Annotated in this window: 102 protein-coding genes and 2 pseudogenes (1 of these 104 cut by a window edge); 62 read left to right on the top strand and 42 right to left on the bottom strand. The window is 68.1% G+C overall.

The genetic code is table 11. The features are described from left to right. Window positions 1-183: 183 nt before the first annotated feature. Complete coding sequence (locus AC5Y4H_RS10720) at window positions 184-1,023, bottom strand: SDR family oxidoreductase (protein ID WP_499981236.1); 840 nt, start codon at window positions 1,021-1,023, stop codon at window positions 184-186. 81 nt (window positions 1,024-1,104) lie between these two features. After that, window positions 1,105-1,281: a hypothetical protein gene (locus AC5Y4H_RS10715; RefSeq protein WP_499981234.1), complete on the bottom strand. Its 177-nt coding sequence runs from the start codon at window positions 1,279-1,281 to the stop codon at window positions 1,105-1,107. 294 nt (window positions 1,282-1,575) lie between these two features. Between AC5Y4H_RS10715 and AC5Y4H_RS10710 the strand changes: the two genes are divergently transcribed. Next, window positions 1,576-2,124, top strand: coding sequence for an MPT63 family protein (locus AC5Y4H_RS10710; protein WP_499981232.1), 549 nt, complete (start codon window positions 1,576-1,578; stop codon window positions 2,122-2,124). Window positions 2,125-2,229: 105 nt separating this feature from the next. After that, window positions 2,230-3,168, top strand: coding sequence for a lysophospholipid acyltransferase family protein (locus tag AC5Y4H_RS10705; RefSeq protein ID WP_499981230.1), 939 nt, complete (start codon window positions 2,230-2,232; stop codon window positions 3,166-3,168). Between the two features lie 32 nt (window positions 3,169-3,200). On the opposite strand, the gene AC5Y4H_RS10700 is transcribed toward AC5Y4H_RS10705, so the two are convergent. Together AC5Y4H_RS10700 and mbp1 are read right to left on the bottom strand one after the other, a co-directional pair. Beyond that, on the bottom strand, window positions 3,201-3,935 hold the full coding sequence (locus AC5Y4H_RS10700) for a winged helix-turn-helix domain-containing protein (protein WP_499981228.1): 735 nt from the start codon (window positions 3,933-3,935) through the stop codon (window positions 3,201-3,203). Window positions 3,936-4,135: 200 nt separating this feature from the next. Further along, on the bottom strand, window positions 4,136-4,375 hold the full coding sequence (mbp1, locus tag AC5Y4H_RS10695; RefSeq protein WP_007775289.1) for a microaggregate-binding protein 1: 240 nt from the start codon (window positions 4,373-4,375) through the stop codon (window positions 4,136-4,138). A 347-nt stretch (window positions 4,376-4,722) separates the two neighbouring features. On the opposite strand from mbp1, the gene pyrH reads away from it, so the two are divergent. The 6 genes from pyrH (at window position 4,723) to AC5Y4H_RS10665 (ending at window position 9,696) form a co-directional block, all read left to right on the top strand. Further along, window positions 4,723-5,556, top strand: a complete 834-nt coding sequence (gene pyrH, locus AC5Y4H_RS10690; RefSeq protein WP_499981226.1) for a UMP kinase — start codon at window positions 4,723-4,725, stop codon at window positions 5,554-5,556. Window positions 5,557-5,621: 65 nt separating this feature from the next. Next, window positions 5,622-6,179, top strand: a complete 558-nt coding sequence (gene frr / locus AC5Y4H_RS10685) for a ribosome recycling factor (RefSeq protein WP_083065136.1) — start codon at window positions 5,622-5,624, stop codon at window positions 6,177-6,179. A gap of 32 nt (window positions 6,180-6,211) precedes the next feature. Then, on the top strand, window positions 6,212-7,141 hold the full coding sequence (locus AC5Y4H_RS10680) for a phosphatidate cytidylyltransferase (protein ID WP_499981225.1): 930 nt from the start codon (window positions 6,212-6,214) through the stop codon (window positions 7,139-7,141). Between the two features lie 33 nt (window positions 7,142-7,174). Continuing rightward, complete coding sequence (gene rlmN, locus AC5Y4H_RS10675) at window positions 7,175-8,269, top strand: dual-specificity RNA methyltransferase RlmN (RefSeq protein WP_499981269.1); 1,095 nt, start codon at window positions 7,175-7,177, stop codon at window positions 8,267-8,269. Window positions 8,270-8,384: 115 nt separating this feature from the next. Continuing rightward, entirely contained in the window at window positions 8,385-8,834 is a 450-nt protein-coding gene (locus AC5Y4H_RS10670; protein WP_499981267.1) for a protein disulfide oxidoreductase, read from the top strand. 4 nt (window positions 8,835-8,838) lie between these two features. Beyond that, window positions 8,839-9,696 carry a cytochrome c biogenesis CcdA family protein gene (locus AC5Y4H_RS10665; protein WP_499981224.1) on the top strand — a complete coding sequence of 286 codons (858 nt, stop codon included), beginning with the start codon at window positions 8,839-8,841 and terminating at the stop codon, window positions 9,694-9,696. A 15-nt stretch (window positions 9,697-9,711) separates the two neighbouring features. Here the strand turns inward: AC5Y4H_RS10665 and AC5Y4H_RS10660 are convergent, their stop codons facing one another. Continuing rightward, window positions 9,712-9,963, bottom strand: coding sequence for a DUF2631 domain-containing protein (locus AC5Y4H_RS10660; RefSeq protein WP_499981222.1), 252 nt, complete (start codon window positions 9,961-9,963; stop codon window positions 9,712-9,714). A gap of 118 nt (window positions 9,964-10,081) precedes the next feature. Between AC5Y4H_RS10660 and dxr the strand changes: the two genes are divergently transcribed. The 13 genes from dxr (at window position 10,082) to AC5Y4H_RS10595 (ending at window position 24,780) form a co-directional block, all read left to right on the top strand. Next, on the top strand, window positions 10,082-11,305 hold the full coding sequence (dxr, locus tag AC5Y4H_RS10655; RefSeq protein ID WP_499981221.1) for a 1-deoxy-D-xylulose-5-phosphate reductoisomerase: 1,224 nt from the start codon (window positions 10,082-10,084) through the stop codon (window positions 11,303-11,305). A 19-nt stretch (window positions 11,306-11,324) separates the two neighbouring features. After that, on the top strand, window positions 11,325-12,548 hold the full coding sequence (locus AC5Y4H_RS10650) for a M50 family metallopeptidase (protein WP_499981219.1): 1,224 nt from the start codon (window positions 11,325-11,327) through the stop codon (window positions 12,546-12,548). 20 nt (window positions 12,549-12,568) lie between these two features. Then, window positions 12,569-13,747 carry a flavodoxin-dependent (E)-4-hydroxy-3-methylbut-2-enyl-diphosphate synthase gene (gene ispG / locus AC5Y4H_RS10645; protein WP_499981217.1) on the top strand — a complete coding sequence of 393 codons (1,179 nt, stop codon included), beginning with the start codon at window positions 12,569-12,571 and terminating at the stop codon, window positions 13,745-13,747. Window positions 13,748-13,796: 49 nt separating this feature from the next. Continuing rightward, window positions 13,797-14,651 (top strand): GNAT family N-acetyltransferase, encoded by an 855-nt coding sequence (locus AC5Y4H_RS10640; RefSeq protein WP_499981216.1) that lies wholly within the window; start codon window positions 13,797-13,799, stop codon window positions 14,649-14,651. A 157-nt stretch (window positions 14,652-14,808) separates the two neighbouring features. Then, a complete protein-coding gene (locus tag AC5Y4H_RS10635; protein ID WP_499981215.1) occupies window positions 14,809-16,623 on the top strand; it encodes a penicillin-binding transpeptidase domain-containing protein in 1,815 nt (604 codons plus the stop codon). Between the two features lie 54 nt (window positions 16,624-16,677). Further along, entirely contained in the window at window positions 16,678-17,262 is a 585-nt protein-coding gene (locus tag AC5Y4H_RS10630; protein WP_499981214.1) for a DUF1707 SHOCT-like domain-containing protein, read from the top strand. Between the two features lie 88 nt (window positions 17,263-17,350). Beyond that, window positions 17,351-18,208 (top strand): type I methionyl aminopeptidase, encoded by an 858-nt coding sequence (gene map / locus AC5Y4H_RS10625; RefSeq protein ID WP_499981212.1) that lies wholly within the window; start codon window positions 17,351-17,353, stop codon window positions 18,206-18,208. Between the two features lie 10 nt (window positions 18,209-18,218). After that, window positions 18,219-19,724, top strand: a complete 1,506-nt coding sequence (locus AC5Y4H_RS10620; protein WP_499981211.1) for a cobyric acid synthase — start codon at window positions 18,219-18,221, stop codon at window positions 19,722-19,724. Between the two features lie 129 nt (window positions 19,725-19,853). Continuing rightward, complete coding sequence (locus AC5Y4H_RS10615) at window positions 19,854-20,405, top strand: alpha/beta hydrolase (RefSeq protein WP_499981266.1); 552 nt, start codon at window positions 19,854-19,856, stop codon at window positions 20,403-20,405. A 20-nt stretch (window positions 20,406-20,425) separates the two neighbouring features. Further along, window positions 20,426-21,820, top strand: coding sequence for a glutamine synthetase family protein (locus AC5Y4H_RS10610; protein ID WP_499981210.1), 1,395 nt, complete (start codon window positions 20,426-20,428; stop codon window positions 21,818-21,820). Next, the gene (locus AC5Y4H_RS10605; protein ID WP_499981208.1) at window positions 21,801-22,634 is read left to right on the top strand and encodes a gamma-glutamyl-gamma-aminobutyrate hydrolase family protein; all 834 of its coding nucleotides are present in this window, start codon (window positions 21,801-21,803) and stop codon (window positions 22,632-22,634) included. Before AC5Y4H_RS10610 ends, AC5Y4H_RS10605 begins: the two co-directional genes overlap by 20 nt. Before the next feature lies 1 nt (window position 22,635). Then, on the top strand, window positions 22,636-24,000 hold the full coding sequence (locus AC5Y4H_RS10600; RefSeq protein ID WP_499981207.1) for an aldehyde dehydrogenase family protein: 1,365 nt from the start codon (window positions 22,636-22,638) through the stop codon (window positions 23,998-24,000). Continuing rightward, window positions 24,001-24,780: a 3-oxoacyl-ACP reductase gene (locus tag AC5Y4H_RS10595; RefSeq protein ID WP_499981206.1), complete on the top strand. Its 780-nt coding sequence runs from the start codon at window positions 24,001-24,003 to the stop codon at window positions 24,778-24,780. It begins immediately after the preceding gene. Here the strand turns inward: AC5Y4H_RS10595 and AC5Y4H_RS10590 are convergent. From AC5Y4H_RS10590 to nicT, 22 genes and pseudogenes are all read right to left on the bottom strand, one after another. Continuing rightward, entirely contained in the window at window positions 24,777-25,721 is a 945-nt protein-coding gene (locus AC5Y4H_RS10590) for a PPE family protein (RefSeq protein ID WP_499981204.1), read from the bottom strand. The two genes, AC5Y4H_RS10595 and AC5Y4H_RS10590, sit on opposite strands and share 4 nt — an antisense overlap. Before the next feature lie 149 nt (window positions 25,722-25,870). Beyond that, window positions 25,871-26,314 carry a hypothetical protein gene (locus AC5Y4H_RS10585; RefSeq protein ID WP_499981202.1) on the bottom strand — a complete coding sequence of 148 codons (444 nt, stop codon included), beginning with the start codon at window positions 26,312-26,314 and terminating at the stop codon, window positions 25,871-25,873. A gap of 99 nt (window positions 26,315-26,413) precedes the next feature. Beyond that, window positions 26,414-27,538 carry an alkaline phosphatase family protein gene (locus tag AC5Y4H_RS10580; protein ID WP_499981201.1) on the bottom strand — a complete coding sequence of 375 codons (1,125 nt, stop codon included), beginning with the start codon at window positions 27,536-27,538 and terminating at the stop codon, window positions 26,414-26,416. 21 nt (window positions 27,539-27,559) lie between these two features. Further along, window positions 27,560-28,294: a DUF6390 family protein gene (locus AC5Y4H_RS10575; RefSeq protein ID WP_499981199.1), complete on the bottom strand. Its 735-nt coding sequence runs from the start codon at window positions 28,292-28,294 to the stop codon at window positions 27,560-27,562. Further along, the gene (gene hypD, locus AC5Y4H_RS10570) at window positions 28,291-29,421 is read right to left on the bottom strand and encodes a hydrogenase formation protein HypD (RefSeq protein WP_499981197.1); all 1,131 of its coding nucleotides are present in this window, start codon (window positions 29,419-29,421) and stop codon (window positions 28,291-28,293) included. Before hypD ends, AC5Y4H_RS10575 begins: the two co-directional genes overlap by 4 nt. A gap of 12 nt (window positions 29,422-29,433) precedes the next feature. After that, on the bottom strand, window positions 29,434-29,706 hold the full coding sequence (locus AC5Y4H_RS10565; RefSeq protein WP_499981195.1) for a HypC/HybG/HupF family hydrogenase formation chaperone: 273 nt from the start codon (window positions 29,704-29,706) through the stop codon (window positions 29,434-29,436). Between the two features lie 68 nt (window positions 29,707-29,774). After that, on the bottom strand, window positions 29,775-30,887 hold the full coding sequence (hypE, locus tag AC5Y4H_RS10560) for a hydrogenase expression/formation protein HypE (protein WP_499981264.1): 1,113 nt from the start codon (window positions 30,885-30,887) through the stop codon (window positions 29,775-29,777). Next, the gene (locus AC5Y4H_RS10555) at window positions 30,887-31,561 is read right to left on the bottom strand and encodes a D-sedoheptulose-7-phosphate isomerase (RefSeq protein ID WP_499981193.1); all 675 of its coding nucleotides are present in this window, start codon (window positions 31,559-31,561) and stop codon (window positions 30,887-30,889) included. Before AC5Y4H_RS10555 ends, hypE begins: the two co-directional genes overlap by 1 nt. After that, window positions 31,558-32,283 carry a HypC/HybG/HupF family hydrogenase formation chaperone gene (locus AC5Y4H_RS10550; protein WP_499981191.1) on the bottom strand — a complete coding sequence of 242 codons (726 nt, stop codon included), beginning with the start codon at window positions 32,281-32,283 and terminating at the stop codon, window positions 31,558-31,560. Before AC5Y4H_RS10550 ends, AC5Y4H_RS10555 begins: the two co-directional genes overlap by 4 nt. Beyond that, window positions 32,280-34,649, bottom strand: coding sequence for a carbamoyltransferase HypF (hypF, locus tag AC5Y4H_RS10545; RefSeq protein ID WP_499981190.1), 2,370 nt, complete (start codon window positions 34,647-34,649; stop codon window positions 32,280-32,282). The genes AC5Y4H_RS10550 and hypF overlap by 4 nt, the downstream gene beginning before the upstream one ends. A gap of 1 nt (window position 34,650) precedes the next feature. Further along, a complete protein-coding gene (locus AC5Y4H_RS10540; protein WP_499981189.1) occupies window positions 34,651-34,917 on the bottom strand; it encodes a HypC/HybG/HupF family hydrogenase formation chaperone in 267 nt (88 codons plus the stop codon). 3 nt (window positions 34,918-34,920) lie between these two features. Next, window positions 34,921-35,415, bottom strand: coding sequence for a hydrogenase maturation protease (locus AC5Y4H_RS10535; RefSeq protein WP_499981187.1), 495 nt, complete (start codon window positions 35,413-35,415; stop codon window positions 34,921-34,923). 17 nt (window positions 35,416-35,432) lie between these two features. Further along, window positions 35,433-35,552: a DUF6893 family small protein gene (locus AC5Y4H_RS10530; protein ID WP_499919218.1), complete on the bottom strand. Its 120-nt coding sequence runs from the start codon at window positions 35,550-35,552 to the stop codon at window positions 35,433-35,435. Then, a pseudogene (locus tag AC5Y4H_RS10525) lies at window positions 35,540-36,899 on the bottom strand (hypothetical protein). The gene AC5Y4H_RS10530 and the pseudogene AC5Y4H_RS10525 overlap by 13 nt, the downstream one beginning before the upstream one ends. Then, window positions 36,896-37,549, bottom strand: a complete 654-nt coding sequence (locus tag AC5Y4H_RS10520; RefSeq protein ID WP_499981184.1) for a DUF6084 family protein — start codon at window positions 37,547-37,549, stop codon at window positions 36,896-36,898. Before AC5Y4H_RS10520 ends, AC5Y4H_RS10525 begins: the two are co-directional and overlap by 4 nt. Continuing rightward, the gene (locus AC5Y4H_RS10515) at window positions 37,546-38,190 is read right to left on the bottom strand and encodes a DUF5947 family protein (RefSeq protein WP_499981183.1); all 645 of its coding nucleotides are present in this window, start codon (window positions 38,188-38,190) and stop codon (window positions 37,546-37,548) included. Before AC5Y4H_RS10515 ends, AC5Y4H_RS10520 begins: the two co-directional genes overlap by 4 nt. Continuing rightward, a complete protein-coding gene (locus AC5Y4H_RS10510) occupies window positions 38,187-39,104 on the bottom strand; it encodes a NifU-related iron-sulfur-binding protein (RefSeq protein ID WP_499981180.1) in 918 nt (305 codons plus the stop codon). The genes AC5Y4H_RS10515 and AC5Y4H_RS10510 overlap by 4 nt, the downstream gene beginning before the upstream one ends. A 3-nt stretch (window positions 39,105-39,107) precedes the next feature. Beyond that, entirely contained in the window at window positions 39,108-40,907 is a 1,800-nt protein-coding gene (locus AC5Y4H_RS10505) for a nickel-dependent hydrogenase large subunit (protein WP_499981177.1), read from the bottom strand. A gap of 96 nt (window positions 40,908-41,003) precedes the next feature. After that, a complete protein-coding gene (locus AC5Y4H_RS10500; protein WP_066870342.1) occupies window positions 41,004-42,059 on the bottom strand; it encodes an NADH-quinone oxidoreductase subunit B family protein in 1,056 nt (351 codons plus the stop codon). A gap of 267 nt (window positions 42,060-42,326) precedes the next feature. Further along, the gene (hypB, locus tag AC5Y4H_RS10495) at window positions 42,327-43,100 is read right to left on the bottom strand and encodes a hydrogenase nickel incorporation protein HypB (RefSeq protein ID WP_499981176.1); all 774 of its coding nucleotides are present in this window, start codon (window positions 43,098-43,100) and stop codon (window positions 42,327-42,329) included. Window positions 43,101-43,112: 12 nt separating this feature from the next. Beyond that, window positions 43,113-43,448, bottom strand: a complete 336-nt coding sequence (locus tag AC5Y4H_RS10490; RefSeq protein ID WP_499981174.1) for a hydrogenase maturation nickel metallochaperone HypA — start codon at window positions 43,446-43,448, stop codon at window positions 43,113-43,115. Between the two features lie 102 nt (window positions 43,449-43,550). Beyond that, the gene (gene nicT, locus AC5Y4H_RS10485) at window positions 43,551-44,663 is read right to left on the bottom strand and encodes a Nickel transporter NicT (RefSeq protein ID WP_499981172.1); all 1,113 of its coding nucleotides are present in this window, start codon (window positions 44,661-44,663) and stop codon (window positions 43,551-43,553) included. Between the two features lie 158 nt (window positions 44,664-44,821). On the opposite strand from nicT, the gene AC5Y4H_RS10480 reads away from it, so the two are divergent. After that, complete coding sequence (locus AC5Y4H_RS10480) at window positions 44,822-45,310, top strand: Fur family transcriptional regulator (protein WP_499981170.1); 489 nt, start codon at window positions 44,822-44,824, stop codon at window positions 45,308-45,310. Window positions 45,311-45,312: 2 nt separating this feature from the next. Here AC5Y4H_RS10480 and mtr read toward each other — a convergent pair whose 3' ends face one another. Continuing rightward, window positions 45,313-46,692, bottom strand: a complete 1,380-nt coding sequence (gene mtr / locus AC5Y4H_RS10475; RefSeq protein WP_499981168.1) for a mycothione reductase — start codon at window positions 46,690-46,692, stop codon at window positions 45,313-45,315. A 4-nt stretch (window positions 46,693-46,696) separates the two neighbouring features. Further along, on the bottom strand, window positions 46,697-47,710 hold the full coding sequence (locus AC5Y4H_RS10470) for an alpha/beta hydrolase (RefSeq protein ID WP_499981262.1): 1,014 nt from the start codon (window positions 47,708-47,710) through the stop codon (window positions 46,697-46,699). Window positions 47,711-47,857: 147 nt separating this feature from the next. Here AC5Y4H_RS10470 and mqo point away from each other — a divergent pair, with 147 nt between their 5' ends. The 7 genes from mqo to AC5Y4H_RS10435 all read left to right on the top strand — a co-directional run bounded on the left by mqo (window position 47,858) and on the right by AC5Y4H_RS10435 (window position 56,717). Then, window positions 47,858-49,345 (top strand): malate dehydrogenase (quinone), encoded by a 1,488-nt coding sequence (mqo, locus tag AC5Y4H_RS10465; protein ID WP_499981165.1) that lies wholly within the window; start codon window positions 47,858-47,860, stop codon window positions 49,343-49,345. Between the two features lie 100 nt (window positions 49,346-49,445). Then, a complete protein-coding gene (locus AC5Y4H_RS10460) occupies window positions 49,446-49,916 on the top strand; it encodes a GNAT family N-acetyltransferase (RefSeq protein WP_499981163.1) in 471 nt (156 codons plus the stop codon). Further along, complete coding sequence (locus AC5Y4H_RS10455) at window positions 49,913-51,769, top strand: magnesium chelatase subunit D family protein (protein WP_499981162.1); 1,857 nt, start codon at window positions 49,913-49,915, stop codon at window positions 51,767-51,769. Before AC5Y4H_RS10460 ends, AC5Y4H_RS10455 begins: the two co-directional genes overlap by 4 nt. A 19-nt stretch (window positions 51,770-51,788) precedes the next feature. Further along, on the top strand, window positions 51,789-52,403 hold the full coding sequence (gene cobO / locus AC5Y4H_RS10450; protein WP_499981161.1) for a cob(I)yrinic acid a,c-diamide adenosyltransferase: 615 nt from the start codon (window positions 51,789-51,791) through the stop codon (window positions 52,401-52,403). Further along, the gene (locus tag AC5Y4H_RS10445) at window positions 52,400-53,797 is read left to right on the top strand and encodes a cobyrinic acid a,c-diamide synthase CobB (RefSeq protein ID WP_499981260.1); all 1,398 of its coding nucleotides are present in this window, start codon (window positions 52,400-52,402) and stop codon (window positions 53,795-53,797) included. Before cobO ends, AC5Y4H_RS10445 begins: the two co-directional genes overlap by 4 nt. Window positions 53,798-53,861: 64 nt before the next feature. Continuing rightward, window positions 53,862-55,067 carry a uroporphyrinogen-III C-methyltransferase gene (gene cobA, locus AC5Y4H_RS10440; RefSeq protein ID WP_499981159.1) on the top strand — a complete coding sequence of 402 codons (1,206 nt, stop codon included), beginning with the start codon at window positions 53,862-53,864 and terminating at the stop codon, window positions 55,065-55,067. Between the two features lie 33 nt (window positions 55,068-55,100). Beyond that, window positions 55,101-56,717 carry an MFS transporter gene (locus tag AC5Y4H_RS10435; protein WP_499981155.1) on the top strand — a complete coding sequence of 539 codons (1,617 nt, stop codon included), beginning with the start codon at window positions 55,101-55,103 and terminating at the stop codon, window positions 56,715-56,717. Between the two features lie 129 nt (window positions 56,718-56,846). Here the strand turns inward: AC5Y4H_RS10435 and AC5Y4H_RS10430 are convergent, their stop codons facing one another. Both AC5Y4H_RS10430 and AC5Y4H_RS10425 read right to left on the bottom strand, forming a co-directional pair. Next, window positions 56,847-57,236 carry a hypothetical protein gene (locus AC5Y4H_RS10430; RefSeq protein WP_499981154.1) on the bottom strand — a complete coding sequence of 130 codons (390 nt, stop codon included), beginning with the start codon at window positions 57,234-57,236 and terminating at the stop codon, window positions 56,847-56,849. Beyond that, a complete protein-coding gene (locus tag AC5Y4H_RS10425) occupies window positions 57,236-57,880 on the bottom strand; it encodes a nucleotidyltransferase domain-containing protein (RefSeq protein ID WP_499981152.1) in 645 nt (214 codons plus the stop codon). Before AC5Y4H_RS10425 ends, AC5Y4H_RS10430 begins: the two co-directional genes overlap by 1 nt. A 449-nt stretch (window positions 57,881-58,329) precedes the next feature. Here AC5Y4H_RS10425 and AC5Y4H_RS10420 point away from each other — a divergent pair, with 449 nt between their 5' ends. After that, entirely contained in the window at window positions 58,330-60,087 is a 1,758-nt protein-coding gene (locus AC5Y4H_RS10420) for a proline--tRNA ligase (RefSeq protein WP_499981151.1), read from the top strand. On the opposite strand, the gene AC5Y4H_RS10415 is transcribed toward AC5Y4H_RS10420, so the two are convergent. Both AC5Y4H_RS10415 and AC5Y4H_RS10410 read right to left on the bottom strand, forming a co-directional pair. After that, a complete protein-coding gene (locus AC5Y4H_RS10415) occupies window positions 60,084-60,530 on the bottom strand; it encodes a ferritin-like domain-containing protein (protein WP_499981149.1) in 447 nt (148 codons plus the stop codon). The two genes, AC5Y4H_RS10420 and AC5Y4H_RS10415, sit on opposite strands and share 4 nt — an antisense overlap. After that, window positions 60,527-61,057, bottom strand: coding sequence for a hypothetical protein (locus AC5Y4H_RS10410; RefSeq protein WP_499981147.1), 531 nt, complete (start codon window positions 61,055-61,057; stop codon window positions 60,527-60,529). Before AC5Y4H_RS10410 ends, AC5Y4H_RS10415 begins: the two co-directional genes overlap by 4 nt. Window positions 61,058-61,285: 228 nt before the next feature. Here AC5Y4H_RS10410 and rimP point away from each other — a divergent pair, with 228 nt between their 5' ends. The 6 genes and pseudogenes from rimP to AC5Y4H_RS10380 all read left to right on the top strand — a co-directional run bounded on the left by rimP (window position 61,286) and on the right by AC5Y4H_RS10380 (window position 67,681). After that, window positions 61,286-61,819 carry a ribosome maturation factor RimP gene (gene rimP / locus AC5Y4H_RS10405; RefSeq protein WP_499981145.1) on the top strand — a complete coding sequence of 178 codons (534 nt, stop codon included), beginning with the start codon at window positions 61,286-61,288 and terminating at the stop codon, window positions 61,817-61,819. Beyond that, window positions 61,816-62,862 carry a transcription termination factor NusA gene (gene nusA / locus AC5Y4H_RS10400; RefSeq protein ID WP_499981143.1) on the top strand — a complete coding sequence of 349 codons (1,047 nt, stop codon included), beginning with the start codon at window positions 61,816-61,818 and terminating at the stop codon, window positions 62,860-62,862. Before rimP ends, nusA begins: the two co-directional genes overlap by 4 nt. Before the next feature lie 71 nt (window positions 62,863-62,933). Then, the gene (locus AC5Y4H_RS10395; protein ID WP_499981140.1) at window positions 62,934-63,302 is read left to right on the top strand and encodes a YlxR family protein; all 369 of its coding nucleotides are present in this window, start codon (window positions 62,934-62,936) and stop codon (window positions 63,300-63,302) included. A 75-nt stretch (window positions 63,303-63,377) separates the two neighbouring features. After that, complete coding sequence (gene infB, locus AC5Y4H_RS10390) at window positions 63,378-66,158, top strand: translation initiation factor IF-2 (RefSeq protein ID WP_499981139.1); 2,781 nt, start codon at window positions 63,378-63,380, stop codon at window positions 66,156-66,158. Between the two features lie 52 nt (window positions 66,159-66,210). Further along, a pseudogene (rbfA, locus tag AC5Y4H_RS10385) lies at window positions 66,211-66,688 on the top strand (30S ribosome-binding factor RbfA); the annotation flags it as partial. Beyond that, a complete protein-coding gene (locus tag AC5Y4H_RS10380; protein WP_499981258.1) occupies window positions 66,674-67,681 on the top strand; it encodes a DHH family phosphoesterase in 1,008 nt (335 codons plus the stop codon). The pseudogene rbfA and the gene AC5Y4H_RS10380, both read left to right, overlap by 15 nt. A gap of 9 nt (window positions 67,682-67,690) precedes the next feature. Here AC5Y4H_RS10380 and AC5Y4H_RS10375 read toward each other — a convergent pair whose 3' ends face one another. After that, window positions 67,691-68,272 carry a hypothetical protein gene (locus AC5Y4H_RS10375; protein ID WP_499981137.1) on the bottom strand — a complete coding sequence of 194 codons (582 nt, stop codon included), beginning with the start codon at window positions 68,270-68,272 and terminating at the stop codon, window positions 67,691-67,693. A 53-nt stretch (window positions 68,273-68,325) separates the two neighbouring features. Then, the gene (locus AC5Y4H_RS10370) at window positions 68,326-69,075 is read right to left on the bottom strand and encodes an enoyl-CoA hydratase (RefSeq protein WP_499981136.1); all 750 of its coding nucleotides are present in this window, start codon (window positions 69,073-69,075) and stop codon (window positions 68,326-68,328) included. Window positions 69,076-69,177: 102 nt separating this feature from the next. Here AC5Y4H_RS10370 and AC5Y4H_RS10365 point away from each other — a divergent pair, with 102 nt between their 5' ends. Then, a complete protein-coding gene (locus AC5Y4H_RS10365; protein WP_499981130.1) occupies window positions 69,178-69,447 on the top strand; it encodes a DUF2277 domain-containing protein in 270 nt (89 codons plus the stop codon). Continuing rightward, window positions 69,444-70,004: a DUF1802 family protein gene (locus tag AC5Y4H_RS10360; protein WP_499981126.1), complete on the top strand. Its 561-nt coding sequence runs from the start codon at window positions 69,444-69,446 to the stop codon at window positions 70,002-70,004. Before AC5Y4H_RS10365 ends, AC5Y4H_RS10360 begins: the two co-directional genes overlap by 4 nt. Window positions 70,005-70,008: 4 nt before the next feature. Here the strand turns inward: AC5Y4H_RS10360 and AC5Y4H_RS10355 are convergent, their stop codons facing one another. After that, window positions 70,009-70,596: a DUF3558 domain-containing protein gene (locus AC5Y4H_RS10355; protein WP_499981124.1), complete on the bottom strand. Its 588-nt coding sequence runs from the start codon at window positions 70,594-70,596 to the stop codon at window positions 70,009-70,011. Between the two features lie 159 nt (window positions 70,597-70,755). Between AC5Y4H_RS10355 and pptH the strand changes: the two genes are divergently transcribed. The 5 genes from pptH to AC5Y4H_RS10330 all read left to right on the top strand — a co-directional run bounded on the left by pptH (window position 70,756) and on the right by AC5Y4H_RS10330 (window position 75,918). Then, window positions 70,756-71,733, top strand: coding sequence for an ACP phosphodiesterase PptH (gene pptH / locus AC5Y4H_RS10350; RefSeq protein WP_499981122.1), 978 nt, complete (start codon window positions 70,756-70,758; stop codon window positions 71,731-71,733). Then, complete coding sequence (pptT, locus tag AC5Y4H_RS10345; protein ID WP_499981120.1) at window positions 71,730-72,410, top strand: 4'-phosphopantetheinyl transferase PptT; 681 nt, start codon at window positions 71,730-71,732, stop codon at window positions 72,408-72,410. The genes pptH and pptT overlap by 4 nt, the downstream gene beginning before the upstream one ends. Further along, entirely contained in the window at window positions 72,407-73,318 is a 912-nt protein-coding gene (gene truB / locus AC5Y4H_RS10340; RefSeq protein ID WP_499981118.1) for a tRNA pseudouridine(55) synthase TruB, read from the top strand. The genes pptT and truB overlap by 4 nt, the downstream gene beginning before the upstream one ends. Window positions 73,319-73,437: 119 nt before the next feature. Continuing rightward, window positions 73,438-74,640 carry a lipid-transfer protein gene (locus AC5Y4H_RS10335; protein ID WP_499981116.1) on the top strand — a complete coding sequence of 401 codons (1,203 nt, stop codon included), beginning with the start codon at window positions 73,438-73,440 and terminating at the stop codon, window positions 74,638-74,640. Window positions 74,641-74,646: 6 nt separating this feature from the next. Further along, window positions 74,647-75,918 (top strand): acyl-CoA dehydrogenase family protein, encoded by a 1,272-nt coding sequence (locus AC5Y4H_RS10330; RefSeq protein ID WP_499981113.1) that lies wholly within the window; start codon window positions 74,647-74,649, stop codon window positions 75,916-75,918. A 151-nt stretch (window positions 75,919-76,069) separates the two neighbouring features. Here AC5Y4H_RS10330 and mntR read toward each other — a convergent pair whose 3' ends face one another. Further along, window positions 76,070-76,774, bottom strand: coding sequence for a manganese-binding transcriptional regulator MntR (gene mntR / locus AC5Y4H_RS10325; protein ID WP_499981111.1), 705 nt, complete (start codon window positions 76,772-76,774; stop codon window positions 76,070-76,072). Between the two features lie 114 nt (window positions 76,775-76,888). Here mntR and AC5Y4H_RS10320 point away from each other — a divergent pair, with 114 nt between their 5' ends. The 5 genes from AC5Y4H_RS10320 (at window position 76,889) to AC5Y4H_RS10300 (ending at window position 83,331) form a co-directional block, all read left to right on the top strand. Next, window positions 76,889-77,863, top strand: a complete 975-nt coding sequence (locus tag AC5Y4H_RS10320) for a bifunctional riboflavin kinase/FAD synthetase (protein WP_499981109.1) — start codon at window positions 76,889-76,891, stop codon at window positions 77,861-77,863. Between the two features lie 129 nt (window positions 77,864-77,992). Beyond that, a complete protein-coding gene (gene rpsO / locus AC5Y4H_RS10315) occupies window positions 77,993-78,262 on the top strand; it encodes a 30S ribosomal protein S15 (RefSeq protein ID WP_007775081.1) in 270 nt (89 codons plus the stop codon). Window positions 78,263-78,617: 355 nt separating this feature from the next. Next, window positions 78,618-80,885, top strand: coding sequence for a polyribonucleotide nucleotidyltransferase (locus AC5Y4H_RS10310; RefSeq protein WP_499981107.1), 2,268 nt, complete (start codon window positions 78,618-78,620; stop codon window positions 80,883-80,885). Beyond that, window positions 80,863-82,245 (top strand): M16 family metallopeptidase, encoded by a 1,383-nt coding sequence (locus AC5Y4H_RS10305; protein WP_499981104.1) that lies wholly within the window; start codon window positions 80,863-80,865, stop codon window positions 82,243-82,245. Before AC5Y4H_RS10310 ends, AC5Y4H_RS10305 begins: the two co-directional genes overlap by 23 nt. Window positions 82,246-82,305: 60 nt before the next feature. After that, window positions 82,306-83,331 (top strand): nitronate monooxygenase, encoded by a 1,026-nt coding sequence (locus AC5Y4H_RS10300; RefSeq protein ID WP_499981101.1) that lies wholly within the window; start codon window positions 82,306-82,308, stop codon window positions 83,329-83,331. A gap of 10 nt (window positions 83,332-83,341) precedes the next feature. Here the strand turns inward: AC5Y4H_RS10300 and ald are convergent, their stop codons facing one another. Beyond that, window positions 83,342-84,457, bottom strand: a complete 1,116-nt coding sequence (ald, locus tag AC5Y4H_RS10295) for an alanine dehydrogenase (RefSeq protein WP_499981097.1) — start codon at window positions 84,455-84,457, stop codon at window positions 83,342-83,344. Window positions 84,458-84,547: 90 nt separating this feature from the next. On the opposite strand from ald, the gene AC5Y4H_RS10290 reads away from it, so the two are divergent. From AC5Y4H_RS10290 to AC5Y4H_RS10270, 5 genes are all read left to right on the top strand, one after another. Beyond that, window positions 84,548-85,009, top strand: coding sequence for an SRPBCC family protein (locus AC5Y4H_RS10290; protein ID WP_499981095.1), 462 nt, complete (start codon window positions 84,548-84,550; stop codon window positions 85,007-85,009). A 23-nt stretch (window positions 85,010-85,032) separates the two neighbouring features. Beyond that, window positions 85,033-86,496, top strand: a complete 1,464-nt coding sequence (locus tag AC5Y4H_RS10285; protein ID WP_499981094.1) for a flavin-containing monooxygenase — start codon at window positions 85,033-85,035, stop codon at window positions 86,494-86,496. A gap of 121 nt (window positions 86,497-86,617) precedes the next feature. After that, window positions 86,618-87,529 (top strand): metal-dependent hydrolase, encoded by a 912-nt coding sequence (locus AC5Y4H_RS10280; RefSeq protein WP_499981089.1) that lies wholly within the window; start codon window positions 86,618-86,620, stop codon window positions 87,527-87,529. Further along, window positions 87,529-89,286, top strand: a complete 1,758-nt coding sequence (locus tag AC5Y4H_RS10275) for an SDR family oxidoreductase (RefSeq protein WP_499981087.1) — start codon at window positions 87,529-87,531, stop codon at window positions 89,284-89,286. Before AC5Y4H_RS10280 ends, AC5Y4H_RS10275 begins: the two co-directional genes overlap by 1 nt. A 13-nt stretch (window positions 89,287-89,299) precedes the next feature. Beyond that, on the top strand, window positions 89,300-90,376 hold the full coding sequence (locus tag AC5Y4H_RS10270) for a PDR/VanB family oxidoreductase (RefSeq protein ID WP_499981085.1): 1,077 nt from the start codon (window positions 89,300-89,302) through the stop codon (window positions 90,374-90,376). Here AC5Y4H_RS10270 and AC5Y4H_RS10265 read toward each other — a convergent pair. Both AC5Y4H_RS10265 and AC5Y4H_RS10260 read right to left on the bottom strand, forming a co-directional pair. Then, window positions 90,363-90,869, bottom strand: coding sequence for a GNAT family N-acetyltransferase (locus AC5Y4H_RS10265; protein WP_499981084.1), 507 nt, complete (start codon window positions 90,867-90,869; stop codon window positions 90,363-90,365). The two genes, AC5Y4H_RS10270 and AC5Y4H_RS10265, sit on opposite strands and share 14 nt — an antisense overlap. Continuing rightward, the gene (locus tag AC5Y4H_RS10260) at window positions 90,869-91,519 is read right to left on the bottom strand and encodes a TetR/AcrR family transcriptional regulator (protein WP_499981082.1); all 651 of its coding nucleotides are present in this window, start codon (window positions 91,517-91,519) and stop codon (window positions 90,869-90,871) included. The genes AC5Y4H_RS10265 and AC5Y4H_RS10260 overlap by 1 nt, the downstream gene beginning before the upstream one ends. 120 nt (window positions 91,520-91,639) lie before the next feature. On the opposite strand from AC5Y4H_RS10260, the gene AC5Y4H_RS10255 reads away from it, so the two are divergent. The 6 genes from AC5Y4H_RS10255 to AC5Y4H_RS10230 all read left to right on the top strand — a co-directional run bounded on the left by AC5Y4H_RS10255 (window position 91,640) and on the right by AC5Y4H_RS10230 (window position 96,143). Then, window positions 91,640-92,647, top strand: coding sequence for an aromatic ring-hydroxylating dioxygenase subunit alpha (locus AC5Y4H_RS10255; protein WP_499981080.1), 1,008 nt, complete (start codon window positions 91,640-91,642; stop codon window positions 92,645-92,647). Beyond that, window positions 92,644-93,726, top strand: coding sequence for an NAD(P)H-dependent amine dehydrogenase family protein (locus AC5Y4H_RS10250; RefSeq protein ID WP_499981075.1), 1,083 nt, complete (start codon window positions 92,644-92,646; stop codon window positions 93,724-93,726). Before AC5Y4H_RS10255 ends, AC5Y4H_RS10250 begins: the two co-directional genes overlap by 4 nt. A 111-nt stretch (window positions 93,727-93,837) precedes the next feature. Next, window positions 93,838-94,398, top strand: coding sequence for a hypothetical protein (locus AC5Y4H_RS10245; protein ID WP_499981073.1), 561 nt, complete (start codon window positions 93,838-93,840; stop codon window positions 94,396-94,398). A gap of 82 nt (window positions 94,399-94,480) precedes the next feature. Further along, window positions 94,481-95,218, top strand: coding sequence for a 4-hydroxy-tetrahydrodipicolinate reductase (gene dapB, locus AC5Y4H_RS10240; protein ID WP_499981072.1), 738 nt, complete (start codon window positions 94,481-94,483; stop codon window positions 95,216-95,218). Next, complete coding sequence (locus tag AC5Y4H_RS10235) at window positions 95,215-95,679, top strand: hypothetical protein (protein WP_499981070.1); 465 nt, start codon at window positions 95,215-95,217, stop codon at window positions 95,677-95,679. Before dapB ends, AC5Y4H_RS10235 begins: the two co-directional genes overlap by 4 nt. Window positions 95,680-95,741: 62 nt before the next feature. Then, window positions 95,742-96,143 carry a flavodoxin family protein gene (locus AC5Y4H_RS10230; protein ID WP_499981256.1) on the top strand — a complete coding sequence of 134 codons (402 nt, stop codon included), beginning with the start codon at window positions 95,742-95,744 and terminating at the stop codon, window positions 96,141-96,143. Between the two features lie 7 nt (window positions 96,144-96,150). Here AC5Y4H_RS10230 and AC5Y4H_RS10225 read toward each other — a convergent pair whose 3' ends face one another. After that, entirely contained in the window at window positions 96,151-96,984 is an 834-nt protein-coding gene (locus AC5Y4H_RS10225) for an acyl-CoA thioesterase domain-containing protein (RefSeq protein ID WP_499981068.1), read from the bottom strand. A 44-nt stretch (window positions 96,985-97,028) separates the two neighbouring features. On the opposite strand from AC5Y4H_RS10225, the gene AC5Y4H_RS10220 reads away from it, so the two are divergent. Both AC5Y4H_RS10220 and AC5Y4H_RS10215 read left to right on the top strand, forming a co-directional pair. Then, window positions 97,029-98,552, top strand: a complete 1,524-nt coding sequence (locus AC5Y4H_RS10220; protein WP_499981066.1) for a class I adenylate-forming enzyme family protein — start codon at window positions 97,029-97,031, stop codon at window positions 98,550-98,552. Continuing rightward, on the top strand, window positions 98,549-101,776 hold the full coding sequence (locus AC5Y4H_RS10215; RefSeq protein WP_499981062.1) for a carboxyl transferase domain-containing protein: 3,228 nt from the start codon (window positions 98,549-98,551) through the stop codon (window positions 101,774-101,776). The genes AC5Y4H_RS10220 and AC5Y4H_RS10215 overlap by 4 nt, the downstream gene beginning before the upstream one ends. Window positions 101,777-101,788: 12 nt before the next feature. Here AC5Y4H_RS10215 and AC5Y4H_RS10210 read toward each other — a convergent pair whose 3' ends face one another. Beyond that, window positions 101,789-102,118 carry a PE-PGRS family protein gene (locus tag AC5Y4H_RS10210; RefSeq protein WP_499981059.1) on the bottom strand — a complete coding sequence of 110 codons (330 nt, stop codon included), beginning with the start codon at window positions 102,116-102,118 and terminating at the stop codon, window positions 101,789-101,791. A 133-nt stretch (window positions 102,119-102,251) separates the two neighbouring features. Here AC5Y4H_RS10210 and AC5Y4H_RS10205 point away from each other — a divergent pair, with 133 nt between their 5' ends. Next, on the top strand, window positions 102,252-102,705 hold the 5' portion of the coding sequence (locus tag AC5Y4H_RS10205; protein ID WP_499981057.1) for an SDR family oxidoreductase. Its footprint extends 329 nt past the window's final position; the window shows 454 of its 783 coding nt (coding positions 1-454); the start codon lies at window positions 102,252-102,254; the stop codon falls past the right edge of the window.

Raw genomic sequence — 102,705 nt, 5'->3', positions numbered from 1 at the left:
CGTATCCGATGACTCCCTATCCAACGGTCACCAACGGCGTGGGGCCCACGTACCCGACGGAGCCGGCGCCCGTGATACCGCCGTGATCTTCGAGAACCATTGTTTCTCTTGCTGATTCGGATTTCTGCCAACCGTCAAGCCGCTGAGCGCTCGGGAACGACGCGATCCCGACGGATCGCCCACCTAGAGGATCGGTCGGCCGCCGGTCACCGCCACCCGCGCCCCGGAGATGTAGCTGGCGTCATCGGAGGCCAGCAGCACGTAAATCGGAGCGAGTTCGGCGGGCTGGCCGGCGCGTCCGAGCGGCACGTTGTCACCGAAGGATTCCACGCTGTCCGGCGGCATGGTCGACGGGATCAATGGCGTCCATATCGGCCCGGGTGCCACGCTGTTGACCCGAATTCCTTTGTCGCCCAACAGCTGGGCCAGGCTGGCCGAAAAATTGGCGATGGCCGCCTTCGTCGCCGCATAAGGCGCCAGGGTGGGATTGGGCGTGTCGGAATTGACCGATGAGCTGCCGATGATCGACGAGCCGGGGCGCATGTGCGGCACGGCCGCCTTGACGAGGTAGAAATACGCGCCGATGTTGAGCGAGAAGGTGTACTCCCACTCCTCGTCGCTGATCTCATCGAGGCTCTTGTGCATCATCTGATAGGCGGAGTTGTTGACCAAAATGTCGATGCCGCCAAGTTCTTGCACCGCCCGTTCTACGACTGCGCGGCAGTGCGCAGCATCGGAGAGGTCGCCCGGCGCCAGTACGCATTTGCGGCCCGCATTCGCGACATAACGGGCGACGTCGCGCGCGTCGTCATCTTCGTTGAGATAGGCGATCAGCACGTCGGCGCCTTCTCGCGCGAATGCAATCGCAACCGCGCGGCCGATGCCGCTGTCGCCGCCGGTGATGATCGCCTTTTTGCCCAACAGCTTCCCTGAGCCCTGGTAACTGTTTTCACCACAATCAGGAATCGGGTCCATCTGGGCCTGTACACCGGGGACGGATTGTTGTTGTGCCACAAAGCCCATGCGATTTCCTTTACGGGTTCATATTTGCAATTCACATTTCAGAAGGCCGCGCGACGTTCAGACTTCAACCGGCCAAACGCTTTACGATTCGCCCGGCACGGGGCCCGCCGTCGGCACATCCGGATCGTCGTCGGCAGGCGGCTCGGGGTCGCGCCATTCCTCGCTACGACTGGATCTGTTGCCGCGAACCGTGCCTTCCAGCTCTTCCTTGAGCGCGTCGTCCTCGCGCGAACCGTGCTTGGAGTTTCCGCGTTGCACGTCGCTGCCCCCTTCGCGGCTGTTCGGCTTGCCCCCTGACTCGCCAATTGCCAGGTAAGGCCCCAGCGGACCGACTACCCGTCAGCGCCCGAGCTAATCACGGGGACGGCTGTGAGTAATGGTGCAGTTGTTATCCACTGATGCGAAAGCTGCTGCTTGACAATGCAAGTCAATTTTCGCGGTTAACCGGCGGTTATGCGTGCAGATGTTTAAGTCTGCGGCCCATTGGCTATTTGCTGCGTATATCGCCATGCCCTTTCGGGGGGCAATTGTTCGACACGAGAGGAATGGACAATGAAGGTCACGAAGACTGCCGTCGCGACAGCCGCCGCTGCCGGAGGAATTGCGGTGGCAACACTTTTCGCGACGCCCGCTTCTGCTGCGCCGAACATTCAGGGGTTCGGCACCAGCGAACAACTTGTCGATGGGCCGTTGGTCACCAATTACACGGTGAGCAATCTGCAGCCCAGTAATGCAACCATCCCTGGCTACACGCCGAAAGGCACGCTGTACCAGGCCGACGTCACCGCCAGGTCGGATGGCGGGCTGGTGACGCCGATGGTCAACGATTTCATCGCCCGCGGGCCCAACGGCCAGAACTACCGGGTGATCGACAAGGTTGGGGTTCCCAACGGGCTCAACCCGGCACCGATCGCCCAGGGTAATGAGGCCACCGGCACGCTGTACTTCGACGTGACCGGCGCACCGCCGAACGGCGTGGTCTACAACGACGGGATGCAGGACGTCCTGATGTGGACGTCCAACGTGCAGGGTGGCTCGGCGCCTGCGGCGCCGAACAGCCCGGCCCCGGGTGCTCCGCCCGCGCCGGCGGCGCACACCTGAGCCGCAACGTAAACCGGCTGCAGATTCTCCCCGCGCCATGCGAGTGGCGCGGGGAGATTTGCATTCGAGGGAATCGTGTGCGCCCGAATCGGGTATTCGAACGGCATGAGTAACCCGGATCACAGGCCCGCGCCAGTACGCGCCCAAGCGAAGCGGCAGGCCGAACAAGCCCGCGCGGCAATGGAGGAACGACGCAGCAACCAAGCCGGCGGGCTGAGCGGCTGGGTGGCCGAGCGTGCGGCGCGATGGGATCTTTCGGGCCAGGATGAGACCACCTTGCAGCGACAGAAATATCTCTGGAATGTGCTGGTGGATTACTGGTTTCGGATGGAGATCGACGGCTGGGAGAACATTCCGGAGAAGCCACCGGCGCTGCTGGTGGGGATTCACTCCGGGGCCCCGTTCGTCTGGGATGCCTGGACCGTTGGCCTGCAATGGTGGCGCCGGTTCGGGCAGGAGCGCCCCCTGCACGGCACCGCGCACGATGCGTTGATGGCAATTCCGTTGTTCGGGCGCTACTTCCGATCGATGGGAGTGTTGCCTGCCGCCCCCGACGCGATCGCCACCGCATTGGCGGAGGGGCGTGACGTGGCGCTGTGGCCCGGTGGGGAAGTGGACTCGTTGCGCCCGTGGACCGAGCGCGATCAGGCCAACCTGGCGGGGCGTACCGGCTTCGTCAAGATGGCGATCCGAGCCGGCGTGCCGATCGTGCCGATCGCGACCGTCGGCGGCGCTGACGCGATGCCCGTGCTGATCCGCGGCGACCGGTTGTCGAAAGCCCTGCGCCTGGACCGGATCCTGCGCCTCAAGGTATTTCCGTTGGCCGTCTCGTTGCCGTGGGGAATCGCACCGGCGGCGCTTCCGCAGTTGCCCCTGCCGGCCAAGATCAGGACCCGGTTCATGCCCCCCGTGGAACTCGACAGCGATCCCGAGCGGGCGGACGACGCCCAATACGTCGACCGTAAGTATCACGAGGTGCAAGGCGCCATCCAGGACGGAATGGATGCGCTGGCGCGCAAGCGTGCATTCCCGTTCTTCGGCTGATACCCGCCATAAGCGTCGTGGTCCCGGGTGCGTCAGGCCCGCGCGGGCGTCCTGCTCGAGCTCCAGATCGGCGTCAGCCTCGAGTCGGTGACGACCCATTCCGGTTGCGGCGGCGTCGCGGCCCGGTAGCCGACGCCCCGGACGGTCTCGACCATGAATTGGTGCCGGGCGCCCAGCTTGGCGCGCAGCCGCCGGATGTGGACGTCGACCGTGCGCACCTTGCCGGTGTTGTCGTAGCCCCATGCTTCTTGCATCAAGCGAGTTCGGGTGAATGCCTGACCGGCATGCTGCACAAGGAAATTCAGCAGTTTGAATTCCGTGAGTGTCAGACCGAGGTCGTTGCCGTCCATCGACGCGGTGAAACTGGCTGGATGTAGCAGCAGGTCGCCGAACTTAAGGGTGCCGTCGACCGCGCTGCGGCGGCGGCTGATCGCGAGGCGCAACCGGGCCTGCAACTCCTCGGCTCCGGTGCCGGGCAGCATCACGTCGTCGAAGTTGGAGTCGACGTCGACGGCAGCGGAATCTGCCGGTGCCACCAGGGCCACCACAGCGGTACCGGGGTTGTCGGCCGTCAGTCGATGGCTGACGTCCTGAGCCATCGCCATGTTCGTGCGCGCATCGATGATCGCGATGTCGGCCATGGCGCACTGTCCATCGGTGTCGGCCGTCAGGGTGGTGCGGCGCATCGGCTGCGCGAACGTCGACAACAACGGTAAGGCCGATTCGAAGTCATCCTCATCGGTGAGCACCACCACGTCCAACGGCATCTCCTAACCTCGTGACGTCCCGGTTCCCCCCCGGTCCGTACACACCTCTGCGGAGATGTCGTACAGCGCTAGGCGTGGGTACCCATCCCGCCAAAAACTATGCATTTGCTATGCAAAACTGCGGTCGGCACTGGTGGGACCCTCGAGAAAACGAAAGGCCCGGTCCGTTTCCACGGACCAGGCCCCTCGCCTTCGACGCGCTACTGGTTGTCCTTCTGACGCTCCTCGGCCGCCTTGGCGCCGCCTCGCGCGGCTTCCGCTTCGGCTTCCTTCTTCGCCGCGTCACGCTGCGCGTCGGCCTTGTCCTGCTGCGCCTGGCCCTCGCGGGTGAGGTCATCACGACCGGCCACCGCGCCTACGGCCTCCTTGGCCTTTCCTTTGACGTCCTCGACGACGCCTTTCACAGCTTCGGCAGGTCCCGACTTGTTTTCTTCAGCCATGGAAATGCTTCCTCCTCGTTGGCGTACTGTGAGCGATCCAATGCTCACCGGCGATCGCGAGCGATCCACCCGGTCATACGGCGAGGCCGGTCCTCATTGCTCGAGACCGCATATTGCTGCCGCGTTGATGCGGGTTCCCATGCCAACCGTGGCTCAAACGCGACCCCGCAGAAAGGGCGTTGGTGCCGGGCGCATTTCGGTACCGAGAGACTCGAAAATTGGTCCGGCGCGCCAACTATGCGCATAATGCACCCCGTCGACACCGCATTGTGCTGCGATGAGGCAGGATGTGAAATGCCGTTCCGGATGGAGATCGCCCGGGATGGCACTCTCATGCGAGGAGTCTGATGACGGAGTCCAGGGAGTCCCAAGTCGCCGGTTCGGCGGCTCCGGGGCCCGAGCCGGCACCCACCAGCAACGGCGCATCGACACCTGCACCGGAATACGGAGTGGGTTCTGACCAGGCGCCGAGCCGGGCCAGGTACTCGCGGGTGTTGCTCAAGCTCGGCGGTGAGATGTTCGGCGGCGGTCAGGTCGGCCTGGATCCCGATGTCGTGGCGCGGGTGGCGCGGCAGATCGCCGAGGTGGTTCGCGACGGTGTTCAGGTCGCCGTCGTGATCGGCGGTGGCAACTTCTTTCGGGGTGCGCAGCTTCAGCAGCGCGGCATGGAACGCACCCGTTCGGACTACATGGGCATGTTGGGCACCGTCATGAACAGCCTTGCGCTGCAAGACTTTCTGGAGAAGGAGGGCATCGTCACCCGGGTCCAGACCGCGATCACCATGGGCCAGGTCGCCGAGCCCTATCTCCCCCTGCGCGCCGTACGCCACCTGGAGAAGGGGCGCGTGGTGATCTTCGGCGCCGGCATGGGACTGCCGTACTTCTCCACCGACACCACGGCCGCGCAGCGTGCCCTGGAGATCGGCGCCGAGGTGGTCCTGATGGCCAAGGCTGTCGACGGCGTGTTCGACGCGGATCCCCGCCAGCATCCCGATGCCGAATTGATCGCCGCGATCAGCCATCGTGAGGTCATCGACCGCGGACTACGAGTGGCCGATGCAACCGCGTTCAGCCTGTGCATGGACAATGGCATGCCGATCCTGGTGTTCAACCTGCTGACCAATGGCAATATCGCCCGAGCGGTCGCTGGTGAGAAGATCGGGACTCTGGTCACCACCTGAACCGAAGACGCGATCACTTGCGCGTGCGAGGATGCGCAGCGCAGCACTGAGGAGGAGCGGCGTACATGATTGACGAGGCTCTCTTCGACGCGGAAGAGAAAATGGAAAAGGCCGTGGCCGTTGCCCGCGACGACTTGTCGACCATCCGGACCGGGCGCGCCAACCCGGGCATGTTCTCGCGGATCGTCATCGACTACTACGGCGCGGCCACGCCCATCACGCAACTGGCCAGTATCAACGTGCCCGAGGCGCGCCTCGTCGTCATCAAGCCCTACGAAGCCAGCCAGGTGGGCGCGATCGAGACGGCGATTCGCAACTCCGACCTCGGTGTCAACCCCACCAACGACGGCACCCTGATCAGGGTGGCGGTGCCGCAGCTCACCGAGGAACGCCGCCGGGAGTTGGTCAAGCAGGCCAAGGGCAAGGGGGAGGACGCCAAGGTTTCGGTGCGCAACATCCGCCGCAAGGCGATGGAGGAGCTGCACCGGATTCGCAAGGACGGCGAGGCCGGCGAGGACGAGGTCGGCCGGGCCGAAAAGGACCTGGACAAGACCACCCACCAATACATCACCCAGATCGAAGAACTGGTCAAGCACAAAGAAGGCGAACTGCTGGAGGTCTAGCGACCGCTCAGCAGCTAAGTTCATCCACGCCAGTGGCTATTCCCGAACCCGGCGCAGGCGACCCGCCCGATAATCCGGCGCGCCCCGCCAAGGACACGGCCCAGCAGCCGGCCAAGAAGACCTCTCGGGCCGGACGCGACTTGCGCGCCGCCATCGCGGTGGGCGCCGGCATCGGCGGCGTTCTGGTCGTGACGCTCGTGTTCGCGCCGCGCTTCTGGGTTCCCATCGTCGCCCTGGCCATCGTCGTGGCCACCCACGAAGTGGTCCGGCGCTTGCGCGAAGCCGGCTACGTGATACCCGTCATACCGCTGCTGGCCGGGGGTCAGCTCACCGTCTGGCTGACCTGGCCGTTCCACGCCGCGGGCGCACTGGCCGGCTTCGGCGTCACCGTGGTGGTCTGCAATGTGTGGCGGCTCTTCATGCAGGACAACCGGAAACGGCCCGAGCCGTTCGACGGCTCGCCGTCGGCTAATTACCTCAGGGACGCGTCGGCCACCGTGTTCCTGGCCGCGTGGGTGCCGCTGTTCGCGTCGTTCGGGGTGCTGCTGGTCTATCCGCACGACGGGGCGGGGCGGGTGTTCTGCCTGATGATCACCGTCGTCGCCTCCGACACCGGCGGATATGCCGTCGGGGCGCTCTTCGGTAAGCACCCGATGGTCCCGGCGATCAGTCCGAAGAAGTCTTGGGAGGGATTCGCCGGTTCTTTGGTGCTCGGAATCACCGCGGCGACCCTGACGGCGACGTACCTGGCCGGCAAACCGCCGTGGATCGGCGCTCTGCTGGGTGTCGTCCTGGTGCTGACCAGCACGCTCGGCGATCTGGTGGAGTCACAGGTCAAGCGCGATCTCGGCATCAAAGACATGGGCCGGCTGCTGCCCGGCCACGGTGGCCTGATGGATCGTCTCGATGGCGTCCTGCCGTCGGCGGTCGCAGCCTGGACGGTGCTGACACTCGTTCCCTAGGTCGGCGCGAACATGGCCGATACTGGACAGGTCATGGTTCAACAATTGGTTTTCTCCGAGCCGCGTCCCGGCAGGCCGCCTCGGCACCTAGCCGACCTCGACGAGGACGGCCGCGCGTCCGCCGTTACGGAGCTGGGCCTGCCGGCGTTTCGCGCCAAGCAGCTGGCGCATCAGTACTACGGCCGGCTGATCGCCGATCCGCGACAGATGACCGACCTTCCGGCGGGATTGCGCGACGCCATTGCCGAGGCGATGTTCCCCATCCTGCTCACCGCGGCCTCCGACGTGACCTGCGATGCCGGCCAGACGAGAAAAACTTTGTGGCGGGCCCCCGATGGGGTCACCGTCGAGTCGGTGCTGATGCGCTACCCGCAGCGCAACACGGTATGCATTTCGTCGCAGGCCGGCTGCGGCATGGCGTGCCCGTTCTGCGCGACGGGTCAGGGCGGGTTGACCCGTAACCTCTCGACGGCCGAGATTCTCGAGCAGGTGCGCGCCGGCGCTGCGGCCCTGCGCGACGACTTCGGGGACCGGCTGTCCAACGTGGTGTTCATGGGCATGGGGGAGCCGCTGGCCAACTACGCGCGGGTGGTCGACGCGGTGCGGCGCATCATCGCCGCACCGCCACATGGTTTCGGAATCTCGGCCCGTTCGGTGACCGTGTCGACGGTGGGCCTGGCCCCCGCCATCCGCAAACTCGCCGACGAGCGTCTGGGCGTCACGCTGGCGCTGTCGCTGCACGCGCCGGACGACGAACTGCGCGACACGCTGGTGCCGGTCAACAACCGGTGGAAGATCAGCGAAGCCCTCGATGCCGCACGGTATTACGCCGACGTCACTGGACGGCGGGTGTCGGTTGAGTACGCGTTGATCCGCGACGTCAATGACCAGCCTTGGCGCGCAGACCTTTTGGGGCAGCGGCTGCATCGCGCGCTCGGGCCGCTGGTGCACGTGAACCTGATTCCGCTCAACCCGACCCCGGGAAGTGAGTGGGACGCCAGCCCGAAAGCCGTGGAGCGGGAATTCGTTCGGCGGGTCCGCGGCAAGGGGGTTTCCTGCACGGTGCGCGACACTCGCGGGCGCGAAATCAGCGCCGCCTGCGGGCAGCTGGCCGCCGAGCGCGGATGAACCGGACGACGGGCTGTCCCGTCGTAAAGGCAAACTCCAGCAAATGAGGTGTGCCATGAGTATCCGCTCGTCAGCCTTGAACACAGTGTTTGCCGCGGCGCTCATCGCCGCGACCATGTTGGTCGGCGTGGGCGACGCCCAACGCGCGCTGGCCGCCGACGACCGGCTGCAATTCACCGGGACGACGCTCAGCGGTGCGCCGTTCGACGGCGCCAGTCTGCAGGGCAAACCGGCGGTGCTGTGGTTCTGGGCGCCGTTCTGCCCGTTCTGCAATGCCGAGGCCCCGGGCGTCGGCCGGGTGGCGGCCGCCAATCCCGGCGTCACCTTCGTCGGCGTGGCCGGGCGGTCGGACGTCGGCGCGGAACAGAACTTCGTCTCCAAGTACGGCCTGAACTTCACCAACCTGAACGACGCCGACGGGTCCATCTGGGCCCGCTACAACGTGCCCTGGCAGCCCGCCTATGTGTTCTACCGCGCGGACGGCAGCTCCACCTTCGTCAACAACCCCACCTCGGCGATGTCACAGCAGGAGCTCTCCGACCGGGTCTCCGCACTGAGGTCCTGACTCGGTGGACCGGGGTCTGGTCGGCCTGGCCTTCGCGGCCGGACTGGTGGCCGCGCTGAACCCGTGTGGGTTCGCCATGCTGCCCGGCTACCTGCTGCTGGTGGTGCGCGGCCAGCGTTCGGGGGCGGCGTCCGGCGCGGTGGCCGCCGGGCGGGCGCTGGCGGCCACCGTCGGGATGGCGCTGGGCTTCCTGACGGTGTTCGGCATCTTCGGCGCGCTGACCGTCTCGACGGCCACGACCGTGCAGCGGTACCTGCCGTACGCCACCGTGGTCGTCGGGGTGGTGCTGATCGGCCTCGGCGCGTGGCTGCTGACGGGCCGGACCCTGTCGGCCCTGACCCCGCGGCCGCTTGGTCCGCGGTGGGCCCCCACCGCCCGGCTGGGCTCCATGTACGGATACGGCATCAGCTACGCGATCGCCTCGCTGTCATGCACGGTCGGGCCGTTTCTGGCCGTCACCGCCGCCGGCCTGCGCGGCCGATCGATGCTCACCGGCGTGGCGATCTACCTCGCCTACACCGCGGGGTTGACGCTGGTCGTCGGGGTGCTCGCGGCCGCTGCGGCGGCGGCGAGCACGGCGATGGTGGACCGGCTGCGCCGAACACTGCCCTTCGTCAACCGGATCGCCGGCGGGCTGCTGGTGGTGGTCGGGCTGTACGTGGCCTACTACGGCGGCTACGAGGTGCGCCTGTTCGGCGGGCACGGCAGCCCCCGGGACGCGGTGATCACCGCGGCCGGACGGCTGCAGGGCGCGCTGGCCGGCTGGGTACATCAGCACGGGGTGTGGCCGTGGTTGATTGCCGCGCTCGCGTTCGCGGTCGTCGTGATCGGCGGCGCCTGGCGGCGCCGCATGCACCGCTAGGAATCGGGGTGGCGGCTACCTGATCCAGCCGCGGCGGCGGCCCCACAGGTCGCGGATCAGCGCCACGAGGACCAGCGTCGCAAAGCCGATCAGGAACCAGTTCTCGATGTGGCCGACGTGGTTGCCGCGCAGCATCGCCAGCAGGAAGCCGAAGCCGAACAGGCCGGCAATGTGCCAGGTGCGGTGGTTGATCCTGCTCCAACCCCACGCTGCCGACGGCACCTCGACGGCGTCGACGCCGATGCGCTCCACTTCGGTACTGGCCACGGCGAAATCCCCTTCGGATCGGATCGGCTTGTTCCCGAATTCTGGCACACCCATTGCGGGCCTGCGGGGCATGGCCCGGTGGATGGCCCCGGTCGGTGCCGGGCGGCACAATGAACGGGTGACCAACCCGAAGACCGACGGGCACACGGCCGACCGGCTCCGCGTGCTGGTGCTGGGCAGCACCGGCTCCATCGGCACCCAGGCGCTGGACGTCATCGCCGCCAACCCGGACCGCTTCGAGGTGGTCGGCCTGGCGGCGGGAGGCGCCAACCTGGACACGTTGTTGCGGCAGCGCGCCGAGACTGGGGTGACCAACATCGCGGTAGCCGACGAAGCGGCGGCGCAGCGGGCCGGCGACATCCCCTTTGCCGGCCCCGAGGCGGTTACCCGGCTGGTCGAGGAGACCGAGGCCGACGTCGTCCTCAACGCGCTGGTGGGGGCGTTGGGCCTGCGGCCAACGCTGGCCGCACTGCAGTCGGGTGCCCGGCTGGCGCTGGCCAACAAGGAATCACTGATCGCAGGCGGTCCGCTGGTGCTCCAGGCCGCAAAGCCGGGGCAGATCGTGCCGGTTGACTCCGAGCATTCCGCGCTGGCGCAATGCCTGCGCGGCGGAACCGGCGACGAAGTCGCCAAGCTGGTGCTGACCGCCTCCGGCGGCCCGTTCCGCGGCTGGACGGCGGCCCAGCTCGAGGACGTCACCCCCGAACAGGCGGGCGCCCATCCGACCTGGTCGATGGGCCCGATGAACACGCTGAACTCGGCCTCGCTGGTCAACAAGGGGCTCGAGCTCATCGAGACCCACCTGCTGTTCGGCATTCCCTACGACCGCATCGAGGTGGTCGTGCATCCCCAGTCGATTGTTCATTCGATGGTCACCTTCGTCGACGGCTCGACCCTCGCCCAGGCCAGCCCCCCGGACATGAAGCTGCCGATCTCGCTGGCCCTGGGCTGGCCGCAACGGGTGCCCGGCGCGGCCGCCAGCTGTGATTTCAGCACGGCCTCTAGCTGGGATTTCGAACCGCTGGACGCTGACGTTTTCCCCGCGGTCGAGCTGGCCCGGTACGCCGGGCAGACCGGCGGCTGCATGACCGCGGTCTACAACGCGGCCAACGAGGAGGCGGCGGAGGCCTTCCTCGCGGGCCGGGTCGGGTTCCCCGCAATTGTCAAAACCATCGCCGACGTGCTGCACGCCGCCGACCAGTGGGCGCCCAAATTTGGCGAAGTACCCGCTAACGTGGATGAGGTACTCGACGCGCAGCGCTGGGCACGTGACCGGGCACGGCGCGCCGTCGCACAAGTCCAGCCCGCCAAGGTGTCAGCAAAAGCCTCCGGAGTGGTGTGAGAAAGGTCCTGCAGACCAGATGATGTTCGTTATCGGCATTGTGCTGTTCGCACTGGCCATCCTGATCTCGGTGGCCCTGCACGAGTGCGGGCACATGTGGGTCGCGCGCGCGACCGGCATGAAGGTGAGGCGCTACTTCGTCGGCTTCGGCCCCACCCTGTGGTCGACCCGGCGCGGTGGAATCGAGTACGGCCTCAAGGCGGTTCCGCTGGGCGGCTTCTGCGATATCGCCGGCATGACCTCGGTGGAGGAGTTGGCCCCCGACGAGTCCGACCGCGCCATGTTCAAGCAAGCGGTCTGGAAGCGGGTGGCGGTGCTGTTCGCCGGCCCGGCCGCGAACTTCGTCATCGCCCTGGTGCTGCTCTACGGCATCGCCCTGATCTGGGGCCTGCCGAACCTGCATCCGCCGACGCGGGCCGTGGTCGGCGAAACCGCTTGCGTGGCACCGGAAGTGGCGCCTGGCAAGGTGGCGGGCTGCGCCGGGCCCGGTCCGGCGGCACTTGCCGGCATCCGGCCCGGCGACGTCATCGTCAAGGTGGGCAACACCCCGGTGTCGACCTTCGAGGACATGGCCGCCGCCATCCGCAAGCTGCGTGGCAACGTCTCGATCGTCGCCGAGCGCGACGGCACCACGATCACCGCCTATGTCGACGTCACAACCACCCAGCGCTACCTGAGCACCGGGTCCAACGCGCCGGGCGGTCAGCAGCAACCCTCGACGGTCGGCGCCATCGGCGTCGGCGCCGTCAAGGTCGCGCCCACGCACTATGGACCGCTGACCGCGATCCCGGCCACCATCGCCTTCACCGGTGACCTGACGCGCGAGGTGGGCAAGGCGCTCGTCGCGATACCGACGAAGGTCGGTGCGCTGGTGCACGCCATCGGCGGCGGCCAGCGCGACCCCGAGACGCCGATGAGCGTGGTTGGGGCCAGCATCGTCGGCGGCGACACCGTCGACCACGGGTTGTGGGTGGCGTTCTGGTTCTTCCTGGCCCAGCTGAACCTGATCCTGGGCGCGATCAACCTGGTGCCGCTGCTGCCCTTCGACGGCGGCCACATCGCCATCGCGGTGTTCGAGAAGATCCGCAACCTGATCCGGTCGGCCCGCGGCATGGTAGCGGCCGCGCCGGTGAACTACCTCAAACTGATGCCCGCGACGTACGTCGTGCTGGTGTTCGTGGTGGGCTACATGCTGCTGACCGTGACCGCCGATCTGGTCAATCCGATCAGGCTCTTCCAATAACGAAACCGAAGGAATCAACAGTGACCATTGGCCTGGGCATGCCGCAGACTCCGGCGCCCACGCTTGCTCCCCGGCGTACCACGCGCCAACTGATGGTCCGTGACGTCGGGGTCGGCAGCGACCACCCGATTTCGGTGCAGTCGATGTGCACCACCAAGACGCATGACGTCAACACGACGCTGCAGCAGATCGCCGAGTTGACCGCGGCCGGCTGCGACATCGTCCGCGTGGCGTGCCCGCGTCAGGAGGATGCCGACGCGCTCGCCGAGATCGCCCGGCACAGCCAGATCCCCGTCATCGCCGACATCCACTTCCAGCCCAAGTACATCTTCGCCGCCATCGACGCGGGTTGCGCCGCGGTGCGGGTAAACCCCGGCAACATCAAGGAATTCGACGGCCGCGTCGGCGAGGTCGCCAAGGCCGCCGGTGCCGCCGGCATCCCGATTCGCATCGGCGTCAACGCGGGCTCGCTGGACAAGCGGTTCATGGAGAAGTACGGCAAGGCCACCCCCGAGGCGCTCGTCGAGTCGGCGCTGTGGGAAGCCTCGCTGTTCGAGGAGCACGGCTTCGGGGACATCAAGATCAGCGTCAAGCACAACGACCCGGTGGTGATGGTCGCCGCCTACGAGCAGCTGGCCGAACAGTGCGACTACCCGCTGCACCTCGGCGTCACGGAGGCCGGTCCCGCCTTCCAGGGCACCATCAAGTCCGCGGTCGCTTTCGGCGCACTGCTGTCGCGCGGCATCGGCGACACCATCCGGGTGTCGCTGTCGGCGCCGCCGGTCGAGGAAGTCAAGGTCGGCACTGCGATCCTCGAATCGCTGAACCTGCGGCCGCGCGGGCTGGAGATCGTGTCCTGCCCGTCGTGTGGGCGCGCGCAGGTCGACGTCTACACCCTGGCTAACGCGGTCAGCGCCGGCCTGGACGGTCTGGACGTGCCGCTACGGGTCGCCGTGATGGGGTGCGTCGTCAACGGTCCGGGGGAGGCCCGCGAGGCCGACCTCGGCGTCGCCTCGGGAAATGGCAAGGGCCAGATCTTCGTTCGTGGCGAAGTGATCAAGACCGTGCCCGAAGCCCAGATTGTCGAGACGCTGATCGAAGAGGCAATGCGAATCGCCGCGGAAATGGGTACCGACGTGAACGGCGATGGCGGACCGGAAGCAACATCGAGCGGTTCACCTGTTGTCACCGTAAGCTGATTAACGCCAGCGCCCGGTCGAAGAGTTCGCACCACAGAGAGTTCGCCATATGTCGGCTCCGCCCCTATTCCGCCTTGTCGGTGAGCGACGGGTGTCCGTGGTGCGCGACGCGGCCGCTGTCTGGCGGGTGCTCGACGACGATCCCGTCGCGTCATGCATGGTCGCGGCCCGGGTGGCCGACCACGGCATCGATCCCAATTCCATCGGCGGCGAACTGTGGACGCTGCGCGGCGCCGACCAATCGCTGTGCTTCGCCGGCGCCAACCTGATCCCGCTGCGCGGTGCGCCGGGCGATCTGAGCGCATTCGCCGACGAGGCCATGCGCGGGTCGCGTCGCTGCTCGTCGCTGGTCGGCAGGGCCGAGCTGGTGATGCCGATGTGGGAGCGGCTCGAGGCGGCCTGGGGCCCGGCCCGCGACGTGCGCTCCCATCAGCCGCTGCTGGCGTTGTCCACCCACCCCAGCTGCGACCTCGACCCCGGCGTGCGACAGGTCAGGCCCGAAGAGCTGGACGCCTACCTGGTGGCCGCCGTCGACATGTTCATCGGCGAGGTGGGCGTCGACCCGCGGATCGGCGACGGCGGCCGCGGCTACCGGCGGCGAGTGGCCAGCCTGATCACGGCGGGGCGCGCGTGGGCACGGTTCGAGCAGGGCCAGGTCGTCTTCAAGGCCGAGGTCGGCTCGCAGTCGCCGGGCGTGGGGCAGATCCAGGGGGTCTGGGTGCACCCGGAGTGGCGCGGGGTGGGCCTGGGCACCGCCGGCACCGCTACGGTGGCCGCGGTGATCGTCGGCACCGGGCGAACCGCCAGCCTCTACGTCAACGACTTCAACACGGTGGCGCGCGCCGCGTACGCCCGAGTGGGCTTCACCGAGATCGGCACCTTCGCGACGGTGCTGCTCGACTAGCCGACGCGCATGCCGCCGCCTCGCCACGACCGCCCGGCTGGGCCGGGCGCTGGCTGCCCGGCTGGACGATCCCTCGGAGCGATCAATCCACGCATAACGGTCGGGTCTCGGTGTGTCGGCGGTGCCGTTCAGGCCACAGTTCTTAACATTTGCACCGATGGTAACTAGAACAACAATGGCCTCATCCGCCTCAGGCTTGCTGCTCATCGCGGTCGTCGTCCTGGCCGGATGCACACCCCGCCCAGACGGTCCGGGCCCGGCGGCGGAGAAATTCTTCCGCGCCCTGGCCATCGGCGACACCGCGACCGCCGCGCAGCTCAGCGACAGCCCCAACGAGGCCCGCGAGGCGCTCAACGCGGCCTGGTCCGGCCTGCAGGCGTCCCACCTCGACGCGCAGGTCCTCAACGCCAAGTACGCCGAGGACAGCGGCACCGTCGGCTACCGCTTCACGTGGCAACTGCCCAAGAACCGGACCTGGACCTATGACGGCCAGCTGAAGATGGCGCGCGACGAGGGGCGCTGGGCGGTTCGGTGGACCACCACCGCGCTGCACCCCAAGTTGGGCGAGCACCAGACGTTCGCGTTGCGCGCCGACCGGCCACACCGCGCCTCGGTGAACGAGCTCGGCGGCAGCGACGTGCTGGTGCCGGGTTACCTGTACCACTACACGCTGGACGCCACCCAGGCCGGACCCGCCCTTTCGGGCACGACACACGCGATCGTCGACGTGCTGCACCCCTTCAATGGGGCCCTCAACGACCCGCAGCTGCTCGCCGAGCAAGCCAGCTCGACACCGCACCCGGTGGATCTGGGGGTGACGCTGCACCCCGACGACAACGACAAGGTGTCCCCCCTGGTCGGCCATCTGCCCGGCGTCGTAGTCACCCCGCAGCCCGAAATGCTGCCCACCGACCCGCATTTCGCGCCGGCCGTCATCTCCGCGGTGAAGAAGGCCGTGGTGGACCAACTCGACGGCGAGGCGGGCTGGCGGGTGGTGAGCGTCAACCAGAACGGCGTCGAGGTCGAAGTGCTGCACGAGGTCGAAGGGTCGCCGGCGCCCTCGGTGTCGATCACCCTGGACCGGGTGGTGCAGAACGCCGCCCAACGCGCGGTCGACAACAAGGGCGGCAAGGCGATGATCGTCGTGATCAAGCCGTCGACCGGAGAGATCCTTGCGATCGCGCAGAACGGCGGTGCCGACGCGGACGGTTTGCCCGCCACCAACGGCCTCTTCCCACCCGGGTCCACGTTCAAGATGATCACCGCCGGGGCGGCCGTCGACCGTGACATGGCCACGCCCAACTCGATGCTGGGCTGCCCGGGCCACGTCGACATCGGGCACCGCACCGTGCCCAACTACGGTGGCTTCGATCTCGGCGTCGTGTCGCTGTCGCGCGCCTTCGCCAGCTCGTGTAACACCACGTTCGCGGAGCTGAGCAGCCGGATGCCGCCGCGCGGTCTGACCCAAACGGCCGCCCAGTACGGGATGGGGCTCGACTACACGGTGGACGGCGTCACCACCGTGACGGGGTCGGTGCCGCCGACGGTGGACCTGGCCGAACGCACGGAGGACGGTTTCGGCCAGGGCAAGGTGCTGGCCAGCCCGTTCGGCATGGCCCTGGTGGCGGCCACGGTCGCCGCCGGCAAGACGCCCGTGCCCCAGCTGATCGTGGGCCGCCAGACGGCCGTCCAGGGCGACACCACGCCGATCAGCCCGAAGATGATCGACGCGCTGCGGCCGATGATGCGTCTGGTGGTGACCAACGGCACCGCCAAGGAGATCGCCGGCTGCGGCGAGATCTACGGAAAGACCGGTGAGGCCGAGTTTCCGGGCGGATCGCACTCGTGGTTCGCCGGATACCGCGGCGACCTGGCCTTCGCCTCCCTGATCGTGGGGGGTGGCAGCTCCGAGTGGGCGGTTCGGATGACCAAGTTCATGTTCGAAGCGCTGCCGCCGAACTTCCTGGCCTAGCGCCGTTCGCAAGCGCGGCGCTTGCGCCGGGCGCTTCAGCGGTAAATTGCGAACATGAGCGATACCGGCGGCGACATGGTGGCGTTGCGCGTCTCCGACGCCGACCGCAATGGCACGATGCGACGACTGCACAACGCGGTCGCGCTCGGGCTGATCGATATCGACGAGTTCGAGCAGCGCTCTTCGCAGGTGTCCTACGCGCGCACGCGCGGCGAACTGGACGGCTTGGTCGGCGATCTGCCGGGGCCGGGCGCCATCGTCACCTCCGCCGCGGACCGGGTGGAACTGCGCGGCTGGGCCGGTTCGCTGAAGCGCCACGGCGAATGGACGGTGCCCACCCGCCTGGCCCTGGTCCGCCGCCTGGGTTCGGTGGAACTCGACCTCACCAAGGCTCGCTTCGCGGGGCCGGTGGTGGTCATCGAACTCGACATGCGGTTCGGCTCGGTGGAGATTCGATTGCCGGACGGGGCAAGCGCCTCGATCGACGACGTCGAGGTGTACGTGGGCAGCGCCAGCGACCGGCGCAAAGACCCGCCCGGTGAGGGCAGGCCGCACGTGGTGCTGACCGGGCAGGTGGTGTGCGGCTCGGTGATCATCCGGGGACCGCGCCGCTCGCTGCTGCGCCGCCAGCGGCTCTGATCGCGGGCTGGGCGTCGGATGCTCAGCGCCTGGGGATCCCTACCTCGACGCCCGGCCGGGTCGCGCGGCCTGCGATTAAGCTTGCGCCATGCCCGCTCGCACCGCACTCGCTCCCGGAGAGTTGTCGCCGACTCTCCCCGTGCCCAGCCGCATCCCGCGCCCCGAGTACGCCTGGAAGCCGACGGCCCAAGAGGGCAGCGAGCCGTGGGTGCAGACGCCCGAGGTGATCGAGAAGATGCGCGTCGCCGGCCGGATCGCGGCCGGCGCGCTGGTCGAGGCGGGCAAAGCCGTCGCACCCGGGGTGACCACCGACGAGCTGGACCGGATCGCCCACGAGTACATGGTCGACCACGGCGCATATCCTTCGACCCTGGGTTACAAGGGCTATCCGAAGTCGTGCTGCACGTCGCTGAACGAGGTCATCTGCCACGGGATCCCCGACTCGACGGTGATCGCCGACGGCGACATCGTCAACATCGACGTCACGGCCTACATCGACGGGGTGCACGGCGACACCAATGCGACCTTCCTGGCCGGCGATGTGTCGGAGGAACACCGGCTGCTGGTGGAGCGAACGCGGGAGGCGACGATGCGCGCGATCAACGCCGTCAAGCCCGGTCGTGCGCTCTCGGTCGTCGGCCGTGTCATCGAGTCGTACGCAAATCGGTTCGGCTACAACGTTGTTCGTGACTTTACCGGTCACGGTATCGGCACCACATTTCACAACGGTTTGGTCGTCCTGCACTACGACCAGCCGTCGGTGTCCACCATCATCCAACCCGGCATGACGTTCACCATCGAACCGATGATCAACCTCGGCGGTCTGGACTACGAGATCTGGGACGACGGCTGGACGGTGGTCACCCGGGACCGCAAGTGGACCGCGCAGTTCGAGCACACGCTGCTGGTCACCGACGCCGGCGTCGAAATCCTCACCTTGCCATGACGTTTGCCGGATGACCGGAGCGCTGCTGGTCGCGGGGACTAGCTCCGACGCCGGGAAATCGGTGGTGGTGGCGGGCCTGTGCCGCCTGTTGGCCCGCCGCGGGGTCCGCGTCGCCCCGTTCAAGGCGCAGAACATGTCCAACAACTCGGTGGTGACCATCGAAGGCGGTGAGATCGGCCGCGCCCAGGCGATCCAGGCGCGCGCGGCGGGGCTGGAACCCAGCGTGCGATTCAACCCCATCCTGCTCAAGCCGGGCGGCGACCGCACCTCGCAGCTGGTGATCAAGGGCCGGGCCACCGACTCGGTCAGCGCGAATAGCTATGTGCAGCATCGTGATCGGCTGGCCTCGATCGTGTTCGACGAATTGGCCTGCCTGCGCGCAGAATTTGATGCGGTGATCTGCGAGGGGGCCGGCTCGCCGGCCGAGATCAACCTGCGCGCCACCGATCTGGCCAACATGGGGCTGGCCCGGGCCGCAGATCTACCCGTGCTCCTGGTCGGGGACATCGACCGAGGCGGCCTGCTGGCGCACCTGTTCGGCACGGTCGCGGTGCTCGAACCCGACGACCAAGCGCTGATCGCCGGCTTCATCGTCAACAAATTCCGCGGTGACCCCTCGCTGCTCGAACCCGGGTTGCACCAGCTATACGACATGACGGGCCGCCCGACCTACGGAGTGCTGCCGTACGCCGACGAGCTGTGGTTGGACGCCGAAGACTCGCTGTCGGTGGTCGCACACCGCGTCATCGGCACGCCCGAACCCCCGCGCGGTGATCAGTGGCTGCGGGTGGCCGCCGTTCGGCTGCCCCGGATATCCAACTCCACCGATGTCGAGGCCCTGGCCTGCGAGCCGGGCGTGCTGGTTCGATGGGTCGCCGACCCCGCCGACCTCACCGACACCGACGTCATCATCATCCCCGGCAGTAAAGCCACCGTCTCCGACCTGTCCTGGCTGCGCGATCGCGGCCTTGCCGACGCGATCACCGCGCACGCGCGTGGCGAAAAACCGGTGCTGGGCATCTGTGGTGGATTTCAGATGCTGTGCAGTCGCCTGGACGACCCGGTGGAATCCGGGGCCGCCGGCGTGCCCGGGCTGGGTCTGCTGGACGTGGACATCACCTTTCATCCCGACAAGACCTTGCGTCGCTGGCAGCAACCGCTCACCGGCTACGAGATCCATCACGGGCGCGTCACCCGCTGCAGCGAACAGAGTTGGTTCGCGGCCGGTGCGGATCCGCACCCACAGGGCGTGGTGCGCGGCGCGGTCTTCGGGACCCACTGGCACGGCTTGCTCGACAACGACAACTTCCGCCGCGTATGGCTCGACCGGGTCGCCGACGCGGCCGGCCGCACGGGCTTCGTGGTCGCCGGCGTCAACGTCGCCGCTCGCCGCGATGCCCAGCTCGACCTCGCCGCCGACCTGCTGGCGTCCCATCTCGACATCGACGGTATTCTCAGCCTCCTTGACGGTCCACCGCCACAGCGGCCACATCTCGCAAGTCACTTGCGGCCGTAGGTCATTCACCGTGATGGCGGCTCGAAAGGCGTTGTTGACGACGCGGTCAAAAAGTTAAGTCCCTGTATTAAATGCCCAGAGTCGTCGCGCTCGCATGCCATTTGGCTGTAGCGTGCTGGGGTGTCCTCGATGATGACCACCCTGGACGGGTTCCCCGTCCCGGTGGTTGTGGCCGGTCCGGAGACCGGCGTCGTCGTCGTCATATTGGGCGATGAGGACCGCATCCCGGCGGCGTATGACGCCGTGTGCGAGCGCCTGCACACCGCATCGCTTCGGACGGTCGTGATCGGCTTCGATCCGCGCCTGACTCCCAAGTCGGTCATCGGCATCCTCGACGCGCTGGGCATCGGGTGGGCCGTGGTGATGGGCGATCGCGCCGGCGGCGAACTCGCGTGGGAACTGACGGCAACCCGGCTGGGCCGTTTCGTCGGATTGGTGGTAATCGATCGCGGCCATCCGCGGGCCGCGGATTACGAGGGCGCCATCACCGACGGCCACTGCCCACCCGTCGAGATCGGCACCACCGTGTTGGTCAGTTCGCCGGCCGCACGTGCGGTGGCACAGGCAAGTCAGCGCTACGTTTACGCCGAATACCGGGTGGTGCACCTGGGGCGGCGCAGCGTGCAGGAGTCGACGGCGCAACTGGCCGCCGAGATCATTTTGCGCGCCAGTACCTGGTAGCGCCTGGTTGACTGACGGTCATGGCCAGTGAAGAAAGTGCTGTGACCGATCCGAACACCGCGATGTTGTCCTTGACCGCTCTCGAACGGCTCGTCGGCAGCGGCGAGGTGGACACCGTCATCGTGGCCTTCGCCGACATGCAGGGCCGGCTGGTCGGGAAGCGGATCGACGCGCGGCTGTTCCTCGACGACGTGGCCGCCCACGGCGCCGAGTGCTGCGGCTATCTGCTCGCCGTCGACGTCGACATGAACACCGTCGACGGCTACGCGATCTCGAGCTGGGAGACCGGTTACGGCGACACGGTGATGACGCCCGACCTGTCCACCCTGCGGCGCGTCCCGTGGCTGCCCGGTACGGCGTTGGTGATCGCCGACGTGGGCTGGGCCGACGGCGGCCCCGTCACCGTCTCGCCGCGGGCGATCCTGCGCCGCCAGCTCGGCCGGCTGGCCGACCGCGGTCTCGCGGCCGACGTCGCTACCGAGCTGGAATTCATCGTGTTCGACGAGCCCTATCGTCAGGCGTGGACCAACGGCTACCGCGGGCTGACCCCGGCCAGCGATTACAACATCGACTACGCGATCTCGGCCTCGTCGCGCATGGAGCCGCTGCTGCGCGACATCCGGCGGGGCATGATCGGGGCCGGCCTGCGCTTCGAAGCTGTCAAGGGCGAATGCAACAAGGGGCAGCAGGAAATCGGTTTCCGGTACGCAGACGCCTTGGTCACCTGTGACAACCACGTCATCTACAAGAACGGTGCCAAGGAGATCGCCGACCAGCACGGCAAAAGCTTGACCTTCATGGCCAAATACGATGAGCGAGAGGGGAACAGCTGCCACGTTCACCTCTCGCTGCGTGACCCGCAGGGCGGCGCGGTGTTCGCCGATCCCAGCCGCCCGCACGGCATGTCGTCGGCGTTTGGCAGTTTTCTGGCCGGCGTGCTGGCCACCTTGGGCGACCTCACGCTGTTCTACGCGCCGAACATCAACTCGTACAAGCGATTCGCCGACGGCAGCTTCGCACCCACCGCGCTGGCGTGGGGACTGGACAACCGCACCTGCGCGCTGCGGGTGGTCGGTCACGGGTCCAACACCCGTGTCGAGTGCCGGGTGCCCGGGGGCGACGTCAACCCCTATCTGGCGGTGGCGGCGCTCATCGCCGGCGGGCTGTACGGTATCGAACGGGGCCTGGAGCCACCGGATCCCTGCGCCGGCAACGCCTACCGCACTCCCGGCGTCGAGCGGCTGCCCGTCACGCTTGCCGAGGCGGCCTCGGCGTTCGAACGCTCGACGTTCGCTCGGGACGTGTTCGGCGACGACGTCGTCGCCCACTACCTGAACAACGCCCGGGTGGAGTTGGCGGCGTTCAACGCGGCGGTCACCGACTGGGAGAGGATGCGTGGGTTTGAACGCCTCTGATTTTGAGGGTGGCGACCCGCCGCGCCCGGCTGCGCCGCGCTTGCGATCGCCACGGTTTGAGGGTGGCGACCCGCCGCGCCCGGCTGCGCCGCCGCGCCCGGTGGTCGGCCTGACGACATATCTGGAGCGGGTACAGACGGGCATCTGGGATATCCGCGCCGGATTCCTGCCCGCCGACTATTTCGAAGGCATCATCCTGGCCGGCGGGATCGCTGTGTTGCTGCCGCCGCAGCCGGTCGACGCCGAGATCGTCGACTCCGCGCTGGATGGGATGCATGCGCTGGTGGTCACCGGCGGGTATGACCTGGACCCCGCCAGCTACGGCCAGCAACCGCACCCCACCACCGATCAGCCCCGCACCGAACGCGACGCGTGGGAGTTCGCGTTGTTGCGGGGCGCGCTGCGGCGGGGCCTGCCGGTGCTGGGAATCTGCCGCGGCGCACAGGTGCTCAATGTCGCGCTGGGCGGCACCCTGCACCAGCACCTGCCCGACGTGCTCGGACACAGCGGGCATCGGACGGGCAATGGCGTGTTCGCCAGGCTGCCGGTACACACCGTGGCGGGTACCCGGCTGGCCGCGCTGATCGGGGAGTCCGCGGATGCGCCGAGTTATCACCATCAGGCCGTCGACAGGGTGGGGGATGGACTGGTGGTCAGCGCGCGGGACGCCGATGGCGTCGTCGAGGCGCTGGAGCTGCCCGGGGACAGGTTTGTGCTTGCGGTGCAATGGCATCCGGAGCAGTCACTGGAAGACCTGCGGTTGTTCACCGCGATCGTCGACGCGGCCCGGTCGTACGCGGGACGAGTGAGCTGAGTTGTCCGTCGCGCAGCTGATCAACCCGGCCACCGAGGAGGTGCTGCGCTCTGTCGAGCACACCGACGCCGCCGCTGTCGACGATGCTGTCGGGCGGGCGCTGGTGGCCCAGCGGCGGTGGGCGCGGTTGTCCCCGGGCGAGCGGGCCGACGGCTTGCGGGCCTTCGCCGCCGCCGTCGACACCCATCTGAGCGAGCTGGCCGCACTCGAAGTCGCCAACTCGGGGCACCCCATCGGAGCGGCCGAATGGGAAGCCGGTCACGTCCGCGACGTGTTGAACTTCTACGCGGCGACTCCGGAACGCTTGTCCGGCAAGCAGATTCCCGTGGCGGGTGGCCTGGACGTCACGTTCAACGAACCGATGGGTGTGGTCGGCGTGATCACCCCATGGAATTTCCCGATGCCCATCGCGTCATGGGGCTTCGCCCCCGCCCTCGCCGCGGGCAACGCCGTGCTGATCAAACCTGCGGAGGCCACGCCACTGACCACGATCCGGCTCGGTGAGCTGGCGGCGCAAGCCGGGCTCGACGCGGAGCTGCTCCAGGTGTTGCCGGGACGGGGCACGGTGGCCGGGGAGCGGTTCGTCACCCATCCCCACGTCCGCAAGATCGTGTTCACCGGTTCCACCGACGTCGGCAAGAAGGTGATGGCCGGTGCGGCCGCTCAGGTGAAGCGGGTGACCCTGGAATTGGGCGGCAAAAGCGCCAACATCGTTTTCGCCGACTGCGACCTCGAGCGTGCCGCCGCAACCGCGCCGGCCGGGGTGTTCGACAACGCGGGCCAGGATTGTTGCGCTCGGAGCCGAATCCTGGTGCAGCGCAGCGTCTATGACCGGTTCATGGAGCTGCTCGAGCCCGCCGTCACCAGCGTCGTCGTCGGCGACCCGGCATCCCGCGACACCGAGATGGGTCCGCTGGTGTCGGCCGCCCACCGCGACAAGGTGGCGTCGTATGTGCCCGACAATGCCCCCGTCGCGTTCCGTGGCACGGCGCCGGCAGGTCGTGGATTCTGGTTCCCACCAACCGTTCTGACGCCGGAACGCACCGACCGCTGTGTCACCGAAGAGATCTTCGGCCCAGTCGTCACGGTGCTGGCCTTCGACGACGAGCACGACGCCATCGCCCTCGCCAATGACACCAGCTACGGGCTATCCGGATCGATCTGGACCGACGACCTGTCTCGTGCCCTGCGCGTCTCCCGGGCAATCGAATCCGGCAATCTATCGGTGAATTCGCACTCGTCCGTTCGGTATAACACGCCCTTCGGCGGATTCAAGCAGTCGGGGCTCGGTCGCGAGCTGGGCCCTGATGCGCCGCTGCATTTCACCGAAACCAAGAACGTGTTCATCGCGATCGAGGAGGAGTAGGTGGCGGTCGATCTCACCCAACGATTGGCGGGCCGCGTGGCCGTCGTCACCGGCGCCGGCGGCGGCATCGGGCTGGCCGCGGCACGGCGGATGCATGACGAGGGCGCCACGATCGTAGTCGCCGACATCGACGGCGACGCGGGCGGCGCGGCGGCCGACGAACTGTCCGGCTTGTTCGTGCCCACCGACGTTTCCGACGAAGCCGCGGTCGACGCGCTGTTCGATGCAGCGGCACGGGCGCACGGGCGGATCGACATCGCGTTCAACAACGCCGGCATCTCGCCGCCCGACGACGACCTCATCGAGAACACCGAACTGCCGGCGTGGCAACGCGTCCAGGACGTCAACCTGAAGTCGGTGTACCTGTGCTGCCGCGCGGCGTTGCGGCACATGGTTCCCGCGCGCAAAGGCTCGATCATCAACACGGCGTCGTTCGTCGCCGTCCTGGGGTCGGCGACGTCGCAGATCTCCTACACCGCCTCCAAGGGCGGGGTGCTCGCGATGTCGCGCGAGCTGGGTGTGCAGTTCGCCCGGCAGGGCATCCGGGTGAACGCGCTGTGCCCCGGGCCGGTCAACACCCCGCTGCTGCAGGAGCTTTTCGCCAAGGACCCCGAGCGGGCTGCTCGCCGGTTGGTGCACGTTCCGGTCGGACGCTTCGCCGACCCGGGCGAAATCGCCTCGGCAGTCGCGTTTTTGGCGAGCGATGACGCGTCATTCATCACCGCTTCGACGTTCATGGTCGACGGCGGCATCAGCGCGGCCTATGTCACTCCGCTTTAACCGCCGTACTTGTCGGCCGCTCGCGGACCGGGCGGCTCGCTGACCGCGACCAGGTGGATGGGCTCGCCGACCCCGTCCCAGCGCAGCCGCTCCATCGCGGGCGCGGCGACCGTCCAGGTGCGGGGCACCGAGAGTCCACCGACGCGCGTCCCGCGGCCCAGGCCCGCGCTGACGCCGTCGGTGGCAGCCGGGAACAGAGAGTGCAGCGCCGCCGTCTTGTTCATCGAATTGAGGTGGCCGATCGCGAAGTCCGACGGTGCCGTCACCGAATTCAGTTTCGACAGCGTCGAAGTGACCGCGGACAGCGCCGCTTCGAGCCTCGTCAGCGGCGAAGACGACAGGCGTCGCAGCGCCTCGGGTATCACCGACATCACTTCGCAGCCGGCCGCTATGACGTCCGGCGCCGACTGGAGGACCCAATTGGGTTTACTCACAGCGGGATTACCGGGTGGAGCGGGGAAGGGCGACATTGTCGCGGCACCGGCCGCGGACTCGGCGTAGGCGCGCATGGCGACGGCGTTCTGCGCCCACATCGCGTCATACTCGGCATCGACGTTCGCGATCGCCGCGCTCTTGTGTCCCAGACAATTCGCCGACACCAACGACATTCGTTGCGTGCGGTTGCCGACGATCGCCGGTGGCGGCACCGTCGCTGTGAAGGCCGACCGATGCGCGTGGGCCGCCGCCTTGAGCTGGGCGGTCGCGTGCTCGCTGCGGGCCGCGACGGCGTCGAGCCAATCCGCATAGCGTGTGGCGGCTTCGACGAGCGCCGGGTACCCGCCGCCCAGCTGTGCGGTCGCCGCACGATAGTCGGCCGCCGCGGTGAAAAGGCGCGCTGCCAACGTTTCCCACGCCTCGGCGGCCCGGATCATCGATCCCGCGCCGGGACCGGAATACATCAGCCCGGAGTTGGTCTCCGGAGCCAGGGTCGCGAAATCCATTACAGCCTCCGCCTGCCTGTGGCGGTGTCAGTGGTGCCCGAAACCATGAGGGTCTTCTTTCACGAAATAGACACGAGGGTTACAAACCGTGGGCCGCTTACGTGTCGCCGAAACTGCACAGGCGGGAAACGCCGGCCCGGGTGCAACGATCAGCGGCGGGCGACGCAGATGCAGGTCAAGATATCTCGGTCAGACGGGATAGCCGCGGGTGCGCGCGATTGGGCGGCACCGGGGGCAAACACGGTCGGGGTGAACGACACCGGCGCCGGCGTCAGCACCGATTGCGTGGACAAGCGGTTCCAGGTCATGGGTCGTTCTTTGGTCATCCACGAGCGGCGGAACGGGGCCTGGTTGGTTTTGTTCGCCGGTGTCGGGGCCTGCGAAACGGTCAGGGCGGCCCGGCTGAGGGCGGCGGGCCGACCGGGCATCCGTCCGGCGTGCGCATCGACGGTTGGCGTCGTCCAAGCCGCTGGCTCCGGCGGTGCCGCCATAGCGGAATTCTGCCGCAGTGCCGACCCGGTGACCAGTGCGATGAACACCCCTAGAGCTGCGGCCACCGCGATGACCCGCTGCCATCGCCGAGTTTCGCCCACACCCCGGAAAATCACAGTGCACCGAATGTACCGCGCGAACATCGGTGAACGGTCCCAGCGAGCTGTGAACTCGATCCGAGTCCGTTGTGTGTTGCGGGGCTACGGCCGGAAAACGATGAGCGGAATCGCCATCTCCGCCGCGGTGGCCCCGCCGTGAAAGCCCACCAGGCGACACATTTCCGGAGGCTCATGCGCGCTGGCCAGCACCGCGGCGTCGCCGGAACAGACGACGACCACGTCGCCGAGCCGCTCGGCGTGTCGCGCCGTGATCGGCCCGAACATGCCGGTGGCTACGGCCTGCGCGCGGCTGTATACGGTCGCGCGGCCGTCCAGCAGCCCGCCCCACACCGCCTGCACGTCGCCGGCGGCCCCCGGCTCGGTGTGTAGATACCGCACCCGCGCCTCACCGGCCACCACCCGGATCCCCTCGGCCAGCCTGGGGTCGGTGTCGAGGTCGATGCGGGACTCGGGCGGGACATTGATGCCGCCGTGATCGGCGGTCACCAGGACCGCCGTGTTCGCGGGCAACGCGTCGAGAAGGCGGGACAGCAGCGCGTCGACATTCGCCGCGGCGGTATGCCACTGGTCGGAGCCGATACCGAAGACATGGGCGGCGGTGTCGAGGTCCGCGGTGTAGCCGTACACCAGCCCGGGTGCCGCGCGCAGCTCGTCGGCCAGCACCCGCGCATAGTCGTCGGTGGGGTTGGCCGGATGGAATTCGGCGCCGCGGTACGCGGCCTCGGTCAGTCCGCTGCCGATGAACACCGCCGGCAGCACGGCACGGGCGCTCACGCCTGCGTTCTTGAGCCGTTCGAACCAGGTTGGCACCGGCTGCCACACCGCGGGCGGCGGGTCGTCGCGCCACCGGACGTGGCTGAGCACCCGATCGGTGCCGGGCACCCTGAGCGTGAAACCCAGGATGCCGTGTTCACCAGGCAGCGCACCGGTGCACAACGACACCAGGCTGGTCGGCGTGGTCGAGGGGAACGTGCAGTCCAGCTGGGTCACCCGCCCGGTGGCGCCGGCCAGCACGGAGGTCAACAGCGGCGCGGTGCCGGCCAGCTGCGGAAGCAGGTGCCAGCCCAGCCCATCCACCAGCACGACCAGGACCCGGTCGACGCTGTCGGCGCCAACCCAGTCCGCGACCGCCAGCGTGTCGACGGCATCCTCAACGTCGAGCAGGGCGGCCGCGGTGGGCAGCACGTCGCACAGAGAACCGGGCACCGGGCCAGTCTGGCGGCGAAGTCAGACGCGCGCCAGTCGCTGGCCGGTCACCAGGAGCTGCCGATCCGTGCTGTCCCCCAGCGCGCGAAGCTGCGCCGGCGACAGCCGGCCACACAACCGGCCCCAGTGGATCGCCACCACATCGCCGGCGCCCACGTCGGGCACGGCGCTGTACCCGTCGGTCCACACCTCGAGCGACCGCGAGGACGGCGTCGACAGCGTAAGCGCCCGACCGTCCCACAGCAGGTTTCGGCATAACACCTCGATACGGTCGCCGTCACGGGAAAGCACTGTCCCGGAGGTGATTCGGCAGTTGTCGAGCACGTTCAGCGGCTGCTCGTCGGTGCCTAGGCCCAAGAACCGCGTCCACGGATACACCCCGAACACGTGGAAGCAGTGGTTGCCGGCGGCCTCGGACGCCAGATCCGGGGTGAGGTGCGACCAGTAATGGCCCGCCTGCGGGCCGATGATCGCGAGCAGCGCGTCAAAGAACTCCTGTGGGTCCAGGCCGGCGGCGACGCCGCCGCCGAGCCAATACGACTCGACCAGACGGTAATCCAGCGGGTCAGAGATGCCGGTCAGCTTCGACAGCACCCGCAGATACGGCCACGCACCGGAGAATCTCGTCGCCGCCCTGCGCACCTCGTCGACCGAACCGTCGCGCAGGGTGGCTCCCAACGGCGGACCGCAATAGCCGAGCGCGTTGGGCGCATAGGCGTAGCGGGCGAACATCTCTGCGCCCTTGTCAGGGGTCAAGTGCGCCCCACCAGCTTGACGGCGTCCCGGTGCATGCGGCCAAAGTTGTAGTACGCCGCGCACGCCCCCTCCGGGGACACCATGCACGTCCCGATCGGGGTCTCCGGGGTGCACGCCGTGCCGAAAACCTTGCACTCCCAGGGCTTGAGCACGCCCTTGAGCACCTCACCGCACTGGCAGGCCTTCGGATCGGCGACCCGCACGCCGGGCATCGCGAACCGCAGTTCGGCGTCGAACTCGGCGAAGTCGTCGTGCAGCCGCAGCGCGCTCTGCGAGATGAAGCCGAGCCCGCGCCATTCGAAGTGCGGGCGCAGCGCGAACACCTTGCCCATCAGCGCCAGGGCCGCCGGGTTGCCGCGCTCGGGGACCACGCGCTTGTACTGGTTCTCCACTTCACAGCGGCCCTCGCGGATCTGACGCAGCAGCATCGCGACCGATGCCAGGATGTCCAGTGGCTCGAAACCGGCTACCACCAACGGCTTTCGATACACCTCGGGGACGAACCGATAGGGGCGGTTGCCCACCACGGTGGACACGTGCCCGGGTCCGATGAAACCCGACAGCCGCAGGTCCGGCGACTCCAGGATGGCCCTGATCGGCGGCACGATAGTGACGTGATTGCAGAACACGCTGAAATTGGGCAGGCCCAACTCCCGCGCCCGCACGAGCGTCACCGCTGTCGACGGCGCGGTGGTCTCGAAGCCGATGGCGAAGAACACCACTTGCTTGTCGGGATGGTCGACCGCGATCTTCAACGCGTCCAGCGGCGAGTAGACGAATCGCACATCGGCCCCGCGGGCCTTGGCATCCAACAGGCTGCCGTGCGAGCCGGGCACCCGCATCATGTCCCCGAAGCAGGTGAAGATGACGTCGGGTTGACCGGCCAGCCACATCGCGTCATCGATGCGCCCCATCGGGATCACGCAGACCGGGCAGCCCGGGCCGTGCACCAGTTCGACGCTGTCGGGCAACAGGTGTTCGATGCCGTGCCGGTAGATGGTGTGCGTGTGCCCCCCGCACACCTCCATGAACTTGAAATCCTCACCGCTTGTCCCCGCCAGATGCTCGATGGCCGCCAGCAGCTTGCGCGCCGCGGCCGGGTCGCGGAATTCGTCAACGAATTTCATTGCCGCTCCTCATCAAACGATGGCCGACGAATCGAAGGCCTGCATTTCGGTGGTATAGGTGTCGCCGAGTTTCTTGATGGCGGCCAGGGTCAGCAGCGCCTCGGTTTCGTCGATCTTGGCCATCGCGAATCCCACGTGCACCAGCACCCAGTCGTCCGGTTCCGGCATGTCGTTCTCCAGCAACCGGACACTGATCGCCCGCTGCACGCCGCTGACGTCGACCTTGGCCAAACAGTTGGCGGGATCGGTGATTTCCACGATCCGGCCCGGAATTCCCAGACACATTGCCTTGCTCCTTTCATCTCTCGTGGCGACCCGCTGCGCCCGGCTTCGCCGCGCTTGCGATCGCCACGTCAACAGATTCGCGGCAACGGATCCCCGACGAGCATGTCGACGATCCGGGTGCCGCCGAACCCCGTGCGCAGCACCACGCTTTCGGCGGGTTCAGTGACGATTTCCCCGACCTCGGCCGCACCTGCGCCGAGCGGATGCGACCGCAACGCCTCCAGCCCGGCCTCGGCCTCGGCCGGCGCGACGACGGCGACGAATTTGCCCTCGTTGGCGACGTAGAGCGGGTCGATGCCGAGCAATTCGCAGGCGCCATTGACCATGGGCGCCACCGGAAGTCGCTCCTCCTCGAGCAGCACCCCGAGGCCGCAGGCCTGGGCCAGCTCGTTGCACACCGTTCCCACGCCGCCGCGTGTCGCGTCGCGCATCCATCGGGTGGACGGGGCTGCCGCCATCAACGACTCGACCAACGGGCTGACCGACGCGGTGTCGGAGGCGATGTCGGCCTCGATGGCCAGATCGCCTCGGGCGAGCATCACCGCCATGCCGTGATCGCCCATCGAGCCCGAAAGCAGCACCTTGTCTCCGGTGCGCACCGACCGTGCCGACAGCGTGCGGCCGACGGGGATGACACCGGTTCCGGCGGTGGTGATGAACAGCCCATCTGCCGCGCCCTTGGGTACCACCTTGGTGTCGCCGGTGACGATCTGCACGCCGGCCGTGGCGGCCGCGGCGGCCATGTCGGCGACGATCTCCCTCAATTCGGCGATGGGGAAACCCTCTTCGAGTACGAACGCCGCCGAGATCCAGGTCGGCACGGCACCGGCCACCGCCAGGTCGTTGCAAGTGCCGTTGATGGCCAGTTCGCCGATGGAACCCCCGGGAAACCGGCGGGGCTGCACCACAAACGAATCCGTCGACATCGCCACCCGCTCGCCGCTGGGCAGGGCCAAAACGGCGCCGTCGCCCAGCGATTCGAGCAACGGGTTGCGAAACGCCTCCACGAACACCGCGTCGACCAGCGCGGCCGACGCCTTGCCACCGGCGCCGTGCGCCAGGGTCACGTGGTCGTCGAGCAGTCGGGGGCGACGCCGGCGGAACGATTCGATCCGCTCGATCACGTCGCCTTCGCCGAACCGCGGTCCCGACGACAGGTAGTCACCCGCCGGTTTGTTCATCATGCCGCCCCCAAACCTTGGTCGCCGCCGAGGCATTCGTGAACTGCCAGCCACAACTGATAACCGAGCAGCGCCTGCGATTCCTGAATCCGGTGCACGCTTTGCGAACGAACGACGAAGCAGGCGTCCACGTTCGGGTTGTCGACGAAGGCGCCGCCGTCGTAGCCCGCGAATCCGATGGTGTAAAGGCCACGTTTGCGCGCTTCGGCCAGCGCGGTCAGTAGGTTGGGCGAATTGCCGCTGGTCGACATCGCGATCGCGATGTCACCGTCCCTCGCGCGGGCGATCAGTTGCCGCGCGAACACCAGCTCGAAACCGACGTCGTTGCCCAGCGCCGTCAGGATCGCCTGATCGGCGGTCAACGACCACGCCGGTAGCGGCTTGCCCAGCGGGGGCCGCGCGAACAGTCCCGCCAGCGTGGTGCAGTCGGTGCAACTGCCGCCGTTGCCGAAGGTGAACATCCTTCCGCCGGCGGTGAATCGGCGTGCCAACTCGGTGGCGGCCGCGTCCAGCAGGGTGGCGTTGGCTTCCAGCGTGGCGCGCCGCAGGGCCACGCTTTCGGACGCTTTGGCTTGTGCGGATGCGGCCAGGTCGGCGAGCAGTGCGGAGGCGTCGTCCTCTTCGGCGTCGATGAACGGATACAGAAAGTTGGTGGGTTCGTCGGGGGGGCTCATGAAACGTCCTCCTCATCCACGCGGCTGATCGCCGTGCCCGCGTGCACCAATAACAGCTCGCCGGGTGCGACGGGGTCGACCAGTGCGGTGACCACATCTTCGAGTCCCCGCGCGGTGCGCACCCTTGCCTGGCCGTCGACCGAACCGCTCACCACTTCGCCAAGTCGGCCTTCGTCGCTGCACGTGACGCATACGCCGTTGTCGTCGTCGCGCTTGGGTTTGAGCAATCCTGAATGCTCGAAACACACATGGGTCAGCTCCCACAACAGGTGGTAGAACAGCACGAAGCCACCGGTGGCGGGCACACGCGGGTCGGGATCATCGAGCCACAGCACGTGATCGGCCATCGCCCCCGCGGGTCGGGCGCCGCTGCCGATCCAGATGGTCGTGGCGCCCCAGGCCGGGCCGCGTCGCATCACCGAGCGCACATCCGCGTTGTCCGCGCCGGCGATCGCGACCACGATGTCGCCGGGACGAACCGATACGCGCACCAGGTCCACCAGATTGGGTCCGGTCAGCGCGACCGCCGGCAGGGCCCGCTTGCCCATGATGACCGGATGAACGAATTCGACCGCGATGTGCAGCGCGTGGGGCTCCCACGATGGCGCGATGGACCACATCGTGGCGCCCGCGGCGAATCGTTTGGCCAGCGTCAGAGCCGTGGCGGCGAGGTCTTCGGCCAGTTCGGCACTCAGCCCGCGATCTATGGCGGTGGTGATCATCGCATCAACGCCTCCTCCTTTGCAGTCAGCACCGCGACCGCCGCCTGGCCCAGGGCCAGCCCCCCGTCGTTCGGTGGCACGGTGTGATGGGTGAGAACCTCAAACCCGTTCTGCCGCAGCAGCGAACGGCACGCGCTCAGCAACAGGACGTTCTGGAACACCCCGCCGGTGAGGCCAACCAGCGTGGTGCCGCCCGCGACCTGGCTGACGACCTCTGCGACGGCGACGGCGACGGCCTGGTGAAACGCCGCGGCGAGTACTGGCGGTGCCGCCCCGGCGCGCAGCGCCGCAACCATGGCCTGCGCCATCGGCGCCGGGTCGATCACCCCGTCGGGGCGCACCGCCAGCGGCAACGCTGGCCGCGCGGTCGTCTGACCGGCTTCCTGCGCCAGCGCTTCGAGCTCGATGGCGGCTTGTCCCTCGTAGTCGATGCGGTGCCGCACGCCGAGCAGGGAGGCGACCGCGTCGAACAGGCGGCCCATGCTCGAACACGGCACGCATCCCGCCCCGGTCTCCAATTGCGAACGGACCAGCCGCAGCTCGTCGGCGGTAGCGGCGCTCACCGGTGCCAGGTCGGGCGCCCAGTCGATGCCGGCCATCCACAACTGGGACAACGCCATCCGCCACGGGTTGCGCACCGCCGCGTCGCCACCGGGCAGCGGCACCGCCGCGAGGTGGCCGGCCCGAACAAACCGGTGGCTTTGCTTATCGAGGGTGAGAATCTCACCGCCCCAGATCGTTTCGTCGCAGCCGTATCCGGTGCCGTCGAAGGAGACCCCGACGATGGGTTCGCCGAGGCGCCCGTGTTCGGCCAGCAGCGACGCCACGTGGGCGTGGTGGTGCTGAACCAGATCCAAGGGGCGTTCGTCCGCCCGGCGCTCGGCCCAGTTTCGGGTGTGGTAGCCCGGATGCAGATCGGCGGCCAATCGCACTGGCCGGTTGCGGATTTCGCTGAGCTGGCCGACCGCCCGCTCGAACGCGCGCAGCGTCTCCCAGCTGGCCATGTCGCCGATGTGGCCCGACAGGTAGGCCCGGTTGCCGTCGGTGAGGCAGAAGGTGTTCTTCAGTTCGCCGCCCACGGCGAGCACTGCGGGGGCATCGAGCTTCAAGTCGATCGGCAGCGGCGCGTAACCGCGGGACCGGCGGATCGGCAGCTCGTGGACACCCTCGTCCTCGTGGACGACGCGTACCACAGAGTCGTCACACGGCACGTGAATCGGCCGGTCGTGATCGAGGACGGCGTCGCATAGGGGCGAAAGCCGTTGTCTGACATCGTCATCCGTAAAGCAGATCGGCTCATCGGAACGGTTGGCGCTGGTCAGCACCAGCGCGTCGGGCACGGGCCCGGGGGCACCGGGCACCGGCGCCAGTAGCAGGTGATGGATGGGGGAGTACGGCAGCATCAGCCCCAGCAGCGGACTGCCGGGCGCGACGGCCGTGGCGACCGGAGCACCGGCACGCCGCCGCAGTAACACGATCGGGCGGGCCGGGCCGGACAGCACCGCGGCCTCGGTGTCGTCGACATGGGCGTAGCGGCGCGCCACGTCGAGATCGCGCACCAGCATCGCAAAGGGCTTGGCCCCACGCGCTTTCCGCGCACGGAGCGCGCCGACCGCCGTCGCGTCGTCGACCGCACAGGCCAGGTGGTAGCCGCCCACTCCCTTGATGGCCACCACAGCGCCGGATACCAGCGCGGCCTGCGTCGCGGCCAGTGCCGCGTCCGAGCCGACCACCCGGCCGGCCGGCGATGCGAACCACAGGCTCGGCCCGCAATCCGGGCAGGCGATCGGCTGCGCGTGGAATCGGCGATCAGCCGGATCGTCGTATTCGGCGGCGCAGCGCGCGCACATGGCGAATCCCGACATCGTCGTTGCCGGCCGATCATAGGGGAGTTGTCTGATGATGGTGAAGCGAGGCCCGCAGTTGGTGCAGGTCACAAACGGATGCCGGTAGCGCCGGTCGCGCGGGTCGAACAGTTCGGCGATGCAGTCGTCGCAGACCGCGATGTCGGGTGGGATCGGGGTGGTCGTGCCGGCGGCCGATCGACTTGGCACGATCCGGAATTCGGGTGGGCATGCGGGGTCGGCGGCGACGTCGACAACGCGCACGTCGGTGATCCGTGCCAGGGGCGGCGCGTCCGCGCGCAGCCGGTGCCCGAATGCGGCCACCGCGGCGGACCGTCCCTGCACCTCGAGAAAGACCGCGCCCGAGTCGTTGCCGACGAATCCGGCCAGACCCAGTTCGGTCGCGATCCGGTGTACGAACGGACGGAAACCGACCCCCTGCACCACGCCGGTCACCGTGACGCGCTGCCGCACTTGGGTGTCAGGGGGACCGGGCCGCAACAGCAAGGGGGTATCGGTCATGTCAACCGGCCTCCGGGTGCGGTGTCAGGTCCGTGCGGCCCCGGCCCATCAGTTCCAGGCCGGCCATGGCCTGTTCGGCCCCGGCCTGATCCGTCTTCTCGACGACGAAGCCCATGTGGATGATCACCCAGTCGCCTGGGGCGAACGTCTCTTCCGGCATCATGCCGACGTTGACCTTGCGTTGTTCACCGGTGACGTTGACGAGGGCGAGCTGTCCCTCGAAACCGTCCAGCATCCCAATGACCTGCCCCGGTATGCCCAAACACATGGCTCAACACCCTTTCTCGGCCGCCGGCGGTGCATTGTGCAGCGCCGCGACGATCTCTTCGACCGCGCGCGCCGCCCGCGGGACGGCCTGTGCGACGGGCTCGGTCAGGCCGATGCCCTCCTCGACGCTGCCCGCCTCGCAGCCGACCACCACGGTGTAGGGCGGATGGCCACCCAGCGCCCGCAGGCTGGCGAAGACCGCGGCCGGGTCCATGCTGTGCCCGTCCAGGCCGTCGGGCCCGGACGACGACTCGTGGTCGGCCTGAAAGACGTGCAACGTGCCGGGATGGCCGCGGCTGGGCACGGCGTCGACCAGGACCAGCGTGTCCCACTGTTCGAGCAGGTCGTAAGCCAGGTGCATGCCGCGGATTCCGTAGTCGATGACCTGGACCGTCGGATCATCCTGGGGCAGTTCGGCATTGCGAACCACTTCCGAGCCGAACCCGTCGTCGCCCAGGAAGATGTTGCCGATCCCGGCTACCAGGATGCGTGTCGTCATGGTGCTACCCGAGTCGGTTACATACGCCTCAACTTGAGGTAACGACGGGCATCCGGCACCGATATCGCACCGAGCGCCAGCCCGATCGCTGCCACCAGCGCGACAATGGCGATGAAGATCCAACCTAGGACTTCCATGGTGAACTCCTTTCAGGGGTTTGTGCTGTGCTGAGACTGCAGCGGTTCGACTTCGTCGGGGGAGAAGTACAGATAGCGGCCGTACCAGTCGTGCAGGTCCGCGGCCGGGTCCTCGTCGACGACGACGCCGACGTGCTTGTTGCCCTCGACGTCCTCATGCACCGACGTGACGCGCGCGGTCTTGCCGGCGACGAAGATGTCCTGGGCGTCGGCGTTGCGTCGCGGGCGCAACCGGACCTTGCTGCCCCGCGCTATCCGGACCCCGTTCACCAGCACCGCGTCGATCTCGGGGCGAACGGCGTTGTCCGCCAGTGGATCCCACCATTCCACTCCCTCGGGAATCTCGGGTACCAGGCCGGCGGAGACGTTGAGCCCGTGCGGATCGCGCAGCACGCCGTGCAGCCGCGCCATGGCCTCGGGCGACATGGCATCGCATTCGTCGATGATGCGCGCCGCCCGTGGGTCGGTCGCCCGGGCCTGCGCCTTCTCCTCGTCGGTCATGGTCATCACGCGCAGGGTGAGGATCTCGTCGATCTCCGTGCAGTCGTACAGGGCGGTGTCGCTCTGTTCGGCGACCTCGGGGTGGTCGTAGAGGATGATCGGTGAGATCAGCAGCATGTCGTCGGTGCCCGGGGGGCCGGCCAGTACCGGGAAGCAGCGATGCCGGCCGCACCGGGACACCGCGTCGGCCGCCGACGATGGCGGCTCGAGCAGCGAGATAAACCGGCCGCCAACCACTTCGGCGATGAGGTGCGTGCCGATCATGGATCGCGCGATGGCGTCGCCCTTGTCACGTGCGGGCGCACCGGTGTTGGCGACCCGTACCGAAACCCGCCGCAGGCCGCAGTCGGGTTCGCTGGTGACGGTCAGCATGCCCCGGATCTCGTGGCGTTCGCGAACCAGTCGGCCGCCGTCCAGGACTTCGATGTCGGTTGCCGCCTCGGCCGTCACCGGCAGCGACCAGGGTTGATCCTCGAACGCGAGGGGGCCGAAGGAGATCTCGCATTCGACCGCTTCGTCCCAGGTCAGCCACGACCCGGCCGGGGTGCGCAGTTCGTCGACCGGGGCGAATTCGCCGGAACCGGTGGCTTGTTCGGCGCGCCGGTGCTGCAACTGCAGGAACCGCACCACCAGCGTCAGCGCCCGGGCGTCGTCGTCGACCAGGAAATCCGCGGCGATGGCGTCGTCTTCGCCCAGGCCGGATTCGGCCGCGCCCGGGGTCCCCACAACGCCGAATTGCCAGCGCGATTGATTCTTGCTCGACGTCCCTCGGTACGGGTAGAGCAGATACCCTTCGTAGAGCACCGCGTCGGCGACGGTGCGGGCCCGGTCCCAGCTCGATGTCATCGCGTCACCTCGCGATCGCTGACATCCAGCAACGAGGTGACCGCGTGGTCGAAGTCGAGCATTCCGCGGGCCGACTTGTAATCGGCCAGCTGCGTGATGGTCTCGTGGCTCAGCCGGATCCAGCCGCTGTTGGGATAGTGCTGTGCGACCAGGTCACGCCAGACCGTGACCGGCATGGCGTAGTTGTCCTCGCAATCCCACGACACCTGCTGAACCGAGAAGCCGCGCTCGGAGTTGACGAATATGGTTCCGCTGAACAGGAATTGCAGTGGGACCGCGCCATCGCGCAGCGCGTGCAGGTATTTGGCGGCGGCCACCTCGAAGTCGTAGGTGCACTCCAGGGGCAGGGTGGCGGTCGTCTGACCGGTGAACCCCGGCACCATCGTGGCGCAATGCTGCCAAAGGAACGTGCGTTGGGTGCTGGCCCAGCGTTCGCGGCCGCCGAACAGATCGAGCAGCCCGGCCGCTTCGTCGTCGGAGTACGAACGGCGCAGCGGCTCGATCCGGACCTGGCAGCGCAGCGCGATGGCGTGCACGGGATCGTCCCCGCTGGCGGTGACGCCGATGCGGGCGGTGAGGACCGGGCTGACGGAGTAGGGCTCGGCGGTCACGTCCAGGACCGCGAAGCTCACGTTCATCGGCGCGGTCATCGCGGTGTCTTTGTGGCACGGGCGGCGAGCCGGTCGAAGAAGGCGTCGATGAATTCGCGGGCCTGCTGGCCGCCGTCGAAGCCGTGCCACACCAGGCGCAGGTGTCCGACGAATTCGTAGCAGGCATCGATGGGCACCAGATACGTTTGAGGCTGCGATAATTCGCCGTCCTGCGCGCTGTCGGCCACCCGTACCAGCAGCGCCTCCACGTCGTCGGCCAGCAGGCTCACCCGCGGGTCGGCGGAACGGATGCTGTCCCACACCTCCATGTCCAGCTCGGATTCGGTAGCCCCGGCCGGCCCCGGGTAAAACGCGACGGTGTGCCCGAGGGTGGAGTTGGTGAAGAAGAAGGCAACCCCGACCGGGATCTGCAATGCCTCCCACACCAGGCGGTCCAGTGCGAAGTCGGGAAACGACAGATACCGGTCCGGCACCGCGCGGTAACGCAGGTCGGCTTCGGTGTCGGTGAACAGCAGATAGCAGGCGCGGCAGACGCACATCAGCTGGCGGCCGGCGACATTGACCACGTGCTGGTGCTCGTCGGCGATCGCCTCCGCGCACATCTCGCAGCGCTCGCCCGCTGCCTCGGGTGCTCGCCGGTCGGTCCTGATGCGGGCTAACACGTCATAGGCGCTGGTCATGTCGGAGCCCCTATCGCTTCGTGGCGCAGCGCAACCGATAGCTGTCCGTCGCGGATCAGCAGCGGAATCGGGTCCAGGTGGCCTCCCGATCCATCGGCCACACCAGCTCCGGCATGGATCACGTCGAAATCGGTCTGACAGCGTGGACAGCGCAGCAGTTGGCCGTGCAGTCGCGAACCGGCGAGCGAGTCGTCACACACCGGGCAGCGGTCCCGGTAGGCGAAGGTCTGGTCACCGACACGGCAGGCCAGCACGGTTATCCCGTCGATCGCGAATCCCGCGACCTCGCCGGTGGTCAACTCGGCGAGTTCGGGGACGGGGTGCCAGGTGGTGGGCCCGTGGCCGTTGGAATGCAGGCGCGTCAGAAGCGATTCGGCGGGAATGACATTCGCCGGAGTGGACGTGGCTTCGGCGGTCACCACCTCGATCGAGGAGATCTCCGGTGCGGCCGCACGGACCGCATCCTGCACGGCCAGCTCCAGCGTCACCGCCGACGACGGGCAGCTCTTGCAGCTGCCCTTGAAGGCCAGCCGCACGACATCGCCGCCCACGACCTCGAGCAGGTCGACATCCCCGCCGTGCGAACCCAGGTAGGGCCGCACCCGATCCAGCGCGTCGGACACCCGGCGGCGCACGTCGTGCGGATGCAGACCGTGCACAAGGAGCAGGCTGGCCACCAGGTCGTCGGTGGCCAGCCGCTCGACCAGCCCCCCTTCCGGTCCGGGATCGCCGGCAATCCGCACGATCCGTTCCAACCCGGCACCGTAAAGCCCGACTACCTCGCGAACCAGTTGCTGCGCACGCTCATACGCGGCGGTCCCACCTGTCGCGCACGAATCGAGCAGTGTCTGGATCCGATCGCCCGCTTCACGCCACTGCACGTCATTCGCGGACTTCTCCGGGCGATCCGCCATGTGTCACTCCCCGACGGGTGACTGGGTGGGCGTGTGCAGTCTGTCCAGGGTTTTGCCCTTCCCGAGGTACATGTGCACGCCGCACGGCAAGCATGGATCGAAGCTGCGCACCGTGCGCATGACGTCGATTCCCTTGAAGTTGTCCCGGCCGTTCTCCTCGAAGATCGGCTGCCCCTGCACCGCATCCTCGTACGGACCCGGTGTGCCATAACTGTCGCGCGGGTTGGCATTCCACGGGGTGGGTGGGTACGGGTGATAGTTGGCGATCTTGCCGTCCCTGATCACCATGTGGTGGCTGAGCACACCGCGCACCGCCTCGGTGAAGCCGCATCCGATGGCCTCGTCGGGCACTTCGAACTTCTCCCACGTCTTGGTGCGCCCGGCGCGAATCTCCTCGAGCGCCTTCTCGGCGAAGTGCAGCGCACACGCCGCCGCGTAGGCCTGGAAGTACGTGCGCGCCCGGTCGCGTTCGATCGTGTTGCTGCCGTGCTGAGGGATCTTCCACTCGAATTCGACCGGACCCTTCAGGGCGGTCTTGGGCAGGTTGATCTTGACGCTGCTGCCGGTCGCCTTCACGTAGCCGATGTCGACCAGACCGGCCAGCGCCGTCGACCACAGCCGGGCCAGCGGTCCGCCGCCGGTGTCCAGCGCCAGGTGGTCCTTGCCGTCGAACCAGCGCGGTGACATCACCCAGCTGTACTTGCCGCCCTCTAAGTCCCGCTTCTGCGGGTGCGGGTTGGTGTGCTGATTCCACGGGTGGCGGCGATCCACCGCGTTGCCCAGCGGGTCGGTCTTGACGAACATCTCCTGGTCGGTCCAGTCATCGTAATACGAACTGCCCAAAAGGATCCGGATACCGAGGTTGATGTCGACCAGCGAGTGGGTGACCAGCTTGCCGTCGACGACCACCCCCGGGGTGACGAACATCGCGTTGCCCCAGCGCTCCATGTCCTTGTATTCGAAGTTGCACACCTCAGGGTCCTGGAAGGAGCCCCAGCAGCCGAGCAGGGTGCGGCGCAGCCCGACGTTCTCGTAGCCGGGCAGGGCCTCGTAGAAGAAGTCGAACAGGTCGTCGTGCATGGGCACGACCTTCTTCATGAACTCGACGTAGCGCATCAGCCGGGTCATGTAGTCCGTCATCAGCTGAACGGTCGCGACGGTGCCAACGCCGCCGGGGTACAGCGTGGACGGGTGCACGTGGCGACCCTCCATGAGGCAGAACATCTCTCGTGTCCAGCGGCTGACCACGAGTGCCTCGCGGTAGAACTCGCCGCTGAACGGGTTGAGCGAGCGCATGATGTCGGCGATCGTCTTGTAGCCGTGTGCGTCGGCGTGCGGCGCGGGGGTCTTCTCGGCCAGGGAAAGCACGCTCGGGTTGGTCTCGGAGACCATCTTCTCGCAAAAGTCCACGCCGACCAGGTTCTCCTGGAAGATGTTGTGGTCGAACATGTATTCCGCGGCCTCGCCGAGGTTGACGATCCACTCGCCCAGGTGCGGCGGCTTGACCCCGTAGGCCATGTTCTGCGTGTAGCACGAACAGGTGGCGTGGTTGTCGCCGCAGATGCCGCAGATGCGGCTGGTGATGAAGTGGGCGTCGCGAGGGTCCTTGCCCTTCATGAAGATCGAGTAGCCGCGGAAGATCGACGAGGTGCTGTGACACTCGACTACTTCGCGGTTCTCGAAGTCGATCTTGGTGTAGATGCCCAGGCTGCCCACGATCCGGGTGATGGGATCCCAGGCCATGTCGACCAGTTGGCCGGGTTCCCGCTTGGTTTGGGTGGGATCAGGACTAATGGTTGTCATCGCGCTGCTTCTTCCCGCTTTGGCTGCTGTCAGCGATGGCTGACGCGGCGACGGCTCTTCGAGTTGGAGAAGGGGCACGCCGACCGGGTAGGTGATCTACCAGGTACGGCGCGCTCCAGTGGTGAGTTGGTCGCCGTTGTGGCGCCACCGCGGCTCTTTGTCGACGGTGCGTTCCGTGATACCCCTCAGGCTGCGAATCACGGCCCCGTACAGACCCGATGCGGTGCTCGAGATCTTGCCGCCCGGCGGCTCGTCCATGAACGGCATGAACTTGTCCGGGAAGCCCGGCATCGTGCAACCGATGCAGATTCCACCGACGTTGGGGCAACCCCCGACGCCGTTGATCCACCCGCGCTTGGGCACGTTGCATTTGACAACGGGGCCCCAGCAGCCAAGCTTCACAATGCATTTCGGCGATCCGTACTCGGTCGCGAAGTCGCCCTGCTCGTAGTAGCCGGCCCGGTCGCAACCCTCGTGCACGGTCTTGCCGAACAGCCACTGCGGTCGCAGCGCGTCGTCGAGCGGGATCATCGGCGCCTGACCGGTCGCCATGTAGAGCAGGTAGGTCAGCGTCTCCGACAGGTTGTCGGGATGGATCGGGCAGCCCGGCACGCAGACGATCGGAATGCCCGCCTTGCTCTTCCAGTCCCAGCCGAGGTAGTCCGGAACGCCCATCGCGCCGGTCGGGTTGCCGGCCATCGCATGGATTCCGCCGTAGGTGGCGCAGGTCCCGACCGCCACGATGGCCGTGGCCTTGGGCGCCAACCGGTCGAGCCACTCGCTGGTGGTCATCGGCTGCCCGGTGGCCGGGTCGTTGCCGAAACCGCACCAGTAGCCCTCGTCCTTGATCTTTTCGTTCGGGATGGATCCTTCGACAACGAGGACAAAGGGTTCCAACTCGCCGCGGTCGGCTTTGAAGAACCACTCCAGGAAGTCGTCCGCGCCTCCGTTGGGTCCGCACTCGAAGTCGATCAGGGGCCAGTGCACGGCGACTTGGGGGAGTCCGGGCAGGGCGCCCAAAGCGATCTCCTCGACGCTGGGCTGGGTGGCCGCAGTCAACGCCACCGAATCACCGTCACAACTGAGCCCAGCATTGATCCATAGAACATGAATCAGTGTTTGTTCTGCCTTGACTGCTGCTTCTGTTGGCATGATGCAGCTTTCCGGAGCCGGGCTGGGGCTCCTGCGCCGCCGGAGTCGACCGTCGGCCCACTTGCGCAGCGCTAATTCCCGGGTCTACTCCCGCTATCGTGCGTTGTCAACGGTTCGGCATTACTCGCTAATAGGCACATGCTTCATAGCGCCGAAAAGCCATCTCGCACCTGGCCGATCCGTCGAGACGGTTGAGCGTCGCGGAGCCGGCCGTCCTGCGAATGTTTCGCAGGAGCGCTCCCGCGATCGAGCGTTCGCGAGCGCCATTCAGGGCGCGCCGGCGGCGAAGCGCCGCAGCCAGCCGAACCAGGCACCCATGCCGTCGCCGGTGCGCGCACTGACGGGCAGAATCGTCGCTGCCGCATTCACTTTGCGGATGTGGGCGATGTACGTGTCGACATCCACGTCGAGATGGGGCACCAAGTCGATTTTGTTGAGCAGCACCACGTCCACGGACCGGAACATCACCGGATACTTCAGCGGCTTGTCCTCGCCCTCGGTCACCGAGTAGACCATGGCCTTGGCGTGCTCGCCAACGTCGAACTCCGCCGGGCAGACCAGATTTCCGACGTTCTCGATGATCACCAGGTTTAGCTTGCCGAGATCGAGGCCGGGCAGTGCGCGGTTGATCATGGGCGCGTCGAGGTGGCATTCGCCACCAAATCCGTTGCTGGTATTGAGCAGTGACACCTGGGCGCCGCGGCCGCTGAGCTTTGCCGCGTCCAGGTCGGTGGCGATATCGCCTTCGATCACTCCGAGTGCCAGCTCGCCGGCCAGTTCGTCGAGCGTTGCCTGCAGGATGGTGGTCTTGCCCGATCCCGGAGAGCTCATCAGGTTGAGGGTGCGCACCCCGTTGCGCTCGAAGGCCGCCCGGTTCGCGCCGGCGAGCAGGTCGTTCTCGGCGAAGATCGCCTCCAGCACGTCGACGCGCTGGTTGCCGGTCTGATAGCTGCTGTGGTCGCCATGATCGTGCTCGTGATCAAGGTGATCGTGTTCGTGGGTGTGCACGGTTCCATCGCCGTGCCGATGAAATCTACCCATCGTCAACGCCTTTCACGAGACATCCAATGACGTCACCAAGAATTCGTTGCCGCGCAGCACCTCGACGTCGGAACTGTCACACCGGGGACACCAGATCGACCACGGCGAGGTGATTTCGGATTGCCCGCCGCATGTACGGCACTTCACTTCGGCGTCGACGCACTCGAGTTCCAGTTCGGCGTCCGGCATATCTTCGGCGTCGCGGACCAGCGTCCAGCAGAAGGACAGCGACTCCGGCACCACCTGCCGAAGGGCGCCCACCCGCACCCGCACCACGTCGACGTGCCGACCGTCGGCGTGGTTCTTCACGACACCGGCGATCGCTTCGCACAGCGACAGCTCATGCATTGCCGGTCATCGCCAATGCTCGAGCCGGGCGCAGGCCAACGAGCCCATGGGCACTGTTCTACACCCGAACGGCGGTTTGTGGTCAGCCTTTTGCCGGTCGGCTTACGCGGTCCACCTCTCCTCGATCCGGCCCAAGCGCCAGACGAGCAGGGCCACCGCCCACGTGACGACGAACATGCCGACGACGAAGTAGCCGATGGTGTTGAGGTCCAGCCCGCCGAGCCAGCTCCAGAACGAGCCCCGCCAACCGAACTGGTCGGCGCACAGGACGAGGATTTCGATGCTGCCGATCACCCACGCGACCGCCACCGACAGCGCGGTGATGGTGATGTTGTAGTAGATCTTGCGCACCGGGCTGGAAAAGGCCCACCCGTAGGCGAAATTCATGAACGAGCCGTCGATGGTGTCCAGCAGGCACATGCCCGCGGTGAACAGCACCGGCAGGCACATGATGGCGTACCAGGGCAGCCCGGCGGCGGCGCTGGTGCCGGCCAGCACCAGTAGGGCTATCTCGGTGGCGGTGTCGAACCCCAGACCGAACAACACTCCGACGGGATAGCAATGCCAGGACCTGGTGATCGACTTGGTGAAGCGGCCGAGCAACCGGTTCATCAGCCCGCGGTTGTCCAGATGCCGCGCAAGTTCGGCCGCGTCGGTGTCGGGATCGTATTCGCCGCGCCGTAGCCGCGCGAAGACGCGCAGTATGCCGACCAGGACGATCAGGTTGAGAAGCGCGATCGCGTACAAGAAGACGCCCGAGACGCTGGTGCCGATCAGCCCGGTGTAGCGGTGCAGCGCCGAGGAGTCGTCGCTGACCGGTCCGACGATCGTCTTCACCCCGCACGCGAGCAGCACCGCCAGCCCGAACACCACCGTGGAGTGGCCCAGCGAAAAGAAGAAGCCGACGGCCAGCGGGCGTTGCCCGTCATTCATCAGCTTGCGGGTGGTGTTGTCGATGGCGGCGATATGGTCGGCGTCGAACGCGTGGCGCATGCCCAGGGTGTAGGCGGTCAATCCGATGCCGACGCCAAAAGCTTTGCCGCCCAAGCTGTATTGGCCCGGTGCTACAAAGAGGGCCATGGTGAGCCAGCCAAGCAGGTGCAGCGCGACGATCACCGCCAGCATCGCTGCCAGTCGCCACCACTCCGCCGGAGTCAGGGCGCCGAGAAGCCGCCTCGTCCGTGACGGCCGCCAGTCGATCTCGGTACTGGCCACTGGGGTCCTTCCGGCGCGTCCTTGCGGTATCGGCTGAGAGCAACCGGCACGACTGTAAGTTCCACGGCTCGCCAGATGCAAGTGAGTTGCATGAATCGCGGAGCCTCCGATTGCGGCGAAGACTGGCGATTCGCCCGCTCGGGCGAGACACTGAACCGGTGGCGCCCGAGCCGTCGGCACTGGATGCGTCGGTCACCGAGAGGATCGGCGATTTGCTGCGCGCCCGGGGGCTGCGGCGAATGGCCTCCCGCATCCAGGTGCTGGCGGTGCTCGAGCCCGTCAGCGGTCACCTGCCCGTCGCCGAGATCTACAAGCGGATGCGGGAGTGCCTGCCGTCCGGGACCCAGCCGCCCGACGTGGCGACCGTCTACCGCACGGTGACGACGCTCGTCGATCAAGGCGTGCTGCACGCGTTGACGCTCGACGGCGGTGTGACCACCTACGGGTTGGCCACCGCGCCGCACCACCACGCGGTGTGTACCAACTGCGGCACCATCATCGAGGTTCCCGCTGGGCAGCTGAGTTCTGCGCTCGAACACGCGATGGCGGGCAGTTCCTTCGCGCTGTCGGACGCCGCCGGGCTGACGCTGCACGGCCTGTGTCCGCAATGCCAGGACAAGCCCGCCGCTCGGCCCCGCCGGCGCTGAGGTCAGAGCAGACCCAGTAGCGCGTTCTCCACCACTTCGGGAAGCGCAGGGTGGATCCAGTATTGGCCGCGGGCCATTTGCGGCGCGGTGAGCCCGAAGCTCATCGCCTGGATCAACGGCTGGATGATCGACGAAGCCTGGTGGCCCATGATGTGCGCGCCCAGCAGGCGCCCGGAGCCGCGCTCGGCGACGAGCTTGACGATTCCGGTGGTGTCCTCCGACGCCCAGCCGTAAGCGACGTCGCCGTAGTCCTGGATCTTCACCGAGACCTTGAAACCCTTTGCGATGGATTCGTTTTCGGTCAGCCCGACGGATGCGACCTGCGGATCGGTGAACACCGCCGAGGGCACGTAGCGATGGTCGGTGACGGCCATCGCCTCGGTATCGTCCCAGTCGCATAACAGGTTGTGCTGCACGACGCGGGCTTCGTGGTTGGCCACGTGCTTGAGCTCATACGGCGACGAGACGTCGCCGAGGGCGAAAACCCCACGCGCCGTGGTGCGCTGGTACTGATCCACGGCCACCAGGCCGTCCTCGATGGCGACGCCGGCCTGCTCGAGGTCGAGTTGATCCGCGTTGGACACCCGGCCCGTCGCCACCAACAGGGCGTCGGCGTGCACGGTGCGGCCGTCGTCGAGTTCTACAGCGACCCCCGACCCATCGTTTTCGGCGCCCACCACGTTGCGGTGGGTGTGCAGTTCCCATTTGCTCGACGCGATACGGGTGAAGCGCTCGCCGATGGCGTCATCGAGATGCCGCAGCAGTGTGGAGCCCCTGACCACCAGGGACACGCGCGAGCCCAGCGAGGAGAAGATGTGGGCGAATTCGGCCGCGACGAAACCACCCCCGACGATCATCAGATGCTCTGGCAACTTCGGGATTCGCATGATCGTGTCGCTGGTGTGGTACCGCGCGCCGCACTCGAGGATCGCCGGGGGGACCACGGCCCGGGCCCCCGCGGCGATCACCACCTGGTCCGCCGTGAACTCGTCGCCGGCATCGGTGCGCAACCGGTAGCGCCCGTCGGACTGGACCCGCCCGAACCGGGTGTGCTGCTTGTACACGTCGACGTTGGGTGCGGAGCTGCGGTAGTCCTCACCACCGACCCCGATCGGGTCGATGCGGCCGAAGACACGCGAAACGATGTCGTCCCAGCGCACCCGGTCGATACGCGCGTCGATGCCGAAGCGCGCCGCATCCCGGATCGTCTGGGCGACTTCGGCGGCGTAGACGAACATCTTGGTCGGGATGCACCCGACGTTCAGGCACGTCCCCCCAAAGGTGCCCTCTTCGCAGATCGCCACCCGCTTTTCGTCGAAGCGCTCATCGAGAATGCTGTTGCCAGAACCGGTCCCGATGATCGCAACGTCATAGGTCTCCAAGCCGTCACCCCCTTCGCAGCGACGCCGAGGCATCGGTGTTGGTGCGCAGGTAGCCGTCCAGCCAAAGATCGAGTTCCCGATAGGCGACGGCGCGCGGCCCGGGCAACGACAAGAACACGTCGTGCTTTGCGTCGGCCACCGGGACCACCGCGGTGCGATTGCCGACGCAGCCCGCCCACCGGGCGATCTGGGTGACGTCGAGAACCGCATCGCCACACTGCATGGACGCGGAATCGGCGCTTTCGTGCACGCTGTGATCCGATCGCAGGATCAGGTTGGGCACCCCGACGTCGAGGCCGCGATGCAGCCGGGCCTGGCCGCGGCGGATGGCGTGCAGCCAGCCGAAGGTGATGGGGAAGCCACCCACCGGTTTCCACTGCAGGTTGTAGTCGAATTCGCCGCCGTAGGCGCGGTGCAGGGTGGTGCCGTAGCCACCCTCGCCCGGCGAGCGGGCCACGCCCTTGGACCGCACGCGGGACAGCGCGGCGATCAGCGCCACCGTCACGGAATGCCGGAGGACGGGAGGGCCGGGCAGCTCCAAGAACGGGCTGTTGAGCACCAGGCCGCCGACGCGGGCGTGCGCCGCCGGGTCTCGCCGGCGCAACCGGTCGAGCCACAGCGAGACGATGAGCCCGCCCGCGGAATGCGCGTACACCAGCACCCGGTCGTGCTGTGCGAGACCGGCCAGCGCCCGATCGAGTTCGGCCTCGTAATTCGTGAGGTCGGTGATGAAGTGCGGCGTCTGGCCGTCGCGCCCCGACCGGCCGCACTTGTGGAGGTCCAGCGCGTAGAAGGCGAGGCCGCGGGCCGCGAAATGATCGGCCAACTCGGTGTGGAAGAAGTAGTCGGTGTACCCGTGCACCGCCAGCACCGCCTGCGCGGCGGTCGCCGGTTCGTGGTCCGTCTCGCGCGGTTCGGATCCGCGGCGTATCAGCGTCGCGACGATGTCGCCCTCACCGGTTGGATCGGGCCCGAGCGCAATGGTTCGCTGCTGATAGCCGGGGAGGACGTCGGGCACCCAGCCGGTCACTTCGCCGGTCACCCTGCCAGTCACGAGGCCAGCTTAGAGCTTTTGCTGGGTGCGGGGCGGTGCACGTCGTTCGCGGCCCATTTGCGTCGGGATAACCTGGGGACCGGCCCAGTCAAGGGAAGGACCAGCAAGCCGGTGTCAGCGCTAGCCAGAAACACGTCCACCGACGTCGTGCTGGTAGGCGCGGGCATCATGAGCGCGACCCTGGGAGCGTTGCTGCGGCGGCTGCAGCCGGATTGGTCGATGGCCTTCGTGGAGCGGCTGGACGCCGTCGCCGGCGAGAGCAGCAGCCCCTGGAACAACGCGGGCACCGGGCATTCGGCGCTGTGCGAGCTGAACTACACCCCCCAGCGCGCCGACGGCTCGATCGACATTAGCAAAGCGGTGCGCATCAACGAGCAATTCCAGGTGACCCGCCAATTCTGGGCCTACGCCGTCGAGAACGGGATCCTGACCGATCGACGCTTCCTCACCGCGATCCCGCATGCGAGCTTCGTGCGCGGCGCGCAGCGCGTCGACTATCTACGACGCCGACAGCAGGCCCTGGCGCCCAACCCGCTGTTCGCCGGTGTCGAATTGATCGACGACCCCGCCGACTTCGCCCGCCGGCTACCGTTCATGGCGGCCGGACGCGACTTCTCGGAACCCACGGCGCTCAACTGGGCACCCAACGGCACCGACGTCGACTTCGGCGCCCTGTCACGACAACTCGTCGGCTTCTGCGTGCGCAGCGGCGCGACCGCCCTGTTCGGTCACGAGGTGCGCAACCTGTCGCGTCAGTCCGACGGCACGTGGACACTGTCGATCCGCAACCGGCGCACCGGTGAAAGGCACCGTCTGAACGCCAAATTCGTCTTTGTCGGGGCCGGCGGTGATGCGCTGCCGCTCTTGCAGAAGTCCGGCATCGACGAGGTCAGGGGTTTCGCCGGGTTCCCGATCGGCGGCCGCTTCCTGCGCACCGGCAACGCGGCGCTCACCGCCGCGCACCGGGCCAAGGTGTACGGCGTTCCCGCATCGGGCGCCCCGCCGCTGGGCGCGCTGCATCTGGACCTGCGCTACGTCAACGGCAAGCCGTGGCTGGTGTTCGGCCCGTATGCCGGCTGGTCACCGAAGTTCTTGAAACACGGGCATTTCACGGATCTGCCCCGCTCGGTGAAGCCGGACAACCTGGCCGCACTACTCGGTGTCGGCATCAGCCAGCTGGCGCTGGTCAGATATCTGCTCGGCCAGCTGCGGCTGTCCGAGCCGGATCGCCTTCGCATGCTCCGCGAATTCGCCCCCACCGCAGTCGCTTCGGACTGGGAACTGACGGTGGCCGGCCAGCGCGTGCAGGTGATTCGGCGGGACAAGCGCAAGGGCGGGGTGCTGGACTTCGACACCACCGTGGTGGGCGCCGCCGATGGCAGCATCGCTGGATTGCTCGGCGGTTCCCCGGGAGCGTCGACGGCGGTGCCGATCATGCTCGGTGTGCTGGAACGCTGCTTCGCCCACCGCTTCCCATCGTGGCTACCCACGCTCAAGGAGATGGTTCCGTCGCTGGGAGCGACGCTGTCGGATGAACCGGCGCTGTACGAGGAGGTCTTCTCCTGGGGAACCAAGGCACTGGGGTTGGGCGTCTCATGAGCCAAGGCGACGGCGATGCTGGGCAGAAGAGCGATGCGGGGATATGTCCCTACACCTGGGAGGTATCCCCACCCGCTTGCGGGGGAGAGGAGCCGCGGCAGTGACAGAAGCGCTGCGACGCATTTGGGCCAAAGACCTTGATGCCCAGACACTTTACGAGCTGCTCAAGCTCAGGGTCGAGGTGTTCGTCGTCGAACAGGCGATCCCGTATCCGGAGCTGGACGGGCGTGACCTGCTCGCCGAAACTCGGCACTTCTGGCTGGAAACACCTGACGGCGAAGTGATCTCCACCCTGCGCCTCATGGAGGAGCACGCCGGGGGCGAGAAGGTGTTCCGGATCGGTCGGCTGTGCACCAAGCGCAACGCGCGCGGTCAGGGGCACACCACCCGGTTGCTGCGCGCGGCGCTGGCCGAGGTGGGCGACTACCCCTGCCGGATCAACGCGCAGACCTATCTGGCGGACATGTACGCCCAGCACGGATTCATCCGCGACGGCGACGATTTCCTCGACGACGGCGTTCCGCACGTGCCCATGCTGCGGCCAGGCTCTGGTTTGGGGGCTAAACCGTGAAGCCCTACCCGTTCAGCGCGATCGTCGGGCAGGACCAGCTGCGCCTGGCACTGCTGCTATGCGCCGTGCGTCCGGAGATCGGTGGCGCGCTCATCCGCGGCGAGAAGGGCACCGCCAAGTCGACGGCCGTGCGAGGCCTTGCGGCGTTACTGTCCGAGGCCACCGGCAGCGACGCCGGGTTGGTCGAAATGCCGCTGGGGGCAACCGAAGACCGCGTGATCGGCTCCCTGGACCTGCAGCGGGTGCTGCGCGACGGCGAGCACGCGTTCTCGCCCGGTCTGCTCGCCCGCGCGCACGGGGGCGTGCTCTATGTCGACGAGGTCAACCTGCTACACGATCACCTCGTCGATGTGCTGCTCGATGCCGCGGCGATGGGGCGGGTGCACATCGAACGCGACGGCATCTCGCATTCGCACGAATCCCGGTTCGTGTTGATCGGCACCATGAACCCCGAGGAGGGCGAATTGCGTCCGCAGCTGCTGGACCGGTTCGGGCTCACCGTCGACGTCCACGCGTCGCGCGACGTCGACGTGCGGGTGCAGGTCATCCGGCAGCGGATGGCCTACGAGGCCGACCCGGACGGCTTCGCCGAACGCTATGCCGGCGCCGATGCCGAGCTGGCCCGGCGAATCGCCACCGCGCGTGCGCTCGTCGACGATGTGGTGTTGCCCGACAACGAATTACGGCGCATCGCGGCCCTGTGCGCGGCATTCGACGTCGACGGCATGCGCGCCGATCTGGTGGTGGCCCGCACGGCCGTTGCGCACGCTGCCTGGCGCGGCGCACACGCCGTCGCGGAGGAAGACATCCGGGTGGCCGCGGAACTGGCGCTGCCGCATCGGCGCCGCCGGGATCCGTTCGACGATCCGGGGATCGACCGCGACCAGCTGGACGAGGCGCTGGCGCAAGCCGGTTCGGATCCGGACCCTGGTTCCGATCCGGACCCCGAGCCGCCCGGCGGGGGCGGTCAGTCAGCCCAGCCGGAAGACGATGTACCGCAAGAAAACTCATCGGAGAACGCGACGCGCCAGCAGCCGAAGACCAGGCCCAGCGCGGCGCCGTCGACAACGTTCCGCACCCGCGCGCTGCGCGTTCCAGGTGTCGGGGAGGGGGCGCCCGGACGGCGCTCGCGGGCCCGCAACGCCAGCGGCAGCGTCATCGCCGCCACCGACGGGGACGACATGAGCTGCGCCGGGCACGGACTGCACCTGTTCGCCACCCTGCTCTCGGCCGCCGAGCGCGCCGGTGCCGGGCCGCTGCGACCCCAGCCTGAGGACGTGCGCCGCGCGGTGCGCGAGGGACGCGAAGGCAATCTGGTGATCTTCGTCGTGGACGCGTCGGGTTCGATGGCCGCGCGCGATCGCCTGGCGGCGGTCAGCGGCGCCACCCTGTCATTGCTACGCGACGCTTATCAGCGTCGCGACAAGGTCGCCGTGATCACGTTCCGTCACCAGGGGGCCCGCCTGCTGTTGCCGCCGACATCGTCGGCACACATCGCCGGGCGGCGACTGTCCCGGTTCGACACCGGCGGCAGGACCCCGCTGGCCGAGGGCCTGCTGGCCGCACGTGAACTCATCGTGAGGGAGAAGGCGCGTGACCGGGCACGGCGTTCGCTGGTGGTGGTGCTGACCGACGGCCGGGCGACTGCCGGTCCGGATCCGTTGGGCCGCAGCCGAACCGCGGCGGCCGGGTTGGTCGCCGAAGGTGGCGCCGCGGTCGTCGTCGACTGCGAAACGTCCTTTGTGCGGCTGGGCCTGGCCGAGCAACTGGCCCGCCAACTCGGTGCGCCGGCCATCCGGCTCGAGCAGTTGCACGCGGATTGCCTGACGCGTGTGGTGCGCGACGCGGCCTGAGCGGAAAGGGTAAACGCTGATGCCACAAGGCGTTCCACTGCAAGTTCCCGACGACGGCCTCACCACGCGGGCCCGCCGTCACACGCCCGTTCTGGCCGTGCACACCGGCGCAGGCAAGGGGAAGTCCACGGCGGCATTCGGAATGGCGTTGCGGGCCTGGAACGCCGGGCTGTCCGTAGCGGTGTTCCAATTCGTCAAGAGCGCCAAGTGGAAGGTGGGCGAGGAGGCGGTCTTCGCCCAGCTCCGGCGGCTGCACGACCAGCATCAGATCGGCGGCCCCGTCGAATGGCACAAGATGGGTGCGGGCTGGTCCTGGACCCGCAAGGCGGGCAGCGACGGCGATCACGCGGCGGCGGCGGCCGACGGCTGGGCGGAGATCGCGCGCCGGCTGGCCGATCAGCGTCACGACTTCTACGTCCTGGACGAGTTCACGTATCCGCTCAAGTGGGGTTGGGTGGACGTCGGCGAGGTGGTGGAGTCGCTGTCAGCCCGGCCCGGGTTTCAGCACGTGGTCATCACCGGACGCGACGCGCCGCAGCGCCTCATCGACGCGGCCGACCTGGTGACCGAGATGGCCAAAGTCAAGCATCCGATGGACGCCGGGCGTAAGGGCCAGAAGGGTATCGAGTGGTGAATGTGCCGGCCGTCGTCGTCGCCGCTCCCGCCTCGGGAAGCGGAAAGACCACGGTGGCAACGGGTTTGATTGGTGCCCTGCGGCGCGCGGGCCACACCGTGGCGCCGTTCAAAGTCGGCCCGGACTTCATCGACCCGGGCTACCACGGCCTTGCCGCAGCCCGGCCAGGCCGCAACCTCGACCCGGTCCTCGTGGGGGACGACCTGATTGGCCCGCTGTACGCCCACGGCGCGCGCGGCGCGGACATCGCCGTGGTCGAAGGGGTGATGGGGCTGTTCGACGGACGGATCGGACCCGCCGCCACCATTCCCGCGCCGGGATCGACGGCCCACGTCGCCGGCCTGCTCGGCGCTCCCGTCGTGCTGGTCGTCGACGCGCGCGGTCAAAGCCAGAGCATCGCCGCACTGCTGCACGGCTTTTCGACGTACGACACCGCGACACGCGTCGCCGGTGTGATCCTGAACCGGGTCGGATCGCCCCGGCATGAGCAGGTGCTGCGGCAGGCCTGCGAGCAGGCCGGGGTCCCGGTGCTGGGCGCCATCCCGCGGTCAGCCGAATTAGAGCTGCCGACAAGGTATTTGGGTTTGATCACCGCCGTGGAGTACGGGGAGCGGGCGCGGCTGGCGGTGCAGGCCATGACCACGCTGGTCGCCCGCCACGTCGATTTGGAGGCCGTCGCCGCGGTCGCCGGAGGCCGGGTCGCGCAGCCGCCGTGGGATCCCGCGGCCGCGGTGGGGGAGACGCGCGGGGGGCGCGCCAGCGTCGCCGTGGCGGCCGGAAAGGCATTCAGTTTCGGCTACGCCGAACACGCGGAGCTGCTGAGGGCCGCCGGCGCCGAGGTCGTCGAATTCGATCCGCTCGTCGATGCGTTGCCCGACGGCACCGACGCGCTGTTGTTGCCCGGTGGTTTTCCCGAGCAGTTCACCGCGGAGCTCTCGGCCAATGAGGTCGTGCGCCGTCAGATCAAGGAACTGGCCGCTGCCGGGGCGCCGATCCACGCCGAGTGCGCCGGGCTGATCTATCTGGTCTCCGAACTCGACGGCCATCCGATGTGCGGTGTGCTGGCGGGCCGAGCGCAATTCACGTCGCACCTGTCCCTGGCATATCGCGATGCCGTCGCCGTGGCGGATTCATCGCTGTACGCCGCCGGCCAGCGTGCCGTGGGGCATGAATTCCACCGCACCACAGTGACATTCACCGACGACTATGAACCCGCCTGGATGTACCGGTCCCACGACGCCGACCGGTGTGGCGGCGCCGTGCGCGACGGCGTCGTGCACGCCGGGGTGCACGCGTCATATCTGCACACCCATCCGGCCGCCGCGCCGGAGGCGGTGGCGCGGTTCGTCACACACGCGAGCGCCCGGCTTCGCCGCCCTCGCGATCGCCACTAGGTCGATGGTGTCGACCCGCAGCGCCCGGCTTCGCCGCCCTCGCGATCGCCACTAGGCTTGCCGGGTGACCGAGAGCGCCTACCTCGTTGGGCTGCGGCTGGCCGGCAAAAAGGTCGTCGTGGTCGGTGGCGGCACCGTCGCCCAGCGCCGGCTGCCCTTGCTCATCGCCAGCGGCGCCGACGTTCACGTCATCTCCCGCAGCGCGACCAGGTCCGTCGAGGCGATGACGGGAATCAGCCTGGCACTGCGCGAATACCGAGACGGTGACCTCGACGGAGCCTGGTACGCGATCGCGGCCACCGACGACCCGCAAGTGAACGAGGCGGTGGTCGCCGAGGCCGAACGTCACCGCATCTTCTGCGTCCGGGCCGACATCGCCGTCGAGGGGACCGCGGTGACCCCAGCGTCTTTCGGCTACGCGGGGCTGTCCGTCGGAGTCCTGGCCGGCGGCGACCATCGCCGGTCGGCCGCGATCCGCTCGGCCATCCGCGAGGCGCTGCAGACCGGACTCATCACGCCCGACAGCCCGGTGAGCTCCGACGTCGTCAAGGGCGGCGTCGCTCTGGTCGGCGGCGGGCCGGGCGATCCCGAACTGATCACCGTGCGCGGCAGGCGGCTGCTGGCCCAGGCCGACGTGGTGGTCGCCGACCGTCTCGCGCCGCCGGAACTCCTCGCCGAGCTGCCCCCGCACGTCGAAGTCATCGACGCCGCCAAGATCCCGTACGGGCGGGCCATGGCGCAGGACGCCATCAACGACGTCATGATCGAACGCGCGCGGGCCGGCAGCTTCGTGGTGCGCCTCAAAGGCGGCGACCCGTTCGTGTTCGCGCGCGGATATGAAGAAGTGCTGGCGTGTGTCGAGGCCGGAATCCCGGTGACGGTGGTGCCGGGTGTGACAAGTGCCATAGGCGTGCCGGCTTTGGCGGGTGTTCCGGTCACCCACAGGGCCATAAATCATGAGTTTGTGGTGGTCAGCGGGCATCTGCCGCCCGGCCATCCTGAATCGTTAGTGAATTGGGATGCGCTGGCCGCGATGTCGGGCACGATCGTTTTGCTGATGGCGGTCGAACGCATCGAACTTTTTGCCGAGGCCCTCCTTAAAGGCGGACGACCTGCGGATACTCCGGTGCTGGTGGTTCAGCATGGAACGACCGCTGCCCAACACAGTTTGCGGGCTACCCTGGCCGACACGCCCGAGAAGATCCGCGCCGAGGGTATCCGACCTCCCGCGATCATCGTGATCGGCGCCGTGGCGGCCTTCGGGCTTTAAACGGTTCTTAAGATTACTGTAAGGTAACCCTTTATGACGGCTCTCAACGATGCAGAGCGCGCGGGGCAGATACTCGCCTCGGCGCGCCCCGATCGTCCGGCCCCGGCGAGCGCTGCGCTCCCGGCGGAGACCGCCTCCAAGCCCCCGGCGGAGACCGCCCTGAAGCGCATCAGCAAGTACTACCCGGCGTGGCTGCCCTCGCGACGCTTCATCGCGGCCGTTATCGCCATCGGCGGTATGCAGCTGCTTGCGACGATGGACAGCACCGTCGCCATCGTCGCGCTGCCCAAGATCCAGAACGAGCTGAGCCTCTCCGACGCCGGCCGCAGCTGGGTGATCACCGCCTACGTGCTGACGTTCGGCGGGTTGATGCTGCTGGGCGGTCGCCTCGGCGACACGATCGGACGCAAGCGCACCTTCATCGTGGGTGTCGCGCTGTTCACCATCTCATCAGTGCTGTGCGCGGTCGCCTGGGACGAGGCGACCATGGTCATCGCGCGGCTGTCGCAGGGCGTGGGGTCGGCCATCGCCTCGCCGACCGGTCTGGCTTTGGTCGCGACCACCTTCCCCAAGGGTCCGGCGCGCAATTTCGCGACGGCGGTGTTCGCCGCGATGACGGCGATCGGTTCGGTGATGGGCCTGGTGGTCGGCGGCGCGCTCACCGAGGTGTCCTGGCGGCTCGCGTTCCTGGTGAACGTGCCGATCGGCCTGGTGATGATCTATCTGGCCCGCACCGCGCTGCGCGAGACCAACCGCGAGCGGATGAAACTCGACGCCACCGGCGCCATGCTGGCCACCCTGACGTGCACCGCGGCCGTCTTCGCCTTCTCGATGGGTCCCGAAAAGGGCTGGGTGTCGATCACCACCATCGGGTCGGGCGTGGTGGCGCTGGGAGCCGCGCTCGCGTTCGTCATCGTCGAGCGCACGGCCGAAAATCCCGTCGTCCCGTTCAACCTGTTCCGTGACCGCAACCGGCTGGTCACCTTCACCGCCATCTTCCTGGCGGGCGGGCTGATGTTCAGCCTGACCGTGTGCATCGGTCTGTACGTGCAGGACATCCTCGGTTACAGCGCGCTGCGCGCCGGCATCGGCTTCATCCCGTTCGTCATCGCGATGGGCATCGGTCTCGGCGTCTCCTCGCAGCTGGTGTCGCGGTTCTCGCCGCGGGTGCTGACCATCGGCGGCGGGATCCTGCTGTTCTGGGCGATGCTGTACGGCTGGGCGTTCATGCACCGCGGCGTCGCCTACTTCCCCAACCTGGTGCTGCCCATCGTGGTCGGCGGGATCGGCATCGGCATGGCCGTCGTCCCGCTGACGCTGTCGGCGATCGCCGGCGTGGGCTTCGATCAGATCGGCCCGGTGTCGGCGGTCACGCTGATGCTGCAGAGCCTGGGCGGGCCGCTGGTGCTGGCCGTCATCCAGGCCGTGATTACCTCGCGGACGCTGTATCTGGGCGGCACCACCGGACCGGTGAAGTTCATGAGCGACGCGCAGTTGTCCGCGCTGGACCATGGCTACACCTACGGGCTGCTGTGGGTCGCCGGCGTCGCCGTCATCGTGGGCGGTGCGGCGTTGCTGATCGGCTACACCCCCGACCAGGTTGCGCACGCGCAAGAGGTCAAGGAAGCGATGGACGCCGGAGAGTTGTAGCTCGCGCCGTCGACGGCGGCCGGCTCCATTGGTCCGTGTTCGAGCCCCGTCCGACCTACTTCAGAGGCTGTTTTTCAAGAATCTTGCCGCGTGAAGCTGAGCTAGTCGCCGGATGTCGTGGAAACTTCGTCACTTGCCAGCTGACGCTACGGCCCGCCTGGCTGCCTCGACGAGATGGGAGGCGGCTCTATTCATCTTCTTGCACTCTGCTGGGGATAGTGCTTGATGGGTGTATGCCGCCTTGTTTTTCAAGCCGAGCAGGGTATTGAGGTGCTTTTCGGTTCCCTTGCTGGCCCGCTCCAGCAACGTGATTGCTTCACTGTGGGTGCCGCTGTTCGAGTGCACGCCAAGGCGGATGCAGCAGATAACATCGGAGGCCGCGATGCCGGCGTCGACGAAAAGGTCGCCCGCAGCGTTCGGCATCTCGTCTTGCAGATGCTCGCCGCCTTCCAAGAACTCGACCGCTTTGGACATGCGTCCCGTGATGACAGCGGCGCTGCAGTCCCGTGTCCCGGCCATCAGGACCTCCTCCGGAGCTGCCTATTTAGCCATGCCCGTGTCCCGGCGACAGTCAGGCCCTGCTTGGCAACGTCACTGAGCAGCGGTTCACCAGCGGCAGCCGCGGTCCGAAGATCGTTTTCGGTGTACTCGACAATGCGTCCATCGTTGCCAGTCCAGGCGGTGATCGACCGCGCGAGTTCGGTCACCTGCTGCTCCCATGCTTCCGATTCACCTTCATCGTCAGCGTGTTCGGTTGACGTAGCTCGCACCAGGAACAGATCGATGTCACTGTCGAGTTTCATGAGGCCCGTTGCCGCCGATCCGAACACCGCGGCATACTTGGGCGCCTCTGCCCACCCTTTCAGTTGCATCTCGAGCCGCTCCAGAAATGTCGCAGTCAGCCGTGATAGCCCCTGGATCGGCTCTGCTGCAAGATGTTCGGTGTTAAGGCGGTATGTGTTAGTTCTGCCCACTCGAGCGTGCAGTACGACACCCTGGACGGTCAGGCGGGCGAGGACTTTGCGGATGCCTTCGCCGGACGCGCTAGTAAGGATGCGCTGTATCTGGCTAATCGTGAAAGTCATTTCGCCGAGTGCCAGTACGGCGAGGACGTCACCATCTAACGTTGGCGTCACCGTTGCGAATGGCCGGTTAAGCTGCAACGCAGCGACCTCCCATCTCCAACTAAAGTTTGACTATACCCACTATAGTTTGAGTATCGCGAATAAAATTGGAATCAGGCGTCGACCTTCTGTACAACGAGTGATCACTCGCTGCAGTGAGGCGCTGCGTCGCTGTTCGCCCGCCAGGGGTTGCAGATGGTCTTCGTCGCTGCGTTGGTACACGCAGGAACGGCGGGATTCGATAGGGCGGGCGATATCAAATCCGCGCGGCCACGCATAAGTCGGCTCGCGTCGCCGAGTCCACCGCTAGACCTGAAGGGGGGGCCTGCGACGCCCAACTTCGTTGTGCTGTGCCTAATTGCCCGGGTCCTCAGCGGGCCGGTGCGGCCCGCATCGTCGCCAGGCGCCTAGTCACCGCTAGCTTTGATGGCGCTGACCTGCCACGCCCAACTTCGTTGCGCTCGCAGTCACCGCTAGGCTGGCCCGCTGTGATCACCCGGATGTCCCAGTTGTTTTTGCGCACCTTGCGCGACGATCCCGCCGACGCCGAAGTTGCCAGCCACAAGCTGTTGATCCGGGCGGGCTACATCCGGCCCGTAGCACCCGGGCTGTACAGCTGGCTGCCGCTGGGGTTGCGGGTGCTGCGCCGGATCGAGGGCATCGTCCGCGAGGAGATGAACGCCATTGGCGGGCAAGAGATCTTGTTCCCCGCCCTGCTGCCGCGCGGACCGTATGAGACGACGAACCGGTGGACCGAATACGGCGACTCGGTGTTCCGGCTGCAGGACCGGCGCGGCAACGACTACCTGCTGGGCCCCACCCACGAAGAGCTGTTCACCCTGACCGTCAAGGGCGAATACAGCTCCTACAAAGACTTTCCGGTCCTGCTGTATCAGATCCAGAACAAATATCGTGACGAGGCGCGGCCACGGGCCGGCATCCTGCGGGTCCGCGAGTTCCTGATGAAGGACTCCTACTCGTTCGACGTCGACGACGCCGGACTCAAGGCCGCCTACCACGCGCATCGCGAGGCCTATCAGCGCATCTTCTCGCGCCTGCAGGTGCGCTACGTCATCGTCTCCGCCGTGTCGGGCGCCATGGGCGGCAGCGCATCCGAGGAGTTCCTGGCCGAAAGCGCGGTCGGTGAGGACACCTTCGTGCGGTGCCTGGAGTCCGGGTACGCGGCCAACGTCGAGGCCGTCGTCACCGCCCGCCCAGAACCGAAGTCCGCGGAAGAAGTGGCCGGGCTGCCCGAGGCGGTGGTCCACGACACCGGCGACACCCCGACCATCGCCACCCTGGTGGACTGGGCCAACCAGGCGGACCTGGGGCGCCCCGTCACCGCGGCCGACACGTTGAAGAACGTCCTGCTCAAGGTCCGCCAGCCGGGCGGCGAGTGGGAGCTACTGGCCATCGGGGTGCCGGGGGACCGTGAGGTCGACGACAAGCGGCTGGGCGCGGCGCTGGAACCGGCCGAATATGCGCTGCTCGACGACGCCGACTTCGCCAAGTACCCGTTCCTGGTGAAGGGGTACATCGGTCCGAAAGCGTTGCAAGACAACGGTGTTCGCTACCTGGTCGATCCGCGGGTGGTGGACGGCACCAGCTGGATCACCGGGGCCGACGAAGCCGGGCGGCACGTCGTCGGACTGGTCGCCGGCCGGGACTTCGCCGCCGACGGCACCATCGAGGCCGCCGAGGTCCGCGACGGTGACCCCTCGCCGGACGGCGCTGGCCCCCTGGTCTCGGCGCGCGGTATCGAGGTCGCCCACATCTTCCAGCTCGGCCGCAAATACACCGACGCCTTCACCGCCGATGTGCTCGGCGAGGACGGCAAGCCGGTGCGCCTGACCATGGGCTCCTATGGCCTGGGGGTGTCGCGGATGGTCGCCGTCATCGCCGAGCAGCACCACGACGAGTTGGGCCTGCGGTGGCCGTCTGCGGTCGCACCCTTCGACGTCCATCTGGTGATCGCCAATAAAGACGACCAGGCCCGCACCGGAGCCACCGACCTGGCCGCCGAGCTGGACGGGTTGGGCATCGAAGTGCTGCTCGACGACCGCCAGGCCTCGCCGGGCGTGAAGTTCAAGGACGCCGAACTGCTGGGCGTGCCGTGGATCGTCGTGGTGGGGCGGGGCTGGGCGGACGGCGTGGTGGAGCTGCGCGACCGCTTCGGCGGTCAAACCCGCGAAGTGGCGACCGGCCCGTCGCTGGCCACCGATATCGCGGCGGTCCTGGGCGGCTAGTCGTTCCCGCCGGGGAAGCTCGTCGTGATCGGCCAGGCGCCCAGGACCCGGCTCCACCGAGCGGCCATGACCGCGCTCTGGACCAGGGCCGTCGCGGCGAACGCGCGATCCGCGCCGGTCTCCGCGTGCTCGGCGACCACCCGCCACGCTCCCGCGCCGTCGTTCTCCATCCGTGCGGCCAGCCGCGCCGCGTCGGCCGGACCGCCGACCACCATGGGCAGCTGGTAGCCGGCCGCCGCGACCGGCGCGGTCACCTTGCGGGCGTTCAATATCGCGATGACGTCGTCGCGGCGCTGGCGGTGCTGCGCGAGCGCCTCCACCACCATGTCGTTCACGCTGGGCGGCGAGAGCGCCGAGACGATGCCGTAGCCGTAGATCGTCGAATGCTCGATCGCCAGCGCGTCGCACAGCGCCGTGTTGTCGGCGTCCTTGCCCGAGGTCATATCGACGGACCCCCGGGCACCAGCGCCACCGTGTATGACGCCGTGCACGAAGCGGCGATCGAGGCGAGCAGCCCGGCCCGGTACCCGGGTTCGGTGCCGACCAGGCGACTCGCGCTGTCGGCCGAGGCGCGCAACGCGTCGATCACGTCGGACACCGGCGGCGGGGGCGGGGGCGGCCCGGCCGGTTGAGCCTGGCTCGGGCTGGGCGTTTCGCTCGAGGGCGACGTGGCGAGCTTGCCGGTCGCGCGGGAGATCTCCGCGGACAGCGCCCGAGCATGGGCGGCGCGCTGGCTGGACACCACCCCCAACGCGGCGGCGACCTGTGGCGGGTTGCCGACGGCCGCGGCGGCGGCACCCGCAAGGGCGCTGTCGTGCCGGGCCTGATCGAGCGGCCCCAGCAGTTGCTCGACGGGCGGCGGCTTGGGCGCGGGCTTGCTGCAGGCGGTCACCCCCGCCCCGAGCGCGGCCAAAGCCACACCGCCGGCGAGGACATCTCGTCTGTTGACGAACGGAACTGCGCTAGGCACAAGGACATCCTGCCATCGGGGCGAAGGCGGGCAAGATGCCAGGACGTGATCACGGCGTCAACCTCGAATCCTGGCGTATCGTGGATAGCTGGTTCTCGCAGAGGACAGCCGCTGACAGCAACGGCCGGCACGGATGCTCCTCCGCCGGGACACCGGAAGTCGCCTGCGAAGCCATCGGGGCGCCGACATCCGCCAGATGACCGGACAACTCAAGATGAGGAGCTCGCCGTGACCACCGGGCTACCGTCGCAGACGCAGGTGATCGAGCTACTCGGTGGAGAGTTTGCGCGCGCCGGCTTCGATATCGAAGACGTGGTCATCGACGCCCGGACCCGTCCCCCGCGAATCATGGTGATCGCCGACAGCGACAACGGCCTCGATCTGGACACGGCAGCCACGCTGTCCCGCTCGGCATCGGCGCTGCTCGACGGCCTGGACGCCATATCGGACCACTACGTGCTCGAGGTCTCCTCGCCCGGCGTGGACCGCCCGCTGACCACCCCGAAGCATTTCCGTCGGGCCCGCGGCCGCAAGGTCGACGTGGTTTTGTCGGACGGATCGAAGCTGACCGGCCGGGTCGGTGCGACAACCGAGGGCACGGTCGCGCTGGTGGTGCGCGCCGGCCGGGACTGGGCAGTGCGCGAGATCCCACTCGGAGACATTGCGAAAGCTGTTGTCCAGGTAGAGTTTTCGCCTCCGAACCAAGCGGAGCTGGAACTGGCGAGTATGGGTCAGGCCCGGAGGACGGAGACCGGAGCATGAACATCGACATGGCCGCGCTGCACGCCATCGAGGTAGATCGGGGCATCTCGGTCAACGAGCTGCTCGAGACGATCAAATCGGCGCTGCTCACCGCCTACCGGCACACCGAAGGCCACCAGAACGACGCGCGGATCGAGATCGACCGCAAGACGGGTGTCGTGCGGGTGATGGCCCGGGAGACCGACGAAGACGGCAACGTCATCAGTGAATGGGACGACACCCCCGAGGGATTCGGGCGCATCGCCGCCACCACCGCCCGCCAGGTCATGCTGCAGCGTTTCCGCGACGCGGAAAACGAGCGGACCTACGGCGAATTCTCCACCCGCGAGGGGGAGATCGTCGCGGGCGTCATCCAGCGTGACAGCCGGGCAAACGCCCGCGGCCTGGTCGTGGTCCGGATGGGCACCGAGACGAAGGCCTCCGAGGGCGTGATCCCGGCGGCCGAGCAGGTGCCCGGCGAAAGCTACGAGCACGGCAACCGCGTGCGGTGCTACGTGATCGGGGTGACCCGCGGGGCGCGGGAGCCGCTGATCACCCTGTCGCGCACCCACCCGAACCTGGTCCGCAAGCTGTTCTCGCTGGAAGTGCCCGAGATCGCCGACGAATCCGTGGAGATCGTCGCCGTGGCCCGGGAGGCCGGCCACCGTTCCAAGATCGCGGTGAAGTCCAACCTTCCCGGCCTGAACGCCAAGGGCGCCTGCATCGGCCCGATGGGGCAGCGGGTCCGCAACGTGATGAGCGAGCTGTCCGGCGAGAAAATCGACATCATCGACTACGACGACGACCCCGCGCGCTTCGTCGCCAATGCGCTCTCGCCGGCGAAGGTGGTATCGGTCTCGATCATCGACCAGGCGGCGCGCGCTGCCCGCGTGGTGGTACCCGACTTCCAGCTGTCGCTGGCCATCGGCAAGGAGGGCCAGAACGCGCGCCTGGCTGCCCGGCTCACGGGATGGCGCATCGACATCCGCGGGGACTCGCCCGTTGGACATTCGGAGCGCCAGTCCGAACATGGCGCCACCCACGGAATGGCCCACGACCGCTAGCTGCCCGGCCGGCCGCCCCGGCACATCCTCGGGCGGTTCTGACCATCGATTCGGTGACGCTAGACTGAGCCGTGATCCAGCGCGAACTTTCGGCTCCTGAAGCCACGTCGCACCGTCATGCGGGTGGACCCGTACGGACGTGCGTCGGGTGCCGAAAGCGAGAGCTGGCCGTCGAGCTGCTTCGAGTGGTGGCTGTGCCGAGCGGGAACGGCGACTTCGCCGTGATCGTTGACACAGGCAAGAGGCTGCCGGGGCGGGGTGCATGGCTGCATCCCGGGCCGCAGTGCGTGCGACAGGCAATCCGGCGGCGGGCTTTCACCAAAGCGCTGCGCATCACCGGTTCACCGGATACATCCGCGGTGGTCGAGCACATAGAGTTCCTCTGTGCGCCCGAGCGCCCGGCAACAGAACAGGTAGCAAAGAACATGAGCACACCGTGAAGTCCCGATGACAATGCGTCATAGCTGAACCCGAGGCGCGGCCCCACGACTGTCGCCTCATAGACAGGAGATGTAGTGGCAGGTAAGGCCCGCGTACACGAGTTAGCTAAGGAACTCGGTGTCACCAGCAAGGAAGTCCTCGCCCGACTGAATGATCAGGGCGAATTCGTTAAATCGGCATCGTCGACGGTAGAAGCCCCGGTGGCCCGCCGGCTGCGCGAGTCCTTCGGCGGCGGCAAGGCCGCCGAGAAGGCCCCCGCGAAAGCCAGTGCACAAGGGGGAACCAAGGCGCCCGCCGCCAAGGCCCCCGACAAATCGCTCGACAAGGCCCTCGACAACGCCATCGGCAGTGCGGTCGGCAACGGCGAAGCGACGGCGACGCCCGCCCGGCCCGCCGCCCCGGCCGCGTCCGCTGCGACGCCCGCCGAGGCCCCGGCCCGCCCGGGCCCGGCTCCCGCACGGCCGTCCGCGCCGTCGCCGGGGCAGCCGAAGCCGCCCGCGCCCGGGCAGCCGCCCGGCCAGGCGCCGCGCCCCGGTATGACGCCGGGCCCGCGTCCGGGTCCGATGCCCAAGCCCCGCGCCCCGCGCGTCGGCAACAACCCGTTCTCGTCGGCGCAACCCGTCGACCGGCCCATCCCGCGCCCGCAGGCGCCCCGTCCGGGAGCGCCCCGTCCGGGCGCACCGCGGCCCGGCGGTGCTTCCCCGGGCAACATGCCGCCGCGACCCGCCGGCGCCGGTGGGCCTGGTCGCCCGGCCCGGCCCGGTGCCCCGCGTCCCGGCGGTGGCCGTCCTGGTGGTCCCGGCGGTCGTGACGGCGGCGGCGGCAACTACCGCGGCGGCGGTGGCGGCGGAGTCGGTGCCCCGCCCGGAGGCGGCGGCGGATTCCGTGGCCGTCCTGGTGGCGGTGGCGGCGGTGGCCGCCCAGGCCAGCGCGGCGGTGCCGCCGGCGCTTTCGGCCGTCCCGGCGGTGCGCCGCGACGGGGCCGCAAGTCGAAGCGGGCGAAACGCGCCGAATACGAGAACATGCAGGCGCCCGTCGTCGGCGGTGTGCGGTTGCCGCACGGCAACGGCGAGACCATCCGGCTGGCCCGCGGCGCGTCGCTGAGCGACTTCGCCGACAAGATCAACGCCAACCCGGCCTCGCTGGTGCAGGCGCTGTTCAACCTCGGCGAGATGGTCACCGCCACGCAGTCGGTCGGCGACGAGACGCTCGAGCTGCTGGGCAGCGAGATGAATTACGTCGTCCAGGTCGTCAGCCCCGAGGACGAGGACCGCGAGCTGCTGGAGTCCTTCGACCTGTCCTACGGCGAGGACGAGGGCGGCGAGGAGGACCTGCAGACCCGGCCGCCGGTGGTGACCGTCATGGGTCACGTCGACCACGGTAAAACCCGACTGCTGGACACCATCCGGAACGCCAGCGTGCGCGAGGCCGAGGCGGGTGGCATCACCCAGCACATCGGTGCCTACCAGGTGACCGTCGAACACGACGGCGTCGAGCGGCCGATCACGTTCATCGACACCCCGGGCCACGAGGCGTTCACCGCCATGCGTGCCCGCGGCGCGAAGGCCACCGACATCGCCATCCTGGTGGTCGCAGCCGACGACGGCGTCATGCCGCAGACGGTGGAGGCCATCAACCACGCCCAGGCGGCCGACGTGCCGATTGTGGTGGCGGTCAACAAGATTGACGTCGAGGGCGCCGATCCGGCCAAGATCCGCGGGCAGCTCACCGAATACGGTTTGGTGGCAGAGGATTTCGGTGGCGACACCATGTTCGTCGACATCTCCGCCAAGCAGGGCACCAACATCGAGCAGCTGCTCGAGGCGGTGCTGCTGACCGCCGATGCGGCCCTGGACCTGAGGGCCAACCCCGACATGGAGGCCCAGGGTGTGGCGATCGAGGCGCACCTGGACCGCGGTCGAGGTCCGGTCGCCACGGTCCTGGTGCAGCGCGGCACGCTGCGCGTCGGCGACTCCGTCGTCGCCGGCGACGCGTACGGCCGGGTGCGCCGCATGGTCGACGAGCACGGCGACGACGTCGAAGAGGCGCTGCCGTCGCGGCCGGTGCAGGTCATCGGTTTCACCTCGGTGCCGGGCGCCGGCGACAACCTCCTGGTCGTCGACGAGGACCGCATCGCCCGCCAGATCGCCGACAAGCGCAGCGCCCGCAAGCGCAACGCGCTGGCGGCGCGTTCCCGCAAGCGGATCAGCCTGGAGGACCTGGACTCGGCGCTGAAGGAAACCAGCCAGCTGAACCTGATCCTCAAGGGCGACAACGCCGGTACGGTCGAGGCGCTGGAAGAGGCCCTGATGGGCATCCAGATCGACGACGAGGTGGCGCTGCGCGTCATCGACCGCGGTGTCGGTGGCATCACCGAGACCAACGTCAACCTGGCGTCGGCCTCGGACGCGGTGATCATCGGCTTCAACGTGCGTGCCGAGGGCAAGGCCACCGAGCTGGCCAACCGCGAGGGTGTGGAGATCCGCTACTACTCGGTGATCTACCAGGCGATCGACGAGATCGAGAAGGCCCTGCGCGGCATGCTCAAGCCGATCTACGAGGAGAACACGCTGGGCCGCGCCGAGATCCGGGCGATCTTCCGGTCCTCGAAGGTCGGGATCATCGCCGGCTGCATGATCAGCAGCGGCATCGTGCGCCGCAACGCCAAGGCGCGGTTGTTGCGGGACAACATCGTGGTCACCGACAACCTCTCGATCACCTCGCTGCGACGGGAGAAGGACGACGTGACCGAGGTCCGCGAGGGCTTCGAGTGCGGTATGACGCTCGGTTACTCCGACCTCAAGGAAGGCGACATCATCGAGTCCTACGAGTTGGTCCAGAAAGAGCGCACCTGACCACCGCCGACGATGCAGAGCGAAGCGATGAGGAGAAGGCGGTGAATTCATAATGGCCGACCCGGCCCGGGCGCGCCGTTTGGCCAAGCGGATCAACACGATCGTCGCCTCGGCGATCGAGTTCGAGATCAAGGATCCCGGGCTGGAGGGGGTCACCATCGTCGACGCGAAGGTGACCGCCGACCTGCACGATGCGACGGTGTTCTACACGGTGATGGGACGCACGCTGGACGACGAGCCGGACTACGGGGCCGCCGCGGCCGCCCTGGAACGGGCCAAGGGGGCGCTGCGCACCCTGGTCGGTGCCGGCACCGGCGTGCGCTTCACGCCCACGCTGACGTTCACCCGCGACACCACGTCGGACAACGTGCAGCGGATGGACGAGTTGTTGGCGCGTGCGCGTGCTGCGGACGCTGATCTGGCGCGGGTTCGTTCGGGCGCCAAGCCGGCCGGGGAGGCCGATCCTTATCGGGAAAGCGGATCGGGCCTCGAGCCCGGCTTCGACGGGAGTATCCGTGACGACGACCAACGCGAATACTGAACTGGGCGGCTCCAGGGTGGGGGCGCGCATCGACGCCGCGGGTGCGGTCGAACTGCTGTCGGGAGCCGACACCGTCGCGGTGATCGCCCACGTGCATCCCGACGCCGACACCATCGGCGCCGGGCTGGCGCTGGGGCTGGTGCTGGACAAGTGCGGCAAGCGGGTCGAGGTCAGTTTCGCCGAGCCGGCGGGGCTGCCCGAGTCCCTGGCGTCGCTGCCCGGCTGCCGGCTGCTGGTCAGTCCAGACGCGATGGACCGCGACGCCGACTTGGTTGTGACCGTTGACGTTCCGAGCGTCAAGCGGCTGGGCGCGTTGAGCGAGTTGGCCATAGCGGCAGGCGAGGTGTTGGTCATCGACCACCACGCCTCCAACGATGTGTTCGGCACCGCCAATTTCATTGACGTGTCGGCAGATTCGACGACGATGATGATCGCCGACATTCTCGACGCCTGGGGCAAGCCGATCGAATCCGACGTCGCGCACTGCATCTACGCCGGACTCACGACCGATACCGGCTCGTTCCGCTGGGCCAGCGGGCGCGCCCTGCGGCTGGCCGCCCGGCTGGTCGACGCCGGCGTCGACAACGCCGCGATCAGCCGCACGCTGATGGACAGCCACCCGTTCGGATGGCTGCCGCTGCTGTCGCGGGTGCTGGCCTCTGCCCAGCTGCTGCCCGACGTCGCGGGTGGCTTAGGGCTGGTGTATGCCGTTGTCGCGCACGAGGATTGGGTCGGTTCACGCCCAGAGGAAGTCGAGAGCATCGTCGACATCGTGCGCACGACGCAGCAGGCGGAGGTCGCCGCGGTGTTCAAGGAGATCGCTCCGCGACAGTGGTCGGTGTCGATGCGGGCCAAGGCCGCGGTGGACCTGGCGTCGGTCGCGTCCGGGTTCGGCGGGGGCGGGCACCGGCTGGCGGCCGGCTACTCGACCAGCGGATCGATCGACGACGCGGTGGCGTCGCTGCGCACCGCCCTCGGCTAGAACGCCGCTCTAGAAGGCCCAGCTTCCGGAGCGCTGCACGACGAATCCGTGGTCGCCGCTGGTGGTGTCCAGGCAGGCGACGAGGTCGTCAGCGCCCACCGCGCAGGTGACGTTGAGGTAGGTCAACTTCTGCCCCGGCGCCAGCGCCTTGCTGCCCGCCGGCAGCGGGGCCGGATTGCCGTCGCATCCGCCGTAGGACATGCGGGTCAGCTGGTAGCCCGGCCCCTTGAAGTCCACCGAACCCACGACACAGTCGCCGGGCCGTGGGCGGCCGCCGGGGAAGGGGACGTCGTCCATACCGAGCATGTCGCCCTTGCACTTGATGTCCTGCGACGGTTGCGGCACGGGCGGTGGCCCGCCGTAGAAGTCGCAGACCAGGGCGGGGCCGGCGGAGAAACTGACCCGCGGCGGGCTCCCCGGCGCGCCGGTGCCCAGGTAGCCGTCGGCCGGAACGGCGGAGAAGGCGTCGAGGTTGGGAAATCCCGGTGGGGGCAGCGCGCCCGCGTGCGGTGCGAACACCGCGATCGCCGACGCGACCGCCAGCGTCAGGCCGACCAGCAGCCTCACCGCGAATCCGACGACCGCACGCATCAGCTGATCGTATGGGGTGGGCCGGATCGCCGGGGCGGACTGGCGCAGATCTCTCAGCGCACCTGCGAGCGCCCCCGTTGCAGCACGGCCTCCCGGTTGGCGGCGATGTCGTCCCCGCTGGTCCGGAACTGCCGGGCCGCGGTCGCCTCTTGCCACAGCCCCGCGCTGGTCTGCGCGTCGTCGATGCGGTGATAGGACGCCAGCAGCGCCCGCACCGCGTCCTGGTTGTTTCCGACGATCGAGGCCGCCACCGTCCGGGCGGCGGGAAGCAGCTGGTCGTGCGCCACCACCTCGGTCACCAGGCCCGCGCGCAGCGCGTCGCCGGCGGACAGGTAGTCCCCCGTCATGCTCATCCGCCGCGCCAGGCCGACTCCTACCTTCTGCGGCAACCGCACGCTCAGGCCCCAGGTGGGCAGCAGGCCCACCCGTGCGTGCGTGTCCGCGAACCGGGCGTTCTCCGAGGCGATCAGGATGTCGCAGTACAACGCCAACTCCAGCCCGCCGGTCACCGCGGCGCCGTTGATCGCCCCAATCACCGGCTTGGTCAGCGCCGGCCACCGCGGCGAGATGTCTGGAAGCGCCGAGGAGCCACCCAGTTCCTTGAGGTCCAGTCCCGCGCAGAACACCGGGTCGGCGCCGGTGACGATGACGACGTCGACGCCGTTGTCGGTTTCGGCGTCGGCCAATGCGCCGAAGAAGCGGTCCCGCAGAGCCGAAGACAGCGCGTTGCGCGACTGGGGCCGGTTGAGGGTGAGGGTCCGCACTCGTTCGTCGGTGTCGATCAGCAGGATCTCGTCGGTCATCACATCACCGTAGCCAGTCGCCCGGCACGCGCGGGCGTCCGCCTCACCCCCCGCGGATCCGCCGGGGAGCGGCGGGGTCGAGCAGCGCTTATCGTGGACAAGATGTGCCGGAACATCACCGAACTGCGCGGTCTGCAGCCAGCGGCCACCGCCGAGGAAATCGCGGCGGCGGCCCGGCAGTATGTGCGCAAGGTCAGCGGCATCACCCACCCCTCGGCAGCCAATGCCGATGCGTTCGAGGTGGCGGTTGCCGAGGTCACCGAGACGACGACGCGGTTGCTGGGGCAACTGCCGCCGCGGCGCCAGCCACCCAAGACGGTGCCGCCGCTGCGTCGGCCAGAGGTGGTGGCGCGGATGGCGGACGCGAAATGACCGTCGCGACAAGAACTCCCGCGCTCAAGGAGTGGAGCGCCGCGGTGCATGCCCTGCTGGACGGCCGCCAGCGGGTGTTGCTGCGCAAGGGCGGCATCGGGGAGAAGCGATTCGAACTGGCCGCGCGCGAATTCCTGTTGTTCCCAACGGTCGCGCACAGCCACGCCGAGCGGGTGCGCCCCGAGCATCAGGACCTGCTGGCACCCGCCGCCGCGGACAGCACCGACGAACAGTTGGTGATCCGGGCCGCCGCGAAAGTTGTTGCGGCGGTGCCCGTTGAGCGCCCGGACGGCCTTTCGGCCATCGAGGACCTGCACATCTGGACCGCCGACTCGGTGCGCGCCGACCGGCTCGACTTTCGTCCCAAGCACAAGCTGGCCGTCCTGGTGGTGTCGGTGAGCCCTTTGGCCGAGCCCGTGCGCATGATCCGGACTACCGAATATGGCGGCTGCAAGAGCTGGGTGGAGCTGCCGGTGCAGGCGCCGTTGGGGGCGCCGGTGCACGACGACGCGACGCTGGCCGCGGTCGCCGCCCGGGTCGGCGCCGCCGTCGGCTGACGAGTCAGAACTTGTAGTACGGCGCGAGGTCGTTGGCGCGTTGCACGTTGGTCTGCATGCAATCGACCTCGGGATTGGAGTAGACGGTCGAGTAGTACAGCGCCTGCTGCAGCACCCCGTAGCTGGTCTTGAACACGACCATGCAGGAGTAGAACCAGTAGCTGTTGTGGTAGGTCGGCTTGAGCACCCAGTACTGCGCGGCGCGGTGACCCGCGATCGTCGTCTCGACGGCGTCGGCGGGGAGCGACTGCTCGTAGGTGCGCCAGATGATCGGCTCGACGGCCACCTGATAGTTCCCGGCGTCGAAGTGGCAGCGCAGCCCGTCTTCGTGTTCGGGCGGCGTAAAGCCCAGCCCGAGCCGCTGGATCACGTCGAACGGAATGTCCTCGCACGCGTCGAACGGGCGGGGATCGGTGGTCGCCACGATCGGGCTCTTCATCGTGGTTTCCATCGGCTGGGCGGTCGACCTCAGCATGACGGGCCGATTTCCGGCGCCCGGCCCGGCCGGGGCGGTCAACAACCCCACCGTGCCCCCGATGGCCGCTGTGAGCAGCGCACCCAGCGCCCCCACCAGACGAACATTGGCGAACACGACACCCCCTGACGCCTCAGCGGTCCTTTGGGGGGAGTGTACAAGTCGCGCGGGAGGCGTCACAGGCAAACCAGAACTTGTTCTAACTCGCCCGCCCACCGGCCGGAATGACGCCCGCGAAACGGGCTTGCCCCGGTCGGCTCGTTAGGGTGGTTAATCGTGGCTGGGCATACATCAGGGCAGGAACCGACCAACGGTGGGCAGCCGACGCTGTGGGCGGTGTCCGATCTGCACACCGGTCACCTCGGCAACAAGCCGGTCACCGAGTCGCTGCATCCCTCCCATCCGGACGACTGGCTGATCGTCGCCGGCGATGTCGCCGAGCGCACCGACGAGATTCGCTGGGCGCTTGACCTGCTGCGACGGCGCTTCGCCAAGGTGATCTGGGTGCCGGGCAACCACGAGCTGTGGACGACCACCCGCGACCCCGTGCAGGTCTTCGGCAAGGCGCGCTACGAATACCTGGTCAACATGTGCGACGAGATGGGTGTGGTCACACCCGAGCACCCGTTCCCGGTCTGGACCGAGCGCGGTGGCCCGGCCACGATCGTGCCGATGTTCCTGCTCTACGACTACAGCTTCTTGCCTGAGGGGGCCACGAGCAAAGCCGAAGGCCTGATGATCGCGCGCGACCGCAACGTGGTCGCCACCGACGAGTTCCTGCTCTCCCCGGAGCCGTACGCCACCCGTGAGGCGTGGTGCCGCGAGCGGCTCGAGATCACCCGTGCCCGCCTCGAAGAGCTGGACTGGATGACACCGACCGTCCTGGTGAATCACTTCCCGCTGGTCCGTGACCCGTGCGACGCGCTGTTCTACCCGGAGTTCTCGCTGTGGTGCGGAACCACCAAGACCGCCGACTGGCACACCCGCTACAACGCCGTCTGTTCGGTCTACGGCCACCTGCACATCCCGCGGACCACCTGGTATGACGACGTGCGCTTCGAGGAGGTGTCGGTGGGCTATCCGCGGGAGTGGCGGCGCCGCAGGCCGCCCAGCTGGCTGCGTCAGGTGCTGCCGGATCCGCAGTACGCGCCGGGCGACCTCAACGACTTCGGCGGCCACTTCGAGATCACTCCCGAGATGCGGCGGCAGGCCGCGCAGTTCCGGGAACGGTTGCGCCAGAGGCAATCACGATGACGGGAGACATGCTGGTCTCCGCGGTGCTGCCGGAGGCGGACGGCCTGGCCTACTCGGAGGTGTATTCCGACCCGCCCGATCTCGCGCCGCTGCCCGAAGAGGAGCCGCTGATCGCCAGGTCGGTGGCCAAGCGGCGCAACGAGTTCATCACCGTCCGGCACTGCGCCCGGGTCGCGCTGGGTGAGCTCGGTCTGCCGCCGGTGCCGATCCTGAAGGGCGAGAAGGGAGAACCCTGCTGGCCCGACGGCGTGGTGGGCAGTCTCACGCACTGCACGGGCTATCGGGGCGCGGTGGTGGGCCGCACCGACGCGGTGCGCTCGGTGGGCATCGACGCCGAACCGCACGACGTGCTGCCCGACGGCGTGCTGAACGCGATCACGCTCGAAGAGGAGCGACACGAAATCTCGGCCTTGCCCGCGGGGCTGCACTGGGACCGAATCCTGTTCTGCGCCAAGGAAGCGACCTATAAGGCCTGGTTCCCGCTGACCAAGCGGTGGCTCGGTTTCGAGGACGCGCACGTCGTGTTCGACCTCGACCCGCCCGACGGGGGAACCAGCGGGGTGTTCGTCTCCAAGATCCTGATCGACCCGGAGGCGGTGTCGGGTCCGCCGCTGACCGCGCTGCGGGGTCGTTGGTCGGTCGAGCGCGGTCTGGTGCTCACCGCCATCGTGCTATGAGTGAAAGCCCTAGCGGGCCCGGAATAGTCGTCGTCGACAAGCCGCCCGGGATGACCAGTCACGACGTGGTCGGCCGCTGCCGCCGGATCTTTTCCACCCGCAGGGTGGGGCATGCGGGGACGCTGGACCCGATGGCCACCGGCGTGCTGGTGATCGGCGTCGAGCGCGCCACCAAGATCCTCGGCCTGCTGACCGCGGCCGCCAAGTCGTACACCGCCACCATCCGGCTGGGCCAGACCACATCCACCGACGATGCCGAGGGCGACCTGGTGCACAGCGTCTCGGCGCGGCACCTGACGCACGAGGCGATCGAATCCGCCGTGGGCGGCCTGCGCGGCGACATCGAACAGGTGCCGTCGACGGTCAGCGCGATCAAGATCGACGGCAAGCGCGCCTACCGGCTGGCCCGCGAGGGCCAGGTCGTCGAACTCAAGGCGCGGCCGGTGCGCGTCGACCGCTTCGAGGTGTGCGACATCCGGACCGATGGTGCCGACGTCGTCGACCTGGATGTCGAGGTCGACTGCTCGTCGGGAACCTACATCCGTGCCCTGGCCCGCGATGTCGGCGCCGCCCTCGGGGTGGGCGGGCACCTGACGGCGTTGCGGCGCACCCGCGTCGGGCGCTTCGGGCTCGACGAGGCGTACCCGCTCGACGATCTGGCGGAGTGCCCGCGGCTCAGCTACACCTTGGACGAGGCCTGCCTGTTGATCTTCCCTCGCCGCGACCTGTCCACCGAGCAAGCCGAGGCGACCGGCAACGGCCGGCCCCTGGAGCCGGCGGGCATCGAGGGCGTCTACGCCGCCTGCGACCCCGACGGCCGGGTGATGGCGCTGTTGCGCGACGAGGGCGGGCGCACGAAGTCGGTGGTGGTCATCCGCCCGGCGACGATGCAGGACGGGAGGTCCTGAGGCGGGGGGAGAGGCGGGCCATCGGCGCCGCCCGGCGTCGCTCTGACGGCCCCGGCCGAACGGTTGGTTGGGCTACGTTGCACACTGAGGTACCTAGGCGGCCTACGGAAGGGGCTGAGATGTCCACCAAAACGTTTAACAAGGTTTACGTCGTCGGCGTCGGCATGACGAAGTTCGAGAAGCCGGGCCGCCGTGAGGGCTGGGATTACCCCGACATGGCCAGGGAGTCGGGAACTAATGCGCTGGCGGACGCCGGCATCGACTACCGCGAGGTCCAGCAGGGCTACGTCGGCTACGTCGCCGGTGATTCGACGTCGGGGCAGCGGGCGCTCTACGAGTTGGGCATGACCGGCATCCCCGTCGTCAATGTGAACAACAACTGTTCCACCGGCTCGACGGCGCTGTTCCTGGCGGCGCAGGCCATTCGCGGCGGCATCGTCGACTGCGCGATCGCGCTCGGCTTCGAGAAGATGCAGCCCGGCTCGCTGGGCGGCGGCGCCCAGGACCGCGCATCGCCGATGGGTAAGCACGTCAAGGCGATGGCCGACATCGACGAGTTCGCCATGCCCGTCGCCCCGTGGATGTTCGGCGCCGCCGGGCGCGAACACATGAGGCAATACGGCAGCACCGCAGAGCATTTCGCCAAGATCGGGTACAAGAACCACAAACACTCGGTCAACAACCCGTTCGCCCAGTTCCAGGAGTCCTACACGCTCGACGACATCCTGGCGGCGCGGATGATTTCCGACCCACTGACCAAGCTGCAGTGCTCGCCGACCTCGGACGGTTCGGGTGCGGCGATCCTGGCCTCCGAAGGCTTCGTCGAAAGCCACGGGCTGGCCGGCCAGGCGGTGGAGATCGTCGGCCAGGCCATGACGACCGACTTCGCCTCGACGTTCGACGGCAGCGCGAAAAACCTCATCGGCTACGACATGAACGTCCAAGCCGCACAACAGGTTTACCAGCAGTCCGGGCTCGGGCCGCAGGACTTTCAGGTGATCGAGCTGCACGACTGCTTCTCGGCCAACGAACTGCTGCTGTACGAGGCCCTCGGCCTGTGCGGTCCCGGTGAGGCGCCCAAGCTGATCGACAACAACGACACCACCTACGGCGGTCGGTGGGTGGTCAACCCGTCCGGGGGCCTGATCTCCAAGGGACACCCGCTGGGCGCGACCGGGCTGGCGCAATGCGCGGAGCTGACCTGGCAGCTGCGCGGAACGGCCGACAAGCGTCAGGTCGACAACGTCAGCGCCGCACTGCAACACAACATCGGGCTGGGCGGCGCCGCCGTCGTCACCGCCTACCAGCGCGCCGAGCGTTAACACGCCATGATCGGGTGGTCCGACACCGACCTGATGGTCCAGAACGCCGTTCGGCAGTTCGTGGACAAGGAGATTCGCCCGCATCTGGACGAATTGGAAACCGGCGAGATGTCGCCGTATCCGATCGTGCGAAAGCTGTTCAGCCAGTTCGGCCTCGATGCCTTGGCCGCCGAATCGGTCAAGAAGATGCTGGACCGCGAACGCGCCAAGCGCAACGGCGAGCAGGTCGACGAGGAGCGCGACGAAAAGCCGGATGAATCAAGCGGTTTCGGAGGCGGTGCGCAGGGGTCGATGATCGCGGTGCTGGTATCCGAAATCGCCCGGGTCAGCATCGGGTTGCTCAGCACCGCGTCGGTGAGCCTGGGCCTGGGCGCGGCGACCATCATGAGCCGCGGGACGCTGGCGCAGAAGGAACGCTGGCTGCCCGAGCTGATGACGCTGGAAAAGATTGCGGCGTGGGCGATCACGGAGCCGGACTCGGGCTCGGATGCGTTCGGCGGCATGAAAACCTACGTCAAGCGCGACGGCGGAGACTACATCCTCAACGGGCAGAAGACCTTCATCACCAACGGGCCCTGCGCTGACGTCCTGGTCGTGTACGCCAAACTCGACGAGGGAGACGCGAGCCCGGACAAGCAGGACAAGCGCAACCGGCCGGTACTCGTCTTCGTGCTCGATGCCGGCATGCCGGGACTGACACAGGGCAAGCCGTTCAAGAAGATGGGCATGATGTCCTCGCCGACCGGCGAGCTCTTCTTCGACAACGTGCGGCTGAGCCCGGACCGGCTGCTCGGCGAGAGCGAACAGCCCGCCGACGGCGACGGGCGCGACAGCGCCCGCGCCAACTTCGCCGCCGAGCGGATCGGAATCGCGATGATGGCCCTCGGCATCATCGACGAGTGCCACCGGCTGTGCGTGGATTACGCCAAGAGCCGGACGTTGTGGGGCCGCAACATCGGGCAATTCCAACTGATCCAGCTGAAGCTGGCCAAGATGGAGATCGCCCGGATGAACGTGCAGAACATGGTCTTTCACACCATCGAGCGCCAACAGGCCGGCAAGCCGCTGACACTGGCCGAGGCCTCGGCGATCAAGCTGTACTCGTCGGACGCGGCCACCGAGGTGGCGATGGAGGCCGTACAGCTGTTCGGCGGCAACGGATACATGGCCGAGTACCGAGTGGAGCAGCTGGCCCGCGACGCCAAATCGCTGATGATCTACGCGGGCAGCAACGAGGTTCAGGTCACTCACATCGCCAAGGGTCTGCTGGCCGACTGAGTTCGTTGGACCAACCGCGGCGTCGAACGTGCACTGGGCGCGAAAATTTTGCTGAAATCTCGCAATGAATGCACGCTCGGCACGGGGCACGGGGCACGGGGCACGGGGCACGGGGCACGGGGCACGGGGCGCTATGCGCTATGCGGAAGCGTCAGGCCGTCACCCAGATGGCACGGGCGGCGGGGCTGCCCAGGTCGACCGTCGTCTCGGCGCCGCCGCCGGAATCGATCGCGACCGAGATCATGCCGGCGAATTCGCGCCGGGTCAGCACCCGCAGCCGGGAGTCGAGATTGATGCCGACATCGGTGAAGTAGCGCAACATCTCGGGATCGGCGTCGGAGATGCGCGCCACCGTGCCGGTGTCACCGTCGTCGCACGCCCACAGCTGGCGGGCCGGCGGCGTGGGCACCTGCCCGTCGGAGGCCGGGATCGGGTCACCGTGCGGGTCGCGCTGCGGGAACCCCAGCTTCGCGTCGATGCGGGCCACCAGGCGATCGGACACCGCGTGCTCGAGCACCTCGGCCTCGTCGTGCACCTCGTCCCAGGCGTAGCCGAGCTCGTTGACCAGGAAGGTCTCCAACAGCCGATGCCGGCGCACCATCTCCAGCGCCGCCCGTCGCCCCGCTTCGGTCAACGTCACCGCGCCGTACTTCTCGTGGTCGACGAGGCCTTGTTCGGCGAGCTTGCGGATGGACTCCGAGGCCGTGCTGGCCGACACCCCGATCTTCTCGGCCAGCATCTTGGTGCTGACCTTCTGCGGTGCGTCTTTGGGGGACCACTCCTGGGCATTCCAGATGACCTTGAGGTAGTCCTGGCCGACGGCGGTGATCCCGCCACGCTCTTCGTCAGCCCTCACAACCAGAGAGTTTAGGCAACCCACGCCTGATCCGGCGTGTTCCCCGACACCATGGCGGGGCTCAGCACCTCTCCGATCTCCCGGCGGACCATTCGGCGCCGTAGGCTTGCGGGCGTGCAGCGGTGGCGCGGCCAAGACGAGATACCCACGGACTGGGGCCGGTGTGTCCTCACCATCGGTGTGTTCGACGGCGTGCATCGCGGCCACGCCGAGCTGATAGCACACGCGGTGAAGGCGGCGCGGGCCCGCAATGTGCCGACCGTGTTGATGACGTTCGACCCCCATCCGATGGAAGTGGTCTATCCCGGCAGCCATCCCGCGCAACTGACGACGCTGACGCGGCGCGCCGAACTGGTCGAAGAGCTGGGCATCGACGTCTTTTTGGTGATGCCGTTCACGACCGATTTCATGAAGCTCACGCCGGAGCGTTATGTGCACGAGCTGCTGGTGGAGAACCTGCACGTCGTGGAGGTTGTGGTGGGGGAGAACTTCACCTTCGGCAAGAAGGCGGCCGGCAATGTCGAGACCCTGCGGCGCGCGGGCGACCGCTTCGGGTTCGCCGTGGAGTCGATGTCACTGCTGTCCGAGCATCACAGCAACGAGACCGTGACGTTCTCGTCCACCTACATCCGGTCCTGCGTGGACGCCGGCGACATGGTGGCCGCCACCGAGGCGCTGGGCCGCCCGCACCGCGTCGAAGGCGTCGTGGTCCGCGGCCACGGACGCGGCATCGAGTTGGGGTACCCGACCGCCAATGTGGCGCCGCCGATGTACTCGGCCATCCCGGCCGACGGCGTGTACGCCGCGTGGTTCACCGTGCTCGGCCACGGACCGGCCACCGGCACCGTCGTCCCCGGCGAGCGCTACCAGGCGGCGGTGTCCGTCGGCACGAACCCGACCTTCTCCGGGCGCACCCGCACGGTCGAGGCGTTCGTCCTGGACACCACCGCCGACCTCTATGGCCAGCACGTCGCTCTGGATTTCGTCGCCCGCATCCGCGGTCAGGAAAAGTTCGGCTCCGCCGAGGAACTCGTGGTCGCGATGGGCAAGGACACCGACCGGGCTCGGGCGTTGCTGTCCGCGGGCTGATCGGCGGCGCCGTTTGTGACCGGTGGCTGCGCCGCTGCTAAACTGCCGGACGACATCGGCGCGTGCTGCGGTTCGCGGTGGCCGCGCCTTCAACATTCACCTTCGCGGACCGATTGATGGAGATAGTTCGTGGCGCTGACAGCCGAGCAGAAGAAAGAAATCCTGGGCAACTACGGCCTGCATGGCACCGACACCGGTTCGCCCGAGGCGCAGGTCGCACTGCTGACCAAGCGGATCGCCGACCTGACCGAGCACCTGAAGGTGCACAAGCATGACCACCACTCGCGCCGCGGCCTGCTGCTGCTGGTCGGACGCCGGCGCCGGTTGCTCAAGTACGTCGCACAAATCGACGTCGAGCGGTACCGCTCGCTGGTCGAGCGGCTGGGCCTGCGTCGCTGACGCAAGCCGGGTCAGCACCCGCGAATTCCGAGCAATATCGCGGGCAGAGTTCGCCCGTGTAGAGTGAGGACGTTCTGGGCCGGTTCGGCCCGAGCAAACGGTGCGGTCACGCAGATCCGCGTGTGCCGTTCCAGCGTGTCACTACGCACCCCCGAGGGAGCAGCCCAGTCTGCATCGGGCGGTCTTCGGTAGTGGCTGCCGGGCTCTCCGGATCTGGGGCAGGTCGGCCGCTTCGATCGATGGCCGTAGCCGTATTCAGACTCAGCGCCTCCCGCGGGTGACCCGTGGCCGTCAGGCCTGCGGTTCGCGCGTGGCCACGCGAAAAAGCCGAATAAGAGAGGCCGTACGGACGTCTATGTCTGTCGCTGAAATTGAAGAGGGCGTGTTCGAGGCGACCGCCACCATCGACAACGGGAGCTTCGGCACCCGGACCATCCGTTTCGAGACCGGCCGGTTGGCCCAGCAGGCAGCTGGCGCCGTGGTCGCGTACCTCGATGAGGAGAACATGCTGTTGTCGGCGACCACCGCCAGCAAGAGCCCCAAGGAGCACTTCGACTTCTTCCCGCTGACCGTCGATGTCGAGGAGCGAATGTATGCCGCCGGTCGCATCCCCGGTTCGTTCTTCCGTCGCGAGGGTCGTCCCTCCACCGACGCGATCCTGACCTGCCGGCTCATCGACCGGCCGCTGCGCCCGTCGTTCGTCTCCGGGCTGCGCAACGAGATTCAGGTCGTGGTCACGGTCATGAGCCTGGACCCCAACGACCTGTACGACGTGCTGGCGATCAATGCCGCGTCGGCCTCCACCCAGCTGAGCGGCCTGCCGTTCTCAGGTCCGATCGGGGGCGTGCGGGTCGCGCTCATCGACGGTACCTGGGTGGCGTTCCCGACCGTCGAGCAGCTGGAACGGGCCGTGTTCGACATGGTGGTGGCCGGCCGCAAGGTCGAGGGCTCGGATGGTCCCGACGTCGCGATCATGATGGTCGAGGCCGAGGCCACCGACAAGGTCATCGAGCTCGTCGAGGGCGGCGCCCAGGCGCCGACGGAAACCGTTGTGGCCGAGGGACTCGAGGCGGCCAAGCCGTTCATCGCGGTGCTGTGCACCGCGCAGGAGGAGCTGGCCGGCGCCGCCGCCAAGCCCGTCGGCGAGTACCCGACGTTCCCGGACTACCAGGAAGACGTCTACTACTCGGTGGCCTCGGTGGCCACCGACGAGCTGGCCAAGGCGCTGACCATCGGCGGCAAGGCCGAGCGCGACGCGCGCACCGACGAGCTCAAGGCCGAGGTGGCCGCGCGGCTCGCCGACACCTACGAGGGCCGCGAGAAGGAGGTCAGCGCCGCCTACCGGTCACTGACCAAGAAGCTGGTGCGCCAGCGCATCCTGACCGATCACTTCCGCATCGACGGCCGCGGCATCACCGACATCCGCGCGTTGTCGGCCGAGGTCGCCGTGGTGCCGCGGGCGCACGGCAGCGCGCTGTTCCAGCGCGGTGAGACCCAGATCCTGGGCGTGACCACGCTCGACATGGTCAAGATGGCCCAGCAGATCGACTCGCTGGGACCGGAAACCACGAAGCGCTACATGCATCACTACAACTTCCCGCCGTACTCCACCGGCGAGACCGGCCGCGTGGGCTCGCCCAAGCGGCGCGAGATCGGGCACGGGGCGCTCGCCGAGCGTGCGTTGCTTCCGGTGCTGCCCGGCGTCGAGGAGTTCCCGTACGCGATCCGCCAGGTGTCCGAGGCGCTGGGCTCCAACGGCTCGACGTCGATGGGCTCGGTGTGTGCGTCCACCCTGTCGCTGCTGAATGCCGGTGTGCCCCTGAAGGCTCCGGTGGCAGGCATCGCGATGGGCCTGGTCTCCGATGACGTCGAGGTCGATGGCAAGACCGAGCGCCGCTTCGTCACCCTGACCGACATCCTGGGCGCCGAGGATGCCTTCGGCGACATGGACTTCAAGTGCGCCGGCACCAAGGACTTCGTCACCGCGCTGCAGCTGGACACCAAGCTCGACGGCATTCCGTCGCAGGTGCTGGCGGGCGCGCTGGGGCAGGCCAAGGATGCGCGGCTCACCATCCTGGAGGTCATGGCCGAGGCGATCGACGCGCCCGACGAGATGAGCCCGTACGCACCGCGGGTCACCACCATCAAGGTTCCGGTCGACAAGATCGGTGAGGTCATCGGGCCCAAGGGCAAGGTGATCAACGGCATCACCGAGGAGACCGGCGCGCAGATTTCCATCGAGGACGACGGCACCGTGTTCGTCGGCGCGACCGACGGGCCCTCGGCGCAGGCCGCGATCGACCGCATCAATGCCATCGCGAACCCGCAGCTGCCGACGGTCGGCGAACGGTTCCTCGGAACCGTGGTCAAGACAACGGATTTCGGTGCGTTCGTGTCGCTGCTCCCCGGGCGTGACGGCCTGGTGCACATCTCCAAGCTCGGTAAGGGCAAGCGGATCGCCAAGGTCGAGGACGTGGTGAACGTCGGCGACAAGCTGCGCGTCGAGATCGCCGACATCGACAAGCGCGGCAAGATCTCGCTGGTTCTGGTGGAGGAAGACAACGCGGCTCCCGCCGACGCTCCGGCGGCCGCCCCTGCCGATGCCGCAACGGCGAGCAGCTGACTCGTCGACCGGGACTCGTCCCGGTCGGGCCGGCGCCCTGCGCCGGGGCAAGGCCGCTGAGGCGGAATCGGCACCCCAGGCCGCGCTGCGGCGCACGACGCTGCCGGGCGGCCTGCGGGTGGTCACCGAACACCTGCCGTCGGTGCGTTCCGCATCGGTCGGGGTCTGGGTCGGTGTCGGCTCGCGCGACGAGGGTGCCACCGTGGCCGGGGCCGCGCACTTCCTCGAGCATCTGCTGTTCAAAGCGACTCCCGGGCGCACCGCGGTGGACATCGCGCAGGCGATGGATGCCGTCGGCGGAGAGCTGAACGCGTTCACCGCCAAGGAACACACCTGCTACTACGCGCACGTGCTCGACAGCGACCTGGCCCTGGCCGTCGACCTGGTCGCCGACGTGGTGCTCAACGGGTGCTGTGCGGCCAGCGACGTCGAGCTGGAACGCGACGTGGTCCTCGAAGAGATCGCGATGCGCGACGACGACCCCGAGGATGCGCTCGGTGACATGTTCCTGAGCGCGCTCTTCGGTGACCATCCGGTGGGCCGTCCCGTCATCGGCACCGCGCAGTCGGTGGCGTCGATGACGCGAGGCCAGCTGCACTCGTTCCATGTCCGCCGCTACACGCCGGAGCGGATGGTGGTGGCGGTGGCCGGCAATGTCGACCACGACGAGGTGGTCGCGTTGGTGCGCAGGCACTTCGGGCCGCACCTGGTGCGCGGCCGCGAACCCAAGGCGCCGCGCAAGGGTGCCGGGCGGGTCACCGGCCGCCCCCGTCTGGTGCTGGGCAACCGCGACGCCGAGCAGGCGCACGTGTCGTTGGGCGTCCGCACACCCGGGCGCGGCTGGGAGCATCGCTGGGCGCTGTCGGTGCTCAACACCGCCCTGGGCGGCGGCCTGAGCTCGCGGTTGTTCCAGCAGGTTCGAGAGCTGCGCGGGCTGGCCTACTCGGTGTACTCGACGGTGGACGTCTTCGCCGACAGCGGCGCGCTGTCGGTCTATGCCGCCTGCCAACCCGAACGCTTCGCCGAGGTGATGGCGGTGACCCGCGACGTGCTCGAATCGGTGGCGCGCGACGGCATCAGCGAGTCGGAATGCCGCATCGCCAAGGGATCGTTGCGCGGTGGTCTGGTGCTCGGCCTGGAAGATTCGAGCTCGCGGATGAGCCGGCTGGGCCGCAACGAGCTCAACTACGGCAAACACCGCAGCATCGAGCACACCCTGCATCAAATCGATCGGGTGACCGTCGAGGAGGTCAACGCGGTGGCGCACAAGCTACTCGGGCAGCGCTTCGGGGCCGCGGTACTGGGCCCCTATGCCGCCAAACGGTCACTGCCCCAACAACTTCGGGCGATGGTAGGGTAGCTCAAATGTCTGCCCCCACAGTCGCGCCGTGCCGGCGCTCGCCGTCGACGGGCTAGCCGAATGGTACTGGGCTTCTGGGACATCGCGGTGCCCATCGTGGGCGCACCCATGGCCGGCGGGCCCGGGACTCCCGCGCTGGCGGCCGCGGTGTCCAACGCGGGTGGCCTCGGATTCGTTGCCGGCGGGCACCGCAGCGCCGGGCAGCTCGCCGACGACATCGCCGCGGCGCGCGAGGCCACCACCGGCCCGCTCGGGGTGAACCTGTTTGTGCCTCAGCCCAGCGTCGCCGACTGGGTGGCCTTGCACTATTACGCGGCCGAACTCGAAGAAATCGCCGAGCATTACCAGGTGGAGGTCGGTCATCCGCAGCACGGTGACGACGACGAGTGGGAGCAGAAGCTCGAGGTCGTGGCCGACCTTCGGCCCGAACTGGTGTCCTTCACCTTCGGCGTGCCGCCGCCCGACGTGATCAGGCGGCTGGGCGCGCTGGGCCTGCTGGTGATGGTCACCGTGACGTCGGCCTACGAGGCGGGAATAGCGGTCGCGGCCGGCGCGGACAGCCTGGTGGTCCAGGGCCCCGCCGCCGGCGGGCACCGCGGCACCTTCGCGCCGGACATGGAACCCGCCAACGAGTCCCTGCATCAGCTCATCGACCGCATCCGCAACGCGCACGATGTGCCCATCATCGCGGCGGGCGGACTGGGCACCGCCGACGACGTGGGGGCCGCGCTGCGCAGGGGAGCGGTGGCGGCCCAGGTCGGCACCGCGCTGCTGCTCGCGGACGAGGCGGGCACCAACTCCGCACACCGCGTCGCGATGAAGAATCCGCTGTTCGCCACGACCGTTGTCACGCGCGCGTTCTCGGGCCGTTACGCGCGGGGTCTGGAAAACGACTTCACCCGAACGCTCGATCACGTCGCGCCGCTGGGCTACCCCGAGGTCAACCAGATGACGTCGCCGATCCGGGAAGCGGCAGCCGCCATGGAGGATCCCAACGGCATGCCCCTGTGGGCAGGGACGTCGTTCAAGCACGCGTGCGCGGGCGCCGCGGCCGACATCATCGCCAGTCTCGCGGCCACCGCTTAGCCCGCGCCGCTCAGCCCAGAACGGCCGCCGGGTCGGTGAACGGGAGGCCTAGGTCGGTGGCTACCTGCTCGGACAGCAGCCCGCCGTCGTGCGTCGAAAGGCCTTTAGCCAGAGCATGATCCGAGCGGCACGCCGCCCGCCAGCCGCGATCGGCGAGTGCGAGCACGTACGGCATCGTCGCGTTGGTCAGCGCCACCGTCGACGTCTTGGGCACCGCGCTGGGCATGTTCGCCACGCAGTAGAACACAGTGTCGTGTACCGCGAAGGTGGGCTCGTCATGTGTGGTGGGCCGGGAGTCCTCGAAGCAACCACCCTGGTCGATGGAGATGTCCACCAGCACTGCGCCCGATTTCATCTGTGAGACAAGAGGATTCGAGATCAGATTAGGCGCCTTCGCGCCGGGCAGCAACACCGCGCCGATGAGCAGGTCGGCGCGCTTGACGGTGCCCTCCAGGTCGTAGGCCGACGAGTACCGGGTGCGGACCTGGCCGCCGAACTCCGCGTCGAGCAGCCGAAGCTTGTTGATGTTGACATCGAGCACCGTGACCGACGCCCCCATGCCGCCGGCGACCCGGGCCGCGTTGTAACCGGCCGTCCCCGCGCCCACCACCACGACGTCGGCGGGCTTGACCCCGGGCACACCCCCCATCAGGACGCCGCGTCCGCCGTGGGTGCGCATCAGGTGATAGGCGCCCACCTGAGCGGACAGCCGGCCGGCGACCTCGCTCATCGGGGCCAGCAGCGGCAGTGTGCCGTCGCCGGTCTGGACCGTCTCGTAGGCGATCGACGTCGTTCCGGATGCCAACAGCGCCTCGGTGCACGCCCGCGACGCCGCCAGGTGCAGAAAGGTGAACAGGATCTGGTTGCGCCGCAACAGGTCATATTCGGCAGGCACCGGTTCTTTGACCTTGAGCAGCAGGTCCGCGTCGGCCCAGACCTGGTCGGCCGTCTCGGTCAGCTGGGCGCCCGCCGCCTTGAACTCCGAATCGGTGATCGCCGACCCCTCTCCGGCGCCGGCCTGCACAAACACCTCATGGCCGCGGCGGGTCAGCTCCGCGACACCGGCGGGAGTGATGGCGACCCGAAACTCATTGGCCTTGGTCTCGGTGGGTACGCCGACTCGCATGATCGCCCCTAGGTTGCCGGTTCATGTTCAAGTGTGAAGAAACTTCGCGGGAGCCGCAAAGGCTGGCGGTTCGCTGGCTATGATCGGCGAATGACCGACCCGTGCGTGCAGGCCACCGTGCAGATCGACGCCAGGCCCGACGTGGTGTACCGGCTCATCACCGACCTGCCCACGCTGGCCGAACTGGCCGAGGAGGCGGTCGCGATGGAGTGGCGCAAAGGCGACGCGGTGAGCCCCGGTGCGGTGTTCACCGGCCACAACAAGAACGGCAGTCGCAGCTGGAGCACCAAGTGCACGGTGACCGAGGCGGAACCGGGCCGCCGCTTCGCGTTCGACGTGAGGCACACCGTCTTTCCGATCGCCCGCTGGCAATACGACATCGTCGCGGCCGACGGCGGGTGTGAGGTGACCGAAAGCACCTGGGACCGCAGGCCCGGGTGGTTCCGCAAGGTCGCCGGCAGGGCCACCGGCGTCACCGATCGGGCGGCCGCCAACACCGAGCACATCCGGCTCACGCTGCAGCGCCTCAAGCAGCGCGCCGAGACCGAGTAGCGAACAAACCCGCGGGAGTACCGATGACGCGACGCGATCCCGCCGTAGCCGTCGTCGGAGCCGGCATGTCGGGGTTGTGTGTCGCAATTGCCTTGCTGCGCAGCGGGATTACCGATGTGACCATCTACGAGAAGGCCGACGAGGTGGGCGGCACCTGGCGGGACAACACCTACCCGGGCCTGGTCTGCGACATCCCGTCGCGTATCTACCAATACAGCTTCGCCAGGAAACCCGACTGGTCACACCTGTTCTCGCCCGGCGGCGAAATCCAGGCCTACTTCCGGGACATCGCCGACCGCTACGCGCTGCGGGATCGCATCCGGTTCGGCACCGAGATCGTCCACGCGCGTTTCGACGACGGCCGCTGGGTACTGCGCACCGACGCCGGAGAGGAAACAAGGGTCGACTTTTTGATCTCGGCCACCGGCGTGCTGCATCACCCACGAATGCCGTCGATCCCGGGCCTGGATGACTTCGGCGGCAACGTGTTCCACTCCGCGCGCTGGGACCACGGCGTGGACGTGCGGGGTCGCCGCGTCGCGATCGTCGGCAACGGGTCGACGGGCGTCCAGCTGGTGTGCGGGCTGGCCGGGGTGGCCGGCCACGTCGCGCTGTTCCAGCGCACCGCGCAATGGGTGCTGCGCCTGGCGAATCCGCGCTACAGCGGCTTCACCGGAATCACCCGGCGCAAGATGCCGTGGCTGGACAAGCTGGCGTATCGCATCTACAGCCTGGGGTACGACTACTTCGCGGTGGGACTGACCAAGCCGGGCCTGCGCCGAAAGATCATGGCGGCGCTGTGCCGCGCCAGCCTCTGGGAAATCCGCGATCCCGAGTTGCGGCGGTCGCTGACGCCCGACTACACGCCCGCCTGCAAGCGCCTGGTGATGTCGAATGGCTTCTACCGGGCCATGCAGCGCGACGACGTCGAACTGGTGACGGGCGGCATCGACCATGTGGAACGGCGCGGCATCGTCACCGCCGACGGCGTCCTGCACGACGCGGACATCATCGTGCTGGCCACCGGATTCGACACCCACGCGTTTTTCCGGCCGATGGAGCTGATCGGCCGCGACGGCATCCGCGCCAATGACGTCTGGCGCGACGGGCCCCGGGCCTACCAAACCGTGGCGCTGTCCGGCTTTCCCAACTTCTTCATGATGCTCGGGCCGCACAGCCCGGTGGGAAACCTGGCGCTGACGACCGTGGCCGAATCGCAGGCCGACCACATCCTGGGCTGGATCGAGCGCTGGCGCCGCCGCGAATTCGACACGGTGGAGCCGACGGCCGCGGCGACCGAGCGCTTCAACGCGAAGCTGCGCGCCGCGATGCCGAACACCGTGTGGACCACCGGCTGTAACAGCTGGTACCTCAACAAGGACGGCGTGCCCGAGGTGTGGCCCCTCACCCCCGCCGAACACCGCCGCATGCTGGCCAATCCCGACCCCGGCCAGTACGAGTTGCGCCGGCACGTGGCGGCGGGCTGAGAACCGTCACGCAAGAACCCAGTACCGGCGGTTTCGCATATCTGCGTCGCGTACCTATACTTGGGACGCGCCCCGTCCACCGCAAGACCGTGAGCGAGGGCTAAACGCCGAGGTAGGGGGCATGATGCTGACCGTCGACAACCAAGCGGCGGGTCCACACGACGCCTCGCTGGACCACGAGCGGCTGGTGCTCGAGGCCCGCGACGTGGACTTCGACTGGGCGCAGCTGCCGTTCCACTACGTCCCCGGTGAACCGTTTGCGACCCACGTCCTCAACGTGCTGCACCTGCTGCTGCCCGCCGGCGAAGAGTTCTTCGTCGAGGTGTTCAAGCAGACGCTGCCCCTGATCAAGGACGACCAGCTGCGGCTCGACGTGCAGGGCTTCATCGGCCAGGAGGCCGTGCATTCCCAGGCGCACGCGAACGTGCTGGCGCACTTCGCCGCGCGCGACATCGACCTGACCCCCTACACCGGCCAGATCAAGTGGCTCTTCGACAGGCTGCTGGGGCCCCGGCCCGATTGGAGCCAGCGCCGCCGGCAGAGCTGGCTCCTCGAGCAGGTTTCGATCGTCTCCGCCATCGAGCACTACACCGCCATCCTCGGGGAGTGGATCCTCGACTCGCCGGCCCACGACAAGATCGGCACCGATCCGGTGATGCTGGACATGCTGCGCTGGCACGGCGCCGAGGAGGTCGAGCACAAGGCGGTGGCCTTCGACACCATGAAGCATCTGCAGGCCGGTTACTGGCGCCAGGTGCGTGCCCAGCTCGTGGTGACGCCCGCGATGCTGCTCCTGTGGATCCGCGGCGTGCGGTTCATGTACTCGCTGGATCCCCAGCTGCCGCGCCACTCCAAGCCGCGCTGGCGGGACTACTTCTCCGCGGCGCGCCGCGGTTTGGTGCCCGGCCCGATGCGCTTCATCCGGGCGGTCGGCAACTACTACCGGCCAAGCTTCCACCCCTCGCAGCTCGGCGGACTGGAACAAGCCGTCGAATACCTGGCCATCTCACCGGCCGCGCGCGCCTCGCACTGATGAGTATCACATCGACTATCACCGCCAGCGACGGCGTCACGCTGGCCGTGCACCGGTATGCCGACATCGACCCGGCGCGGCCGACCATATTGGCAATTCACGGATTCCCGGACAACCACCATGTCTGGGACGGCGTGGCCCACGAGCTGGCCGGCAAGCCCTACAACGTGGTGGCCTACGACGTGCGCGGGGCCGGTGAATCCACCCGTCCCGCAAAAAGATCCGGATACCTCTTCGCGCAGCTGGTCTCCGACATCGGTGCGGTGATCGACAGCCTTGGTGTGGGCCGGGTGCACCTGCTGGCCCACGACTGGGGGTCGATCCAGGCATGGGCCGCGGTCACCGACGACTCGGTGATGGGCAAAGTCGCTTCGTTCACCTCGATCTCGGGCCCGCACCTGAACTATGCCGGCGCATTCCTGCGCTCGGCGCGCACGCCGCGCGCCGTGGCCCAGGTCATCCGACAAGTGATCGCGTCGGGCTACATCGGCTTCTTCCTGTGCCCGGCCGTGCCGGAACTGTCGTTTCGCTCAAGGGCCGGCGTGAAAGTGATTGAGGCACTTGAGCGCATCGGCCGGTCGAGCACGCGCAGCCAGCACCACGACACCCTGCGCTCGGTCACCGACTATGTCTACGGGCTCAACCTGTACCGGCAGAACATGCCGGCGCCGATGCTGGCCCCGGGACGCCGGCTTCCCGAGACCAAGGTCGCCGTCCAGACTTTGGTGCCGCGCCGCGACCTGTTCGTCACGCCCGCGCTGCAACGATTCACCGGAGCGATTCCGAGCGGCGGCAGGGTGATCGAGATCGAAGGCGGGCACTGGGTGGTGACGTCGCGCCCGGACGTCATCGCCCGGCTGACCGCCGAGTGGGTCGACCGCAACGTCGACGGCGCACCCGGCGCTGGGGCGGCCGAGGTGCGCGGCGAACGGCGCGAGGTGTGCGGCAAACTGGCTCTGGTCACGGGCGCCGGCGCAGGGATCGGCCGGGCCACCGCGGTGGAGCTGGCCCGGCACGGCGCCCGCAAGGTCGTGCTCGCCGATCGTGACCTGGCCGCCGCCAAGGAAACCGCCGACGCCGTGCGCGCCGCGTGCGCCGAGGCGGCCGTCTACCAGGTCGACGTCAGCGACGAGGCCGCCATGAATGACTTTGCGGCGCAAGTGCGCAACGAACACGGGGTGGTCGACATCCTGGTGAACAACGCCGGCATCGGGATGGCGGGCCGCTTCCTGGAGACGAGCTCGGCGAACTGGGAAGCCATCATGGGTGTCAATGTCGGCGGCGTCATCTCGGGCAGCAGGGCGTTCGGGGCGCAGATGGTCGAGCGTGGCGAGGGCGGCACGATCATCAACGTGGCGTCGGCGTCGGCCTACCTGCCGTCGAAGTCGATGGTCGCCTACAGCACCACCAAGGCCGCGGTGCTGGCGCTGAGCGAGTCGTTGCGGGCCGACTTCGCCGACGAGGGGATCAGCGTGACGGCGGTGTGCCCGGGATTCGTCAACACCAACATCGCCAAGAACACGATCTACGCGGGAATGAGCGCGGAGCAGCAGGAGCGGGCGCGGGGCAAAGCCGACGCCGCGTACCGGCGCCGCAACTTCACCCCCGAAGCGACCGCCAAGGCCATTGTCAAGTCCGTCAAGACCGCTCCGGCCGTGTTGCCGATCGCCGCGGAGTCGCGCATCGGCTACGCGATGCGGCGCATCAGTCCCGGAGCGATTCGGCTGTTCGCGCGCTTGGACATTCGGCAGAAGTAGGGGGCGGTTGCGGGTGCCGGAGAGCATTTGGTCCAGCAGACCGGCCGATCTGTACGGCCGGCGCGACCACGACCGCTTCGGGTCGTTGCTGTGGGGCGTGCGGGCGGTGTTCGAGGGATTCGCCACGGTGTCGCGGTGGTCGCCCGGGCGGGTGAAGCCGGTGCAGCGGAGGCTGACCGCGGTGGTGACCAAACGCGAGATCGTCGCGCCGGACGTCGTCGCGTTGACCCTGGCCGATCCCGACGGCGGTTTGCTTCCGTCGTGGACGCCGGGCGGCCACATCGACGCGTTGTTGCCCTCGGGCCGGCGCCGGCAGTACTCGTTGTGCGGTGCGCCCGGACGGCGCACCGACTACCGCATCGCCGTGCGCCGGATCGCCGACGGCGGAGGCGGATCCATCGAGATGCACGAGAGCTTCGACGTCGGCGACCCGCTTCAGTTCGAAGGTCCGCGCAACGCGTTCTACCTCGGCACCGCCGAGCGGGAGGTGTTGTTCATCATCGGCGGCATCGGGGTGACGCCCATCCTGCCGATGATCCAGGTGGCCGCGCAGCGCGGTATCGATTGGCGCGCAATCTATACGGGTCGCAGCCGCGAGTACATGCCGCTGCTCGACGAGGTCGTGTCACTGGGGCCGGGCCGGGTGACGGTGTGGGCCGACGACGAGCACGGCCGCTTCGCCACCGTGGCCGAGCTACTCGACGGAGCGGGACCGGCCACCGCGGTTTACGTCTGCGGGCCGAGCGCCATGCTGGAGGCCGTCCGCATCGCCCGCAACGAGCACGCCGGCGCGCCTTTGCATTACGAGCGGTTCAGCCCGGCCCCCGTCGTCGACGGGGTGCCGTTCGAGTTGGAGCTCGCGCGATCACGGCAGGTGCTCGCGGTACCGGCGAATCGGACCGCGCTCGAGGTCATGCTCGACAGGGACCCGACCACCCCGTACTCCTGCCGGCAAGGATTCTGCGGAACGTGCCGGGTCAAAGTGCTTGCCGGACAAGTGGATCACCGCGGCCGCGCCGCGCCGGGGGACGACGGCATGCTGGTGTGTGTCTCGCGGGCCGACGGCGAGCGGATCGTCATCGACGCCTGAGGCGGTAGCCCAGGTGGGGTACCTTCACGCCGGGCCGCGGCTCCCAATCCATGGCGCGCCCGTCGAGGTGAAAGTCGTTCTTCTCGTAGAATCGTCGCGCGACGCCGTTGGCTTCCGCGCACCACAGCACGACGTCACCGCGCGCGTCCGAGTCCAGGACCTTCGCGAGCAGTAGGCCGCCGACGCCGTGGCGTTGGCTTGCCTGCGTGATGTAGAGCGCTTCGAGTTCGACTCGCTCGGGGTCGTCCGGGTCCGGGCCGAAGAGCGTCATGCCGAGGAGCCGCCCGCCGGCCTCGGCGATCCACATCCGCCAACCCGCGCGGCTGAGGTCTCGCGGATAGAGCAGCACGGCCCAGGTCTTCGGCGAGGTGAGCCCGTCGAGCACCGCGTCCGGCACTATCCCGCACCAGGATTGCCGCCACACCGAATAGTGCATCGCGGCCACATCGGCGAAGTCGATTGACGTGGCCTCGCGGATCGTGATGTCGGCCATCACGGCCGGGACTGCTCGAGGTAGGCGGCCAGAGCGTTGGTCAGGCCCCGGCGTGCCATGTCGAGGTCGGCATAGGAACCCAGCTGACGCTCTGAGACCAGCCCGCGCATCGCGCCGGGGATCAGGGCGGCGACCTCGCGGACCCGATCCGGGTCGACGGCGAGACCGGCGAAGGCGTGCTGGCAGGTCTCCAGCCAGCTTTTGCCCCAGGAAAACAGCTCCGCGGCGGTGCGCGGATAAAGCCGCTCGAGCTCGTCCGGGTCCCGCGGCAACGCGGCCCGCAGGTTTTCTATCGCACGTGAATCCGCGGACGCCAGGCCGCGGTAGAGCGTATCTACGATGGCCCCCACACGCTCGCGCAGCGGGGCGTCCGGCGAGACGGGCGTCGACAGCGTCGAGAACGTCTCCGCGCGCCGTTCGGCGGTGCGGTGCAGCACGGCGGCCCAGAACCCGTCGGTGTCGCCGAATTGGTATTGCACCGCGCCCCAGGTGGCGCCGATGTCTTTGGCGATGCGGTTGGCCGACACCGAGCCCGGCTCACCGGAAGCCAGCGATCGCAATGCCGCCTCGAGCATGCTTTCGCGGGTCGCATGGCCCCGCCGGTTCGGGCGCCGACCGTCCACGCCGGCCGCGCTGCTCTGACGGGTCATTCGCCGATCTTATCCATCGGCGCCGGACCGGATACACAGTTTCATAGAGGGTACTTTGATTTTGTGGCGCCGCGGCCTATATTCGTAGCCGAGGGAGGGCAGTTCACATGGCAGGGCTCGATGGCTAAGCCGCCGTTGTCGATGACACCGACCGGCTGGTTCCAGGTCGCCTGGTCCGACGAGATCGGCGTCGGCGACGTGCACAAGATGAAGTACTTCGGCCAGGATATGGTCGCCTGGCGCGCCGAATCCGGCGAACTCACGGTGATGAACGCCTACTGCGAGCACCTGGGCGCGCACCTGGGCTATGGCGGCAAGGTCGTCGGCGAGGTGCTGCAGTGCCCGTTCCACGGTTGGCAGTGGAGCCGGGAAGGCCGCAACGTCTGCATCCCGTACCAGGATCGGCCCAACCGCGGCCGCCGCATTCGCACCTATCCGGTGGTCGAGCGTAACGCGTCGGTGTACATCTGGCACGACCTGGACCGCCGCGAGCCCTACTTCGACGCCCCGGACGTGTTCGCCGCGTTCGAGGACGGCAGCAGCGCGGACGACTACTACCCGCAGCAGCGGCTGTATCGCGAAGCCCTGGAAATGCACCCGCAATACGTGCTCGAGAACGGGGTGGACTTCGCGCACTTCAAGTACGTGCACAGCACCCCGATCGTGCCGGTGTTCACCCGCCACGACTTCGGCGAGCCGGTGTCCTACGTCGACTTCACCATCACCTTCGAAGGCGACGACGGCCAAAAGATCGAGGACGTCAACAGCGGGGTGCAGGCCATCAACGGCGGTCTGGGCATCGCGGTAACCAAGAGCTGGGGCATGATCGACAACCGCACCATCTCGGCGATCACGCCGGTCGACGAGTTCACCTCCGATGTGCGCTTCATGGTCTACATCGGCCGGTCGCCGCACAAGGATCCGGACCGCGCCGCCGGCAGGGCGGACGAATTCGGGCGCGAGGTCATCCGCCAATTCGAGCAGGACATCGAGATCTGGCAGCACCAGCGCTATTCGGACCCGCCGGCGTTGGCCACCGACGAGTACGAAGGCTTCACCGCAATCCGCAAGTGGGCCAAGCAGTTCTATCCCGAGGCGTTCGCAGCGCAGGAAGGCCCAAGGCAATGAGTACAGCACCGGTTCGCGTCTTTCAGGTCGGAAGCGGAAACGTCGGCTCGGAGATGATCAAGCGGATCGCTACCCAGCCCGACATCGAACTTGTTGGCGTGCACTGCTATTCGCCGGAGAAGGTCGGCAAGGACACCGGAGAGTTCGCCGGACTGGCCCCCAACGGGGTCGCGTTTACCGGGACGGTCGAGGAGATCATCGCCGCCAAGCCGGACGTGCTGACGTTCCACGGCGTGTTCCCCGACGAGGACCTGTACTTACAAGTGCTTGAGGCGGGCATCAACATCGTCACCACCGCCGACTGGATCACCGGCTGGCACCGCGACAAGAACCACCCGCATCCGTCGGGCAAGCCGGTCAGCCAGCTGTTGGCCCAGGCCGCCGAGAAGGGCGGCGCCACGTTCTACGGAACCGGGATGAACCCGGGGCTGAACCAGATCCTGGGCGTCGTGTGCTCGGCCGACGTCGCCGACATCGAGAACGTCACCACCATCGAATCGGTCGACGTGTCCTGCCACCACTCCAAGGACACCTGGATCGAGGTGGGTTACGGCCAGCCGGTCGACGATCCCGAAATCCCCTCGAAGCTCGAGAAATACACCCGCGTCTTCGCCGACAGCGTGTACATGATGGCCGACTGCTTCGACCTGCTGCTCGACGAAGTCAAGTTCAGCTACGAGCTGGGCGCATGCACCAAGGACGTCGACCTCGGCTGGTACACGCTGCCCAAGGGTTCGCTGGGCGGTAACTACATCAAGTACCAGGGCATGGTCGACGGCGTGCCGCGGGTCGAGACGCACCTGGAATGGCAGATGACTCCGCACACCGACCCCAGCTGGAACATCAAGGGCTGCTACATCACTCAGATTCAGGGCGACCCCTGCATCTACAACAAGCACATGATCTTCCCCAAGCCCGGCGTCGACCTGTCCAACCCGGACAACTTCGCCTCGATCGGCATGACCGTCACCGGCATGCCCGCGCTGGCTTCCATCAAGTCGGTGGTCGCGGCGCCGCCTGGACTGATCACCAGCGCCGACCTACCGCTGCGCGGATTCGCCGGGCGGTTCCGGAAGTAGGCGAACGGGGGATGGTGAAAGTCGTTGGGGCGCGCGCCGCGGCCTAGCCGAGGCGCCGGTATCCGCTCGGTTCCGCGTTTTTCGTGGCGGCGCTGCGGGTAAACTCGCGTGGTGCGCGCAGGATGTGTAAGTGCCGCAGCCGCGGTCGCCGTGGCGGGTGCCGCATGCTCGTGTCCCACCGGTTCGGCCGACCCCATGTCGGAGAGTCCACCGTTCCCGATCGGTCAGATGGGCGTGCCCGTGCACGTGCGGGCGGCCGGCGGCGCGACCGCGGACATCACCGTCAACAGTGCAACGTGGTTACCGCCGGGTTGTACCTCCCATTTTGCGAGTCCGACGCCTGGCTCCGCATGCAACGTGGTGGAACTGACTATCACCGCGACGTCCCACCCGTTCTTCCAGTTCGACCAGAACCATATGTTCGCCGGATACGGCCGCGGCAATCAGCCATGGACGCATCCCGACGATCCGCCCCAGCCGGCAACGTTAGCGGTCGACTACCGGAGGCTCGACAAGATGCCCCCGCTGATATCGGGTGGCCTTCACGACGGGCAGACCGCGCATGGGTTCGTCGGCTTCGCCATGCCGACGGGAGGCGACCTGTACATCACGATCAACGACCCCGCGCAACCCGCTCCGTACACCGAAGCGGGCCTGATCGTTCACACCTGATCGGCGCGCGAAACCCACGTTCGAGTTGTCATGACTCCACGCACGCCGTGGCGCAGAATCGACCCGGTCTAGGGTGAACACCATGCGGGTAGGAGTGCTGGGAGCCAAGGGCAAGGTCGGATCGGCGATGGTCGCGGGCGTGCAGGCCGCCGAGGATCTGACCCTGTCGGCCGAAGTGGACGCCGGCGATCCGATGGGCCTGCTGACCGAGGGCAACACCGAGGTCGTCATCGACTTCACCCACCCCGACGTCGTGATGGACAATCTGAAGTTCGTCATCGACAACGGAATTCACGCCGTCGTGGGGACCACGGGCTTCACCGCCGAGCGGCTGCGGCAGGTGCAGGACTGGCTTGCCGGCAGCCAGCGCACGTCGGTGTTGATCGCACCGAATTTCGCAATCGGGGCGGTGCTTTCGATGCACTTTGCCAAGCAGGCAGCGCCCTTCTTCGACTCGGCCGAGGTGATCGAGCTGCATCACCCGCATAAGGCCGACGCTCCGTCGGGCACCGCGACGCGGACCGCGAAACTCATCGCAGAATCGCGAATGGGCTTGCCGCCCAACCCCGATGCCACCAGCACGAGCCTGCCGGGCGCGCGTGGCGCCGACGTCGACGGGATTCCGGTGCACTCGGTGCGGCTGGCCGGGCTGGTCGCCCATCAGGAGATCCTGTTCGGTACCGAGGGGGAGACGCTCACCATCCGGCACGACAGCATCGACCGCACGTCTTTCGTGCCCGGTGTGCTGCTCGCCGTGCGTCGGATCAAGGAACACCCAGGCCTGACGGTGGGTCTCGAGGCCCTGCTCAACCTGCAATGAGCGACACGGCCCGGGTGGTGCGCACCCAATTGCTCGTCGCCTTCATGTGCGTCGCGCTGTTGGTGTATTTCGCGCTGCTGGGGCGCGTGGCCGTCGCGATGATCGGCTCCGGCCGCGCGGCCGCTGTCGGCCTCGGGCTGGCTGTGCTGATCCTGCCCGTGATCGGGCTGTGGGCGATGATCGCCACCCTGCGCGCCGGGTTCGCGCACCAGAGGCTGGCTCGGCTGATCGCGGCCGACGGAATGGAACTGGACACCAGCGCGCTGCCACGCAGGCCGTCGGGACGCATCCGGCGCGACGCGGCCGACGAACTGTTCGCCACGGTGCGGACCGAAGTCGAGGACCACCCCGACGACTGGCGGCGCTGGTACCGGCTGGCCCGCGCCTACGACTACGCGGGGGATCGCCGCCGCGCCCGCGAGGCCATGAAGACGGCTGTCACCCTGCAGGGCCGCGCGTGAACGAAACACCGCGCAAGACGCTGCTGATCGTGCACCACACGCCGTCGCCGCACACCCACGAGATGTTCGAGGCCGTGGTCTCCGGCGCGACCGACCCCGACATCGAGGGCGTCGAGGTGCTGCGGCGCCCGGCGCTGACGGTCTCGCCGGCCGAGATGCTGGCCGCCGACGGCTACCTCTTGGGCACCCCCGCAAACCTGGGCTACATCTCGGGTGCCCTCAAGCACGCGTTCGACTGCGCCTACTACCAACTGCTCGACTCGACCCGGGGGCGGCCGTTCGGGCTGTACCTGCACGGCAACGAAGGCACCGAGGGCGCCGAGCGTGCCGTCGACACCATCACCACTGGGTTGGGATGGTCCAAAGCCGCAGCGACCGTGATTGTTTCGGGCAAACCCGGCAAGGAAGAGCTGCAAGCGTGCTGGGAACTCGGGGCGACGGTCGCCGCCCAGCTGATGGAGTGACGCCCGGCTAGGTGTAGGTCGGTTTGAAGGCGTCGGCCGGTTGAGCCAGCGCCAACGCCGAGGTCGTGCCGATCGGTCCGTGCTGGTCGAACAGGGTCGCGGCACCGGTGGCCACCCCGGCCGCGCCGTAGTGGCTCTGGGCGGCCAGGCCGAGGAATTCGCCGTCGGGCAGCCGGCTCGCGGTGACGGTGTAGTCGGCGTTGATGTAGCGCAATCCACCGGTGCCCCAATGGGTGAGCGAACTGGTGATGTCACCGACGAAGGCGAGGCGGGTGAACGGCGTCAGCGGGTGCCCGTGCACCATCGGGCGAAACAGTCGCACCCAGGCGAACTTCTGGGAGTGGGTCTGCTCCCATTCGCCCGCGGCGATTCCCGGACTGCCCTGCAGCGTCGCACCATACCCCCAGATGAGAAACGGCATCTCCGCTGCGAAGCCGTCCGAGGACGTCGGAAGCGGCGGCATCTGGGCCGGCGCTGACCACACCTGCCCCTCGGGATGATCACCGCGGCGCAGGAACAGCGCGCTGGCCCGCGCGACGACGGCGCCGTTCTGGACCAGGCTGCCGTCGACCAGTTTGATGCGCCGGCCCTCGCGCTGCACCGAGGTCTGGATCTGCACCGGCTCCATCAGCGCCGGGCGCAACAAGTCAACCGTGAAGCGGGCGGGCTGCAGGTCCGGATCGACACCGGATTGCTCTATGCCCCAACCCAACAGGCCCCCGACGATCTGGCCACCCATCGCCGAGCCCCACGGGCCCTGCGTCATCTGGCCCGGAACATAGGAGTCGCCGTCTACAGTGAAGAACGCCTCGGGCATGATGGCGGAATCCTCGATCGTCACCGCTATCACGATAGGACACCGGATTAGTAAGGACCGGGCATGCTGTGATCGAAATTCCGCGCGACCGCAACCCGTTTCCGATGACCGGCGTGTCCCGCGGCCGCGACGGCATTCCGCGCTTCGACGAGTTACCCGCCACCCTGCTGGACATGCTCACCGAACAGGTCGACGCCCGCCCGGACGCCGAGGCCCTGGTCGAACTGGGCGGCGGGCGGCTGACATACCGGCAGCTCTGGGATCGTGCGGCGCGAGTCGCCGGCGGGCTGCGCGCGGGCGGCCTGCAGCCGGGCGAGCGCGTCGCGGTGCGTTGCCCCGCCGGGATCGACTGGGCGCTGGCGTTCTGGGGCACCGTGATGGCCGGTGGCGTTGTGGTGGCGGTCAATACGCGGTCGGCTCAACCCGAGGTCGAGTTCGTCCTGTCCGACTCCGGTGCGCGGGTGGATCTGGCGCCCGACGCCGCGCTACCCGACGGGCGGCCCTACGTCACCGAGCAACTCGGCCGCACCGACACGGCCGCCCTGTTCTACACGTCGGGCACCACCGGCCACCCCAAGGGTGTGCCGACCACGCACGAGGCGTTCCTGACCAACACCGAGAACGCGATCCGCTGTCTGCAACAGCCGCGGGATCTCGGCGAAGCAATGCGCACGCTCATCTCGGTGCCGCTGTTTCATGTGACGGGTTGCAACACCCAGCTGCTGGCCGCCGCCCGGCTCGGGGGAGCCTCGGTGATCATGCCCGCGCTGAACCTGGACGCGTTGCTCGCCACGATGGCCGCGGAGCGCGTGTCGGTCATGGTCACGGTCCCGGCCATCTACTCGTTGTTGTTGCGGCACAGTGAGTTTGCCGCGCATGACGTGTCGAACGTGCGGTGGGTGGGCTACGGCGGTGCGCCGATCGCCCCGTCGCTGGTGCGGTCGGTGAAGAAGGCGTTCCCGTACGCCACGGTGTTCAACGGCTACGGCATGACGGAGACGGCGTCGCTGATGACCGTGCTGCCCGACAGCGAGGCCGTCGAGCACGCCGACTCCGTCGGTTACGCGGTCCCGTCGGTGGACCTCGGGGTGGTCCCGTTCGGAGACGACCCGAGTGTGGGGGAGTTGGTGGCGCGGGGCGCCAATGTGACCACCGGCTACTGGAATCGGCCGGAGGCCACCGCCACGACCTTCGCGGACGGTTGGCTGCACACCGGCGACGTGGCGCGCGTCGACGACGCGGGCCGGGTGCACATCGTCGACCGGCTCAAGGACATCATCAACCGCGGTGGCGAGAACGTCTCCAGTGTCGAGGTGGAGGCCGTGCTGCTGGCGGCGCCCCACGTGGCCGACGCCTGCGTGCTCGGGGTCCCCGACGACGTGATGGGGGAGAAGGTGGGGGCGGTGTTGTTCGGCGGCGGCGACGAGATCGACGTGCCGGAGGTGCTCGACCACTGCCGCGGCCAGCTGGCCGATTTCAAAGTCCCCCAATACGTCACGGTGGTTGACGCCGCGCTGCCGCGCAATGCCGGCGGCAAACTGCTCAAGGCCAGACTGCGCGAGCAGGTCCGGTGGGGAGGGCCGCTGCGATGAGCACGAGCCTGCTGGTCGCCAACCGCGGCGAGATCGCCCTTCGAATCATCCGCACCGCAACAGAATTGGGTATGCGCACGATCGCGGTCTATGCCGAGGACGATGCGGAGAGCCCGCATGTGCACGCGGCCGACGAGGCGATCGGCTTACCGGGCGCCGGCCCACGCGCCTACCTGGACCAGTCCGCGGTGCTGGCCGCGGCGAAAGGCTCCGGTGCGGATCTGATTCATCCCGGTTACGGATTCCTCAGTGAGAACGCCGCATTCGCCGACGCATGCGCGACGGGCGGATACGCGTTCGTGGGTCCCGACGCCCGAGTGCTCGAACTGCTGGGCAACAAGACGTCGGCCCGCGGCGCCGCGATCGCCGCCGGGGTGCCGGTGCTGCCGGCGACCGAGGGGCCCAGCAGCATCGAGGACATCAGGGCGTTCTTCGCCGAGCGGGGCGGCGGCATCATGATCAAGGCCCTCGCCGGCGGCGGCGGGCGCGGAATGCGCAAGGTGCACAACGCCGATCAGCTCGACGACGCCTACCAGCGCTGCGCCGCCGAGGCGCAGCTGGGCTTCGGCGATCCCGCGCTGTTCGCCGAGGCGCTGCTCACCGGCGCGCGCCACATCGAGGTGCAGGTCGTCGCCGCGCCGGCCGGGCATCAGACGCACGCACGAGCGGTCGGCGACCGCGACTGCAGTATCCAGCGGCGCTACCAGAAGCTCATCGAAATCGCTCCCGCTCAAGGTCTTTCGGATGACCTGCGCCGGGCGCTGCACCAGGCGGCGGTGCGACTGTGCGCCCGGGTGGGCCTGCGCGGTCTGGCCACGGTCGAATTCCTGGTCACCGGCGAGCAGTTCGTCTTCCTCGAAGTCAACCCACGCATCCAGGTCGAGCACACCGTCACCGAGGAGACCACCGGCCTCGACCTGGTGGCCGTCCAGCTGGCCATCGCCGGCGGCGCATCGTTCTACCAGCTGGGGCTGGCGTCCGGAATCGCCTCCGACGGCCTGGAAGTCATCGGCGAGCCCGCCGCCCGCCACGGCATCGCCATTCAAGCCAGGGTCAACACGGAGACCTTCGGGCCCGACTTCTCCGTCGTTCCCTCGGCCGGCACGCTCACGGTGTTCTCCCCGCCCAGCGGTCCAGGCGTGCGCGTCGACACCTATGGCCGGGCCGGTTTGGCGATAAGCCCCCAGTACGATTCGCTGCTGGCCAAGCTCATCGTCGATGTGCACGGGTCGTCCTGGCGGGCCGCGGTACGCAAGGCCCGCACCGCCCTGGCCGAGTTCGGCATCGAGGGCGTCCACACCAACATCGGATTCCTGCGCGAGCTGCTGGGCGATGATCGGATCGAGTCGGGTTGGGTGACCACGAGTTTCATCGACGAGAAGCTGCCCGCATTAGCCCAGGCGGCGCTGTCTCGCCAGCAAGAGACGCGCGTGGCCGCGGTCGAGCTCTATCCCGGCGAGGACGTTCTGCGCGCGCAGCTGGCCGGCACCGTGATCGAGGTGGCGCCCGAGGGAGCCGAATGCGCCGCGGGCGCCCAGCTGGTCGTCCTCGAGGCGATGAAGATGCAGCACGTGCTCGTCGCGCCGGACGCGCTGCGGACCGTCCGGATCCTGGTCACACCCGGGCAGGTGGTCGGTACCGGAGACCCGCTGCTGGTCTTCACCCGCGCGGCGGGCGCCGGTGATGGCGAGTCCATTTCGGCCGCAACGGATCTCGACCGGCAGCGGCGGGATCTCGACGAGGTGGTGCACCGGCATTCCCTGACCCTCGACGAGGGCCGCGAGGCCGCGGTCACCAAGCGGCACAACCAAGGCCGGCGCACCGCGCGGGAGAACATCGCCGACCTCGTCGATCCCGGCAGCTTCGTCGAATACGGCGCGCTGGTCATTGCCGCGCAGCGCAGCCGGCGCTCGGAGGAGGACCTGATCGCCAACACCCCCGCCGACGGCCTGGTCGCCGGCCTGGCCACCATCGGCGCGGACCGGTTCGGCCGGGCAGCGGCGCAGGCCGTCGTGGTGTCCTATGACTACACGGTGCTGGCCGGCACACAGGGCATGCGCAACCACGCCAAGACCGACCGCGTGTTCGACCTCGCCGCGCGAAAGCGGTTGCCGGTGGTGCTGTTCGCCGAGGGCGGCGGGGGGCGGCCGGGGGACACCGACGTCGGCGGCGCCGCCGGGCTGGACGTCCCGACCTTCCGGATGCTGGCGGGACTGAGCGGGACAGTGCCGCTGGTGTCGGTCGTGTCGGGCCGGTGCTTCGCCGGCAACGCGGCGCTGGCCGGGGTGTGCGACGTCATCATCGCAACGCCGGACGCCAACATCGGGATGGGCGGGCCGGCGATGATCGAGGGCGGCGGGCTCGGGGTGTATCCGCCCGAGGCGATCGGGCCGATCGGCGTGCAGCGCCGCAACGGCGTGGTCAGCCTGGTCGCCCGCGATGAAAAGCATGCGGTCGCACTGGCCAAGCAATACCTGTCGTACTTTCAGGGCCCCGTAAGCGACTGGGCAGCGCCGGACCCGCGGCTGGCCCGGCATGTGGTGCCGCAGAACCGGTTACGCGCCTACGACGTGCACCGGGCGATCGAAGCGATCGTCGACGTCGGATCGGTGCTCGAGCTGCGGGGAGACTACGGCGTGGGCATCGTCACCGCGCTGGTGCGCGTTGAAGGTGTGCCCTACGGGCTCATCGCCAACAGCACCCATCACCTCGGTGGCGCGATCGATGCCGAGGCCGCCGACAAGACCGGCGACTTCCTGACCTTGTGCGAATCGTTCGGGCTGCCGGTGGTCTCGCTGTGCGACACCCCGGGCTTCATGGTCGGGCCCGAGGCGGAGAAGGACGCGGCGGTTCGCCGTTTCGGCCGGATGTTCGTCCTGGGTGCGCGGCTGACGGTGCCCTTGGGAATGATCATCTTGCGCAAGGGATATGGGCTCGGTGCGATGGCGATGGCCGGCGGCTCGTTCCGCGCACCGCAGTTCACCGTCGCCTGGCCGACCGGCGAGATCGGCGGCATGGGCCTGGAAGGCGCGGTGCGGCTTGGGTTCAGCAAGGAGCTGGCCGCAGTCGACGACCCGGCCGAACGGCAAGGCCTGTTCGATCGCCTGGTGGCCGCGGCCTACGAGCACGGCAAGGCGCTGCGATCGGCCACCACGTTCGAGCTGGACGACGTCATAGACCCAGCAGCCTCCCGGGCCTGGATCACCAGGCTCGCGGGAGGCTGACGGGTCTGACGACTATGCGTGGCCGGAACCGCAGCCGACGCCGGGCAGGCAGCCTTGCCCGCCGGGGATGCCGCCCGGGCCCGCGTTCTGCCCGCCGGAGCCGCAGCCGACGCCCGGCACGCAGCCCTGGCCGCCGGGGCCGCCGCCGGGGCCGTTGAACTGGCCGCCGGAGCCGCAGTTTCCGTTCGCGTCGCAGCCGCCGCCACCCGGGTCGTCCTTGAAGGTCACGTGCGTGGGGGCGGGGGAGTTGGCGGCCGGTCCCGCGACGTAGACGTCAGCAGCGGCCGCGGGCGCCGCGGCGATGGCCGCGGCGACGGCACCGGCAACAACTAGCGGTTTCATGAGTGTCAATTTGGATAACATGCGCGTGGCATACCACCTCAACACGTGTCCAAAACATCGTGAATAAAATCCGCAGCAAACCAAGTCTGCGCTGCCGCACGGCGGCTCTCACCGCGACGGAAGGCCTGACACCATGACCTCACAAGATCTGACCGGCCGCACCGCGATCGTCACCGGCGCGTCGCGCGGCATCGGCCTCTCGATAGCCCAGCAGTTGGCGGCGGCGGGGGCCAATGTGGTGCTCACCGCGCGTAAGCAGGAGGCCGCCGACGAGGCCGCAGCCCAGGTGGGGCAGCGGGCGCTCGGGGTGGGCGCCCACGCGGTCGACGAGGAGGCGGCGCGGCGCTGCGTCGAGCTCACGCTTGAGCGCTTCGGCAGCGTCGACATCCTGATCAACAACGCCGGAACCAACCCGGCCTATGGTCCGCTGATCGACCAGGACCATGCCCGCTTCACCAAGATCTTCGACGTCAACCTGTGGGCTCCGCTGCTGTGGACCTCTCTCGTCGTCAAGTCGTGGATGGGCGAGCACGGCGGGGCGATCGTCAACACGGCCTCCATCGGCGGCATGCACCAATCCCCGGCGA

Source organism: Mycobacterium sp. NGS58, from assembly GCF_059812385.1.
Note: the sequence above shows the minus strand (reverse complement) of the source record. Positions and strands in the feature narration are given on the sequence as shown.

Excerpts from the sequence above, each read along its gene's own strand:
- AC5Y4H_RS10720 (WP_499981236.1), bottom strand. The coding sequence starts at position 1,023 with ATGGGCTTTGTGGCACAACAACAATCCGTCCCCGGTGTACAGGCCCAG.
- AC5Y4H_RS10710 (WP_499981232.1), top strand. The coding sequence starts at position 1,576 with ATGAAGGTCACGAAGACTGCCGTCGCGACAGCCGCCGCTGCCGGAGGA.
- AC5Y4H_RS10705 (WP_499981230.1), top strand. The coding sequence starts at position 2,230 with ATGAGTAACCCGGATCACAGGCCCGCGCCAGTACGCGCCCAAGCGAAG.
- AC5Y4H_RS10700 (WP_499981228.1), bottom strand. The coding sequence starts at position 3,935 with ATGCCGTTGGACGTGGTGGTGCTCACCGATGAGGATGACTTCGAATCG.
- mbp1 (WP_007775289.1), bottom strand. The coding sequence starts at position 4,375 with ATGGCTGAAGAAAACAAGTCGGGACCTGCCGAAGCTGTGAAAGGCGTC.
- pyrH (WP_499981226.1), top strand. The coding sequence starts at position 4,723 with ATGACGGAGTCCAGGGAGTCCCAAGTCGCCGGTTCGGCGGCTCCGGGG.
- frr (WP_083065136.1), top strand. The coding sequence starts at position 5,622 with ATGATTGACGAGGCTCTCTTCGACGCGGAAGAGAAAATGGAAAAGGCC.
- rlmN (WP_499981269.1), top strand. The coding sequence starts at position 7,175 with ATGGTTCAACAATTGGTTTTCTCCGAGCCGCGTCCCGGCAGGCCGCCT.
- AC5Y4H_RS10670 (WP_499981267.1), top strand. The coding sequence starts at position 8,385 with ATGTTGGTCGGCGTGGGCGACGCCCAACGCGCGCTGGCCGCCGACGAC.
- AC5Y4H_RS10650 (WP_499981219.1), top strand. The coding sequence starts at position 11,325 with ATGATGTTCGTTATCGGCATTGTGCTGTTCGCACTGGCCATCCTGATC.
- AC5Y4H_RS10640 (WP_499981216.1), top strand. The coding sequence starts at position 13,797 with ATGTCGGCTCCGCCCCTATTCCGCCTTGTCGGTGAGCGACGGGTGTCC.
- AC5Y4H_RS10635 (WP_499981215.1), top strand. The coding sequence starts at position 14,809 with ATGGTAACTAGAACAACAATGGCCTCATCCGCCTCAGGCTTGCTGCTC.
- AC5Y4H_RS10630 (WP_499981214.1), top strand. The coding sequence starts at position 16,678 with ATGAGCGATACCGGCGGCGACATGGTGGCGTTGCGCGTCTCCGACGCC.
- map (WP_499981212.1), top strand. The coding sequence starts at position 17,351 with ATGCCCGCTCGCACCGCACTCGCTCCCGGAGAGTTGTCGCCGACTCTC.
- AC5Y4H_RS10620 (WP_499981211.1), top strand. The coding sequence starts at position 18,219 with ATGACCGGAGCGCTGCTGGTCGCGGGGACTAGCTCCGACGCCGGGAAA.
- AC5Y4H_RS10615 (WP_499981266.1), top strand. The coding sequence starts at position 19,854 with ATGATGACCACCCTGGACGGGTTCCCCGTCCCGGTGGTTGTGGCCGGT.
- AC5Y4H_RS10610 (WP_499981210.1), top strand. The coding sequence starts at position 20,426 with ATGGCCAGTGAAGAAAGTGCTGTGACCGATCCGAACACCGCGATGTTG.
- AC5Y4H_RS10590 (WP_499981204.1), bottom strand. The coding sequence starts at position 25,721 with ATGGATTTCGCGACCCTGGCTCCGGAGACCAACTCCGGGCTGATGTAT.
- hypD (WP_499981197.1), bottom strand. The coding sequence starts at position 29,421 with ATGAAATTCGTTGACGAATTCCGCGACCCGGCCGCGGCGCGCAAGCTG.
- AC5Y4H_RS10565 (WP_499981195.1), bottom strand. The coding sequence starts at position 29,706 with ATGTGTCTGGGAATTCCGGGCCGGATCGTGGAAATCACCGATCCCGCC.
- hypE (WP_499981264.1), bottom strand. The coding sequence starts at position 30,887 with ATGAACAAACCGGCGGGTGACTACCTGTCGTCGGGACCGCGGTTCGGC.
- AC5Y4H_RS10555 (WP_499981193.1), bottom strand. The coding sequence starts at position 31,561 with ATGAGCCCCCCCGACGAACCCACCAACTTTCTGTATCCGTTCATCGAC.
- AC5Y4H_RS10550 (WP_499981191.1), bottom strand. The coding sequence starts at position 32,283 with ATGATCACCACCGCCATAGATCGCGGGCTGAGTGCCGAACTGGCCGAA.
- hypF (WP_499981190.1), bottom strand. The coding sequence starts at position 34,649 with ATGACCGATACCCCCTTGCTGTTGCGGCCCGGTCCCCCTGACACCCAA.
- AC5Y4H_RS10540 (WP_499981189.1), bottom strand. The coding sequence starts at position 34,917 with ATGTGTTTGGGCATACCGGGGCAGGTCATTGGGATGCTGGACGGTTTC.
- AC5Y4H_RS10535 (WP_499981187.1), bottom strand. The coding sequence starts at position 35,415 with ATGACGACACGCATCCTGGTAGCCGGGATCGGCAACATCTTCCTGGGC.
- AC5Y4H_RS10530 (WP_499919218.1), bottom strand. The coding sequence starts at position 35,552 with ATGGAAGTCCTAGGTTGGATCTTCATCGCCATTGTCGCGCTGGTGGCA.
- AC5Y4H_RS10520 (WP_499981184.1), bottom strand. The coding sequence starts at position 37,549 with ATGACCGCGCCGATGAACGTGAGCTTCGCGGTCCTGGACGTGACCGCC.
- AC5Y4H_RS10515 (WP_499981183.1), bottom strand. The coding sequence starts at position 38,190 with ATGACCAGCGCCTATGACGTGTTAGCCCGCATCAGGACCGACCGGCGA.
- AC5Y4H_RS10510 (WP_499981180.1), bottom strand. The coding sequence starts at position 39,104 with ATGGCGGATCGCCCGGAGAAGTCCGCGAATGACGTGCAGTGGCGTGAA.
- AC5Y4H_RS10505 (WP_499981177.1), bottom strand. The coding sequence starts at position 40,907 with ATGACAACCATTAGTCCTGATCCCACCCAAACCAAGCGGGAACCCGGC.
- AC5Y4H_RS10500 (WP_066870342.1), bottom strand. The coding sequence starts at position 42,059 with ATGCCAACAGAAGCAGCAGTCAAGGCAGAACAAACACTGATTCATGTT.
- hypB (WP_499981176.1), bottom strand. The coding sequence starts at position 43,100 with ATGGGTAGATTTCATCGGCACGGCGATGGAACCGTGCACACCCACGAA.
- AC5Y4H_RS10490 (WP_499981174.1), bottom strand. The coding sequence starts at position 43,448 with ATGCATGAGCTGTCGCTGTGCGAAGCGATCGCCGGTGTCGTGAAGAAC.
- cobO (WP_499981161.1), top strand. The coding sequence starts at position 51,789 with ATGCCACAAGGCGTTCCACTGCAAGTTCCCGACGACGGCCTCACCACG.
- AC5Y4H_RS10435 (WP_499981155.1), top strand. The coding sequence starts at position 55,101 with ATGACGGCTCTCAACGATGCAGAGCGCGCGGGGCAGATACTCGCCTCG.
- AC5Y4H_RS10430 (WP_499981154.1), bottom strand. The coding sequence starts at position 57,236 with ATGGCCGGGACACGGGACTGCAGCGCCGCTGTCATCACGGGACGCATG.
- AC5Y4H_RS10415 (WP_499981149.1), bottom strand. The coding sequence starts at position 60,530 with ATGACCTCGGGCAAGGACGCCGACAACACGGCGCTGTGCGACGCGCTG.
- nusA (WP_499981143.1), top strand. The coding sequence starts at position 61,816 with ATGAACATCGACATGGCCGCGCTGCACGCCATCGAGGTAGATCGGGGC.
- AC5Y4H_RS10375 (WP_499981137.1), bottom strand. The coding sequence starts at position 68,272 with ATGCGTGCGGTCGTCGGATTCGCGGTGAGGCTGCTGGTCGGCCTGACG.
- AC5Y4H_RS10370 (WP_499981136.1), bottom strand. The coding sequence starts at position 69,075 with ATGACCGACGAGATCCTGCTGATCGACACCGACGAACGAGTGCGGACC.
- AC5Y4H_RS10365 (WP_499981130.1), top strand. The coding sequence starts at position 69,178 with ATGTGCCGGAACATCACCGAACTGCGCGGTCTGCAGCCAGCGGCCACC.
- AC5Y4H_RS10360 (WP_499981126.1), top strand. The coding sequence starts at position 69,444 with ATGACCGTCGCGACAAGAACTCCCGCGCTCAAGGAGTGGAGCGCCGCG.
- pptT (WP_499981120.1), top strand. The coding sequence starts at position 71,730 with ATGACGGGAGACATGCTGGTCTCCGCGGTGCTGCCGGAGGCGGACGGC.
- truB (WP_499981118.1), top strand. The coding sequence starts at position 72,407 with ATGAGTGAAAGCCCTAGCGGGCCCGGAATAGTCGTCGTCGACAAGCCG.
- AC5Y4H_RS10335 (WP_499981116.1), top strand. The coding sequence starts at position 73,438 with ATGTCCACCAAAACGTTTAACAAGGTTTACGTCGTCGGCGTCGGCATG.
- AC5Y4H_RS10330 (WP_499981113.1), top strand. The coding sequence starts at position 74,647 with ATGATCGGGTGGTCCGACACCGACCTGATGGTCCAGAACGCCGTTCGG.
- AC5Y4H_RS10310 (WP_499981107.1), top strand. The coding sequence starts at position 78,618 with ATGTCTGTCGCTGAAATTGAAGAGGGCGTGTTCGAGGCGACCGCCACC.
- AC5Y4H_RS10305 (WP_499981104.1), top strand. The coding sequence starts at position 80,863 with ATGCCGCAACGGCGAGCAGCTGACTCGTCGACCGGGACTCGTCCCGGT.
- AC5Y4H_RS10300 (WP_499981101.1), top strand. The coding sequence starts at position 82,306 with ATGGTACTGGGCTTCTGGGACATCGCGGTGCCCATCGTGGGCGCACCC.
- ald (WP_499981097.1), bottom strand. The coding sequence starts at position 84,457 with ATGCGAGTCGGCGTACCCACCGAGACCAAGGCCAATGAGTTTCGGGTC.
- AC5Y4H_RS10290 (WP_499981095.1), top strand. The coding sequence starts at position 84,548 with ATGACCGACCCGTGCGTGCAGGCCACCGTGCAGATCGACGCCAGGCCC.
- AC5Y4H_RS10285 (WP_499981094.1), top strand. The coding sequence starts at position 85,033 with ATGACGCGACGCGATCCCGCCGTAGCCGTCGTCGGAGCCGGCATGTCG.
- AC5Y4H_RS10280 (WP_499981089.1), top strand. The coding sequence starts at position 86,618 with ATGATGCTGACCGTCGACAACCAAGCGGCGGGTCCACACGACGCCTCG.
- AC5Y4H_RS10275 (WP_499981087.1), top strand. The coding sequence starts at position 87,529 with ATGAGTATCACATCGACTATCACCGCCAGCGACGGCGTCACGCTGGCC.
- AC5Y4H_RS10265 (WP_499981084.1), bottom strand. The coding sequence starts at position 90,869 with ATGGCCGACATCACGATCCGCGAGGCCACGTCAATCGACTTCGCCGAT.
- AC5Y4H_RS10260 (WP_499981082.1), bottom strand. The coding sequence starts at position 91,519 with ATGACCCGTCAGAGCAGCGCGGCCGGCGTGGACGGTCGGCGCCCGAAC.
- AC5Y4H_RS10255 (WP_499981080.1), top strand. The coding sequence starts at position 91,640 with ATGGCTAAGCCGCCGTTGTCGATGACACCGACCGGCTGGTTCCAGGTC.
- AC5Y4H_RS10250 (WP_499981075.1), top strand. The coding sequence starts at position 92,644 with ATGAGTACAGCACCGGTTCGCGTCTTTCAGGTCGGAAGCGGAAACGTC.
- dapB (WP_499981072.1), top strand. The coding sequence starts at position 94,481 with ATGCGGGTAGGAGTGCTGGGAGCCAAGGGCAAGGTCGGATCGGCGATG.
- AC5Y4H_RS10235 (WP_499981070.1), top strand. The coding sequence starts at position 95,215 with ATGAGCGACACGGCCCGGGTGGTGCGCACCCAATTGCTCGTCGCCTTC.
- AC5Y4H_RS10230 (WP_499981256.1), top strand. The coding sequence starts at position 95,742 with ATGTTCGAGGCCGTGGTCTCCGGCGCGACCGACCCCGACATCGAGGGC.
- AC5Y4H_RS10215 (WP_499981062.1), top strand. The coding sequence starts at position 98,549 with ATGAGCACGAGCCTGCTGGTCGCCAACCGCGGCGAGATCGCCCTTCGA.
- AC5Y4H_RS10210 (WP_499981059.1), bottom strand. The coding sequence starts at position 102,118 with ATGAAACCGCTAGTTGTTGCCGGTGCCGTCGCCGCGGCCATCGCCGCG.